We start from the raw sequence: 115343 nt of genomic DNA, 5'->3' as shown, positions 1-115343 counted from the left end.
TCCGTGCAACCGGCGAGATCGATGCCGGCAAGTCGGGCGTCGACATCTACACGCTGATGAAGTTCCAGCGTTCGAACCAGTCGACCTGCATCAACCAGCGCCCGCTGGTGAAGGTGGGCGACGTGGTCCGTGCCGGCGACGTGCTCGCCGACGGTCCGTCGACCGAGTTCGGCGAGCTGGCGCTGGGTCGCAACAGCCTCGTCGCGTTCATGCCGTGGAACGGCTACAACTACGAGGATTCGATCCTGATCTCCGAGCGGATCGTGAAGGACGACGTGTTCACGTCGATCCATATCGACGAGTTCGAGGTGATGGCCCGCGACACGAAGCTCGGGCCCGAGGACATCACGCGCGACATCCCGAACGTCGGCGAGGAAGCGCTGCGCAACCTTGACGAGGCGGGCATCGTCTACATCGGTGCAGAGGTCGAGCCGGGCGATATCCTCGCGGGCAAGATCACGCCGAAGGGTGAATCGCCGATGACGCCGGAGGAGAAGCTTCTCCGCGCGATCTTCGGTGAGAAGGCCAGCGACGTGCGCGACACGTCGCTTCGCCTGCCGCCGGGCGTGTCGGGTACGGTCGTCGACGTTCGCGTCTTCAACCGTCACGGCATCGATAAGGACGAGCGCGCGATGGCGATCGAGCGCGAGGAGATCGAGCGTCTGAAGAAGGATTCGGACGACGAGCGTTCGATCCTGAACCGTGCGACCTGGTCGCGTCTCCGCGAGATGCTGCTCGACCAGACGGCCACCTCGGCGCCCAAGGGCGTCAAGAAGGGCGTCGTGATCGACATGGATCTGCTCGACAGCGTCGACCGCCACGAGTGGTGGAAGTTCGCGGTCGCCGACGACAAGATCCAGAGCGATCTTGAAGCGGTCAAGATCCAGTATGACGATGCCGCCAAGCTGATCACGGACAAGTTCCACGATCGTCGCGAGAAGCTGGAGCGTGGTGACGAGCTGTCACCGGGCGTGCTGAAGATGGTCAAGGTGTTCGTCGCGGTGAAGCGCAAGCTGCAGCCGGGCGACAAGATGGCCGGCCGTCACGGGAACAAGGGCGTCATCAGCCGCATCCTGCCGGCGGAGGACATGCCGTTCCTCGCCGACGGGACGCCGGTCGATATCGTGCTCAACCCGCTGGGCGTGCCGTCGCGCATGAACGTCGGGCAGATCTTCGAGACGCATCTGGGCTGGGCCGCACGCGGTCTGGGTCAGCAGATCACTCACGCGCTCGAAACCTGGCGCGAGGAGAATCCGGAGGCCAAGGCCGGTGCGATGCCGGAGGCGGTCCGCGATCGTCTCAAGACGGTCTATGGCGAGCAGTATCACGAAGAGATCGACGCCCGTTCGGGTGACGAGATCATCGAGCTGGCCAAGAACCTGAAGGGCGGCGTGCCGATGGCTACGCCGGTGTTCGATGGCGCGCGCGAGGCGGACGTGTCGGCGATGCTGGAACTGGCGGGTCTCGACCCGTCGGGCCAGTCGGACCTGTTCGACGGACGTACCGGCGACAAGTTCGATCGCAAGGTGACGGTTGGGTACATCTACATGCTCAAGCTCCACCATCTGGTCGACGACAAGATCCACGCACGGTCGATCGGGCCATACTCGCTTGTCACGCAGCAGCCGCTGGGTGGTAAGGCGCAGTTCGGTGGTCAGCGCTTCGGCGAGATGGAGGTCTGGGCACTCCAGGCCTACGGCGCGGCGTACACCTTGCAGGAAATGCTCACGGTGAAGTCGGACGACGTGGTCGGCCGCACCAAGGTCTACGAGGCGATCGTCAAGGGTGACGACACGTTCGAGGCGGGCATTCCGGAGAGCTTCAACGTGCTCGTCAAGGAAATGCGCTCGCTGGGCCTGAATGTGGACCTGAAGCAGTCGGAGCCCGGCTTCGACAGCGACGGCATCCAGATCGCGGCGGAGTAACGCGGTTGAACTAGCTCCCCTCCCGCGACGGGTTCCCATCAAAGTAATACTTTGATGGGGCCCTTCCGGGAGGGGCCGGGGGTGGGCTCCCGGCCGGTGATGGAGCGCCAAGATCGAACCGGGTGCCCACCCCTTCCCAAGCAAGAGCTTGGGCCCCTTCCCCTCCCGCTCGCGGGAGGGGAGTTGGAAGGATCAATATATGAACGAAATGACCCCCTTCGCCAATCCGGTCGCCAAGGCCGAGACGTTCGACCAGATCCAGATCGGCATCGCATCGCCGGACAAGATCCGCAGCTGGTCGTTCGGCGAGATCAAGAAGCCCGAGACCATCAACTATCGCACGTTCAAGCCCGAGCGTGACGGCCTGTTCTGCGCGCGCATCTTCGGTCCGATCAAGGATTACGAGTGCTTGTGCGGCAAGTACAAGCGCATGAAGTACAAGGGCATCGTCTGCGAGAAGTGCGGCGTCGAGGTTACCGTCTCGAAGGTCCGCCGCGAGCGCATGGGCCATATCGAGCTCGCCGCCCCGGTCGCGCACATCTGGTTCCTGAAGTCGCTGCCGTCGCGCATCGGCCTGCTGCTCGACATGCAGCTGAAGCAGCTCGAGCGCGTGCTGTACTTCGAGGCGTACATCGTCATCGAGCCGGGCCTGACCCCGCTCGAGAAGTACCAGCTGATGACCGAGGACGAGCTCCTCGACGCGCAGGACCAGTATGGCGAGGACGCGTTCTCGGCCGGTATCGGTGCCGAGGCGGTCCGCATCATGCTGGAGTCGCTCGATCTCGAGGGTGAGCGTACCACGCTGCTCGAAGAGCTCGCGGTCACCAAGTCCGAGCTCAAGCCCAAGAAGATCATCAAGCGGCTGAAGGTCGTCGAGAGCTTCATCGATTCGGGCAACCGCCCCGAATGGATGATCCTCGAGGTCGTGCCGGTCATCCCGCCCGAACTGCGCCCGCTGGTGCCTCTGGACGGTGGTCGTTTCGCGACGTCGGATCTGAACGATCTGTATCGCCGCGTGATCAACCGCAACAACCGCCTGAAGCGCCTGATGGAGCTCCGCGCGCCGGACATCATCGTCCGCAACGAGAAGCGCATGCTGCAGGAGGCCGTCGACGCATTGTTCGACAATGGTCGCCGCGGTCGCACGATCACGGGCGCCAACAAGCGTCCGCTCAAGTCGCTGTCCGACATGCTCAAGGGCAAGCAGGGCCGCTTCCGCCAGAATCTTCTGGGCAAGCGCGTCGACTATTCGGGTCGTTCGGTCATCGTGACCGGGCCTGAGCTCAAGCTGCACCAGTGCGGCCTGCCGAAGAAGATGGCGCTCGAGCTGTTCAAGCCGTTCATCTACGCACGCCTCGACGCCAAGGGCCTCAGCATGACGCTGAAGCAGGCGAAGAAGTGGGTCGAGAAGGAGCGCAAGGAAGTCTGGGACATCCTGGACGAGGTGATCCGCGAGCATCCGGTCATGCTGAACCGTGCGCCGACGCTTCACCGTCTTGGCATCCAGGCGTTCGAGCCAGTGCTGATCGAGGGCAAGGCGATCCAGCTTCACCCGCTGGTCTGCTCCGCGTTCAACGCCGATTTCGATGGCGATCAGATGGCCGTCCACGTCCCGCTGTCGCTCGAAGCGCAGCTGGAAGCGCGCGTCCTGATGATGTCGACGAACAACATCCTGTCGCCCGCCAACGGCAAGCCGATCATCGTGCCGTCGCAGGACATGGTGCTGGGTCTCTATTATCTGTCGATGATGAAGGAGAACGAGCCAGGCCAGGGCATGCTGCTCGGCGACATGGCCGAAGTGCATCAGGCACTGAACGCCCAGGCCGTGACGCTGCACAGCAAGATCATCAGCCGCGTTCCGCAGACCGATGAGAACGGCAAGCAGTATCTCAAGCGTTACGAGACGACGCCGGGCCGCATGTTGCTCGGCGAGTGCCTGCCGCACAGCCACAAGGTGCCGTTCGACACCGTCAACCGCCTGCTCACCAAGAAGGACGTGGGCGACGTGATCGACGAGGTCTATCGTCACACCGGCCAGAAGGAGACCGTACTGTTCGCCGATGCGATCATGACTCTCGGCTTCCGTCACGCCTTCCGCGCCGGCATCTCGTTCGGCAAGGACGACATGATCATTCCGGACGCCAAGGTCGGTCTGGTCGACGACACCAAGGCGCTCGTGAAGGACTTCGAGCAGCAGTATCAGGACGGTCTGATCACGCAGCAGGAGAAGTACAACAAGGTGATCGACGCCTGGAGCCGTTGCGGCGACCAGGTCGCGAACGCCATGATGGACGAGATCCGTGCGGTGAAGGTCGATACGGAGACCGGCCGTGAAAAGCCGATCAACTCGATCTACATGATGGCCCATTCGGGTGCTCGTGGTTCGCAGGCGCAGATCAAGCAGCTTGCCGGTATGCGTGGCCTGATGGCCAAGCCGTCGGGCGAGATCATCGAGACGCCGATCATCTCGAACTTCAAGGAAGGTCTGACCGTCCTTGAATACTTCAACTCGACCCACGGCGCTCGTAAGGGCCTCGCGGATACGGCGTTGAAGACGGCGAACTCGGGGTACCTCACGCGTCGTCTGGTCGACGTGTCACAGGATTGCGTCATCATCGAACCCGATTGCGGCACGACGCGCGCACTCGAGATGAAGGCGATCCTTCAGGGTGGTTCGACGATCGCAAGCCTCGGCGAGCGCATCCTCGGTCGTACGACCGCGGAGGACATCACCGATCCGAAGACCGGCAAGGTCATCATCCCGTCGGGCACGCTGCTCGACGAGCCGATGATCACGACGATCGAAGGCCTCGGCACGCAGTCGTGCAAGATCCGCAGCCCGCTAGTCTGCGAGTCGAAGATCGGCGTCTGCGGCAAGTGCTACGGGCGCGATCTCGCCCGCGGTACGCCGGTGAACATCGGTGAAGCTGTCGGCGTCATCGCCGCGCAGTCGATCGGTGAGCCGGGCACGCAGCTGACCATGCGTACGTTCCACATCGGTGGTGCCGCGCAGCTCAACGAAACGTCGAACCTCGAGGCGCATGCCGACGGTACGGTGCAGTTCCGCGATCTGCGTATCATCGTCGACCAGCGTGGCCGTCGTGTGGTGCTCAGCCGCTCGGGTGAAATCGCGATCGTTGACATGGACGGCCGCGAGCTCTCGGTCGATCGTATCCCCTACGGTGCGTATGTGCTGTTCGACGATGGCCACGTCGTGTCGCGCGGCGACCGGATGGCCGAGTGGGATCCGTTCACCATGCCGGTGATCACGGAGAACCCGGGCACGATCAAGTATGTCGACCTGATCGAGGGCAAGACGCTCACCGAGCAGACCGACGAAGCCACGGGCATCGCCCAGCGCGTCGTGATCGAATATCGTGCGGCGACCAAGTCGAAGGAGGATCTGCGTCCGCGCATGACCCTGCTCGACGAGACGTCGGGCGAGACCGGCCGCTACATGCTGGCGATCGGTGCGACCTTGTCGGTCGAGGATGGCGCACAGGTGTTCGGCGGCGACGTCGTGGCCCGCGTCAGCCGCGAGAGCGCCAAGACGCGCGACATCACCGGTGGTCTGCCGCGCGTTGCCGAGCTGTTCGAGGCGCGAATCCCCAAGGACTCGGCGATCATCGCCAAGATCTCGGGCCGTGTCGTGTTCGGCAAGGATTACAAGGCGAAGCGCAAGATCGGCATCCAGCCCGAGGATGGCGGCGACGTCGTCGAGTATCTGGTGCCGAAGTCGAAGGTCATCGACGTGCAGGAAGGCGATTACGTCAAGCGCGGCGACAACCTGATCGGCGGCTCGCCGGATCCGCATGACATCCTCGAGACGATGGGTATCGAGCCCCTCGCCGAGTATCTCGTGTCGGAAATCCAGGAGGTCTATCGTCTCCAGGGCGTGAAGATCAACGACAAGCACATCGAGACGATCGTTCGTCAGATGCTGCAGAAGGTCGAGATCACCGATGGCGGCGACACCACGCTGCTGAAGGGCGAGCAGGTCGATCGCGAGGAAATGGACGCGACCAACGAGAAGCTCGACAAGAAGCAGACCCGTGCACAGGGCAAGCCCATCCTGCTCGGTATCACCAAGGCGTCGCTGCAGACCCGCAGCTTCATCTCGGCGGCATCGTTCCAGGAGACCACCCGCGTCCTCACCGAGGCCGCGGTCCAGGGTAAGCAGGACATGCTGATGGGTCTGAAGGAGAACGTGATCGTCGGCCGGCTCATCCCGGCAGGCACCGGCGCAGGCCTCAACCGCCTGCGGGTCGTGGCGAACAGCCGCGACGCCTCGATGCGCGTCGCCCAGCGCAAGATGGCCGAAGCCTCGATCATCGCGCCGAAGTCGGCGAAGGAAGAGCATGACGCCGAACTCGCCCGCTCGCCGCGCGATTCCGGCGGCACGGGGGACGACGCGCTTGGCGAAGTCGTGACCTCGGGCACCGGCACCGATGCGGATGCCGGCGACTATCTGAACAAGCCCGAGTAATCGGGCGCATCAGACGCCAGTGAAAAGGCCGCCGTCCGGATATCCGGGCGGCGGCCTTTGTCGTTTCAGGCGACTGGCGGGGCGGACTGGTCGAACCGCGCGCCCTGGCGGGTCAGCCGGTGCCTTCGCCCATGGTTCGCGGGATCGTCCGGAGCTGCTGGCCCGTGACCCGCAGCTCGTTGAATGCGGGCGGACTGCCGCGCGTCCGCTTGGACAGGGTGCCGGCACCGATCATGCGGATCTCCCGGCCGCTGCGTTCGACGGGAATGTCGAAGGGGTCGTGGACATGACCTGACAGCACGGCATGCGCCCCCGCATCGGCGAGTGCGGTCAATGCGCTGTCGCCATGGCGGGTCTTTGCTGTTCCGGTCGTGCCGCCTTCGATCAGCGGATGATGCGCCGCGACGAAGACCAGGTGATCCTTCGGGACATCCTCGATCATCGCCAGCGCGCGCGACAGCGACCCCGGGCTGACACGCCCCTTTGACCAGTTCCAGCGCCACTGCGCGCGGGCAGTCGTCTTGAGCGGGACGATCGTGATCCCGGGCAGTTCCAAGGGCTTCTCGATCATCGACTCGACCGCGGCATAACGCTGATAGGGCGAGAAGAACCGGCGGAACGGGTCCCAGTAATAGGGGATGTCGTGATTGCCGACCTCGAGCGTGACGGGCACGCCGAGGCCGCGCAACCAGTCGCCGCCACGCTGGAACTCCTCCTTCGTGGCGCGCATCGTCAGATCGCCGGTCATGATCACCGCGTCGGGCCGCTCCGCCTCGACACAGGCGGAGAACCAGGCGAGCGCTGCCGGATCCTCTGCCCCGAAATGAACGTCGCTGACGTGAAACAGCGTGTGCGAGCGTCCTGAAACATCTGCCATGTCAGGCAAGTTCGGCCAGCGTCTTGGGCTGGTGCATCGGACACCCGTTGAACGTCCCGCGGAATCCCGCCGAGAGCTCATAGGTCTCCTTGCGGACGCGATTGACGCCGCCCAGCGGCTGATGCTCAACCACCCCGTGCCACACGCTGTACGCCAGCGCATCGTCGGTATGATCGGTCACGCCGTGTTCCCAAGAGATTTGCGGCGCCACCTCGAGCGTGGCGACCGTGACGAACGGGCTGGCCTGCTGATCCCATTCCACCGTCGCGTCTTCGATCGGCATCGCGTCGAGATCGGTGTTCAACTGGACGCGCAGCTCCCAGACGCCGCCATGCTCGATCAGCTCCTCGCGCACGACCTCGCGCAGCGCATCGGGGCGTGCGGTGATGTCTACCGTGTCGCCGGTCAGGCGCGTCAGCGCGGGTGATACCGGGAACAGCGCGACCTTGGCGATATAATCCCCGTAGCGCAGCGGCGTCTGCGAGAAATAGGTCTCGCCGAGCGGGTGGACGGGTTTTGCGCCGCCGAGCGTCTTGAGCGTCGCGGACTCCGCCCCGACCGCCTCCAGCGCGGATTCGACGACGCGGAAGGTCGCCGACATCGCCTTCTTCACACCGTCGAACCGGTCGGTCGTCTTGGCGAGCAGCTTGAGGTTCTTCGAAAAGGCCTTGGGATCGGGTGCCGCAAAGACCGGCGCGTTGACCATGATGAAGTCCTGAGTCGTCTCGCCTTCCGAGCCCGGCAGGCGATCGCCCTGGACGTCGAGGATCTTCAGCGCGACGCCCCGCGGCAGGCTGACGCTGTCATCGAGAATGTCGCCCGCGTTCGTCGATATGCGCAGCACTGCCTCATGACGTCCCGGCTGCGCGAAAATGCCCTGCGCGAGCGTTTCGGGCAGGCCGTCAGCGATCGTCAGTGTGCCGCGCGCGATGCCATGCGCCTTGGCATGAACCGCGCGCACGGCATGCGCATAATCCTGCGACGTGGTCTCGAGGATCTCGCGAAAGCTGTCCTTGAGCGACGCCAGCGTCTCGGCCTCGTCGTCGGCGATGGTTTCGACCGAGGGGGCGAATCGTACGGGCTGGGTGGACATGCGGATCTCCTGTCGTTTCCGATCCAAACCCGCCGAACTCCGCGACGTTCCCGCTGCACGGGCGATCGGTACGATCCCGCACGCTGTTGCAAAGCGCCGCGCCCCGGTCCACGCGGTCGGCGCCCATCGAAGGAGAAACCGATGCAGATTCCCGTCGTCACCGCCCCCACGATCGCGATCGTCGGATCCGCGGCGCGGTTTCCGGTCCGCAGGATCTTCTGCGTCGGGCAGAATTACGCCGACCACGCGCGCGAAATGGGGTCGGATCCGGATCGGCAGCAGCCCTTCTTCTTCACCAAGCCCGCCGATGCCGTCGTGCCCGCTGGCGGCACCCTGCCCTATCCGAGCATGACGCAGGATCTGCATCACGAGGTAGAACTGGTCGTCGCGCTGGGCGAAGGCGGACGGGACATCGATGCGACGGAGGCGACGGCGAAGATCTTCGGTCATGCGGTCGGTATCGACCTGACGCGGCGCGACCTGCAGGCGGCGGCCAAGGCGGCCGGGCGGCCATGGGACATGGCCAAGGGGTTCGACCGGTCCGCCCCGATCGGCGCGCTCACCCCGGGCGCGCCGCCTGCAACAGGTGCGATCGGGCTGACGATCGACGGCGAACCGCGCCAGTCGGGCGACCTGTCGATGATGATCTGGTCGGTCGCCGAAGTCATCGCCGCGCTGTCACGCCAAGTCGAACTCGCCCCCGGCGATCTGATCTTCACCGGCACCCCCGCGGGCGTCGGGCCGATCCTGCCCGCGGCACAGGTCCGCGCGACGATCACCGATCTCGAGCCGCTCGAGATCCTGTTCGACGCCTGATCGGCATGGCGGGACGAGGTTTTTGTATAAATATGGTCGTCCCCGACCTTAGTCGGCTTTCCTTTGTCACCGGCCGCCCGCATGCATCCCCTTCATAAAAAGGGGATGATGATGGCGGATGGATCAACCGGCGGGCTGCTCGACCGGGCCCGGACGGTAGCAGGGCCGGGCTTTGATCGCTGGCTGGTGCCGCCCTGCGCGCTCGCCATCCATCTGTGCATCGGCATGGCCTATGGCTTCAGCGTGTTCTGGTTGCCGCTGTCGCGCGCGATCGGAATCACCGATCCGGTGGTCTGCGAAAGCATGACGCTGGCCCAGGCGCTGACAACCACGACCTGCGACTGGCGGGTCAGCGACCTCGTCTGGACCTACACCCTCTTCTTCGTCGTGCTCGGCGCCGCCGCGGCGATCTGGGGCGGCTGGCTCGAACGCGCCGGCCCGCGCAAAGCCGGCGTCGTCGCCGCCTTCTGCTGGTGCGGCGGGATGGGGATCGGCGCGATCGGCGTGTCGATGCACCAGTTGTGGCTCATCTGGCTCGGTTCGGGCGTGATCGGCGGCATCGGTCTGGGTCTCGGCTATATCTCGCCCGTCTCGACGCTCATCAAATGGTTTCCCGACCGGCGCGGCATGGCGACGGGCATGGCGATCATGGGCTTTGGCGGCGGCGCGATGATCGGCAGCCCGCTCGCCAATTCTCTGATGAAGCACTTCTCCGGCCCGACCGGCGTCGGCGTCTGGCAGACTTTCCTCGTCCTCGCGGTCATCTATTTCGTGTTCATGATGGCCGGCGCGCTCGGCTACCGCGTGCCTGCCGAGGGCTGGAAGCCCGCCGGCTGGACCCCGCCGACCGATGCCAAGGCAACGATCAGCCGGTTCAACGTCGATCTGAAGGATGCGCACAAGACGCCGCAATTCTGGCTCATCTGGATCGTCCTGCTGCTCAACGTGTCCGCGTCGATCGGCATCATCGGTGTCGCCTCGCCGATGCTCCAGGAGATCTTCGGCGGTCGCCTGATCGACGCGCCGGGCGTGCTCTTCACCGCATTCAGCGACAGCCAGAAGGTCGCCGCGGCCGCGGTCGGCGCCGGGTTCGTCGGCGCGATCAGCCTGTTCAACATCGGTGGCCGCTTCTTCTGGGCGTGGTTCTCCGACCGGCTGGGGCGCAAGCCGCTCTACGCGGTGATCCTGGCGATCAGCGCAGTGCTCTATGGTATCGCCGCCCCCGCGCTTGCCGGCAGCAGCCTTGGTCTCTTCATCCTCGTCTTCTGCATCCTCGCCTCCACCTATGGCGGCGGCTTCGCGACCGTGCCCGCCTATCTGGCGGACATATTCGGGACAAAGTTCGTCGGCGCGATCCACGGCCGGCTGCTGACCGCCTGGTCGACCGCGGGCGTTGTCGGGCCGCTGCTCGTCGCCAACATGCGCGACGGGCGGATCGCCGCGGGGATCCCGCGCGACCAGGTCTATCAGCCGATCTTCCTGATGCTTGCAGCGATGCTCGTGGTCGGCTTCGTCGCCAACCTGTTCGTCAAGCCAGTGGCAAGCCGCTTCCACATGCCGGTTACCGAGGGCGTAGCCTCGACGACTGCCGTCGACGCCACGACGGCCACCACCACCGCACAGCATGGCGGTGGATCGCGGTCGACCGTCATCCTCGCCTGGCTGGCGGTGGGTGTGCCGATCCTCTGGGGGATCTACATGACGCTGTCGAAGGCGGTCATTCTGATCAAGTGACCAAACGCGACACCGCGGTCGCATCGCCGGACAGGCGATCGCGACCCGGTGGTCGGCGTGGAAAAGGATTTGCGCTGGCACCGACGGTATCGGCGTGGAGCGGGTGAAGGGAATCGAACCCTCGTCACTTGCTTGGGAAGCAAAAGCTCTACCATTGAGCTACACCCGCATATCGACTGTACGTCCGTGCGGCGAATGAGCGCCGGCGGTCGCGATGCGATGGCGAGCGTCTATCGGCTCGGCGTTGGCGACGCAAGATGCTTCTCGACGCGGAATGGCGCGCTGTGTTGAGAGACGTGGGGCACGACGTAACGAAACTGTCACCCCCGTGTCACCACGCTGCCATTGGTCTGCAATAGGCACCCCGGCAAGCCAGCGCATAGCTGGACCAATCGGGGGACCATCATGATCATCGGCCTGTCACACCGCGCACGCGGCCCTGCTGTCTTGCGCGCGCTTCTCATCGGCAGTGCGATGATCCCGCTTGCGATCGGGATTGCCCGTGCCGAACCGGTCGATGGCCCCGCCGCAGCCGCAGCGCCCGCCCCGCGTGGCAATGCCAGCATCACCGGGACGATCTCGCAGGCCGGCAGTGGCGACTATCTCGACGGCGCATCGGTCTCGATCCCCGCTCTCGGCCTCGCGACCGCGGCGGATCGCGCGGGCCGGTTCACGCTGGCCGGGATCCCCGCCGGGACGCATGACGTCGTGGTCCGCTATGTCGGCTTTCCCGATGCCCGGCGCAGCGTCACGGTCACCGACGCGGCGGTCGTGCTCGATGTCGCGATGACGATCGAGACCAGTGCCGACGGCGACGAGATCGTCGTTTCGGGGTCGCGCCCGATCGCCGAGTCCGAAGCCGCCGCGCTGCAGATCCAGCGGACCAGCCCCTCGCTCGTCTCGGTGATCGCGTCGGATTCGATCGGGCGCCTGCCCGACCAGAATGTCGCGCAGGCGGTCAGCCGCCTGCCCGGCGTCGGCGTCCAGCGCGACCAGGGCCAAGCGCGCTACATCACGCTGCGCGGCAGCCCGATCAACTGGACGACGCTGTCGTTCGACGGGATCAACGTGGTCAGCCCGGAGGGTCGTGACGCACGGTTCGATTCGATCCCCTCGGCGATCGCGTCGCAGATCATCGTGCGGAAAGCGGTGACCCCCGACATGACCGGCGAGACGATCGCGGGCAATGTCGACATCATCACCCGCTCGGCGTTCGACTATCCGGGGCTGAAGGTTCAGGCCAAGGGCGGCCTCGGCCATGTCGAGCTCGGCAAGAAGACCGAATATGAGGGCTCGCTCGTCGTGTCCGACCGGTTCGACACGGGGATCGGCGAATTCGGCATCGTCTCCTCCGCCAGCCTCTATCGCCGCGGCATGGTCACCGACAATTTCGAGACCGATTTCGAAGCGGTCGACCGCGACCTGCGCCCCGGGTATGAGACGCGCAACTGGGCGCGCGAGACCGAGAACAAGCTCTACCGGCTGACGCGGAAGAACTATTCGCTGTCGAGCCGGCTCGACTGGCGCCCCGCCCCCGGCCACAAGCTGTTCGCCGAGACGATCTACTCGGCGTTCGAGGATGACGAGCAGCGCAACAATTACATCTTCGATCTGGACGACCAGCAGTCGCGCACCCCGAACGGCACCGCAGCTTGCGCGGTCAATGCGCGCCCGGCCTCGGGCACCACGGGCTATGCGGATGTCTGCACGGGCAACACCCCCCTGCTCGGCACGGTGTACGGGATCGATCTCAATTCGAACTTCACGGTGCGCAAGTACAAGCAGTCGGTGTTCACCAACACGCTGGGCGGCGATCACGAACTCGGCGACTGGAAGGTCGCGTGGCGCGGCAACTACACCCGGTCGATCGACGACCGGTCGCAGCCTGCGCAGCTCAACTATGACAGCCCCTCGTTCGGCACCAACGGTGCGAATGCCGCCAACCGCCTGACCGTCGGCTATGACCTGACCGATCCGCAGCTCGCCAAGGTGCAGCTGTACCGGACGATCCGCAACGCCGATGGCAGCTTCTCACGCGGCGACCGGGTCACGGCGATCGAGGATTTTCCGCGCACCCTGTCGCGCCTGCGCTCGCTCAAGGCGCAGGACGTGACCGAGGCCTATACCGCCAAGCTCGACATCAGCCGCGAGGCGTCGGTGTTCGGCGCCTCGACGATCCTCGCCGCCGGCGTGCGCTATGACGACCGCACCAAGACGTCGAACGAATATCTGCTCGACCTGTCGACGCCCGCGCAGTTCGCCGCGGCGGGTATCGCGACGAACTATTCGGCGATCGCCAAGCCCGGCGGGTTCCAGGGCGAGATCCCGCTCGGCTACACCTTCCAGTATTTCGACCGCGACAAGGTTCTCGGGCTGGTCGACCAAGCCAAGGCGGTCGGCAGCTATGTGCGCAGCGACGCCAATTTCTACGATGTCGGCGAGAAGGTCTATTCGGCCTATGCGATGGCAACTGCGACGACCCACTGGGGCAGCATCATCGGCGGCGCCCGCGTCGAGCATATCCGCAACGACGCGCAGGCCTTCTCCTCGGTCGGGTTGATCGACGTGAAGGCGAGCCAGACGCTGGTCTATCCTAGCCTCCACCTCAACTGGGACGTCGATGACCGGATGAAGGCACGGCTGTCGTTCAACACCGGCGCCGCGCGTCCCGATTACGATCAGCTGCGCCCCAATCTCAGCTATAACGATGCGAACGCCACCATCTCCGGCGGCAATCCCGATGCGAAGCCCGAAAAGGCGAAGGGCGTCGATCTCTATGTCGAATATTACACGATGCCGCGCGGCTTCCTGTCGATCGGTGCCTATTACAAGGACGTCACCGACGTCCTGTTCGATTCGACGCAGACGTTCGGGCGGACGACGCTGAACACCGGCGGCGTCGACCGATCGGGCTATCTCTATTCGACGATCGTCAACGGCGGCAGCGGCTATATCATGGGCATCGAGGGTGCGATCCAGCAGCAGCTCGAGCCCTTCACCGCCGATCTCGGGCTGCCCGAATGGATGGGTGGCTTCGGCGTCCAGCTCAACGCGACGATCAACAAGAGCCGCGCCGAGACGCCGGGGACCGCGGCCCTGCCGTCGCGCAAGGTGCCGCTGCCCGGTGCGTCCGACGCGATCTACAATCTGATCGCCTATTACGAGAAATACGGCTTTTCGGCGCGGGTGTCCTATCAGAACCGCTCGGCATGGCTCGATGCGATCGGCGGCACCGACACGATCGGCGGCGTCGTCCGCGGGGCCGATGGCGGCGACTTCTACTGGGCGAAGGACAATGAGCTAGACGCCAGCGTGCGGTACGCGATCAACAATAATGTCGAGATCTACGGCGATTTTGCCAATCTGCTGAACGGCCCGGGCCGCCGCTATGCCGGTTCGTCCGCCTATACGATCGAGCATGAGACGTTCGGGCGGCGCTATACCGGCGGCGTGCGGGTGACCTTCTGATGCGCGGACTGCCGCTCGTCGCGCTGATCCTCGCCGGATGCGCGACCACGAGCGTGCCCCAGACGGCCACCGCGCCGCTGGTCGCGGCGACCGCGGAAACCGATCCGGTCGATACCGCGGCGGATGCGGCGGACGATCCCGCCATCTGGCGCAACCCCGCGGACCCGGCGAAGAGCCTGGTCATCGGGACCGACAAGAAGGCGGGCATCCACGTCTACAGCCTGGCCGGCAAGCGGCTGAGCTTCACGCCCGCCGACCGGCTGAACAATGTCGACCTTCGCACGGTCGGCACGCGCGTCATCGCGGCGGCGAGCGACCGCGCCGATGTCGATACCGCGCATGTGTCACTGTTCACGCTCGACACCGCGGCGGCGAAGCTCGTGCCGCTCGGCCGCTTCCCGGTCGGCCCGGGCGAGGCTTACGGCATGTGCCTGTGGACGCGCGCGCGCGATCACGCGCTGTTCGGCTTCGTCGTACTGAAGGACGGGCGGATCGATCAGGTCGCCATCGACGTCTCGCGCACGGTCCCCAAGGTCACGACGGTCCGGTCGATGAAGCTCGCGAGCCAGGCCGAGGGCTGCGTCGTCGACGACCGGACCGGGCGGCTCTACGTCGCGGAGGAAGATGTCGGGCTCTGGCGGTTCGACGCGGATCCGGCGGCACAGGGGACCGCGACGCCGATCGCGCAGGTCGACGGCAAGACGCTCGTCGCCGATGCGGAAGGCCTCGCGCTCGCGCCCTCGGGCCGCCGCGGCGGCTATCTGGTCGTCTCGAGCCAGGGCGACAACGCCTATACGCTCTACCGCCTGCCTGGCGTCACCTATGCGGGGCGGTTCCGGATCGGCGGCGGGGCGATCGACGGGACCAGCGACACCGACGGCATCGACCTGATGCTCGGCGATTTCGGCCCGGCCTATCCGGGCGGCCTGTTCGTCGCGCAGGACGGCGACAACGCCCCCGACACGCAGAACTTCAAGTTCGTCAGCTGGACCGCCGTGCGCCGCGCCCTGCGCCGCTAGCCCGCGACGTCCGCAGGGAACGTCTGGGGCCATCCCGCGCTATAGGAGCTGGCATCGATCGGCGTATCGAGAGGCCGCAGATCCGAGGACGATGATGACCCAGACCCGTACCGCGACGCTGCACCGGATGGTGCTGCCCGATCACACCTGCCCGTTCGGCGTCCGCGCGAAGCAGCTGCTTCAGGCCGAAGGCTATGACGTCGACGACCAGATCCTCCGCGATCGGGATGCGGTCGAGGCGTTCAAGGCCGAGCACGGCATCGCGACAACCCCGCTGATCGTCATCGACGGCGAGACGATTGGTGGCTGCGACGATCTCGAACGCTATCTGGCGGAGCGTTGAGCGATGGCCCATGCTGATCACCATCCGGTCGCGTCGCCCGTTCCGACGCATGCGCCACCGCCACCGCCAGCACTGTCGCGGACCGCTGCCGCGCTGATCGTCGTGTCGGTCCTCGGCGTTAGCGCGGCGATCGGTCGCCGCAATGCGCCCGACCCCTCTCACCCACGGACCCGCCGCTGGTACAAGCGGCTCGACAAGCCGAGCTATACGCCGCCCGATGCCGTGTTCGGCGCGGTGTGGCCGGTGCTCGAGACCGGGCTCGCCGTCGGCGGATATCGTCTGCTCCGCCAGCCCTCAGGGCCACGTCGCACGAGTGCGGTCGGGTTGTGGCTGCTTAACACCGCGATGGTCGGCGGCTGGACCGAGATCTTCTTTCGCAAGCGGGCGCTGCGATCCGGCGCGGTCGTCGCAGGCACGATGGTCGCAACCGGCGGCGCGTATGTTGCGGCGGCGGCGAAGGTCGATCGTCCCGCGGCGCTGCTGGGCGTGCCGTTCGTGGGCTGGCTCGGCTTTGCGACGTTGCTCGCCACGCGCATCAGCGCACGCAATCCCGAGTCCGACGCGGCGGACGCCCGGTGACCGATCTGGTCGTCTGGCATGACGGCGACTGCCCGCTATGCCGGCGCGAGATCGCGCTCATGCGGCGGCTCGACCGGCGCGGTGCGATCACCTTCGTCGATGCCACCGATCCCGATGCGAGCTGCCCGATCGACCGCCGGGACCTGCTCGCGCGGTTTCATGCGCGTGAAGACGGGACGATGCTGTCGGGCGCGGCGGCGTTCGCTGCGATGTGGCGCGCAATCCCGGTCCTGCGGCCGCTCGGCCTGCTCGCGCGCAATGGCACGGCGCTCCGCCTGCTTGAGCGTGCCTATCTCGGCTTCCTCGTGGTCCGACCCCGCCTGCAGGCTGCACTTGGCGGCCGACAGGCGGGCGAGCGGCGGCGTTAAAGCCCGGCGTTGCGCCGGACGGCGGCGCCCACCGCCGACCAGTCGACATCCTCCCCCTCCTTCGCGATCGCGGCGCGCAGATGATCGCGCACCACGCCGAGCAGCGGCATCGGCGTGCGCAGTCGCCCCGCTACGGTGTCGACGAGGTTCATGTCCTTCAGACCCAGCGGCGCGGCAAAACCGGCGGGTGTAAACCGCTGTTCGACCAGCATCTCGCCATACGTCTTGTAGACCGGCGCATCGAACAGCGTGCCCGTCAGCACCTCGAGCAGCAGCGCCGGTTCGACCCCGCCCTTTTCAGCCAGCGTCATCGCCTCCGCCATCGCCTCGACCGCCGCCATGATCATGAAGTTGCCGCTGAGCTTCACCAGATTGGCGGCGGACGGCGTCTCGCCGACACGGAACACACGCTGGCTGATCGCGTCCAGTGCGGGCTCGCACCGGGCGATCAGATCGTCGCGTCCCGCCGCAACGACGAACAGCATCGCCGCCGCCGCCGCGGGCGGACGACCGAAGACGGGGGCCGCGACATAGCCACCGGCCCCGTCCTGATCCGCCGTCAGCCGCTCCGCCAGCGCAACGCTGATCGTGCTGTGCGATACATGGACCGCCGGCGCGCCAAGGATCCCGCCATCGCCGTAGACCACCGCCTCCAGCGCGGCATCGTCCGCCAGCATCGTCATCACCACGTCGCCCTGCGCCGCCTCGGCGGGCGTCGCGGCCCGAGTCGCGCCACGTTCGACCAGCGCATCGGCCTTGTCCGGCGAGCGGTTCCAGACCGTCACCTCATGACCCGCCTCGACCAGATTGGTAGCCATTGCATGCCCCATCTGGCCCAGACCGATAAACCCGATTCTCATGATCATAATCCCTTGTCCGACCGCAGCAGGATCACCCGCCGGTCCTGCCCCGCCCAACGCGCGGGCGGCGCGGATGTTCGACGTGCGCGATCCGGTCGCTGGATCCCGGAACGTCCGGGATACTGGACGTTTTTCCACTTGTGCCTATATACCGACTGGTATGAATAGCTTGTGCACGCTCACCGCCCCCAAGGGCCGCCCCCGCGAGTTCGATCTCGAGGAAGCGCTCGCGGCCGCGCTGCGCGTTTTCTGGCGAAACGGGTATGAGGCGGCGTCGATGGCCGAGCTCACGGCCGAGATGAAGATCACCAAGCCGAGCCTCTATGCCGCGTTCGGCAACAAGGAAGCGCTGTTTCACAAGGCGCTCGACCTCTACGAGCGCGAAAAGCTCGCTTATATGACCTCCGCGCTCGATGCGCCGACCGCCAAGGCGGTGGCCGAGCGGCTGCTGCGCGGGGCGCTTCAGATGCAGACGAGCACCTGCGATCCCAAGGGGTGCCTGAGCATCATCAGCAGCGTCGCTTGCGGCGTCGAGGCCGAACCGATCAAGGCCGAGGTCGCCAAACGCCGCGAGTCGTCACAGGCTGCGCTGATCCGCCGGTTCGACGAGGCCAAGGCGGCGGGCGAGTTCCCCGACGGTCTCGAGTCGCCCGCTCTTGCGCGCTATCTGTTCGCGGTCATGCAGGGGCTGGCGATCCAGGGCGGATCGGGCGCCACCTGTGGCGAGCTCAATCAGCTTGTCGACACCTGCATGATGGTCTGGCCGACGCGCTAGGCGCCGGGACACGCACGCCTCCGTCGCGCGCTCCCCTCCCCCCGGCACGGTCGCTGCCGGTCAGGAGTACCCTCTGGTCTGTCCGTCTGACGCGATCTGCATCAGCACAGGTCCTTCGGCCGCAGTCTCAGCCGGCGCTGGCCTGTCGATCGCCGCCTTGGACGCCGCCCTGACGACAGCCGAGCGAAGTGCCTCGACGCCATAGGGCTTCGGCAGCAGGATCGCCTGGGGATCCCACGGTACGAGCGCGACCTCGCTGTCGCCGGTTGCGAACACCACCCCGATGCCCGGCCGACGCATGCGGACCGCTTCGGCAAGCTCCGGGCCGGACAGCCCCGGCAGGTTGACGTCGCTGACCAGCACATCGACCGGGCGGGCCTGCAGCGCCGCCAGCGCCGCTTCGGCGCTGACCGCCTCGATCACCGCCATGCCCAGATCGCGCAGCATTTCGGCGGCGCCTGCACGTATCGCCGCGTCATCCTCGACAAGCAGGACGCGGATCGGGACGTCTCCATCCGACCGCGGCGCATCCTCGTGACCCTCCGCCGCGCGCCGCCGCGCGCGCTGGCCGGCGAGAACCTGTTCGAACCTCCGGGCGAGCGCCTCGCGCGTATAGGGCTTGGACAACAGCTCGACACCGACGTCGAGCCGGCCGCCATGCACGATCGAATTCTCCGTATAGCCCGACGTGAACAGCACCGCGAGATCGGGGATCCGCTCGCGCGCACGACGGGCGAGTTCGGGGCTCTTCAGCGTCCCCGGCATCACCACGTCGGTGAACAGCATGTCGATCGGCACGCCGCTTTCGATGACGTTCAGCGCACTGCCCGCGTCGACCGCTTTCAGCACGCCATAGCCAAGGTCGCCGAGCATCTCGACGACGGTCGCACGGACCTCGTCATCATCCTCGACCACCAGCACGGTCTCGGTCCCGCCGATGATCGGCCCACCGCTGGTCGCGACCTCGACGTCTTCGGGGCCCATCGCGCGCGGCAGATAGAGCTTGATCGTCGTGCCCTCGCCGACCTCGCTGTAGATCTTCACATGGCCGCCCGATTGCTTGACGAAGCCATAGACCATCGACAGGCCGAGCCCGGATCCCTTGCCCTCGCTCTTGGTCGAGAAGAACGGCTCGAACACCTTGTCGATGATGTCGGGCGCCATGCCGCTGCCCGTGTCGGTGACCGCCAGCATGACATATTGCCCCGCCGCGACCTCCATATGGCCGCGCGCATAGGCGTCGTCGAGGCTGGCATTGCCGAGCTCGATCGTCAGCTTGCCGCGCCCCTCCATCGCGTCGCGCGCGTTGATCGCGAGGTTGAGCAACGCGTTCTCGATCTGCGTCGGGTCGATGAACGTGTTCCACAGCCCACCGCCGACGACCGTCTCCACCTCGATCGCCTCGCCGATCGCACGCCGCAGCATATCGTCCATCCCGCGCACGAACCGCGTGACGTTGACCACCTTGGGTTCGAGCGCTTGGCGTCGGCCGAAGGCGAGCAGCTGCGCGGCGAGCTTGGCACCGCGTTCGATCCCCGCCATCGCGTTGCTGACCCGGCGCTCGGCACGCGCATTCCCGGCAATGTCCTTGCCGAGCAACTGCAGATTGCCTGAGACGACCTGAAGCAAATTGTTGAAGTCGTGCGCGACGCCGCCGGTCAGCTTGCCGATCGTCTCCATCTTCTGCGCCTGGGCGAGCCCCGCTTCGGCAAGCCGGCGCTCCTCGATCTCGCGGATGACGCGCGCCTCGAGCGTTTCGTTGAGAACGCGCAACTGACGTTCGGCGCGTTCACGGTGGCTGATCTGTCGTTCGAGCTGCAGCGTGCGATTGACCCGCTCCTCGACGTCGAAGACCAGCACGTAGAAGCCATTGATCGCCCCATCGGGCTCGACCCGCGGGATATAGCGCAGCTCGGACGCGCGGTCGCCGCCGTCGCGGTGCGGCAGCCGCGCATCGGCGGTTACCGTCTCGCCGGCCAGAGCCCGGTCCATCATCGGCTGCCGTACCGCAAAGGCGGGCTGACCGATGACGTCGCGGACATGCCGTCCGACAACCTGGGCGGGTGTCAGCCCGACCCAGTCCTCGTAAAAGCTGTTGGCGAAACGATAGACATAGTCACGATCGATATAGGAAATCAGCACGGGCAGCGCGTCGGTGACGATCCGCAGCTCCGATTCGCTCCGCGCCAGCTGCCGTTCCGCCGCCACCCGCTCGCTATTGTCGATCACGGTACCCAGCACGCCGCCGACGCTGCCGTCGAAATCATGCACCGGGGTGTAGAAGAGGTCGAGCGTCACCGCGTGCGCCGCGCCGTCATGGTGCAGCGTCATCGGCTGGTCGCGAAACAGCATGACCTCGCCGCGCATCACCTCGCCCAGCACGTGGCGGTTGAAGTCCGCCTGCTCGGGCCAGACGTCGACGGCGCGCGCACCGATCGCGGCCGGATGCTTGCCGCCCGCAATCCTGGCATAGCCGTCATTATACAGCATCAGGCCGTCGGTGCCCCACATCAGCACCTTGGCGACGGGCGAGTTGACCACCGTATTGACGGTCGAGCGAAGCTGCGGGGACCAGGTGTCGATCGCGCGGAGCGGCGTCGCGCTCCAGTCATGCGCTCGTATCGCTACGCCACATGCCCCGCCGGCGATCGGCCAGGCCACCGGGGTGGCGGCGCCGGATCGCCCCAGCCGGTCGCGCAGCAGCGTCAGGGTCTCAGCGGCAACCGCATCGGCGCTGGTGCCGGTGCCGGTGCCGGTGCCGGCAATTACCTGGGCATCGATGAAGCGGTCGAGTTCGGACGCGAGCACCGGGTTGCGGGTCTGTCGGGTAACCATGCCACCGGGGTAGCTCTCCGACCGCGCCTGTCAATCACGCTTGGCATCGGCACCGGACTTGGCAGACGGAGCGAGCCGCGCGCACGACCGACGTGCACGCGGCGCAACGCCCCTCAGTCGAGGGGCTTGGTCACCGGCCGCCACATCACGAAGGCGAGCGCCACCAGCGGCAACACCGCCATACAGCCCACGATCATCAGCATCAGATTGCTTGCAGTCATCCAGCCTCTCCTTCGTATTTTTACGAAGGCTGACGGGTATTGCCGTGCTTTGCAAGCGACTTGGCCCAGCGGGCCGTCCACCAACCTGGAGTACGCCCGCGGCGTCAGATACCTTCGGGTGTCACCACGCGCCCGGTCGCCTCGAGCGCGCTGACCAGATCGGCGATGCAGCGATCGACCAGCGCGGCATCCGCACTGCGCACGACGAAATTCGCGCCCGTCCGGCCGTCGCGGAAAAACGGGTAGCTGCCGACCGCGACGCCGTCATGCGCCTTCTCGGCATCGCGCAGCAGGTCGGCGACTTCACTCTCCGCCACCCAGCAGCCGATCGTCTTCGACACGACCGGGCGTCCACCTTCCAGCGTGCCGGTGAGCGCGTCGAGCATGCCGGCGGTAATGTGCGGCACCCCCGCCATGATGAAGATGTTGCCGATCCGGATCCCCGGCGCGCCCGACACCTTGTTGTCGATCAGGTCGGCACCGACCGGCACGCGCGCCATCCGCGCACGCGCTTCGGTCAGCCCGCCGCGGGTCGCATAATAGGCCTCCAGCACCGCCATCGCGCGCGGATGATGCTCGACCGCGACACCCAGCGCCTCGGCGATCGAGTCGACGGTGATGTCGTCATGCGTCGGGCCGATCCCGCCCGTGGTGAACAGATAGTCGTTGCGTGCGCGCAAGGTGTTCACCGCCTCGACGATCGCCTCGGTCCGGTCGGCGACGACGCGCACTTCGGCCAGCCGGATGCCCTGCACGTTGAGCCAGGCCGCGATCTGCGCGACGTTCTTGTCCTGCGTGCGGCCCGACAGGATCTCGTCGCCGATGATCGTCAGTGCGGCCGTCCAGATGCGTTCCTGTGTCATGGCCCTTCGCATAGCCTCGCAAAACTTGCGCCGCCACGCTATATCGCTCGCCATGACCGAATATGTAACCGTCACGTCCGACGCGCCGGACGCGCGCACCGGCGCCATCAAGCTCCACGGCCCCGCCGCCTTCGAAGGCATGATGAAGGCCGGGCGGCTCGCCGCCGAGACGCTCGACATGATCGTGCCGCACATGGTGCCGGGCGTGACCACTGCCGAGATCGACCGGCTGATCTACGACTTCGTCACAGCCGCCGGCGCGGTGCCCGCGACGCTCGGCTATCGCGGCTATACGCACAGCGTCTGCATCTCGATCAACCATGTCGTCTGCCACGGCATCCCGAGCGAGAAGACGCTGAAATCGGGCGATATCGTCAATGTCGACGTCACGCCGCTGCTCGACGGCTGGCATGGCGACACGAGCCGGATGTACCTGATCGGCGACGTGCCGATCAAGGCGCGGCGCCTCGTCGAGGTGACGTATGAATGCCTGATGCTCGGCATCGAGCAGGCGAAGCCCGGCAACCGCATGGGCGACGTCGCGCATGCGATCCAGCGTCATGCCGAGAAGCACCGCTACGGCGTGGTCCGCGATTTCTGCGGGCACGGCGTCGGCCGGCTGTTCCATGACGCCCCTGAAGTCGTCCATGTCGGCAAGCCCGGCACCGGCCCCGAACTGCGCCCCGGCATGATCTTCACGATCGAACCGATGATCAACATCGGCCGCCCCGACGTGAAGCTGCTCGATGACGGCTGGACGGCGGTGACGCGCGACCGTTCGCTCTCGGCGCAGTTCGAGCACTCGATCGGCATCACCGAAACCGGCTGCGACATCTTCACGCTCAGCCCGAAGGGTTACACGCAGCCGCCCTACGGGTGATACGCACGGGAGGGGGGCGCAATCGCCCCCCTCCCGTCATCCTGACGAAAGTCAGGATCCAGAGCCGCAAGGCGCGTACCGTGTTACCCTAGATCCTGACGTCCGTCAGGATGACGACGCAGAGTGGGATGACGACTACAGGTCGCGGCAGAGGATTGCAGCCTTCCGCAACTCCACGTCGGCGCTTTCACCTGCGGCCGCATCGCCCTTCGCTTCGCCACCCTTGGTCTGCACCGTCAGCTCGGCCGGCCCCTCGATCCGGCACAGGATACCCTTGGGCGACTGGCTGCAGGCCTTCGTCGCCTTGTCATAGGCCGCCTGGGTCTGCTCGCCCGACGGCCGGACCATGAACGACACCATCGACGACCCGCCGAACAGATGCGATCCGAGACCCATTGTATTGACGCGCCATTCGGTGGCCCGCGCGGGCTTCGATCCGGCCTGCTTCATGTTAAGTTTGGGAGCAAGCCGCTCACAGAAACTCGCCGGTGCCTGCGCGGGCAGTTGCATCGCCGTGCTCCCCAGCGCCGCAATCGCCAGTATCGACGCGATCTTCATTTACCCCCCCCGAATGACGACCGCCCTGCCATATACCGGGCGGTATCAAAGGGAAGTCTGACGCCGTTTCATGACATGGCAATTGCACGTCGCCAATCCCTCGCGCTTCGAGCAGGATCGACGCTGGCAAGTCGCCCCCCACCCCGCTAAAGCCCGCCCCATGACCGAGATCACACCGCAGATCGTCGCCGACCACGGCCTGTCCCCCGAAGAATATGAGCGCGTCCTGCACGCGATCGGCCGCGAGCCCAATCTCGTCGAGCTCGGCATCTTCTCAGTGATGTGGTCCGAGCATTGCAGCTACAAGTCGAGCAAGATCCACCTGATGAAGCTGCCCACCAAGGGCGAGCGCGTCATCTGCGGCCCGGGCGAGAATGCCGGCGTCGTCGATATCGGCGACAACCAGGCGGCGATCTTCAAGATGGAGAGCCACAACCACCCGTCCTACATCGAACCCTATCAGGGCGCGGCGACCGGCGTCGGCGGCATCCTGCGCGACGTCTTCACGATGGGCGCGCGACCGATCGCCAACATGAACGCGCTGCGCTTCGGCCGGCCCGATCACCCGAAGATGCGCCACCTGATCTCGGGTGTGGTCCACGGTATCGGCGGCTATGGCAATTGCGTCGGCGTGCCGACGGTCGGCGGCGAGGTGAACTTTCACGCGGCCTATGACGGCAACATCCTGGTCAACGCGATGACCGTCGGGATCGCTGATCAGGACAAGATCTTCTATTCGGCCGCCAGCGGCATCGGCAATCCGATCGTCTATGTCGGCTCCAAGACCGGTCGCGACGGCATCCACGGCGCGACGATGGCGAGCGCGGACTTCGGCGAGGATTCGGACGCCAAGCGCCCGACAGTCCAAGTCGGCGATCCCTTTACCGAAAAGCTGCTGATCGAGGCCTGCCTCGAACTCATGGCGACCGACGTCATCGTCGCGATCCAGGACATGGGCGCCGCCGGCCTCACCTCCTCGTCGGTCGAGATGGCGTCGAAGGGCGGAGTCGGTATCGAACTCGTCATGGACGACGTGCCGCAGCGCGAAACGGGCATGACGCCGTACGAGATGATGCTGAGCGAAAGCCAGGAGCGGATGCTCATGGTGCTGAAGCCCGGCCGCGAGGCCGAGGCCGAGGCGATCTTCAAGAAATGGGAGCTCGATTTCGCGGTCATCGGCCGCGTGACCGACACCGGCCGCATGGTGCTGACGTTCAGGGGCGAGACCGTCTGCGACATTCCGCTCGGGCCGCTTGCCGACGAGGCACCGCTCTACGATCGCCCGCACGTGCCGACGCCCAAGCCCTCACCGCTCGAAAACGTGCCGCACAGCAACGACATCGCCGCCGATCTGGTGACGCTAATGGGCTCGCCCGACATCGCCTCGCGCCGCTGGATCTGGGAGCAGTATGACCACATGGTCGGCGCCGACACCGTCCAGCGCCCCGGTGGCGACGCGGCGGTCGTCCGCGTCCACGGCACGCAGAAGGCGCTGGCGATGACCACCGACTGCACGCCGCGCTATTGCTTTGCCGATCCCGTCGAGGGCGGCAAGCAGGCGGTCGCCGAGGCATGGCGCAACCTGACCGCGGTCGGCGCGCTGCCACTGGCGGTGACGAACTGCCTTAACTTCGCCAACCCGCAGCGCCCTGAGATCATGGGCCAGATCGTCGGCTGCCTCGAGGGGATGAGCGACGCGTGCATCGCGCTCGACTTCCCGATCGTCTCGGGCAACGTCTCGCTCTACAATGAATCCAAGGCGACCGGCGGCGGCTCGGCTATCCTGCCGACGCCCGCGATCGGCGCAATCGGCCTGCTCGCCGACTGGCAGAAGAATGCGACGATCGCGTTCAAGGGCTCGGGCGACATCATCCTCGCGGTCGGTACGCGACACGGTCATCTCGGCCAGTCGCTGTGGCTGCGCGAATGCCATGGCCGCGAGGAAGGCCCCCCGCCCGCGGTCGATCTGGCGGCGGAGCGTCGCGTCGGCGACCTCATCCGCAACGCGATCGCCGAGGGCCAGCTGTCGGCGGTCCATGACGTCTCGGACGGCGGCATCGCCGTGACCCTGGCCGAAATGGCGCTCGCGGGCGGCATCGGTGCGATGATCGACCGCAAGCAGCCCTTCGACTGCGCACGCGCTTTCTTCGCGGAGGACCAGGGCGTCTATATCGTCACCGTCGAGGATCACGCGCTGCTCGACTTCCTCGGCGCCGCGCATGCGGCCGATGTCGAAGCCGAACCACTGGGCCGCACCGGCGGCAAGCGCCTGATCTTCGAACGCCCCGACCGCGACGACGTGATCGCACTCGACACGCTGCGCGCCGCGCATGAGGGCTTCTTCCCGAATATGATGGGGGCCGACGCCGCGCTCGCCTGAACGACACCGCGTCATTAGTTGCGAATCAGACGCAAAAGCGCTTGCGACTGGTTCGCATTATCGCTAATTGGAAGCTCTCATGAGGGAGCTTCCATGGTCGTCTGCGTCTGCAATGCCATTCGAGAATCCGACGTTCGCAGCTGCGCGCGGGGCGGGTGCACGACCCCCTGCCAGGCGTTCCGTTCGCTGGGTCGTCAGCCGAAATGCGGTCAGTGCACGTCGGTCGCCCGGGCGATCATAAACGAGGAACGCGCCGCAGCCTGACCTGGCGCGGCGCCACACGGTGCGGTCCCGTCGCCCTTGCCGCCACGAACGTAAAACCGCTACATGCCGCTCAGAGGTGACGGAGTTATGGCAATGCGCGGCGATCCCACGGTAATCGATTTCCTGAACGAGGCGCTCAAGAACGAGTTGACCGCGGTCAACCAATATTGGCTCCATTATCGGATGCTCGAGCATTGGGGCGTCTACAAGCTCGCCCAGTATGAGCGCATGGAGTCGATCGACGAAATGAAGCATGCCGACTGGCTGTCGGAGCGCATCCTGTTTCTCGATGGCCTGCCCAATTTCCAGCTGCTCGGCCGCCTGCGCATCGGCGAGACCGTCGAGGAGGTTCTGAAGTCCGACCTCGCGCTAGAGGTCGAGGCGACGATCCAGCTGAAGAGCGCGATCGCCTATTGCGAAGAAGTGAAGGACTATATCAGCCGCGACCTGTTCGTGCGCATCCTTGCCAGCGAGGAAGAGCATGTTGACACGATCGAACGCCAGTTCGAGATGATCGCGCGGATGGGCATCCACAACTACATCCAGCTCAACTCGATCTCCGAGCATGATTCGCCCAAGGCCGGTGCGGCACCCTATCTGAAGGGCTGAACCCGTCTGCCGGTCGTCGTCCACGGCGACCGGCAACGCGCGCCGGCAGCGTGCTTATTCGGCGCCGAACCCCGATGGAACGGCACGCCGCCCAAACCCACCCGCCGCGGGACGGCGAGGGACCAGCGGATTGGCCTCGCGCTCCAGAAGCGTCAGCGTCTCGCCGAACAGCGGCCGCAACCGCGCGACATGCTCGAGCGCGGCATCCGGGGTATCGTGAAGCTCGACACAGTCGCGTGCGATCGTCTCGATCGTCTCGGCGAGATCGGCCAGCGGCTCGGCGCCGAACTGGCGCGCCTCGCCCTTCAGGGTGTGGGCTGGAATGATCAGCGCCGCGGCGCTGCCGGCGCGCATGGCAGCCTCGATCGTCGCGACCGACTTCACGCCGTCTTCGCGGAAATAGCCGAGGATGCGGATGAACCCGCCGCCAAGCTCGCTGCGGGCCTGTTGAAACGCCGGCCAGTCGACCAGGGTGTTTCCTTCGAATGACACTGACGCCTACTCCCGTTTGGCCGGCCCGCCATGAACGTCGACGGTCAGCCTATCGCTATTCCGTAAAGACATTGTTGCTGTCGGACCCGCGTGTCACGACAAATATTGGCGCGACTGGATCGGAAATGATCGCCATGTCCGCGCCCGCCGCCGCGGCGACCGCCGCCAGCTCGGCAGGCGCACGCGGATCATCGGCGCGGACCTCGATCCGAACACTGGCCGGCATCCCGTCCGAGCCTGATCTCTCGCCCGCCTGACGCAGCGTTCTGGCCAGCCGCATCGCGGGCCAAGGGCACCGCATGCCCCGCGCGTCGATCCGGACCACCCCGGACGCCACCGTCTAGTAGCCGCCGCCGCCGCCGCGATTATCGTCGTACGGGTTCTTCGGCGCGCGGAACATCAGCCGGACCGGCACCGCGCCGAAGCCCAGATCCTTGCGCATCGAATTGACCAGATAGCGCTCATAGCTCGCGGGCAGCTGGTCGACGCGCGTGCCGAAGATCACGAAGCTCGGCGGACGCGTCTTGACCTGCGTGACATAGCGCATCTTGATCCGCTTGCCGCCCGGGGCCGGCGGCGGCGTGGCCTCAATCGCGCGTTCGAACCAGCGGTTGAGCTCGCCGGTGCCGACGCGTTTCGACCAGGCGTCGCGCGTGTCGAAACACGCCTGGAGCAGCTGGTCGATGCCCTTGCCGGTCGCGCCCGACACGGTCATCACGGTGACGCCCTTGACCTGGCTGAGGCCGTCCTCGAGCGCGCGCTTGACGCCGTTAAACAGCGACGACGCGCTTTCCGCGATGTCCCATTTGTTCAGCGCGATGACGAGCGCACGGCCCTCCTGCAGCACCTTGTCGGCAATCCGCAGATCCTGCGCCTCGAGCCCCAGCGTCGCGTCGAGCAGCAGCACGACGACCTCGGCGAAGTCGACCGCGTGCAGCGCGTCCTCGACCGACATCTTCTCGAGCTTGTCCTGGACCTTGGCACGCTTGCGCATGCCCGCCGTATCGATCAGCCGGACCTTGCGCGATTCGCCGCCGGTCGGATGCCAGTCGTAATCCACGCTGATCGAATCGCGCGTGATGCCGGCCTCGGGACCGGTGATCATCCGGTCCTCGCCCAAGATGCGGTTGACCAGCGTCGACTTGCCCGCGTTCGGCCGTCCGACGATCGCGAGCTTCAGCGGCCCCTCATATTCATTGTCGGGCTGTTCCTCCGGAAGCTCGTCCTTGCCTTCGAGCAGCGGGAGCAACGCCTCGAACAGGTCGCCCATGCCCTCGCCATGCTCGGCGGACAGTTCGACAGGATCGCCGAAGCCGAGCGCCAGCGACTCGAGCACGCCGTCATTGCCCGCGCGGCCCTCGGCCTTGTTGGCGACGAGCACGACCGGCACGTCGGCGGTGCGCAGCCAGCGGGCGATCTCCTCGTCGAGCGGCACGATGCCGGCGCGCGCGTCGAACAGGAATAATGCGACATCGGCCTGGCCAACCGCAGCCTCGGTCTGCTGACGCATCCGCCCGGGCAGCGTCTGCGCGTCGTGATCCTCGTATCCGGCGGTATCGATGATGCGGAAATCGAGCCCGATCAGCGACGCATCGCCCTCGCGGCGATCGCGCGTGACGCCAGGCCGGTCGTCGACCAGCGCGAGCTTCTTGCCGACGAGGCGGTTGAACAGGGTCGACTTGCCGACATTGGGGCGGCCGACGATTGCGACCACAGGGAGTTTGGACATGGCGTGCCCTTAGCGCGGGAACGCTCCGTCGTCACCTGTTACCCCTCTCCCACCGGGAGAGGGGTGATGGTTCACCGATAGGCGGTGATCTTGCCCTTCTGATCGAGCGTGTAGAGCGTCGAGTTCGCGACGATCGGCGGCAGCGTGAAGGGCGTCTTGGTCTCGATCGTGCTGCCGACCGCGCCGTCGCCCGGATTGACCGAGACGATCTCGCCACGCGAATTGGTCAGGATCAGGCGTCCGCCCGCCAGGATCGGGCCATACCAGGTCACCGGCCCCTTCTTCTTCTTCTCGTTATCGAACCGCTGCAGCTGCGCGATCCAGCGCGCCTTGCCGTTCGACCGCGACAGGCAGACCAGCCTTGCATCGTCGGTGACCACGAACAGCCATTCGCCCGCGATCCAGGGGGTCGAGATGCCCGCGAAATTCTGTTCCCACAGACGCTGGCCGGTCGAGAGCTCGAGCGCGACCATGCGCCCGCCCTGCCCGACCGCATAGACACGGCCGCCATCGATGACCGGGGCCGCGTCGATATCCGACAGGCTCGACACCGATGTGGTGATCGACGTGCGCGACAAGGCGTCCTGCCAAAGGATGCGGCCATTCTCGTAGCGATAGGCGCTGAGTTCGCCGCTCGAGAAGCCCGAGACGACCGTTCCCTGGCTGACCGCGGGTGCCGCGACGCCGAACACGCCCTGCGTCTCCAGCGTGCCCGACTGGACCCACTGGACCTTGCCGTCACCCTGGTTGAGCGAGAAGATCTGGTTGTCCTGCGTCAGGACATAGACCGCACCGTTCGACACGGTCGGCGAGCCACGCAACGGGCCGCCGGGCTTGGCGCGCCACAGGATCGCGCCATCCGACGCGTTCATCGCGACCACATCGCCGACGCCGTCGGTCGCATAGACCTTGCCGTCGTCATAGCTCACGCCGCCGCCGAACCGCGCAGACTGGTTAATCTTGCCCTCGGTGATCGGCGTGGTCCACAACGCCCCGCCGGTGTCGGACTTGAACGCATGCGCGACGCCGTGGACGTCCATCACGAACAGCTTGTTTTCACCGACGACGGGCGGCGCGGCCATGCGTTCGCGGTTGGAACCACCGTCGATCGAGGCCTGCCATGCCTTGGTTGGCTGTGCGGCGAGCGCAAGCTGGCCCATCGACTTGGCGGGATTGCCGCCCGGCTGTGCCCAGGCGTCGTTGACCGAGGGGGCCGGCAGGAGGACCTGGACATCGGCGATCGTCGCGTCGGTCTCGACCCCGTTTTCGGAGGTCAGGATCGATACCCGGTTTCCGACCGTCGGGGTCTTCTTGACGCCGCCCTTGAAAATGCCGCAGCCGCTCAAGGCCATGAGCGCAGCCACCGCGACCGTCACCCGATAAGACTTCGTCATTGCGCGTTGGTATCCTCGTTTGATGCAGCAGCAGCGGCGGTCCCGGCCGTCCCGGTGCTGGCAACGGCGTCGACGCCCAGTACACCGGCCATCTGAACAGCGCGTTGACGAATCGTCTCGGGCACGCCGGGATCAGCCGCGATCTGACCGAAAAGCGTCCCCGCCTGCTTGGTCTGGTTCATCCGGACATAGGCGACGGCGACCATCTCGCCCGCGCTGCCGAGCCAGGGGTTGCCCGTCACCGCAAGCGGACGCAGCCGCTCGACCACGACCTGCGGCTTGAGCGTGTCATATTCCGCCGACGTCTGCCGGACCAGCGCAAGGTCGCGGAACGGCTTGGCGACCGACGTGTCGGCAGCGATCGCCGCCAGCTTGGCCGCAGCGCCCTTCATATCCTCCTTCTGGAGAAGGATATCCGCTTCCGTGAACCGCGCCAGCGCGCTGTAACCGGCGCGGTCGGACGCCGCGAGCTTGGTCAGCGTCGTGTTCGCCTCGGCGACCTTGTCCGCGGCCAGCGCGTCATACGCGGCCTGGAGCTGCTCGCCCTCGACACCCGCCTGGGTTTCGGTGCGGTGTTGATAATAGAGGAATCCGGCCAGCGCGACGAGTGCTGCGACCACCCCGAGCGCGACCCATTTGCCCCAGGTCGTCCAGAAACCCGCGAGCTGATCGCGGCGCAGTTCTTCGTCGACCTCGCGGAGGAACGCTTCATCGGTTTTCGGCGGCAGGGCCAAGGGTGACTCCGGAGACAAAGGGAGGAAAGGATATCGGGGGATGGTGGAATGGCGCGGACCTTAGCCGCCACGCGTCCGAAACAAAAGCCGGATCAATCCACCGTGCCGGCGCGCGGCGCATAGCTCTGGTCGGGTCCCGGAAAGGCGCGGGCGCGAACCTCATCGGCATAGGTCTCCGCCGCGCCCGAGATCTTGGCGGCGAGATCCTCGAACCGCTTCACGAACTTGGCGGTACGGTCGAACAGGCCGAGCATGTCCTCGGCAACAAGCACCTGGCCGTCGCACTCGACCGATGCGCCGATACCGATCGTCGGACAGACGACCGCGCGCGTGATCTCGATCGCGATCGGCTCGACCACGCCCTCGATCACCAGCGCGAATGCGCCCGCCTCGGCGACCGCTTTGGCATCCGCGACGATCTTGGCGGCCTCCTCGGGCGTACGGCCGCGCGCGCCATAGCCGCCCAGCACGTTGACCGCCTGCGGGGTGAGGCCGACATGCCCCATCACCGGAATCCCGCGCTCGACCAGGAACTGCACGGTCGGCGCCATCGCGGTGCCGCCCTCGAGCTTCACCGCCGCCGCGCCGGTCTGCTTGAGCAGCCAGGCGGCGCTTTCGAACGCCTTTTCGGGCGATGCCTCATAGCTGCCGAACGGCATGTCGATGACCACCACCGCATGATAGCTGCCGCGCACCACCGCCGCGCCGTGCGCCGCCATCATCTCGAGCGTGACCGGCACGGTCGAGGGCAGGCCATAGATCACCTGCCCCAGGCTGTCGCCGACCAGCAGCATGTCGCAGTGTGGATCGAGCAGCTGCGCGTTGCGCACCGTATAGGCAGTGAGCATGACGAGCGGCACCTGCCCCTTTTGCCGGCGGATCGCGGGGATCGTCAGCCGCTTGAGCGGGGCGGGCGTCGGGTTGGCGCGACTCGTCGCGGTGTCGAGCGTGTAGGTCGTGGACATGGGCGCGCGTTCTAGCGAAGCCGACGCCGCTCGCCCAGCCCGTCCCGTCGCGCCCGCCCGGGCGGCGCGGCTCAGCCGACCGTCACGCCCTTCCAGAAGGCATAGCGATCCTTGATCTCGGCCGCGGCGGATTTGGGATCGGGATAGTACCAGACCGCATCGACGTTGCGTTTGCCGTCGACGACCAGCGTCTTGTAGCGCGCGGTGCCCTTCCACGGGCAGTTCGACTGCGTCGCGCTGTCTTCGAGCAGCGCCGGATCGACGCTGTCCGCGGGGAAATAGTGATTGCCCTCGACGACGACGGTATCGTCGGACCGGGCGATCTCTTGGCCGTTCCATGTAGCGACAGGCATGCTCGTCTCCTTCAGGCGTTCCCCAGCCCCGCCGCCTCATACCGCTCGGCGCTGAAGCCGACCAGCAGTGTCGCACCGGTATCGAGCACTGGGCGCTTGATCATCGACGGCTGCGCCAGCATCAGCGCGACCGCCTTGTCCGCGTCCAGATCGGCGCGCTCGGGCTCGGGCAATTTCCGGAACGTGGTGCCGGCGCGGTTGAGCAATGGCTCCCACCCGACCCGGCCGATCCAGTCGCGCAGCCGTGCGTCCTCGATTCCGGCGGTCTTGTAGTCATGAAACACATAGGCGACGTCATGCGCTTCGAGCCACGCGCGCGCCTTCTTCATCGTGTCGCAATTCCTGATCCCGAACAGCGTGATCGTCAAAATCGCTTCCCCATAAAACACCCTGCCACGCATCCCGCGTGCCATCGCCTGTCAGTCCCGATAGCAGATCTGCCTGCCGATCGCGCAACAGCCGCAGTGCGGATTTTTGCCATGGACGGTGGAACCTCGGCGCCGCGAAATGGCTGTACGATGTACGGAATGACCAAGACAAGTTGCGGACATAGAAGGTTTTTCGGCGGGATGCCGTGAAAGACCTGTCGGGTCCGATGACGGCAGGCGATAGGAGCGGGATGATGACGGACAAGGCTGCAGAAGCGCGACAACTGAACCTCATTACCCTCTTATTCGCGATCCTCGCATTTGGCGGCATACTCGCGCTGGGCAGTGTCGACGCGAAGACGAAGCAGCAGCGGTACCGGATTGCGAAGACCTACCAGATCTCCGAACGGCAGAAGCTCGAACGCCGGCGCGCCCGTGCCGTGCAGGGGGTCATCGCCTCCACGTCTGCGCAGAGCGCCCCCTGACAGCAGCCTCCGCATATCGGGCCGGTGAAGCCGGTAGCATGAACTGCCCCGCGCGTTTAACGATGGAGGCATGACGCATCCATTCTACGCGATCCATACGCACGGCCTGATCCGGGTTGCCGCAGCGACCCCGCGGGCATCGGTCGGGGATACCACCGCCAATGCCGCGACGACGATCGCGCTGGCGACACAGGCGGATGCGCAGCATGTCGACCTCGTCGTCTTTCCCGAACTCAACCTAACCTCCTACGCGCTCGACGACCTGCATCTGCAGACCGCGCAGCAGCGTGCGACGCTGGCGGCGATCGATAGCGTCGTCGCGGCGAGTGCGACGCTGCGGCCAGTGCTGCTGGTCGGCGCGGCGCTGGTGCGCGCGGGGCGGCTGTATAATTGCGCGGTGGTGATCGCGCGCGGTCGCGTGCTCGGGGTCGTGCCGAAGACCTTCCTGCCCAACTACCGCGAATTCTACGAAAAGCGCTGGTTCGCGAGCGGCGCGGGACTGACGGGGCTGTCGATCGATCTCGGCGGCGCGTCCGTGCCGTTTGGCACCGACCTGATCTTTGCGGCGCGCGACCTGCCGGGCTTCGTGGTCCATGCGGAGATCTGCGAGGATTACTGGGCCCCTACCCCGCCGTCGACCGCGGGCGCGCTGGCCGGCGCGCTGATCTGCTGCAACCTGTCCGCATCGAACATCGTCATCGGCAAGGCGCGCGAGCGCGAGATGCTGGCGGCGGCGCAGTCGGCGCGCGCGGTCTGCGCCTATGTCTATTCCGCGGCGGGCCCGGGCGAGAGCACGACCGAGGTCGCATGGGATGGCCAGGGGCTGATCCACGAGCTCGGCGAACAGCTCGCCCAATCACGCCGCTTCGCGACCGAGCCGGATCTGGTCGTCGCGGACGTCGATTGCGAGCGGATCGCGCAGGAACGGCTGCGGACCGGCACATTCAACGACGCGGCGGCGTTCGCGGGGCATCCCGAGACGCGCATCCGGCGGATCGCGTTCGATCACCTGACCGATCCCGCCGTCGCGGACGTCGGGCTCGAACGCGTCGTCCCCCGCTTCCCGTTCGTCCCCAATGATCCCGCCCGCCGCGACGAGGATTGTTACGAAGCGTTCAATATCCAGGTGGAGGCGCTGGCGAAGCGGCTCGAGGCGGCGCACGCCCGCACGCTGGTGATCGGCGTGTCGGGCGGGCTCGACTCGACGCACGCGCTGATTGTCGCGGCCAAGGCGATGGACCGGCTCGGCCGCCCGCGTGCCGACATTCTTGGCTTCACCATGCCCGGCTTCGCGACGGGCGAGGGCACGAAGGCGAATGCCTGGGCGCTGATGCGCGCGCTGGGCATCACCGCGGAGGAAATCGACATCCGCCCTGCGGCGCGGCGGATGCTCGAGGACATGCGGCATCCCTTTGCCGATGGCGCGCCGACCTATGACATCACCTTCGAGAACGTCCAGGCAGGGTTGCGGACCGATTACCTGTTCCGTCTCGCCAACCAGCGCGGCGGGATCGTGGTCGGCACGGGCGACCTGAGCGAGATGGCGCTGGGCTGGTGCACCTACGGCGTCGGCGACCAGATGAGCCATTATGCGGTCAACGCGGGCGTGCCCAAGACACTGATCCAGTTCCTGATCCGCTGGTGCATTCGGACCGGCCAGTATGACGCGGCAACCGATGCGATCCTGTCGACGATCGTCGCGCAGGAAATCTCCCCCGAACTCGTCCCCGCGGGGGCGGACGGCGCGCTGCAGAGCACCGAGTCGATGATCGGGCCTTATGCGCTGAACGATTTCTTCGCGCATTACGTGATCCGCTATGGCCTCGCGCCGTCGAAGATCGCGTTTCTCGCCTGGCATGCCTGGCGCGATGCGGAGAGCGGGGCATGGCCCGCGGACCTGCCGGCGACTGCGCGCGTCGCCTATGACCTGCCGACGATAACCGCATGGCTCGAAAGGTTTCTTCAGCGCTTTTTCGCGACGAGCCAGTTCAAGCGCTCTGCGCTGCCGAACGGGCCAAAGGTCTCCGCGGGCGGCGCATTGTCGCCGCGCGGCGACTGGCGCGCACCGTCGGATGGAACCGCGCGGGTCTGGATCGACGAATTGCGCTCAGCCGTTCCGCAGGCCGAGCCGGGCGACCTTGCATAAATCGCGTGCCGCGCGCATTATGAAAATCCTATGACAGTGGCTCCACCGGATGGATCGCGCGATCGCCGGATCGAGATCCCATCTAACCTTTGGCTGATTCACCCGGCAGGCCGCGCGCTTTTGCCCATCGCACTCGCGCGTCGCATCTCGGCGAACACGGTGTCGGTGGCGGGACTGGTCCTGGGGGGCGCCGCTGCGCTGGCCTATACGCATTGGGGCAATCCCGCCCTGGCACTGGTCGGCCTAACCCTGTCGATCGGGTGGCTGATCGCCGATGGCCTCGACGGCATGGTCGCCCGCGCGACCAAGACCGCGAGCCCGCTCGGGCGGATGCTCGACGGTCTGTGCGATCACGGCGTGTTCGCGCTCATCTATATCTCGCTGGCCCTCACCATCGACACGCCAGAGGCCTGGATCCTCGCGGTGGCGGCGGGCGCCGCACACGCCGTGCAGTCCAACATGTACGAGGGTGAGCGCTCGCGCTTCCATCGCCGGATCCGCGGCGTCGCCCTCGACGCGCCGCCGGTGCCGACCGGCAACGCGCTCGTCCGCTTCTATGACGGGGTGGCCGGCAGCATCGACCGGATCGCGATGCCGTTCGAACGCACGCTCGGTCAGGCCAGCGATCCTGTCGCGCTTGGCCAGAGCTATGCCACGCGCGCCGTCGCGCCATTGCGCTTCATGGCCTTGCTAACCGCGAATGTCAGAGTATGGGCGATCTTCGTCGCCTGCTTTGCGGGCAACCCGCGCATCTTCTGGTGGTTCGAGATCGTCCCTCTGACGCTCGTCGCCATCGTCGGGCTCGTCTGGCACCGTCGTGTCGAACGGGCTTTCGTCCGTAATACCACACCGCCGCGATCGAAGACCGCGTCGCGCATGCATCTTTCGTAAGGAACAGGGTCAGTAATGAATAGCATTCGGATCGCCGTGGTCGGCATCGGCAACTGCGCGAGCTCGCTCGTCCAGGGTCTCGAGCATTATCGCGAGGGGGCAAACGACCAGGTCGGCCTGATGCATTTCGACATGGGTGGCTACAAGCCGAGCGACATCAAGGTCGTCGCGGCTTGGGACGTCGATCGTCGCAAGGTCGGCAAGGACGTCGCCGAGGCGATCTTCGCCAAGCCCAACTGCACCGCGGTGTTCGCCCCCAATGTCGGCAACACCGGCACCATCGTGAAGATGGGCAAGACGCTCGACGGCGTCGCCGACCACATGTCGGACTTCAAGGACGACCGCACCTTCCTCCTCGCTGACGCCGCAGAGCCGACGCGCGAGCAGGTCATCGCGGATCTGAAGGCGTCGGGCGCCGACGTGCTGATGAACTACCTGCCCGTCGGTTCGCAGGAGGCGACCGAATTCTACGCCGACTGCGCGATCGAAGCGGGCGTGGCGTTCGTCAACAACATCCCCGTCTTCATCGCATCGAACCCCGTCTGGGCGAAGAAGTTCGAAGACGCCGGCGTCGCGATCATCGGCGACGACATCAAGGCACAGCTCGGCGCGACGATCGTCCACCGCGTGCTGACCGACCTGTTCGCCAAGCGCGGCGTGAAGCTGGATCGCACCTACCAGCTCAACACCGGCGGCAACACCGACTTCCTCAACATGTCGAACCATCGCCGTCTCGAGTCGAAGAAGATCTCGAAGACCGAAGCCGTCCAGTCGGTCGCGGCCGAGCGCATGGATGACGACAACGTCCATATCGGCCCGTCGGACTATGTTCCCTGGCAGAACGACAACAAGGTCTGCTTCCTGCGCATGGAAGGCCAGCTGTTCGGCGGCGTGCCGATGAACCTTGAGCTGCGCCTTTCGGTCGAGGATTCGCCCAACTCGGCGGGTGTCGCGATCGACATGATCCGCTGCGCCAAGATCGCCAAGGATCGCGGCATCGCCGGCGTGATCGACCCCGCATCGGCCTATTTCTGCAAGCATCCGCGCACGCAGATGACCGACGATCTCGCGCAGATCGAGGTCGAGCGGTTCATCAAGGCCGCCTGACATGATCGAGACGGCTGTCATCCTCGCCGCCGGGGAGGGCAGCCGTCTTCGCGCCTCGGCGCCCTACAAGCCACTCTGCCCGGTCGCCGGCCGCCCCCTCATCGCGCATGCGCTCGAGGGTCTTGCGGTAGCAGGGCTCAAGCGTGCGATCGTCACGCTGAGCTATGGCCGCGACGCGATCGAGGCCTATCTCGCCAGCCGCAGCTGGCCGCTCCATGTCGAAACCGTCCTTGCGGATCACCGCGAGCCCAATGGCGTATCGGTGCTTGCCGCCACCGACGCGCTGGCCGGTGAGGACGCGGTTCTCGCGATGTGCGACCACCTCGTCCTCCCCGCGCTGTATCGCCGCATGGCCGCCGCCGGATCGGGCAACGGGCTTCAGCTCGGCATCGACCGCCGGCTCGGCCATCCCTGGGTCGACCCCGAAGACGTCACGTGTGTCGCGACCAACGGGCCGGCGATTGTGGCGATCGGCAAGGGTCTCGAACCGCATGACGCCTATGACACGGGCGTTTTCGCGATCTCGCCGCGCCTCGGCGCCGCGCTCGCCACGCTGGCGAGTCCCTCGCTGACCGAAGGCGTCCGCATGCTCGCCGCGCAGGACCGTGCCGAGACCATCGACTGCAGCGATATCGACTGGATCGACGTCGACGACGCAGCCGCCCTCGCACATGCCGAACGCTGGATGAGCCAGGCCGCCTGAACAGGCCCCGGGCTCGTCAGCCCAGCGGGCGGTCGAGCGATGTGGGCGGCACGCTGAACCAGCTCGGCCCCGCTTCGGTCATGTGGAAGCAATCCTCGATCCGGATGCCATAGCGCCCGGGGATGTAGATGCCGGGCTCGTCGCTGAAACACATGCCCGCCGCGAGTTTCGTCGCCTCGCCCCGCACCAGATTGACCGGTTCGTGCCCGTCCATGCCGATCCCGTGCCCCGTCCGATGCGACAGCCCGGGCAGCTTATAGCCCGGACCATAGCCCAGCGCCTGGTAATGCTGCCGCACCGCATCGTCGACGCTGCCCGCGGTCGCGCCGATCCGCGCGGCGGCAAACGCGATCTGCTGACCGCGGATCGCCTGGTCCCAGGTCTTGCGCTGGTCGGCGGTAGCCGATCCGTGAACCCAGGTGCGCGAGACGTCGGATTGATAGCCCTGCACGGTGCACCCGCAATCCATCAGCACGACCTGCCCGTCCGCAACGCGGTGGATCTCCCGGCTGCCATGCGGATAGGCCGAGGCTTCGCCGACCAGCGCCATCGAGAATTCGGGCGCCCCGCCGAGCTTCCGGGTCGCGGCCGTCATCAGCGCGCCGATCTCGGGACCGGTCATGCCCGTCTCGACGCGCGCATGCGTCCAGCGATAGGCGGCGAGCGTGACGTCCGTCGCCGTCTGCATCAGTGCGATCTCGGCAGGCGTCTTGATCATCCGACAGCCGCGCACGACCGGGTTGGCGGATACGACCCGCGCCTCCGGTACCAGCCGACGCAGCGCGTCGACGGCGAAGAAGCGCATCGTCTCCTCGATCGCGATCGGCCGCGCGATCAGCCGGCGATCGCGCAGGAAGCCCGCCACCACCGCAAGCGGGTTCTGATCCTCCTGCCAGACGCGAACCTCCGCCGGCACCGCGAGCGTCTCGCGCACCGACGGCTCCTCGAAAAACGGCGTGACGATACAGGGCTGCCCCTCGACCGGCAGGATCGCGGCGGTCAGCCGCTCGCTCCGGCTCCAGCGGACACCGGTGAAGTAGAGCATCGACGATCCCGGCTCGATCAGGACCGCGCCGATCCCTGCCGCCTTCATCAGCGCCTGGGCACGCACCAGTCGGGCGGCGCGCTCGTCCGCATCGATCGGCTTGGCACCCCCCGTGAGATCGGACAGCGCCGCCAGGTCGGGCTCGGCCGCGCGCAGCACCGCGCCGATCGACAGCAGCGGGAGCGCGGCGGCGGCACCGAGGAGCGTGCGCCTGGTGGGTAATTCGGGAGAGATTGCCATGTCGGGACGATAGGGTCCTTGACCCGGGCGCCGCAATCCCCTTCCCTCCTGCGCGAGTTTCGGGAGCGTTTAATGGCCAAGCGGCTAACCTATTATATCCTGTTCGGGCTGGTCGCCGGCATGGCCGTCGGCTGGATCCTCAACGCGTCGATCGACGACGGCAGCGCGCAATCCGCCGCGCAGCTGAAGGACATTGCCGGCTATTTCTCGATCGTCACGTCGCTGTTCCTGCGGCTGATCAAGATGATCATCGCGCCCTTGGTCTTCTCGACGCTGGTCGTCGGCATCGCGCATATGGGCGATACCGGGGCGCTCGGCCGCGTCGGCCTGCGCAGCCTCGGCTGGTTCATCTGCGCGAGCCTGTTGTCGCTGACGCTCGGCATGATCCTGGTGAACGTGCTGCAGCCCGGCGTCGGCCTCGCGCTCGCCATCCCGCCGGCGACCGCGTCGAGCGGCGTCGACCGAGCCGCCTTCGATCTCGCCAAATTCATCACCCATATCGTTCCCGACTCGATGATCTCGGCGATGGCGAGCAACGAGATCCTTCAGATCGTCGTCTTCTCGGTGTTCGTCGGCGTCGCGATCACCGCGGTCGGCGAAAAGGCCGCCCCGCTCGTCAAGGCGATCGAGGCGCTCGTCGCGGTCATGCTGCAGATCACGAATTACGTGATGCGGTTCGCGCCATTCGCGGTGTTCGCCGCGGTGACCGCGACGCTCGCCGAACGCGGCCCGAGCATTCTCGGCGATCTCGGCTATTTCATGCTGACCTTCTATCTCGGGCTGGGGCTGCTCTGGCTGATGCTGATCGGCATCGCCTTCCTGCTCATCGGCCCGCGGACGCGGCTGCTGGTGCGCTATATCCGCGACCCGCTGATCCTCGCCTTCTCGGCCGCGTCGTCGGAGGCTGCCTATCCGCGCACGCTCGAGGCGCTCGACCGGTTCGGCGTGCCGCCGCGGATCGCCAGCTTCGTGTTGCCGCTCGGCTATTCGTTCAATCTCGACGGGTCGATGATGTACATGACGTTCGCGTCGCTGTTCATCGCGCAGGCCTACGGAATCGACATGCCGATCGGGCAGCAGATCGCCATGCTGCTCGTGCTGATGGTCACGTCGAAGGGCATTGCCGGCGTGCCACGTGCCTCGCTGGTGGTGATCGCCGGGACGCTGTCGATGTTCAAGATCCCGGAGGCCGGCATCCTGCTCATCCTCGCAGTCGATCACTTCCTCGACATGGGCCGATCGGCGACCAACGTCATCGGCAATGCGGTCGCCGCGACCGTGGTCGCAAAGTGGGAGGGCGGGCTCGACGAGCGCGAACCCGCCGACCGCGACCCGCCGCATGCACCGACCGGGCATGGCCCGAAGGTGAATGTCGACAGCTATGAGAAGATCAAGCCTGGCCAGGCCTGAGCGGCACGGGACGTCAGGAGGCGATCGGCCTGCCCGCCTCTTGGCGTGTGCCCGGGTCAGGCATAGGCATAGGGGCCGCCCTTTTGCAGGCCCGCCTGATAGGCCGGTCGCGCATGAACCTTGCCGAGCCAGGCGATCGTCGCGGGGCGTGATTCGTCGAGCCCCGCACGGCTGCGCGCCGCCTCGAGCGGAAAGCTCATCATGATGTCCGCCGCGGTCATCTGGTCGCCCGCAAACCAGGGACGCTTGGACAGTTCGGCCTCAACATAATCGAGATGGACATCGATCATCGGCTGAATGCGCTTCAGCGCGATCTTCCCCATCACCGGGATCCTCGCGAGCACCAGCTTGAGCAACAGCGGCGGCATCATCGAGCCTTCGGCATAATGCAGCCAGAACCGATAGCGCAGCGCATCTGCGCGCTTGGCGGGGGCCCCAAGCCGACCGTCCGCCTTGTCGACGAGATACTCGACGATCGCGCCCGTCTCCGCCACGACCCGGCCACCCTCAACATCGCGATCCTCGATCACCGGCGACTTGCCGAGCGGATGGACCGCCTTCAGTTCCGGGGGTGCGAGCATCGTCTTCGGATCGCGCGCATAGCGCTTGATCTCATAGGGCAGCCCAAGTTCCTCGAGCATCCACAGGATCCGCTGCGATCGCGAGTTTTCGAGATGGTGGACGGTGATCATGGCAGGCTCCCTTGGCTGTAGCGCGCCCTGTGTGCCGTCCATATCCAGGCGGCGGCCGGAAATTCGACCGCATCCCCGGCCAGACGATCGACACAGGCGCTGGTCAGACGCGCCAGCGCCTGTTCGCGTTCCGCGCCGTGCGTGTCGCGGATCCGCGACGCCGCGGGACCGATCCGGCTGAGATAGTCGATCGCGTCCGCCACCGGATCCGCGCCGCCTCCCGCGCGATAGCCGAAGTCGACACGCAGTGGTGTCGTCGCGCTCCAACCGGCCTGCTTCAGCATCTCCGCGACATAGGCCGGATCGGCAAAGGCAAAGGGCCCCGGCGTGGTCATGGCCCCCGTCGGTCCGGATGCGTCATCCGCACCCGCGACAGTTTCCACCGCCCAGCGATTGGCTGCACGCTCGGCAAAGCACGAAAAGACGAGCGCGGCGCCGGGGGCGGCGGCCTCAGCGAGCTGGGCAAAGGCCGCCACCGGATCGGCGAAAAACATGACCCCATGCCGCGAGACATAGAGATCGATCGGCGCATGCGTCTCGACGCCCGCCGCGACGTCGGCGCAGTGGAACGCGACATTGGTCAGATGTCCGGCGCGGTGGTTCGCCACTGCGATCAGCTTCGGGGAGAGATCGATGCCGATCACTTGCCCGTCCGGCAGCGCCTGCGCGCTGGCCAGCGACGTGGCGCCGGCGCCGCAACCGATATCGACAACAGTACGAGTCTGCGGGCCTGCCGCCGCAAGGATCGCGGCGTTCAGTACGGGCGCAAGCCCCTCGAAGCTGCGGTCGGTACGGCGCCATTCCGTGGCCCAGGTGTCGCCGACGCGTCCGGTCCAGTCTCGATCACTGGTCATGATTGGCCATATCGCATGGTCGAACTCCCGTCTGTGCGCACAAGATCAGCTCTTGTGGCGCGTTTGACGCAAGTCGTGAAGCATATGCCCGCTAGGGCTCACTGGATTTCCGGACGATCGCCCAACACGCGTCCCGCTGCGGCCCATCAGCTCAACCAGGCGAGACGAAACTCGCCCGACCCATCAGCCCTGGACGCTGCCTCGCCCTGTCACAGGACGCGGAGCCCTTCCCTGCGAGGAAAAGGGCTCCGCCCCTTACTCAGGCGTCGTCTTCGGCGTCGGGACCGACCATCATTTCCTCGGCAACCTTGTCGGTGCGCGCGCGGATCTGCTTTTCGAGACGATCGGCGGTCTCGGGATTGTCCTTGAGGAAGGTCTTCGAATTCTCGCGACCCTGACCGAGCCGTACGCTGTCATAGCTGAACCACGCACCCGATTTCTCGACGAGCCCGGCCTTCACGCCGAGATCGAGGATCTCGCCGAGCTTGGAGACGCCCTGCCCGTACATGATGTCGAATTCGACCTGCTTGAACGGCGGCGCAACCTTGTTCTTGACGACCTTCACGCGCGTCTGGTTGCCGGTGACCTCGTCGCCCGCCTTGACCGCACCGATGCGGCGAATGTCGAGACGGACCGAAGCGTAGAACTTCAGCGCGTTGCCACCCGTCGTCGTCTCCGGGTTGCCGTACATGACGCCGATCTTCATGCGGAGCTGGTTGATGAAGATCACCATGCAACGCGACCGGCTGATCGAACCGGTCAGCTTGCGAAGGCTCTGCGACATCAGGCGCGCCTGAAGCCCGACATGGCTGTCGCCCATCTCGCCCTCGATTTCAGCGCGCGGCACGAGGGCTGCGACCGAATCGACAACGAGCACGTCGATCGCGTTCGAGCGGACCAGCGTGTCGACGATCTCGAGCGCCTGCTCACCGGTGTCCGGCTGCGACACGATCAGCTCGTCGATGTTGACGCCAAGCTTCTTGGCATAGACCGGGTCGAGCGCATGCTCGGCGTCGACGAACGCGGCGGTGCCGCCATTCTTCTGCGCTTCGGCAATGACGTGGAGTGCGAGCGTGGTCTTGCCCGAGCTTTCCGGACCGTAGATCTCGATCACGCGGCCGCGCGGCAGGCCGCCGACGCCGAGCGCGATGTCGAGCCCGAGCGAGCCGGTCGAGATCACCTCGACCTGCATCGTCTCCTTCGAGCCCAGACGCATCGCCGAGCCCTTGCCGAACGCGCGGTCGATCTGCGCGAGTGCGGCATCGAGCGCCTTTTGCCGGTCGTTGGTTGCTGTTGCCATGCCGGTGTCGATCACTTTCAGATTAGCGGCCATCGATAAGCTCCCATCGCTAAAGCAAGCGCGCGTGCCATTCAACGCGTCAAACGCCATGTATTGCTTTTGTTCTCACGGAACAAGTGCGGAACATCGGGGAATGTGAAAAAGGGCGGCCGCCTTTCGGTGACCGCCCTCCCATCATGGGTCCGCTTCGGCGTCTTGAGAGAAACCTTGGGCCGGTCGGCAAACCATGGCGCCGATCCGGTAGTGGACAGCCCGATTTGACGCTTCCGACCGGTGCGATGCAATCGATTTTACAGCGTCCGGAGTCCCAAAGCCGAACAGTTTCAACGCGGCATTTAACCCGCGTTCAGCGCAGCGTGCACGCCAGCGTCCACCAACCCTGCACACCAGCATCCGCCGCCGCGGAATCACGGGCCGCGATGCTGTCGAACAGCGCAAAGCAGGTCGCCCCCGATCCCGACATGCGCGCGAGCAGCACGCCCGGCGCCGCATCCAGCAACGCGCGGACGCGGGCAATCTCCGGCGCGATCGCGCAGGCCGGCGCCTCGAGGTCGTTCCGCCCGGCAATCGCGCGTTCGAGCAGCGGCCCCTCGCCGAGCGGCCCGCGGTCGATCCCGTCCCACGCGCCAAATACCGCCGCGGTCGACACCGCCACGCCCGGATTGACGCACAGCAACGGCGTTCCCGCCAGCCCGTCTACCGCGACTAGCGTATCGCCGCGCCCGGTTCCGAACGTCGTCCGGTTGACGAGGCACGCGGGCACGTCCGCACCCAGTCGGGCGGCAATGTCGTGAAGAGCCGGATCCTGCACCGCGACGCCGTACAGCCGCGCCAGCGCGCGCAGCGTCGCCGCGGCATCGGCGGATCCGCCACCGATCCCCGATGCGATCGGCAGCCGCTTGTCGAGCGTGATCGCGTGGTGCGCGGCGATCCCGAACGTCGCGACGAACGCGTCCGCTGCGGCCGTCACGAGGTTGCCGTCCCACGGCGCCGCGTCCGTGTCCCCTGCTTGCGGGCGCAAGGCCGCTGCGAACGGCCCGATGATGGCAAAGCTGTCAGCGTCCGCCGTGCGCACCGTGACGACGTCGCCATGCTCGGCAAAGGCGAACAGCGTCTCGAGTTCACGATAGCCGTCCGCGCGGCGGTGACGCACATGCAGCGCGAGATTGATCTTGGCAGGTGCGGTTTCGGTCGTCGTCGGCATCGGGGTCTCGGGATCAGGAGTCAACGGCGCGCAGCGATCGGCAGGCCGGTGTCGATCTTCGCGGCGATGCGCGCGCGCTCCTCGGCATCGCCGGTGACGATCGCGGCCTGCCACGCATAGCGCGCCTCGTAGCGTCGGCCCATGCTCCAATAGGCATCACCGAGATGATCGCCGATTTCGGCATTGGTCGGCTCCGCCTGCGCGGCACGCTCGAGCAACGGCAGCGCGCGTCGCGTATCGCCGGCGCGGTGATAGGCCCAGCCGAGCGAGTCGGTGACGGACGGATTGGCGGGATCGAGCCGGCTCGCCCGCTCGAGCAGGCGAATCGAACCCGCGATGTCGTCGCCATGCTCGACCTGCGCGAATCCCAGATAATTGAGCGCGAGCGGTTGCGTCGGGGCGAGGGCAACCGCCTTGCGGAGCGCGATGCGCGCCTCGGGCCAGCGCCCCGCCTGATCGAGCGCCCCGCCATATTGCAGCCACGCCCCCCAGCCGCCGCGCGCGCCCGCCGGCGCGCCGTGATCCGCCGCCAGAACCCGGCCATACCACTGCGCCGCCGCCGCCGCATCGCCGGTCGTCAGCAACAGGTCGGCATAACGCTGCCAGTCACCGGCGACCGCCTCCTGCCGCTCGGCGCGTGTCCTCGCGATGGCCAGCGCCGCCTCGTCACGGCCGGCGACCGACAGGATTTCGAGACGCTTGGCGATCGCCGCCTCTGCGGACGGCGACGTGCCATCGACCCTGTCGAGCACCGCCAGCGCCCGGTCGACCCGGTCGCTATGCGCAAGCGCGTCGGCAAGGACGATTCGCGCGGGGGCATAATCGGGATCGGCCTCCACCGCAGCCTGGGCGAGCGCGATTGCTAGCGGCGACGGCGCCCCTGCGATGAGGTCCCCCGCCAAACCCGCGAGTGTCTGTGCGACGGCAAGGCCGAGTGGCTGGCGCGCGGGGGCGGCAGCGATGCGCTTACGCGTCTCGGCGGCGAACCGGCGCGCGACCGGATCCTCGCCCGCGGTGGCCAGCGCCGCGCCCGGGTCACGATGCTCGGCACGCGCCACCCACGCGTTCAGCGATGGTGCGAGCACCACCAGCGGGCCCTTGCCGAGCGTGGCGATCGCCGTCCGGGTCGCCCGGGTGTCGCCCTTGCGCGCGGCGGCGGCGAGCAGGAACAGTGCGGCGTCCGCGGGCGCGACCCCTGCTTTCGCCAGCACCCCCGCCGCGCGCGCGACGAGCGGCATGTCGCCCGCCTCAATCGCTTCGCCGTAGGCGCGGATCGCGATGACCGGATCGTCGGGCGCCGCCGCCAATGCCCTGGCGTACTGGTCCGCGGCAATCATCACCCTCCCGTCGGCGTCGGCGGCGCGCGCCTTGAGATAGGCAGAGAGACCGCCGGTGTCGGCCAGCGCCGCCGTCGGGTCGGTCAGCAGGCCGATCGCCAGCAGGGCATGCTTACATATTGGGATAGTTGGGGCCTCCACCGCCCTCGGGCACGACCCAGTTGATGTTCTGCGTCGGGTCCTTGATGTCGCAGGTCTTGCAGTGGACGCAGTTCTGCGCGTTGATCACGAACTTCGGATCGCCCGTCTCTTCGCCCACCACCTCGTAAACGCCGGCGGGGCAATAGCGTTGCGCGGGCTCGTCGTACATCGGCAGGTTGTAGGCGATCGGCACCGCCGGGTCCTTCAGCGTCAGGTGGATCGGCTGGTCCTCCTCGTGATTGGTGTTCGAGATGAACACCGACGACAGCCGGTCGAACGTCAGCACGCCGTCCGCCTTGGGATAGACGATCGGCTTGACCAGATCCTTGCGCCACAGGCTTTCGTGATCGGGATGATGGTGCATCGTGAACGGCACCTTCAGACCCCAATGTTCGAGCCACATCGTCACACCGGCAAGCCCGGACCCGAGCATGTCGCCGAACTTCTTGACCAGCGGCACGACGTTGCGGACGACCGACAGCTCCTTCTTCACCCAGCTGCGCTCGAACGCCTCCGGATAGGCGGCGAGTTCGTCATGCCCGCGCTGCGACACGATCGCCTCGACCGCAGCCTCGGCCGCCATCATGCCCGACTTCATCGCGGTGTGCGTGCCCTTGATCCGCGGCACGTTGAGGAAGCCGGCGCTGTCGCCGATCAGTGCGGCACCCGGCATCACCAGCTTCGGAATCGACTGCAGCCCGCCGTCGCTGATCGCGCGTGCGCCATAGCTGACACGCTTGGCGCCCTTCAGCAGCGCCGCGATCTCGGGATGCGTCTTCCAGCGCTGCATCTCGTGGAACGGCGAGAGATGCGGATTGGTGTAGTTCAGCCAGGTGACGAAGCCGATCGAGACCTGGCCATTGGCCTGGTGATAGATCCAGCCGCCGCCGTTCGACCCGTCGGTTTCGCTGAGCGGCCAGCCCTGCGTATGGATGACGCGGCCGGGCGAGTGGAGCGCGGGATCGATGTCCCACAACTCCTTGATACCGAGACCATAGACCTGCGGGTCGCTGTCCTTGGCGAGATCGAACTTCGCGATCAGCTGCTTGGTCAGGTGACCGCGGCAGCCTTCGGAAAAGAAGGTGTATTTGGCGTGGAGTTCGAGCCCCGGAGTATAATCGCCCTTGTGCGTGCCGTCGCGCGCGACGCCCATGTCGCCGGTCGCGACGCCCTTCACCGATCCGTCGTCGTTGAACAGGATCTCGGCGGCCGCGAAGCCGGGGAAGATCTCGACGCCGAGCTCCTCCGCTTTGCCCGCCATCCAGCGGCACAGATTGCCGAGGCTGCCGGTATAGGTGCCCTTGTTGTGCATGAACGACGGCGTGACGAAGTGCGGCATCTCGCTCTTCTTCGTCTTGCTGAGGATCCAGTGATGATTCTCCGTCACCGGCACCTCGGCCAGCGGACAGCCATCCTCGCGCCAGTCGGGCAGCAGCTCGTCGAGGCTCTTGGGATCGATGACCGCGCCCGACAGGATGTGCGCGCCGACCTCGGATCCCTTTTCGAGCACGCAGACCGAGATGTCCGCGTCCTTCTCGGCCGCCAGCTGTTTCAGCCGGATCGCTGCCGAAAGCCCCGCCGGACCTGCGCCGACGATCACTACGTCGTAGGGCATCGATTCACGTGTCGTCATCATCGTCTCCCGGGGGATGGTCCCTGTCTGCCCGGCTTCCCGCCCCTCCCGTTCGTTCGGGCTCGGGCCGGCACCGTCTTGTCCGTGTCGTGTCTATTTAGGCGATTGCGCGAGTTGACCGCCACGTCAACCACGCAGCATAGGAGACATATGGGGGCGGATCAGATCATCGACTGGCGCAACGCCGCGGTCAGCGTGCTCGACTGGTGGCACGATGCCGGTGTCGACATGCTCGTCGACGACGCCCCGCGCGACTGGTTCGCGGCACCCGAACCGCTGGTTATCGCGCCGCCGGCGCCCGCCGGCGTGCCCGTCGCGCCGCCGGTGGCGGTCGCCACGATGCCGCTGTCGCTGACCGAATTCCTGACCTGGCGGACCGGCGCGGACGTGCCCGAGGCACGCTGGAACGGTATTTCGCTGGCGGCCGAGGGGCCTGCTGACGCTACGGTCATGGTGCTTGCCGACTGCCCCGATCGCGACGACGGCACGGACAATGGCGGCGCCGGACAATTGCTGAGCGGTGCATCGGGTCGCCTGCTCGACCGCATGCTCGCCGCGATCGGGCTGACCCGGTCGGAGGTCCATGTCGCCGCGGTCTGCGCCAAGCGCCCGACCGCGGGTCGCATCCAGCGCGAAGTCGAAGACCGGCTGGCGGAAATCGCCAAGCATCACATCGAACTTGTTGCGCCCAAGCGGTTGCTTCTGCTCGGCAATGCGGCGAGCCGTGCCATCCTCGGGATGGAATTGCAGGCGGCGCGGGGACGTTTACATGGAATTAGCCATAAGGTCGGAGAAGCAGGCGTGCTCGCCAGCTTTCACCCGCGCTTTCTGATCGAGAAGCCGGCGGCCAAGGCAGAAGCCTGGAAGGATTTGCAGATGTTGATGGGGGGCCAGATGTCTCAGGAGACGCGGGCATGACCCGCACGCTCGCAATCCTGCTCGGTTGTGCGGCATTGCCGCTTCCCGCTCTGGCGACACCGATCGCCGACAGCGGTACGGGCGATGCCCGACTCGTCGCCGGTGCACCGACCGCTGAACAGATTCCCGATCAGCTCGATCCGGCGCAGCGTGACGCCTATCGCGCGGTCTTCGGCGCGATCCGCGACGGCAAATGGACCGATGCGCAGATCCAGCTCGATACCATGAAGCCCGGCCCGCTCCACGCAATCGCGCGCGCCGAGATGTACGTCGCCAAGGGATCGCCAAGGATCGAGATGGCGCCGCTCGTCGCGCTGCTGAACGAGGCCCCCGAGCTGCCAGAGGCGGAACAGATTGCACGCCTCGCCGCGGTCCGCGGTGCGGTCGATCTGCCTCCCCTGCCCGTCGCGCAGCGTTTGATCTGGCAGGACGGCGCACCGCGTCGGGTGCGCGCGAAGAGCCTCAAAGGCGATATGATCGCCGCCGACCTCGCGCTGAAGATGCAGCCTTACGTCAAGGCGGACATGGGCCGCGAGGCACAGTCGCTACTCGACAGCACGCCCGGGCTCACGCCCGAGACGCTGACCGAATGGCAGCAGAAGATCGCGTGGATTTATTTCCTCCAGGGTGACGACGCCAATGCGCGCGTGATGGCCGCCAAGGGCCAGGACGGTGTCGGCGAATGGGCGGTCCAGGCCCGCTGGGTCGGCGCGCTGGCTGCGTGGCGACAGAATGACTGTGCCAACGCCGGCACGGGGTTCGAAGGCGTCGCGGCGCGCGCGGGCGATGTCGACCTGCGCGCGGCGGCGCTTTACTGGGCGTCGCGCGCCGACATGGTCTGCGCACGTCCCGACAAGATCCAGGGTCGGCTGAAGGCCGCGGCGCAGTTCGGCGAAAGCTTCTACGGACAGCTCGCACGCCAGCAGCTCGCGATGGCCGATCCCGCGCGGGTCGGCGGCAGCGGTCCTGGCGGCGTGGTCGCGCGCGACTGGAAGGTCGTCGAGAAGCGCCCCAATGTCCGGGTCGCAGCCGCGCTCGTCGAGGTCGGCGAGACCGAACTGGCCGACACCGTCATCCGCCAGCAGGCGAAGATCGGCGATCCCCGCGAATTCCGCAATCTCGTCCGGGTCGCAGAGGCGCTCAGCCTGCCCGCGACGACCGTCTGGCTCGCGCACAACTGTCCGCAAGGGATCACCACCGCGGCCGAGGCGCGCTATCCGACGCCGAACTGGACGCCCGACAGCGGCTGGCACATCGACAAGGCGCTGGTCTACGCGCACACGCTCGAGGAGTCCCGCTTCCGCAACACGGTACGCAGCCCCGCGGGCGCTTACGGCCTGATGCAGATCATGCCAGCAGCGGCGACCGACTTTGCGCGCGAACGCGGCACGTCGATCGATCTCAAGGCGCTGACCAAGCCGTCGACCAACATGGACATCGGCCAGCGGCATCTCGAACGGCTGCGCGACATGGCCGGCGTTACCGGCGGGCTGCTGCCCAAGGTGATCGCAGCCTATAATGCGGGCCCGCGCCCGGTCGGCGACTGGAACGCGATCGTCCACGATAATGGCGATCCGCTGCTGTATATCGAAAGCATCCCTTATTGGGAGACGCGCGGCTACGTCACCACCGTGCTGCGCAACTACTGGATGTACGAGGCGCAGGGTGGGCGGAAGGCCTCGACCAGCCGCAACGCACTGGCACAGGGCATGTGGCCGCGTTTCCCCGGCCTGCCCGGCGCGACCGCGATCCGCATGAACGCCCGGCCGAATGCGCGCGCGAGCGCGAGCCTCACCGCGCATCAGCCGATGATCGCGGTCAACGCCAGCGTCGGTGCGCAATCCTCCACCGTCACACGCGCGGACTGATCTTTTATGCCAATCGACGAAAGCCGGACCTTCCTGCCGGTCCGGATCGCCGTGCTGACGGTGTCCGACACGCGCGGGCTGGCCGAGGATCGCTCGGGCGATACGCTCGTCGCGCGGCTGGCAGAGGCAGGGCATGTGCTCGCCGACCGCCGGATCGAGAAGGATGACGTCGAGACGATCGTCGCCCGCCTCCACGCCTGGATCGATGATCCGGCGGTCGACTGCGTCATCACCACGGGCGGCACCGGCGTCACCGGCCGCGACGTGACGCCCGAGGCGGTCGAGCGCATTGCCGAAAAGATGATCCCCGGGTTCGGCGAGCTGTTCCGGATGCTCAGCTACAAGACGATCGGCACGTCGACGGTGCAGTCACGGGCCTGTGCCTGTGTCGCGCACGGCACCTATATCTTCGCGCTGCCGGGTTCGACCGGCGCGGTGAAGGACGGGTGGGACGGGATCCTGCGCGATCAGCTCGACAGCCGTCACCGCCCCTGCAACTTCGTCGAACTGATGCCGCGCCTGCTCGAGCGCTGACCGCGCACGTCGACGGGCCATGTTTCGGTATCGCTTCCCAACTGATGGCGTGATTTCCGTTGAGCGTAGTTCGCGCTGATCGCCGCTGCGAGCAAAAAAGACGAGGTTTTAGAGCGCAGAAGCGAAGTGTCTTAGTGTAGTAGTCAACTGGCACGCCAGATGCATTGGTCTTCATGCTGCCCCCGGGCGGCTCGACCTCATCTTCTGGAAGGACACACCGTCATGCCCGCTCTACCAACCACGCGCACGCTCGGCCGCACCGTTGCCCTCATCACGATCGCTATTGCCACGGCCGTCAGCCCGACGATCGCGAACGCCGCACCGCGGGGAAGCGCGACACAGGCCCAGATGACGACGCTGAAATATGATGCGAAGTCGCGCAAATATTGCCTGACCGAACCCGCAGTCACCGGCACCCGCATCGACCGGATCACCTGCCGCACCGCATCCGCCTGGGCCGCGTCGGGCCTCGACATGCCGAAGGAGGTGATCCTCGCCCAGAAATGATCGTGGCGTTCAGCCTCTCGCGGCGTGGATCAGATCGACGAGCTGCTTGTTGATCGCCGCGCCGTGGAGGTGAAGATGCACCGCGTCATACCCCTCGCGGCGCAATCGCTGGCGCAGGCCATTGACCGAATCGCACTCACCCGACCGCGCCAGTTCGAAGGCCCGCTCCACCGTCGTCAGATTCTCTGCCATGCCCCGCTCTACGCGCAAAACCGCCGCGCGACCATCCGCGGCGCCTTACCCGGCCTGCCGCGCTTCCGGTTAACGTCCTGTCAGCATTCCCGCGCGATACCAGGCCCGTACCGCCCGTCGACGACGGCGGCGGTAAGGGGGAAGTATCAGCATGCGTAAAATCTACCTGCTCGCGCTCGTCGCAGCCGGGACCGCCACCACGCCGGTCGTGGCGCAATCGTCCGACGGCCGGACCTATGACGGCCGCGCCTATGACCGATTCGACCGCGATTCGCGCGGCAATCCGGCGAGCCAGGTCTCGGGCCTGCGGGTCGAACCCCGGATCGGCTATGAACGCGTCATTTCCGAGCTGAACGTCGACACGGCGGACGACTCGGCAAGCGTCCGCGTCGGCAAGAGCGGCGTCACCTATGGCGGCGAGGTCGGCTATGACGCGCAGGTCAATGTCAGCGCGGTGCTCGGCGTCTATGCCGGTCTCGAAGGGTCGACCGCAAAGGAGTGCGAGAACGACATCGTGAGCGTGGGCGATCGCACCTGCATCGCCGCGAACCGCAACATCACCGTTGGCGCCCGCGGCGGCTATCTCCTGTCCCCGACGACGCTTCTGTATGTGAAGGGTGGCTTTTCGAGTGGCCGGTTGCGCCTGAGCAACCGCAACGCGACGGTTGAGGAAAACAACGTCGCGGGGTCCGACTTGCTCAGCGGCTTCCACGCGGGTGCTGGTATCCAGACCGCGTTCTCGTCGCGCTTCTACGGCAAGCTCGAGTACGTCTACACCGATTATAACGGCTATGAGGCGAACGACGGCACGACCAAGACCAGCCTCGATTTCAGCCGCCACCAGGCGATCGCGGGGTTCGGCGTCAGGTTCTGAACGCGCATGACGACATCGGGCGGCGTCGGGGAAGCCGCCCGTTTGTTCTTTCTTCGTTCCCCGCCCGATGTTAGTATCGGGCATGACCAGACCCCGTCCGGTACGCGGTGCGACGCTGAACGGCGAAAGCACGCGCTTCAACCTTCCGCAGACCGAAGCGGACGGCGACTGGCTTGATGCGCGCGATACGATCGACGGTGCTGCCCCCCGATTGCGGACGACCGTCACGGTCGAGCGGGCCAGGACGATCATCAGTCGCAATGCGTCGCCCGACATCCCCTTCGACCGTTCGATCAATCCCTATCGCGGTTGCGAGCATGGCTGCATCTACTGCTTTGCCAGGCCGAGCCACGCGTTTCACGATCTGTCGCCCGGGCTCGATTTCGAAAGCCGGCTGTTCGCCAAACCCGACGCCGCCGCGCTGCTCCGGGCCGAACTGGCGAAACCGGGGTACAGCGCACGGCCGATGGCGCTGGGGACCAACACCGATCCCTACCAACCGATCGAAGCCGACTGGCGGATCACACGCGGCATCATCGAGGTGCTGGCCGAGACCAACCACCCGCTGACGATCACGACCAAGTCGGATCGCGTCATCCGCGATCTCGACCTGCTCGCCCCGATGGCGGCAAAGGGTCTGGCCGCGGTCGCGATGTCGATCACCTCGCTCGATCCTAAGATTGCGGCAACGCTCGAACCCCGCGCGCCGCATCCCGAGCGACGGCTTGCGGCGGTCAGCGCGCTCGCGGCGGCGGGCGTGCCGGTCTATGTCTCGATCGCGCCGGTGATCCCTGCGATCACCGATCACGAAATCGAGCATCTGATCGCGCGCGCCGCGCAGGCCGGTGCGCGTTTTGCTTTCTTCATCCCGGTCCGGCTGCCCTGGGAGGTCGCGCCGCTGTTCCGGGCATGGCTGGACGCGCATTTTCCCGATCGCGCCAGCAAGGTCATGGCGACGATCCAGTCGATCCGCGGCGGACGCGACAATGATCCGGGATTCGGCAGCCGGATGAAGGGGCAAGGGCCCTGGGCGGACTTGCTGAAGACCAGGTTCGACATCGCCGTGCGCAAGCACGGGCTGAACGCGGAACGGGTCGGACTGCGGTGTGACCTGTTCCGCGCGCCACAGGGGCCGCAGGGGGAGTTATTCTGATCCAGGCCCGGGCCGGTTACGGCCCCTGCGATCAGATCAGGCGCAGCGCCTGATCCAGTTGCTCGCGATAATATCGTTCGAGGTCGCGGTGCATCTGCGCGACCGCGGGGTTCGGTGCGATGCGCGCGAGTACGGCCTGGTCGTCCATGAAGCGTTCGAGCTTGGCTGGTCGCACCGGAAATTCCATCCGCCGATCCTGCGCTCAACTCATTACCAGTGTATATCCATAATGCGTCGAAAACAGATCAATCTCGGATAGTTACCCGTCATGCGGCCGGACCGACGATGTCATGATCCAGCCCTTATTCGCGGCCAAGCCGCCAGCGACCAAGACCGTCGGCCGTAAGCTCAACACCGTCATAATCCACAATCGCATGCCGCGCTGCGTCCACGCGGTGGTCGCGGCCATGCGTTGCCGTGATGACGACGACATCGGATCCCGCGGCATCGGCTGCCGCAATACCTGCCGGTGCATCCTCGAAGACAAGACAGTCGGATGCTGGTACACCCAGACGCTCGGCGGCCAGCAGGAAACAATCGGGCGCGGGCTTGCCGTTCGCGACGTCCTCGGCCGCGATGAACTGCGCCGGGATCGCCAGACCCGCGGCAGCAAGACGCCGCTCGGCCAGCGCGCGCGGTGCCGAGGTCACGATCGTCCAGCGCCCAGCCGGCAGTGTCGCGAGGAAATCAGCCGCACCACGGATCGGGGTAATGTCCCCGACATCCTCCATCTCGGCGGCAGTGATCGCAGCCGCTTCGACGACCGGGTCGACGCCGGGCAGACCCAGCCGCCGAACCGTCTCGACCGATTGAACGCCGTGAATCGTCGGCAGGAAGGTCGCGACATCCAGGCCGTGCGCGATCGCCCATGCCGTCCAGGTCCGCTCGGCAGATGCGATCGACGTCAGGATCGTTCCGTCCATGTCGAACAGGAAGGCGGCGTAGCTGCGGGTCGGCAGGGTCATGGCGTATCTCGCTTGATCATTTGGCTGTCCTGATGTGCAGCGACACCATTACCAGGTCCCGCGCGGCGCGCGACGGCGACGCCAAAGAAAAGGCCGCCTCGGTTTCCCGAAGCGGCCATATTCCTGTCATCAAGCCTAAGCTTAGATGTCGTCGCCGAGTGCGCCCTTGACGCTGCCCTTAACGTTCTGCGCAGTGCCCTTGGCCTGCTGTGCTTCGCCTTCTGCGACCATACGGTCGTTGTCGGTTGCCTTGCCCACGGCTTCCTTGACGTTGCCTGCGACTTTGTTGCCTGCGGCCGCGACCTTATCGGTGAATTCGCCCATGAGAGCCTCCACTATGTTGTGCGATACGCCAATCGTACCGCTCTGAACTTGTGAGACTATAACGGCCGTCTTTATCGAGGGTTCCGTGACGTTTGCGTCATGGTGTCAGATCAGGCCGGCAAGCGGGCTCGAGGGATCGGCATAACGCCGCTGCCCCATCCGCCCCGCGCGATAGGCAAGCCGCCCCGATTCGACTGCGGATTTCATCGCCGCCGCCATCATCAGCGGATCCTTCGCCTCGGCGATCGCGGTGTTCATCAGCACGCCGTCGCAGCCAAGCTCCATCGCCACCGCCGCATCCGATGCCGTGCCGACGCCCGCATCGACAAGCACGGGCACCCCTGCCCCCTCGACGATCAGCCGGATCGTCACGCGGTTCTGGATACCCAGACCCGAGCCGATCGGCGCGCCCAGCGGCATGATCGCGACCGCGCCCGCATTCTCAAGCCGCTTGGTAGCGATCGGATCATCGACGCAATAGACCATCGGCTTGAAGCCCTCGTTCGCCAGGATCTCGGTCGCGCGCAGCGTTTCGACCATGTCGGGATAAAGCGTCTTCGCCTCGCCGAGCACCTCGAGCTTCACCAGCTCCCAGCCGCCCGCCTCGCGTGCCAGCCGCAGCGTCCGGATCGCCGATTCGGCATCGAAACAGCCCGCGGTGTTGGGCAGGTAGGTGATTTTTTTCGGGTCGATGAAGTCGGTCAGCATCGGCGCATTGCGATCCGACACGTTGACGCGGCGCACCGCGACGGTGACGATCTCTGCCCCCGAGGCCTCGACCGCGGCGGCGTTCTGCGCGAAGTCCTTGTACTTGCCGGTGCCGACGATCAGTCGCGAGCGGAAGGTGCGGCCGGCGACCGTCCAGCTGTCGGTGTCGATCGCCGCGGCATGATCACCGCCGCCGACGAAGTGCACGATCTCGAGGTCGTCGCCATCCTCGACCATCACGTCCGCCAGCGTCGAACGCGGCACCACCTCCATATTGCGTTCGACCGCGATCTTTTCGGGGATGAGGCCCAGCTCGGTCGCGAGCCCTGCAAGGCTGAGGCCGGTGGAAACACGCTTGTGCTCGCCGTTCACGGTGATCGAGACGGTGCCGTCGGAGTGGGGCATGCAGAGTTTTCCGTTCGTTTCGACCGAAGTCGGGAAACCACCCGTCCGCTGCCGGTCTCATGTCTCGACTTCGCTCGACACGAACGGGTAAGGGGGGTGCATATAGAGGGTGGTTTGCCGCCCCTGCAACCAGGAGCAGCCTTTGCCCGCGACAGTCCCTGCCACCGTCCCTGCGACAATCTTCGTCCTGAACGGCCCCAACCTCAACCTGCTGGGGACGCGCGAGCCGGAGATTTACGGCGACGAGACGCTCGACGACATCGCCGGCCAGCTTGAGGATCGCGCGCGCGAACTCGACCTGACGATCGACATGCGCCAGTCGAATCACGAAGGGCACCTCGTCGACTGGATCCAGGAGGCGCAGGCGCGCGGCGCGAAGGCCGTCATCCTCAATGCCGGCGCATTCACGCATACTTCGGTCGCGGTCCAGGACGCGATCAAGGGCGTGAAGACGCCGGTGATCGAAGTCCATCTTTCCAATCCCCACGCCCGCGAATCGTTCAGGCACATCAGCCTGGTCGGACAGGCGGCGAAGGGCACGATCGCGGGTTTCGGCGCGCTTTCGTATCTGCTCGCGCTTGAAGCCGTCGCACGGTTCTGACAGGAGGCCCCGCCATGACCGATACACCAGAAACAACAGGCGCAATGCAGGTCGATGTGACCCTGGTGCGCCAGCTCGCCGAACTGCTCGACACCACGCAGCTGACCGAGATCGAAGTCGAGGACGGCTCGCGCCGGATCCGCGTCGCACGCAAGGCAGCGCAGGCCGCGCCAGTCGCGCACTATGCCCCCGCCCCTGCGGCGCCCGCCGTCTCCGCACCGCTGGCGATCCCGCAGGCCGAGGTCGGCGCGTCCGCCCCGGCGATCAGCGCGAGCGCGGTCAAGTCGCCGATGGTCGGCACCGTCTATCTGGCCGCCAACCCCGAAGCGAAACCGTTCTCGACCGTCGGCCAGAAGGTCAATGCGGGTGACACGCTGCTGATCATCGAGGCGATGAAGGTGATGAACACGATCGTCGCGCCCTCGGCCGGCACCGTCACCGCGATCCTCGTCGAGAACGGCCAGCCGGTCGAATTCGACCAGCCGCTGGTCGTGGTCGAATAATGAAGCAAATCAAGAAGCTGCTCATTGCGAACCGCGGCGAGATCGCGCTGCGGATCCACCGCGCCTGCCATGAGATGGGCATCAAGACGGTGGCGGTCCATTCGACCGCCGACGCCGACGCGATGCACGTGCGGCTCGCGGACGAGGCGATCTGCATCGGACCGCCGTCGGCGACCGACAGCTATCTGAACATCCCCAACATCATCTCCGCCGCCGAGATCAGCGGCGCGGATGCGATCCATCCGGGCTACGGCTTTCTCAGCGAGAATGCGCAGTTTGCCGAGATCGTCGAGCTGCACAACATCCTGTTCGTCGGCCCGAAGCCCGAGCACATCCGCACGATGGGCGACAAGGTCCAGGCCAAGCGCACCGCAGGTGCGCTCGGGCTGCCGCTCGTCCCCGGTTCGGACGGCGCGATCAGCGACATCGCCGAGGCCAAGCGGATCGCCGACGAGATCGGCTATCCGGTGATCATCAAGGCGGCCTCCGGCGGCGGCGGTCGCGGCATGAAGGTCGTCACCGACGCCGAAGACCTCGAAACGCAGATGCAGCAGGCCGGCAGCGAGGCGAAGGCTGCGTTCGGCGACGCCACCGTCTACATGGAAAAATACCTCGGCAACCCGCGGCATATCGAATTCCAGATTTTCGGTGACGGCGAGGGCAACGCGATCCATCTCGGCGAGCGCGACTGCTCGCTCCAGCGCCGCCACCAGAAGGTGCTCGAGGAAGCCCCCTCGCCGATCATCACCGCAGAAGAGCGCGAGCGGATGGGCGGCATCGTCGCCAAGGCGATGGCTGACATGGGCTATCGCGGCGCGGGGACGATCGAGTTCCTGTGGGAAGCAGGCGAATTCTACTTCATCGAGATGAACACCCGGCTTCAGGTCGAGCATCCGGTGACCGAGATGATCACCGGCCTCGATCTCGTGCGCGAACAGATCCGCATCGCCGAGGGGCATCCGCTGACGCTGCGCCAGGAAGATGTGCAGTTCCGCGGCCATGCGATCGAATGCCGCATCAATGCCGAGGATCCGCGCACCTTCACGCCGTCGCCGGGGCTGGTGAAGCTCTATCATGCGCCCGGCGGGATGCATGTCCGCGTCGATAGCGGGCTCTATGCCGGCTACCGTGTGCCGCCTTATTACGACTCGATGGTCGCCAAGCTGATCGTCTATGGCGCGACGCGTCAGGGCGCGCTGCGACGGTTGCGGCGTGCGCTTGAGGAGATGGTGATCGAGGGCGTCACGACGACGATTCCCCTGCACCGTGCACTGCTCGACGATCCTGAATTCCAGGAAGGCGCGTACACGATCAAGTGGCTGGAAGAGTGGCTCGCCAAGCAGGGGGCGTAACACTCCTGCCACTTAGAATGTTCTCCCGCGAAGGCGGGAGAACAAGAACTGGGCGGGACACATGGTCTGGCCGAGGCCAGTCCAATGACGACGGAGCATTCGTGAAGGCGACGATCTACCACAACCCGAAATGCTCCAAGTCGCGCGAGGCGCTCGCGCTGTTGCAAGAGGCCGGCGCGGACGTTACGATCGTTGAATATCTGAAGACTCCCCCGTCGCGCGCCGAACTCGTCCGTCTCTACGACCGCGCAGGCATGACGCCGCGCCAGGGTCTGCGCATGGCAGAAGACGGCGCGAAGGCGGTCAAGCATGGCGACGCCGAAGCGATCCTCGACGCGATGATGATCGATCCGCTGCTGATCGAGCGTCCGCTGGTCGAGACCGACAAGGGCGTACGCCTCGGACGGCCCATCGCGCGGCTGCACGAAATTCTGTGATCGCTGCCCCCGCATCGTGCACATCCCTTCCGGATGCTGTATTTTCGGGCAGGGTTTACGGGTGAATCGGCCGTTGCCCGAAGTGGCGACAACTGGCACGTTTGGTGCAATGCGCCCTGTAGGGCGTTGGTTTCAACGACAATCGGGGGCGTACCTGTGAAAAAGATCGAAGCCATCATCAAGCCGTTCAAGCTTGATGAGGTGAAGGAAGCGCTGCACGAGATCGGCGTAAGCGGTATTACCGTGACCGAGGCCAAGGGCTTTGGCCGGCAGAAGGGCCATACCGAGCTGTATCGTGGCGCCGAATATGTCGTCGACTTCCTGCCCAAGGTGAAACTCGAGGTCGTCGTCGCGGATGGTCTGGCACAACGCGTCGTCGAGGCGATCGCTGCGGCCGCGCAGACTGGCCGGATCGGCGACGGCAAGATCTTCGTCATTCCCGTCGAAAGTGCGCTGCGTATCCGCACCGGCGAGCGCGACGACGACGCGATTTAACGGCCTTACTGACACCGACTTCATTTGACGCGGCGCAACAATCTGTGGAATTAGCGCGCTGCGCCGCACTATCATTTCCGGCATATCTGCCGACCTATCGAGCAAAGAGGGCTTAGCATCATGGCAAATTCGGCCAACGACGTCCTGAAGATGATCAAGGACCAGGAGATCGAGTGGGTCGATCTGCGCTTCACCGATCCCAAGGGAAAGTGGCAGCATCTCACGATGGTCGCCAGCCTGATCGGCGAAGACGAGCTGACCGACGGCCTGATGTTCGACGGCTCGTCGATCGAGGGCTGGAAGGCGATCAACGAGAGCGACATGACGCTCAAGCCCGATCTCGACGCGGTCTATGTCGATCCGTTCTCGGCGACGCCGATGATGATCCTGATCTGCGACATCGCCGATCCGTCGACCGGCGAGCTCTACGCCCGCGATCCACGCTCGACCGCCAAGCGCGCCGAGGCGTATCTGCTGACGACCGGCGTCGGCGACACCGTCTATGTCGGCCCCGAGGCCGAATTCTTCATGTTCGACGACGTCCGGTTCGAGAACAGCTATTCGACCAGCTATTACAAGATCGACGACATCGAACTGCCGGGCAATTCGGGCCGCGAATATGAGGGCGGCAATCTCGGCCACCGTCCACGCGCCAAGGGCGGCTATTTCCCGGTCGCGCCGGTCGACAGCGCCGTCGACATCCGCGGCGAGATGGTCTCGACGATGATCGAAATGGGCCTGCCTTGCGACAAGCATCACCACGAGGTCGCGGCCGCACAGCATGAGCTGGGCCTGACCTTCGGCACGCTGACGCAGACCGCGGATCGCATGCAGATCTACAAGTACGTCGTCCACCAGGTCGCGCACGCATATGGCAAGACGGCAACGTTCATGCCCAAGCCGATCAAGGAGGACAACGGTTCGGGGATGCACACGCACTTCTCGATCTGGGAAGGCAAGACCCCGCTGTTCGCGGGCAACGGCTATGCGGGCCTCAGCGACATGTGCCTGTATTTCATCGGCGGCATCATCAAGCATGCCAAGGCGGTCAACGCGTTCACCAACCCGACGACCAACAGCTACAAGCGCCTCGTCCCCGGCTACGAGGCGCCCGTGCTGCTCGCCTATTCGGCGCGCAACCGCTCGGCCTCGTGCCGCATTCCCTACGGCACCGGCCCCAAGGCTAAGCGTGTCGAAGTGCGCTTCCCCGATGCGCTGGCCAACCCGTATCTCGCTTATGCGGCGCTGATGATGGCAGGCATGGACGGCATCCTGAACAAGATCCATCCGGGCGAAGCGATGGACAAGAACCTGTACGACCTGCCGCCCGCAGAACTCGCCCAGGTTCCAACCGTCGCGGGGTCTCTCCGCGAGGCGCTCGACTGCCTGCTCGCCGATCACGACTTCCTGCTGAAGGGCGACGTCTTCTCGAAGGATCAGATCGAGAGCTATGTCGAGATCAAGCGTGCCGAAGTTGCGCGTTGGGAGATGACGCCGAGCCCGGTCGAGTATGACATGTACTACAGCGGCTAATCTGCCGGGCCGGCAGCTTAGCCGCTGTCGGCCGGCGTCGCCTATGGCGACGACTGACGACGTGGCTTCGCCACGGCGCTGACGGTAAAAAGGGCGCCCGGAGCAATCCGGGCGCCCTTTCTTCGTTTGAGCATCCCGCGATTTCTGCCCTGCACGGGATGATCAAATTGCGTTCTGCTCTATGCCCATGTGTCCCCGCGAAGGCGGGGACACAGTCTGGGCTCCCGCCTTCGCGGGAGACCATGACTTCAGCGCGCTCAGGCCAGCAGCACGCTGCTCCCGAACGTCTCTCCTGCCTCGAGCGCCCGGTGCGCATCCGCCGCGTCTTCCAGCGCAAAGGTCTGGCCGATCTCCGGCTTGAACGCGCCCTGCTCGAGCATCGCGAACACCCGATCGACCATCGCCTGCCGGTGCTCGGCATAATCAAACAGCGTCGGGCGCGTCACGAACAGCGACCCCTTGGCGGCCAGTACGCCGAGATTGACGCCATCGACCACGCCGCCTGCATTGCCGAAGCTGACGATAAGACCCCGCTTCGCCGCACTGTCGAGTGACGCCTGCCATGTCGCGCCGCCAACGCCGTCGAGCACCACGGGCACGCCCTTCCCGCCGGTGATCTCGCGCACCCGCGCCGCGATGTCCTCGGACCGGTGGAGAATGACGTGATCGGCCCCCGCCTTGCGCGTCCGCTCGGCCTTTGCCTCGCTGCCGACGCTGGCGATCACGGTCGCGCCGATCGCCTTCAGCCAGCCGACCAGGATATGCCCGACCCCGCCTGCGGCGGCATGGACAAGCACCGTCTGCCCCGCCTCGACGCACGCGCAACGTTCGATCAGGAACTCCGCAGTGCAGCCTTTGAGCAGGATCGCCGCGGCGGTGCGGTCGTCGAGCGTGTCGGGCAGGTGGAAAAGCTCGCCCGCGGGCACGGTGCGCTCGGTGGCGTAGGCGCCGCGGGTCGGGCCGAAGGTGCCGACGCGGTCGCCCGCGGCAAAGCCCGTCACCCCTTCGCCCACCGCCATCACCACGCCGACCGCCTCGCTGCCGAGCCCTGAGGGCAACGCTACCGGATAGACGCCGCTGCGGTGATAGGTGTCGATATAGTTCAGCCCGACCGCGGTGTTGCGCATCCACACCTCGCCCTTGCCCGGCGCGGGCAGGTCGACGTCGTCCCACTGGATCACCTCGGGGCCACCGGTCGTCCTGATTGTCGCTACGCGTGCCATGCCCGTCTCCTGTTGGTCATGACCCTAACTAGGCTCCGCGTTTCGGGTTGCAACCGATCCGCCCGACGCCCATTCCTCTGCAAAACACGATGCGGAGAGGCATGATGAAGAGCTATCTGAAGCAGTATATCGACGGCGCCTGGGTCGACAGCGACGGCGGCCGAATCCACCAGGTCATCGACCCCTCGACCGAACAGCCCTGTACCGAGATCACGCTCGGCACCGCGGCCGATGTCGACAAGGCGGTCGCCGCCGCCCGCGCCGCGTTCGAAAGCTGGAGCCAGACGAGCGTGCAGGAGCGGCTCGACGTGCTCGGCCGAATCATGACCGAGTACAAGGCGCGCATGCCCGATCTGGCCAAGGCGATGTCGCAGGAAATGGGCGCGCCGATGGCGCTCGCATCGGTGGCACAGGCGCCGACCGGCCTCGCGCATTTCTCCGCGACCGCCAAGGCGCTGGCGGCGTTCGAATTCTCCGAAGTCATCGGCAAGGCGACCGTCGTGCACGAACCGCTCGGCGTCGTCGCGATGATCACGCCCTGGAACTGGCCGCTCAACCAGATCTGCGCCAAGGTCGCGCCAGCGCTGGCGGCGGGCGACACGATGATCCTGAAGCCGTCCGAGGAGGCGCCCTCCTGCGCAATCATCCTCGCCGAGATCATGGATGCCGCGGGCGTCCCGGCGGGAGTGTTCAACCTCGTCAACGGCGATGGCCCCGGCGTCGGCGTGGCGCTGTCGAGCCACCGCGACGTCGACATGGTCAGCTTCACCGGCTCGACCCGCGCGGGCATCGCGGTCGCGCAGGCCGCCGCTCCGACGGTCAAGCGCGTCCATCAGGAACTTGGCGGCAAGGCGGCCAACCTCGTACTTGAAGGCGCGGACCTTGCCAAAGTGCTGCCGCCGACGGTGGCGGGCGTGCTCGCCAATTCGGGGCAGAGCTGCATCGCGCCGACCCGGCTGCTGGTCCATGCCAGCCAGGTCGCCGAGGCCACCGCGATCGTCAAGACGATGATGGAGCAGACCAAAGTGGGCGACCCTGCCGAAATGGGCCAGCATATCGGCCCCGTCGTCAACAAGGCGCAGTTCGACAAGATCCAGGGGCTGATCCAGTCGGCGATCGACGAGGGTGCGACGCTGGTCACGGGCGGCGTGGGGCGTCCCGACGGGCGCAACGCGGGCTATTATATCCAGCCGACCTTGTTCACCGATGTCCGCCCCGACATGCGGATCGCGCAGGAGGAGACGTTCGGCCCGGTCGCGACGATCACCGCCTACGCCAACCAGGAGGAGGGCATCCGCATCGCCAACGCGACCGAATACGGGCTGTCTGCAACGATCTCGGGCGACCCGGCCGCCGCAGCGAAAGTGGCGCCAAAGCTGCGCGCTGGGCTGGTCACGATCAATTCGTGGAGCCCCGACATCGGCGCGCCGTTCGGCGGCTACAAGCAATCGGGCAATGGCCGCGAGAATGGCCGCTACGGGCTGACCGACTTCATGGAAGTGAAGACTGTGGTGGGCCTGCCCGGCTGATGCCACCGACGCCCCCTCCCCCGCGGGAGGGGGCTCAGTGCATCGGCCATACCGCGACGATCAGCGGCGTGCCGACCAACAGCACCAGCAGCGACAGTGGCGCGCCGAGCCGGGCGTAATCGCTGAACTTGTAGCCGCCCGGCCCCATCACCAGCGTGTTGCACTGATGGCCGATCGGCGTGAGGAAGTCGCACCCCGCCCCGACCGCGGTCGCCATCAGGAACGCCTCGGGCCGATAGCCGAGGTCGCCTGCAAAGGTCGCCGCGATGGGCGCCATCACCAGCACGGTCGCAGCATTGTTCAGGAAGGGCGTGACCGCCATCGCCGCGGCCAGGATCAGCGCGACCGCCCCCCAGGGCGGCAGCGTCGATGCGGTCGCGGACAGCCACGTCGCGATGACATCCGATGCGCCGGTGGTACGAAGCGAATCGCTGACCGGAATCAACGCGCCGAGCATGATCAGGATGGGCCATTCGACATGGTCATAGGCCTCGCGCACCGGCAGCACGCCGGTCGCCATGATCAGCCCCGCCGCCGCGAAGAACGCCACCGCCACGGGCACGAACCCCATCGCCGTTGCCCCCATCGCGACGCCGAGGATACCGATCGGCAGCCAGCTGCGCTTCGACACGCCAAGCCGCATCTCGCGCTGTGCCAGCGGCAGGCAGCCGAGGTCGCGCAACTTGCCGGGCAGCTGTTCGAGCGGCCCCTGCAGCACCAGCACGTCACCCGCGCGCAGCTCGATATTCGCCAGTCGGCGCGACAGATGCTCGCCCTGTCGCGAGATCGCGATCAGATTGACCCCGAACCGCGCCTGCAGCGCAAGCCGCGCCGCGGTCCGGCCCGCCAGCGGCGACCCGACATTGACGACCGCCTCGATCACGCCGACTTCATCGTCGTCCGCCTGATCCGCCTTTTCGCGGTCCTCGCCTTCAAGCTTCAGCCGGTCGCGCGCGATCACGCGTTCGAGCGCATCGGGTTCGCCGCCGAGGATCAGTACGTCGCCCGCCCTCAGGTGCGTATGCTCGTTCGGCGCGCTGCGCATGCCCGCACGCAGGATCCGCGTGATCGACACCTCGCCGTCGTGCCGTGCGAGAAAATCCTCGACCGACTCGTCGACCGCGGGGGACGTCTCGGTGATCGCGGCTTCGGTGATATACCCCTTGATGTCGAGCGCCTCGCCCATCGTCGGCGCAGCCCGCCGGTCGCGCGGCAGCAGGCGATAGGCGAAGCGCAGATAGATCAGCCCCATCACCGTCAGCCCGAGCCCGACCGGGGTATAATCGAACATCCCGAACGGCTGCCCGGTCATCTGCTCGCGGACGCGGCTGACGATGATGTTGGGCGAGGTGCCGACGAGCGTGATAAGACCGCCGAGCAGCGACGCGGTCGCCATCGGCATCAGGAACACCGATGGCGAGGTGTTGTTCTTCTTCGCCATCTGGAACGCGGCAGGCATCAGCATCGCCAGCGCGCCGATATTCTTGACCAGCGCAGACGAGAACCCCACCGACGCCGTCAGCACGACAAGCTGCGACCGCACCCGCGTGACCCGCTTTGCAAGCTTCGCCAGCGCCAGTTCGATCACCCCCGAGCGCTGGACCGCCGCCGAGATGACGAGCGCCGAACCGACGATGATGACGATGTCGTCGGAAAAGCCCTTGAAGGCATCCTTCGGGCTGACAATCCCCAGCGCAATGCTCGCGAGCAGGGCCAGGATCGCGGTGACGTCATAGCGAAACCGTCCCCAGATGAAGAGCATCATCATGCCGATGAGCGTGGCGATCGAAAGGGATTGGGGAAGGGTCATCTGGCCTCGATATGTGACTGCCGATCAACCATGGCCGAAAGCGCTGGTTCCCACGACAAGGGGTCCTCCGGCGTTTGCCGCCGGTTCAATAGTCCTTCGAAATGCGGACGTTCGCACTCTGCCTGCCAAGCGTGGAGATGCTCGACAGCAGCGACAGCCAGCGCGTCACCTGGAACTCGACCTGCGTCGCGCTATAGCCCTGGCCGTCGGTGACGATCTCCGCATAGAGCCGCCGCGTCACATATTTGCCCGCGGCGATCGACGTGCCCTGCCCCGTCTGCGGGTCGGCAGGCAGGATGCGCAACCGGTCGAGACCCGCGGCACGCCGCACCGCGTTGATCGGGTTGATCCCGTTGCCGCCGTCCTGCAACGCCGCCACCGCCGCCGCGAGCTGCAGGGCCTCGGGCGCGGACAGGTTGGTGATCGACGTCCCGAACAGCAGGCGCGAGAGCAGCTCGTCCTGCGGCAGCGCAGGCGTGCTGGTGAACCCGATCTCGGGCTTGAGCGCATAGCCCGTGACGCGGATCGAGGCGTTAAGCCCGGTCGAGTCCGCATTCGCCTCGATGTCGAGCGCGGGATTGGCGGGGACGCCGCCATCGAACCGGATGACGCCGCGCGCCAGTTCGAATTCGCGCCCGGCAAATTCGTAATCGCCACGGATCAGCGTCGCACGTCCCGTGATCGCGGGGTTCTGCGGTTCGCCGGCGATCTGGAGATTGGCGGACCATTCGCTCGTCAGCCCCAGTCCGCTGACCATGACCTGGTTCAGCGCGCGGGCCTTGATCGCCAGCGTCCAGGGGCGCGTCGGCGCAGCCTTTTCCTCCCCGCCCTCGGTCAGGTTGATCTCCCGGATGTTGAGCTGCGGCACCGCGCTCGCCGCGGTCGCCTGGCCTAGCCGGTAGCGGCTCTTGTTCATCACCACGTCGCCTGCGATCACGCCGCCTATCCCGTCCGACGTGAACGTCAGCGGCCCCGTCACCGTCGCACCGATATCGTCGCGATTGATCATCACCGCGTTTGCAGCCTGCAACCGCAGGTCGATGCCGAGCCCGTTCTTGCCTGCGAAATCAAACTGGCCGACCCCCGTCACCCGGCCGCCCTTGCCCGCGTCCGCCGCGAAACGGTCGATCACCAGGCGCGAGCCGCCGAACCGGCCGCTGGCCTGGACGTTCGACAGGATCGTCCCCGTCGTGCCGCTTTCGATGCGAGCGTTGGTTGCACGGACGACGCCGCGGATTACCGGCGCTTCGAGCGTACCGACGACGTCCGCCCCGATCGCGACCGGTCCCGACAGGTCGAACAGCTCGACCCCCGTCAGCCGCCACAGCGTGTCCGCAGGCCCGCTGTAGCGCAGCTGTCCGAACAGCCGCGCGCGCGCGATCCGCGTGGCAAGGTCGCCCTCACCAAGCGGCGCAAGCTGCGCCTGTGCGCGCCCGATCGTCTTGCCACCCGAGGCGATCACCGCACGCAGGCCGAGCTTGTCGGGCGACAGAAGCGCCGCGACCCCGACATCGATCGGCCGCGACGACAGCACCAGCCCCGCACGGCTGAGGCCACGGATTGTCACGTCCGCCTTGCCCGTCGGCGGGTTCCCGCCGCTCGTCGCGACGCTGAACGTCCCCGATGCCAGGCCGCCAAGCCCGAGGCCGGGATAGCCGATGTCGAGGATGGCCAGCGGCATCCGCGTCATGCTCGCGTCGATCGCACTGGTCGATCCGGTGAAGCGTCCGCCGATCTGCGCCTCGCCCCCCGAGAAGCTCAGACGCGTCGGTGCGAGGCGCCAGCCATCGCCGTCGCGGGTCACGATCGCGGGGCTCAGCAGGCGCAGCGGCCGCCGGTCGAGCGTCCCTTGCGCGGCGATGCGATAGCTGTCCGCGGTCACGTCGGTCACGCTCTCGATATCAAATGCGCGTCCGCGCGACCCGGCAATCGACGCCTTGATCTGCCCCACCCCGCCGCGCAGCGACGCGCTGCCCGCCAGCCGCCCGATGCTGAGCGCGCCGCGTTGCAAGCCTGCGCCGGTCGCGGTCGCCTCGATCGAGGTGCCCGCAGGGTCGAGGATCGTGACGAGATCCATATGACCACGCCGCAGCGTCCAGCCGGCGAGCGTCCCTGCGCGCGCATCGAGATGCGCCTCAACGCGCTGATTCTCGCCGACCGGCCGGAAGAGCAGTTCGCCCGACAGACCGCCGCCCGCCACCGCAAGCCGCCCGTTGAAGCCGCCATCGACGATCGCGAGCGTCCCCGTCGCGCGGGTCCCGCTGACGTCCAGCGCGGCGATCGCGATCGTGGCACCGGCGCCGCGCGGCAGGAGAAGCGTACCCGCCGCGGTGAAGGGGCCAAGCCGCGAGCCGCCCGCAGCAGCAAAGGCATAGCCCTGCGCGGTCGGATCGAGATGCGCCCGCACGTTGGTCAGCCCCAGCGCCGGACTGGGGCTGGCGAGGACGAGGTCGAGCGTCGGCCGCTCGATCCTGCCGTCCAGCGTCAGCGTGACCGGACCGTAATTCTTCTGGCGGCCGCCGCCCTCGAACCGGAAGCTGCCGTCGCGCCGTCGGTAGCCGCTGCCGCTCAACCGGATCTGCGGCGCGACGAGGACGAGGTTGTTGAAATGCAGGACTCCGTCCGTCGTCCGTTCGAGATTGGCGGTGAGCCGCGGCAGACCACCTGCGAGACTGCGGAAGAAGGCGTTGTCGAGCCGCAGCACCTGTGCCGCGCCCTGCCCGATAACGCGCGCGCCCTTGCCGTTCGGCCCCGGAACGACGCGCAGCGTCGACGTGACGTCGACGATCCCCAGCCCCGGGATGAGATAGCGACCGAGCCGGCCATTAACCCCGACGTCGAACCGCCCAGTGCGCAGATCGACCCGGATGCCGATCCGTCCGTTGAGCTTGTCGGAGCGCAGCACGAGGTCGTCACCGGTCAACAGCGCAGGCGTGATCCGCAGCCGCCCATCTACCGACAGGTTGCGCAGGATCCCCCCGGCGACATCGCCGACCCCGGTCACGCGGGCGGCGGTGACGCGGATCGGGACGGTGACCGGCGCTGCAGACAATCGCCCTTTGCCAGCGATCCGCACGCGATCGAATCCGGTCTTGTCGAAGGCCAGCCGTGCCGCATCGAGGCGGTAGTCGAGACTGGCGGTCGCGAAGGCACCGTCGAGAATGGCGCGCAGTTCGATGGCGCTGCCCCCCATCGTCCCGATCAGCGCCGTCGGCCGCAGCAGCCGCGCCTTCACGCGGAAATCGCGAAACGCGTTCGCGCCGAGATCGACGATACCCGTCGTGTCGAGCGACAGCGCCGGCGACCGCAGCGACAGCCGCCCGTCGAGCCGGCGTTCGACGAACGTCGCGGCGCCATTGACCAGAACCCGCGGCGTGGTGAGCCGCGCGAGCCGTCCGCTGAGCAGCCCCGAGGGGGCGAGCGTTCCCGACAGCGTATAGCGTCCGCTCGCCTGTGAAAGCGCGAGATCGACCGCGCGTGACGCGCCGACATTACCCTGTGCGCGGCCCGTCCAGCGCGCCCAGCGGCCGTCACCGGTGACGACGAGCGCGACGTTGCTCCGGGCACCGACCATCCGCGCGAGCACCCCGTTCGCCTCACCGCGCGCCGCGACGTCCAGATCGAACCGGTCGCGCGCGGGCTCCGCATCGATCCGCAGCTTGAGCCGATCGCTGCCCGCGACCAGCGCGTTCACATCGACGAGCGCGCGTCCCGAGCGGATATCGGCACGGCCGTCGAGCCGCGCGACGCGGGCGGTGCCGAGCACGCGCGTGTCGAGCAGCAGACGTCCGACCATGAGCCGCCCGATCCGGATGTCGAAATCGGGCAGGATCGGCGTGCGCCTCTTCGACGGTCGGGTGCGCGGGACGTGGAACAGCGTCGCGCGATCGATCGCGAGCCGGCGGATTTCGAGCCGGTTCGAAAACCAGCGGATGGGCGACCAGTCGAGCGCGACACGCGGCGCCTGGAACACGAGCCCGTCGAGATCATAGACGCGCAGATCAGTCAGCCGCGTATCACCATAGAGAGACCCGTCGATCCGCCCGATCGTGAAGCGCAGCCCGTTGGCCGCACGGATCGCGCCGACCCGGTTGGCGACATAGCGGTGGCCGATATCGGTATCGACGATGAGCAGTGCAGCACCCAGGATCGCCACCAGGGCCAGGAATGCCGCCGCAAGCCAGCGCCACCAGCGGCGCCGTGGCACAGGCCGGCCCGGCTCTGTCGCCTCGGTCGCGGCGTCGGTCAAAACGCCTGTCCCAGCGATACATAGACCGCGATCCGGCTGTCGCCCGGTTGCGGGTTGATCGGCGTCCCGACATCGAATCGGATCGGGCCGAAGTTCGAATAATAGCGCACCCCGATCCCCGTGCCATATTGCAGGCCGGTGAATTTGGGCAGCGGCGACGTGTAGATGTTGCCCGCATCGAGGAACGGCACGACCCCGAAATTGCCGAACGCCTTGATCCGCGCCTCGATCGAGAATTCGGTCAAGCTGCGGCCGCCGATCGGGTCGTTGTTCGGATCGCGCGGACCGATCGACTGATAGCCATAGCCGCGTATCGACGCGCCGCCGCCGGCATAGAAACGCCGCGACGGTGCCACCTGGTCGCGCGGCGCGCCGACGATCGTGCCGAGCCGGGTCCGCCCCGCCAGCACGATTCCGTCGCTGACCGTCCTGTACACACTCGCGTCGATCTGCGTCCGGGCGTAGCCGAACACCGATCCCTGGAACGACGCCTCCGGGCTCAGCCGCCCGCCGAGCCGGAACCCGCGCGTCGGGTTGAGCAGATCGTCCGATCCGTCGTAATTCAGCGTGGTCGGCAGCGCGCCGATGAAGAAGGTCCGGCGTCGCGGGTCGCCGGTCGACACGATCACGTCGCGTTCGTCCGACGCGATCAGCTCCGCGCCGAGCGACCAGGTCCAGGTCTTCTGGAAGAAGATGTTCGTCTGACGTTCGATGCTGCCGGCCAGCGTGAAGGTCTTGGCCTCATAGGCATCGCGGTTGATATGCACCGCGGAGACCTGCGCGGTCAGCACGCGATCGCGCGCATGAAAGTTGTTGCGGCGATAGACGATCGCGCCAAGCTGCTCCTGCGTTCCGATGACGCTGCGCAGCGTGAGCGCGCCTTCGGGCGGAAACAGATTGCGATGCGTCCAGCTGACCTCGGCGCGCGCGCCCTCGCCCGTGCCATACCCAAGCTCGCCTGCGACCGTGCGCGGCGGCGCACGGTCGAGCTTCACACCGATATCGACGCTGTCGGCGGTACTACCGGGGATCGGCCTGACCTCGACCGACGACACCAGGCTGGTCTGGACGAGCGCCCGGCGCAGATCGTCCAGCTCGCCCGCATCATAGGGCTGGCCGGGGGAAAACCGCGCGATCTCCTGCACATGGTCCGCATCGAACACGCGGTTGCCGGGCAGCGCGACGATCCGGCCAAAGCGCTTCTGGCCGCCCGGGACGATCGAGAGGTCGAGCGTGGCGGTGCGTGTCGCATGATCGACGACGATCGCCGGATCGCCGACCTTGGCGAAGGGAAAGCCCTCGCGCCCGATCTGAGTCGTCAGCTTCGCCTCGCCCGCGACGATCGCGTCGGAGTTGACCGGGTCGGCAGGCTTGATGCCGAAGGCCTGGGCCAGCGCGGGCGCCTTGTCCCCCGCCGCCGCCAGACCGTCGATCGTCACGCCCGTGAAGGTGTAGCGCGTGCCCGGATCGGCCGAGACGATCACCAGCGGCTTCTGCCCGGGCTCGACCCGGGTGGTGACGCGCGCGTCATAATAGCCCTCGGCGCGCAACAGGCTGTTGAGCAGGTCGCCGTCCTCGCGCGCACGGCGATCGAGCTGCGCTGCGTTGGCGACCTCGCCGTCGTTCGCGTTGAGCGTCGAGAGCTGATCGAACCGCTGTTTCAGCAGCGCATTCTCGATCGAGTCGATCCCTTCCAGCCGCCACGAATAGCGCGTCTCGGTCGTCGCATCGGTGTTGGTCGCGACGGTGACCGGATCATCGGTGGCGGCGGCAAGATCAGGCCAGGCGACGCCGATATCCGGCAGCGGCGCGAGCGGCGACATCGGATCGAGCGACACCGGCGCGTCCGCGGTCGCAGTGCCTTCCTGCGGCGTGGACACCCGTGTCTGCGCGGCGGCGCGGGGGGGCGCCGTCAGCATCGGCACGACAAGGACGGCGGTGGCCGTACCGATCCCGACCCACCCGAAGCGGTACACCATGCTCGCCTCCTAGCCGGGCTTGGCCCCCCGCGACAGTCGTTCGTGACGCATTTTCGCCACGTTTCGTCATGACATCGAAATATCCTGCCGGACAATCAGCGCGTTGCGCGGTGCATCGTCCGCGTCGGCAGCCGGCACTGGCGTCCGCGCGCGCGACGTGGCAGGTGCGGGACATGGCTGACAAACGTCCGACCGCTGCTGGCGGCTTCCTGATCGCACTCGGCATCCTTGGCGGTGCCGGGGTCGGATTTGCGATCGGCCAAGCCACGCCCGGTCTCCTCATCGGCACCGCGATCGGCGTCACCGCCGCGCTGCTCGTCTGGATCCGCGACCGCCGCTAGCTAGGTTCGCGCATCTGCCAGACGACGCGGCCGACAATGTCGACCGGGCCGTCGGGCACCGGCGGCGCTGCAGGATTGTCGCTCGACACGCTGAGCGTCCCATCGCGTAGCGCGACACGCTTGACCATCGTCCGGCCCTCGACCCGGATGACGTAGAGCCGTCCGCGCCCGCCCGGCACCGTGGTCGCCATATCGACGATGATGTGATCGCCATCCTGCAGGCCGGGCTCCATCGATGTTCCCCGGACCCGGATGATCGCCGCCTGCCCGTCGCGCAGCCCGAGCCGCCGCGCCAACGCCGGGTCGATCACATCGGTGCCCAGCAACACCTCGTCATCGACCAGCGCGCCCGGCCCGGCCGACGCATGCACCGCCAGGCGGGCGATCCGGAACCCGGTTCGACTTTCGCCACCCTTCGTTCCGCTCCCGCCGAGCACATGATCCTCAACGCCGAGATACTGCGCGAGCAGGCGGCGATCATCCTCCGCCAGTCGTCGTGGCGACCCGCGCTTCACATACTGCTGCAGATAGGCCGCGTTGCGTCCCAGCATCGCCGACAGGGCCGCCAGACTGTCCCCGCGCGCAGCCGCAAGCCGTGCCAGCGCTGCTCGGGGATCGGGATCGGACATGGTGAGACCATAGCGCAGGAAAAGTCCTAGACAAGTTGGATTTCAAGGAACAGATCGTGAACGGGCGTAGGGAGTCACAAGGAGCAAACGATGTCCGTACTGGTCAAGATTAACCGATATCTGCGGCAGACCGACATGGGGGCGGCGACCTTCGGACGGCGTGCGGTGAATGATTCCCGGCTTGTCGCGGATCTCAGACGCGGTCGCCAGCCACGGGCCGGACTGGTCGCGCGAATCGAGGCGTTCATCGCGAACACGTCCGGGCGCGGCCGGTCGTGAGGATGGACCCCCTGCGCGGCCCCGATGTCGCGACGCGATTGATCCGCGCACTTCACGCCAGTGTCGCCGCATCTGGCACGTCATTCGCGGTGATCGAGACGGTTTCACGCCCATGGGCGAGCGCCACCTTCTCGGGCGAGCAACACCATCTGGTCGTCCTGGCGGATCCCATACCCGGTTTTCGATCCTGGCTTGCCGCCCTGCCCGATACCGAGCTGCCGCTACGGGGGCACATCCTCGCCGATCTCGCGATCGACGCGGTGGAGCAGGTCGGGTCGCGGCTGCGTGTCACCATCGCGGCGTTGACGCTGATCGACGCATAGCCATGCCTTGGGGCTGGACTTTCGGCCTTGGAAACACGAAGTCGGCGGCCAATGAAGGAGATGACGATGGCAGGCACCGGCGCCGGAATGGGCAAGTTCGAATGGGCGGATCCGTTCCTGCTCGACGACCAGCTGAGCGAAGACGAACGCATGATCCGCGACACCGCGCGCGCCTATGCCGAGGACAAGCTCGCGCCGCGGATCATCGACGCGTTCCAGCATGAACATACCGATCCCGCGATTTTCCGCGAAATGGGTGATCTCGGCCTGCTCGGACCGACTATCCCAGAGGAATATGGCGGCGTCGGCGCCTCCTATGTCGCGTACGGCCTGGTCGCGCGCGAGGTCGAGCGGATCGACTCGGGTTATCGCTCGATGATGTCGGTCCAGTCGAGCCTGGTGATGTACCCGATCAACGCGTTCGGCTCCGAAGCACAGAAGCGCAAATATCTGCCAAAGCTCGCGACCGGCGAGTTCATCGGGTGCTTCGGACTGACCGAGCCCGATGCGGGTTCGGACCCCGGCGGCATGACGACGCGCGCGAAGAAGACCGCGAACGGCTATGTCATCTCGGGCGCCAAGACCTGGATCTCCAATTCGCCGATCGCCGACGTGTTCGTGATATGGGCGAAGTCCGACGAGCATGGCGGCGGCATCCGCGGCTTCATCCTGGAACGCGGGATGAAGGGGCTCGAGACGCCCAAGATCGAGGGCAAGCTGTCGCTGCGGGCGTCGATCACCGGCATGATCCTGATGGACGAGGTCGAGGTCGGCGAGGACGCGCTGCTTCCCGACGTCCAGGGGCTGAAGGGGCCGTTCGGCTGTCTCAACCGTGCGCGCTATGGGATTTCGTGGGGGGCGCTCGGTGCGGCGGAGTTCTGCTTCCACGCCGCGCGGCAATATGGCCTTGATCGCAACCAGTTCGGCACCCCGCTCGCCGGGCGGCAGCTCTATCAGAAGAAGCTTGCCGACATGGAGTCCGAGATCGCGCTCGGACTCCAGGCGTCACTCCGCGTCGGGCGGCTGATGGACGAGGGGCGGTTCGCGCCCGAGATGGTCTCGATCGTCAAGCGCAACAACGTCGGCAAGGCGCTCGATATCGCGCGGATGAGCCGCGACATGCACGGCGGCAACGGCATTTCGGGCGAGTATCAGGTGATGCGCCACATGATGAACCTCGAGACGGTCAACACCTACGAGGGCGCACACGACGTCCACGCGCTGATCCTCGGCCGCGCGATCACAGGTATCGCGGCGTTCTAGTGATAGGCCACGTGCTTGCTCACCACCCCGGCGAAGGCCGGGGCCCAATTGGGGGACGCACCTTGGCTGATGCTGCGCGTCGTTACTGCAACCTTTCCAACTGGGCCCCAGCCTTCGCCGGGGTGGTGCTCTAACTTGGAAGCCAAACCTTCGCCCCTCGCCGGCCTCAAAGTCGTCGAGCTCGCCCGCATCCTCGCCGGCCCCTGGGCAGGCCAAGTCCTCGCCGATCTCGGCGCCGACGTCGTCAAGATCGAGAGCCCGGCCGGCGACGACACCCGCAGCTGGGGCCCGCCCTTCATCGACAACCCCGACGGCTCGCGCGACGCCGCCTATTTCCACGCCGCCAACCGCGGCAAGCGCTCGGTCGTCGCCGACTTCACCACCCCCGAAGGCCAGGCCGCAGTCCTAGCGCTGATCGCCGACGCCGACGTGGTCATAGAGAATTTCAAGGTCGGCGGGCTCGCCAAATACGGGCTCGACTACGCCACACTAGCCGCGATCAACCCGCGGCTCGTCTATTGCTCGATCACCGGCTTCGGGCAGGACGGCCCCTATGCGCCGCGCGCAGGCTACGACTTCATCGTCCAGGGCATGAGCGGGATCATGGACCTGACCGGCGAACCCGACGAAGCGCCGCAAAAGATCGGCGTCGCCTTCGCCGACATCATGACCGGGCTGTATTCGGTGATCGCGATCCAGGCCGCGCTCGCGATGCGCGAGCGCACCGGCAAGGGTCAGCAGATCGACATGGCGCTGCTCGACACGATGACCGGCGTGCTCGCCAACCAGGCGATGAACTGGTTCGCCAGCGGCATCTCGCCGACGCGCGTCGGCAACGCGCACATGAACGTGTGCCCCTACGCCGTCTTCCCGACGAGCGACGGGTGGTTCATCCTCGCGGTCGGCAATGACGGCCAGTTCCGCCGCTTCTGCGACGCAATGGAGCTGCCCGCGATGCGCGACGATCCGCGGTTCGCGACCAATGCCGGGCGGCTGGCGTTCAAGGACATCTTGTTCGCGGGGATCGAGGCAGCGACCTCGCTGGTGCCCAAGCTGGAATTGCTCGCGCGGCTCGAGGCCGTGGGTGTGCCCGCCGGACCGATCAACACCGTCGCGCAGGCGTTCGACGATCCGCAGGTCATCGCGCGCGGGATGCGCATCGATGCAGCGCGGCCGGACGGATCGACGGTCCCCGGCCTCCGCACGCCGATCCGGTTCTCCGACGCCGATCTCGCGACCGGCCGCGCCGCGCCGCCGCTTCCGCATCCGTCATCCTGACGAAAGTCAGGACCCAGAGCCACATACGCTAGCGGTCGTGGCTCTGGATCCTGGGTCGAGCCCAGGATGACGAGCGGGTTCAGGCGACCTCAGCCACCGGCTTCCGCGCATACAACCCATACGCCAGGATCAACGCATAGCAGATCGCCGGCAGCAGCAACGCGAAGTGCAGGCTGCCCGAGCTGTCCGCCAGCACGCCGGTGAAATACGGGATGATCGCGCCGCCGACGATCGCCGTGGCGATCACGCCCGACCCTTCGGCCGCGCGCTTGCCGAGGCCTTCGGACGCCAGCGAAAAGATCGTCGGGAACATCACCGCGTTCATCAGACCGATCGCCAGCAGCGCCCAGCCCGAAAGCGCGCCCTCGGTATTCGCCGAGATCAGGATCAGCGCCAGCGTCCCCGTCGCGACGCCCGCGAGCACCTTGCCCGGCGACACCTTGTTGAGGATATACGCGCCGATGAACCGCCCGACGAGCGCACCGCCCCAGTAGAACGGCACGTGCTGCCCCGCCGCGACGTCGCTCAGGCCCATCACGCTCGGCTGCATCAAATAGTTCACGATCAGCGAACCCACCGCGACTTCGGCGCCGACATACAGGAAGATGCACGCCGTCCCCATCGCGAAGCGCGGGCGCTTGAGCAAAGTGAACGCGTGGAAGATGCTGCCGGTCTGGTCCTGCTCCTCGTTGAGCCGGTTGCGCCTGGTCCACACGACCGCGGCGACGATCAGCAGCGCGATCGCGAGGCCGATATAGGTGTGCACCACGGTGCGCGACGATTCGGTGCGATACGCGTCGAGCGCGGCACCGGTGAGCTTGGACGAATCGACCGTCGCGAGCCCGCCGAGGATCAGCGCCGAGCCGACATACGGAAAGATCGTCGTGCCGAGCGAATTGAACGCCTGCGCGAAGGTCAGCCGGCTCGACGCGGACTTGGGATGGCCGAGCGCCGAGATCAGCGGGTTGGCGACGACCTGGACGATGGTGATCCCTGCGCCGAGCACGAACAGCGCGAACAGGAACATCTCGAAGCTCGCCTTGCCTGCGGCCGGGATGAACAACAGGCAGCCCGCGGTCATCGTCACCAGGCCGATCGACGCGGTGCGCATATAGCCCGCCTTGCGCACGATCGCCGCGGCGGGGATCGAGAACAGCGCATAGGCGAGGAAGAAGGCCGACTGGACCAGCATTGCGGTCGCATGGTCGAGCGTGAACAGCTCCTTCATCTTGGGGATGATGATGTCGTTCAGCGAGGTGATGCCGCCGAAGATGAAGAACAGGGCGAAGACGAAGACGCGCAGGTCGGGGGCGTCGTAACCGTGATTGGCATCGCCCTCTGCGGCGGCGCCTCCCGCGGCGGCGGTGTGATGGGTGTCGACATGCATAATAAATTGCGCCCTCTCGCGGTCTTGTTGGGCGGCGGCATAAGCCGGGGCGACCGCGCGTGGCAATGGTTAGAGGCGCGTTCGCGCCCGGCTGCGGCGTGCCACCCGTCGATTGCCGCGCTTTCGGGCTTCGGGTATGCCGTTTGCAAACGCGACAAGGGAGAGCATGAGATGGCGACCGCAGCGCTGCGCAATTCGACGGTTTCACCCGCGGAATGGGAGGCCCGCCAGCAGCTTGCCGCCTGCTACCGGGTCTTCGACATGCTCGGCTGGTCCGAGATGATCTACAACCACATCACGTTGAAGATCCCCGGCGAGGACGGCGCGTTCCTTATCAACCCGTTCGGGCTGCATTTCAGCGAGGTGACCGCGTCGAGCCTCGTCAAGATCGACATCGACGGCAACAAGCTCGACCAGAACCCCTATCCAGTCAATCTCGCGGGCTTCACGCAGCACGCGTTGTTCCACAAGCACCTGCCCGACGCGCATTGCATCATGCACACCCACACCACCGCGGGCATGGCGGTCAGCGCGGTCGAGGGCGGGCTGCAGCCGACCAATTTCTATGCGTGCAACTTCATCGGCCAGATCGCCTATCATGATTTCGAAGGCGTCACCGTCCGGTCGGAAGAGGGCGAACGGCTGATCGAGCATCTCGGCGACAAGCGCGTGATGCTGCTGCGCAATCACGGCATCCTGGTCATGGGCCGGACGCTGCCCGAGGCGTTCATCAAGCACTGGTCGCTGCAGCGCGCCTGCGAGATCCAGGTCGCGACGGCGTCGATGGGCACGCCGATCCTGATCCCCGACGATGTGGTCAAGGTGCACCAGCGCGATCTCGGCAAGGTCTCGCTGCCCGGCGGTGCGGGCAAGGCGGATTTCGAGGCGATGGTCCGGCTGGTCGACAAGCGCGACACGAGCTGGCGGCAATAGCCCCCTCCCCTCCGCCCGGGGGATCGGCTACCGCGCGGGGATGACCCGCTTCACCGTCAACAACCAGGCGATCGAATATCGGCTCGATCCCGCGACGCCGCTGCTCTGGGCGCTGCGCGACGCGTCGAACCTGACGGGGACCAAATATGGCTGCGGCACCGGCCATTGCGGCGCCTGCACGGTCGATATCGACGGCCGTGCGGTGCGCAGCTGCCGTGTGCCGATCGGATCGATCGAGGGGCGCTATGTCACCACGATCGAGGGGCTGTCGCACGAACGCAACCACCCGCTGCAGCTCGCCTTCATCGCCGAAGCGGTGCCGCAATGCGGCTTCTGCATCCCCGGCATGATCATGGCCGCCGCCGCACTGCTGAAACGCGATGCAAACCCGAGCGAGGCGCTGATCCGCGAACAGATCACCAATCTGTGCCGTTGCGGGGTCTATCCGCGCGTCGTCGAGGCGATCCAGCGCGCGGGCCGCGCGACCCGGGGTGAGGAGGTCCTGCCCGCCGGCCCGCGCCCCGGGATCGACCCGGCGGATTCCGCAAGGCTCGTTCCCGCGCTTGTCCCGCCGCCCGCGCGCTAGGCCACCCGCCCACGAATCCTGTCGGATCGCTGACCAAGCCATTCAGCGTCGCCTCACGCCCGTAAGGCTAGACGGGGTGCACCATAGGAGCCGGCTCGTGCGCCGGCAGTCGAGGACGACGGCAATGACGCGGAGTTTCCTGAAGATCTTGCTCGTGGCATCCGCACTGGTGCCGGTTGCCGCACAGGCGCAGCGGTTCAGTGCCGAGGCGCCGGGGAATGGCGAGGTGCGTGGTGATCGGGGCGATCGGGGCGATCGTCCGCAACGTGCGGACCAGGGCACGGTCGTGCAGGGCCAGGCACGCGGTGACGGTGGCTATGGGCGTAACGGCCGACCGGACGCGCCCCGCCAGGACTGGAATGCGCGCGTGGCGTCGGACCGGCAGGCCGATCAGGTTCGCGAGAACTGGGTCCGCGGCAATGCGCAGCGCGATGCCGCCCGCCAGGACGTCCGAAACGATCGCCGCGGTCAGCCCGACCGCGCCCGCTTCGACGGCCGCCCCGGCGACGACCGCGGCTATCGCGACGATCCACGCGGGCGCGCCGACCTTCGCGGCCGCCCAGATGGGCGTGGGCGCGACGACTGGCGCGGACGTGACGGCGATCGGGATCGGGGCGGCTATCGCAACGGCCAGCATTTCGGCGGCTACGGCACCGTCCAGGGCTATGGCCGCGGCGGATATGGCCAGCGCGGCGCATGGAACCGCGGCTGGCGCAGCGACACTCGCTATGGCTGGAGCGACTATCGCGCGAGCAACCGCGGCGCCTACCGCCTGCCGCGCTATTATGCGCCGAACGGATGGGGCTCGGGCTATCGCCGCTTCGGCATCGGCTTTTCGCTGAACAGCATTCTGTACAACCAGAATTACTGGATCCAGGATCCCTACACCTATCGCCTGCCCGAGGCCTATGGGCCGTATCGCTGGGTCCGCTATTACAACGATGCGCTGCTCGTCGATCTCGACAGCGGGCGGGTCGTCGACACGGTCTACGACATCTTCTGGTAGGCGCATCGCGGCACGACGAGCGACCCCGCCCGTCGTGCCGTCCCAGTTGCGCCCCCCTTGCGTTTCGCGGACGGCTGCGCAAATTCGGATCCATGGGTTTATTCACCAAAGCCAAACCGCAGGATCCGATGGCGCCGACACGGCAGGCGGCGGGCGCCACTGTCGCCGCGCGGCTCGACGCCAATCCGAAGGTCCAGCGGGTCGCGATCGACGGGGTGCAATTCTATCACCACGCCAACTTCCTCGACGCCGCGACCTGTCGTGCGCTCATCGCGCTGATTGATTCGAAGCGGCGACCGTCGACGCTGCTGTCCGACCGCCCGAACAGCAGTTTCCGCACGTCGGAGAGCTGCGACATGGATCGCTGGTCCCCCGATGTGCAACCCACTGACGAGGCGATCGCCGCGCTGCTCGGCATCGACCTGCCGCATGGCGAGACGATGCAGGGGCAGCGTTACGCCCCAGGCCAGCAATTCCGCGCGCATCACGATTATTTCCACGCCAGCGAAAGCTATTGGGAAAAGATGCAGGAACAGGGCGGCCAGCGCACCTGGACCGCGATGGTCTATCTGAACGACGTGCCCGAGGGCGGCGCCACCTGGTTCCCACAGGCAGGCGTCAAGGTTGCGCCCAAGCGCGGGCTGCTGCTCGCGTGGAACAACATGAGCCCCGACGGCAGCCCCAATGGCCTGACGCTCCACGAAGGCATGCCGGTGGTCGAGGGCGTCAAATACATCGTCACGAAATGGTTTCGCGAACGCCCCTGGATCAAGTGACGCCCCTCCCGCGTCGGGGGAGGATCGCCTGCCCGCGTCGGTGAACCCGCTCGACAATCCCCCCGCAGCCACTACCTCCGGCGCATGACAGTTCTCGGCGTAACCTCCTCGATCCTCGGCCAGCCCTGGCGCTGGCGCTCGCTCGCCGCGGACGCGCGCGACGGGTTCGGCGGCGACGATCTGGTGACCCAGCTCCTTCTCGCACGCGGCTGCCCTCGCGAGGCGCTCGACGCGCACCGCACGCCGTCGATCCGCGCGTTCATGCCCGACCCGTCGATCTTCCGCGACATGGACCGCGCCGCCGACCGGCTCGCCGATGCGGTGCAGGCGGGCGAACAGATCGCGATCTTCGGCGATTACGACGTCGACGGCGCGACCTCCGCCGCGCTGATGATCCTCGTGCTGCGCGATCTGGGGATCGAGGCGCGCGCCTATATCCCCGACCGCCTGCTCGAAGGCTATGGCCCGTCGGGCGAGGCCATGGTCCGGCTCGCGGGCGAAGGCGCCTCGCTGATCGTCACGGTCGATTGCGGCGCGCAGGCGTTCGACGCGCTCGACGCCGCGCGCGATGCGAAGGTCGACGTGATCGTGATCGACCATCACAAATGCTCGACTGCGCTCCCGCACGCGCTGGCGCTCGTCAATCCCAACCGGCTCGACGAGGACGAGGGCGCCGCGCACGGCCATCTCGCTGCGGTCGGCATGTGCTTCCTCGCTGCTGCCGCGCTCGTCCGCACGCTGCGCACGCGCGGCTTCTTTGAGAACCGCGCCGAGCCCAAGCTCATCGACCTGCTCGACATCGTCGCGCTCGGCACCGTCGCCGACGTCGCGCAGTTGCGCGGGCTCAACCGTGCGTTCGTCGCGCAGGGGCTGAAGGTCATGGGCGCGCGCCGCAACATCGGCGTCGCCGCGTTGATCGCGGCGTCGCGGCTGACGCGCAACCCGACCTGCACCGATCTCGGCTTCGCGCTCGGCCCGCGGATCAACGCCGGCGGGCGCGTCGGCCGCGCCGATCTCGGCGTCCGCCTGCTGACCACGCAGGACCCCGACGAGGCGCGCGGGATCGCCGAGGAGCTCGACCGTCTCAACGAGGAACGCCGCGCGATCGAGACCGCGGTGCAGGAGGCCGCCGACCTGCTCGCCAGTCGCGACCGCAGCGTCGCGGTCGTCGCCGGACAGGGCTGGCATCCGGGCGTCATCGGCATCGTCGCGGGTCGCCTGAAGGAAAAGCTCGGTCGGCCCGCGATCGTCATCGCGATCGACGAACACGGCATCGGCAAGGGATCGGGCCGGTCGATCCCGGGCGTCGATCTCGGCGCGGCGGTGATGGCGGCGCGCGAGCAGGGCCTGCTCGTGTCGGGGGGTGGCCACGCGATGGCGGCCGGTCTGACGATCGCCGAAGCGGCGATCCCGGCCTTTGCCGATTTCCTCGAGGAGCGGCTCGCCGCGGCGGTCGCGCAGTCGAATGACGGCCGCGCGCTGCTGCTCGATGCGGTCCTTGCCGCGGGCGGGGTCAATCCGGCGCTGGTCGAATCGATGGACGCAGGCGGACCCTATGGCATGGGTTGGCCCGCACCTCGCGTCGCGATGGGGCCGGTCCGCGTGATCAAGGCGGATGTGGTAGGCAATGGCCATGTCCGCACGATCGTCGCGGGCGACGACGGCCGCAGCGTCAAGGCGATGGCGTTCCGCGCCGCCGAGACGCCGCTCGGCCAGGCGCTGCTCGGCGCGGCCCCGCACCGCAAGCTCTGGCTCGCCGGTCGCGCCAAGATCGACGACTGGGCATCGCGCCCCGCAGCAGAATTGCACGTCGAAGATGCCGCTTGGGCCGATTGAAGGGTTGACGGGCCAGCCACTTGGCCTTAGGCGCCTCCAACCACGCAGGCCCCTTCGTCTAGCGGTTAGGACGCGGCCCTTTCACGGCTGAAGCACGGGTTCGATTCCCGTAGGGGTCACCATCTCATCGCCAAGCGTTTGAGATCGGCGAAATATCAATAGAATCAACGCCCCGCGAGGCGCCCAGTGCTACAGGCGGCGTCGCATACCGTATTCCGTCGAGCGCGGCAGATCGTGTTTGTCGCAGCTTCGAATGATCGTTGCGGAGGGTGTCCGAGGGGTCATCGGCAATACGGCGTCGACAGGGTGTCTGAGAACCACCGACCCGTTTCTGGCGCATGGGAAACGCGCCGTGCTGGATATCGGATGCCTGGCGAGATCAGGCAGCGCGAGACGGGATAACCGCCCGACAAATGGTCGCTGAACGCACCAAGGCCATATTGCATTGAGACGGCTGTTCCGCGACTGCGGCGCATGCCTCACGCCAGCAACATCGTCTATTGCGACGGTCCAGACAGCCCCCACGCCTTTGACATCGTTCCGATCCAGCCCCGTAAGGGGAGCTTGGATGCACTGTGCCCATTCTGCAAAGGCCGGGGCCAATGGAATACCGAGATTGATCTCGTAAGCTTCCGCTGCAAGCGCACTGCCTGCGATCGGTGCCATGGCGCTGGATGGGTAGAAACCGGCTCGGACCCGGTCGGCCTGCCCGACATCGAGATTTCACCGGAAGGCTACCCCCGGTGGACGCTACGCTTCGAACCTGCGGACGAAGTCACGCCGATCGACCCGGAAAAACCAGGCCTATCGCAGACCTAGGAAGTTATTGGTTGGGTCAGGCGCACCGCGCTTGGCCGCGACCCACGCAACGTCCTCCTCACTTGACGCCTCCGGCAGGTCCTCGCCAGGCGAGAGCGCGTCATCGGGGAGGCCTGGCGCAGTAACGGCAATCGACTCGTCGATGGCGCGCTCGTTGGCACTGTCCGTGATCTTCTCTCTGTTCGGCATGTCATTCTCGGCGGCGGCTCCTGGTCGGCGAACAGTCCCGCTCAGGTCATCCGCCGGGCGTGGCGGAACCGCGCATACCGGTTGAGGAGATCGTTGATCAGCTGTTCGTCGCTTAGGCCGGTCACATCATGCGCCGGCTCTCCCTCCGAGGAATGCGCCACCGCCCGGTAGTGGAGACGCTCCTGTTCGTTCGCCTTGCGCGATGCCGCCCAGGCGAAGCTTGCCTGGCGGAAGCCGCGTGCCCGAACCCCGTAGCGGAACTCGCCACGCTCGCCGTGCGGGATGCGAAGCTCGACCTGGTTTTCGTCCTGAACGAGGGTTGGCGAAAGGCCGCTGTCGCGCATCTGTGCCGCTACCGCGTCGAGCGCCGGGCTTGCCGTATCGGTGAGGAACGCCGCAACCTCACGCTTGTCGTGGAAGCGCGTGATGGTCGCGAGGCGCTGCTGCCAACTCAACGGCGTTTCGGCGATCGGATCGGAACCCGCGGCGGACAGGTCCAACGCTTCCTGGCCCTCGGCCTGCAAGGCGCGCAGCAGCCCATAGCAAATGAACACCATCACCACCGCGAATGGCAATGCACTGGCGATCGCGGCAGTCTGAAGGGCCTGGAGCCCACCGGCGACCAGCAGCACCGCACCGACGGCGCCCGCGGATACCGCCCAGAATACACGCTGCCACACCGGCGGGTTCTCCGCCGCGCCCGACGTGATCATGTCGATGACCAATGCCCCGGAATCCGCCGACGTGACGAAGAAGGTGATGATCAAGAGTGTCGCAATACCCGAGACAACCGTTGCGAAGGGCAGTTGCTCCAGTGTCTCGAACAACGCCACCGGCAGATTGTTGGCGACGGTGTCGGCGATGGCGGCCGTACCCGCCATGTCCAGCGCGATCGCAGTGTTGCCGAACACCGTCATCCACAGGAAGGTGAATAGGGTCGGCACCAGCAGCACGCCGCCGATGAATTCGCGGATCGTGCGCCCGCGCGAGATGCGGGCGATGAACATGCCAACGAAGGGCGACCATGCGATCCACCAACCCCAATAGAACAAGGTCCAATTGCCCAGCCACGGGTTGGGTTCGTAGGCGTAGAGGCGGAAGGTGCGCGGCACGACTTCGCCGAGATAGGTGCCGATGTTCTGCACAAAGGCCTGGAGCAGGAACACCGTCGACCCGGTGACGAGGACGAAGACGAGCAGCAGTCCGGCCAGGATGATATTGAGTTCGGACAGGCGCTTCACGCCCTTGTCCAGTCCGGCGACGACCGACAGCGTGGCCATGCCCGTGATGGCGGCAATCAGGACGAGCTGAACGGGGATGCTCGTCGGCAGGCCGAACAGGTAATTGAACCCGGCATTCACCTGCAGCACGCCGAGACCAAGCGACGTCGCAACACCGAACATCGTGCCCAGCACCGCGAAGATGTCGACAGCGTGGCCGATCGGGCCATAGATCCGCTTGCCGATCAGCGGGTAGAGTGCCGAGCGGATGGTGAGCGGTAGTCCACGGCGAAACGCGAAATAGGCAAGCGCCAGCCCGACCACGATGTAGATCGCCCAAGCGTGCAGGCCCCAGTGGAAGAAGGTGAGGACCATCGCTTCGCGCGCGGCCGCGATCGTCTTCCCCTCACCCACGGGTGGCGATGCATAATGCTGGATCGGCTCGGCCACGCCGAAGAAGATCAGGCCGATCCCCATCCCCGCACTGAACAGCATCGCGAACCAGGACGGGTAGCTGTAATCCGGTTCGCTGTCGTCGGGCCCGAGCTTCACATCGCCATAGCGACTGAACATCAGGAAGATGGCGAAGATCAGGAACCCCGCGACGGCGGCGATGTAGAACCAGCCGAAATCCGCGACGATCAGCGCCTGCACGGTCGTGAACACCCGGTTCGCGGTCTCCGGGGCGAGTGCGCCGAAGAGGGCGAAGGCCAGGATCAGGCCTGCCGAAACGAAGAATACAGGCGGATTGATCTCCGCCTTGCGACCCGCGGCTGGCTGTCGCGCATCATTCGGTACCGGCTCGGTCAATGTACCCCCTATTCATGGTTAATGTACTGTCCAGTGAATGGAACGACGCTGAGCCTTGTCAGTTGCGAACGAGTGTTACGATGGGGAAACGATTGACTAGGCCTCTCGCTTGCGGCCTCGCCCTGTCGGTGGTGCTGTCGTCGGCGGCAGCGCAGGACGCCTGGCTAAACAAAGCGATGAGCGTCCGACCGAGACGATGCTGCCGGCCGAGAAGAAGGCCAGTGTGCTTGCCGGAACATGGAACAGTATCCAGGGGTCGAAGCCCGGGCTCGGCCAGCCGAACGATGGCGCCCTGCCGGGCTGGTACGAAACCGACCTCTATGCCGGCGCGTCGATCGAGCTCGACAAGCGATGGACGGTGTCGGGAACCTGTTATCCGATACGTCTCGCCCTCGGCATGCGTAATCGCGCGGGAAGCGAAGCGCGGTCGTCTCGGACGAAAGCCGTATTTCTCCCTGTCTTGGCTCGGCAGGAATCTCGAGCCTGAACGCTGCGCCCTGATTATAGGCCCGCAGGTGCGGCGGGAACGCCCGTTTACCGACATTGAGCTCACGCCCCCTGACCAGCAATTCCCCGTGTCGCGCTTCATCGTCGTTGACCGACGCAACAGCCTCTGAGCCTTCGATGATCATGGGGCCGTACGCATCGCCCTCTGGCCGCAAACCGACGTCCGAGGGAACAAGGACATCTCGATCATCATGCCGGATTCGAACGGCCAATCCGCCATTTTCAGCCAGCCGGCGACGATTTCGGTTCGGCCGTCAGGCGATCGAAACGAGGCCTCGCCCTATCTTGATGAAGAACGCCATGGATCCGGTAGACGAGGTGCCCCCGCAAAAAACGGCGCTGGCCGGCCATTTGGTGGTAATTTAGCGCCGGGGGACAACCTCAACGATAATATCGCCCGCTTCCAGACGGGCGGCCTCGGGTTCCCAGAAGCAAAAGTCCTGATGCCCACGATAGATGCGGTGGCCGAGCCCGGTGGCGATGGCGGCAAGCGGTTTGCCGACCTCGTCGGCAGCGACCTCGCGTTCCCGCAGGACTACACGCCCGCCCGACGCGGCAAGATCGGCCATGTATTCGGCGGTGTGAGCGCCGTGCGTGGACCCGGCGAGCAGAAGGCCGGCGAAGCTGGCCGGATTGATGACGACGTTTGCGCCGGCCTGATGCGCAATCGCTTCATTGTCCTCCGACCGGATCACCACGCTGATCGGCAGATCGGGCGCGATCCGCCGCGCTGTCAGCACGATAAGGATCGAGGTATCGTCACGGCCGGCGGAGACGATGAGCGCGCGGGCCTTGGAGAGTCGGGCGGCCTCCAGCGCGGCGTTGCGCGTGGCGTTTCCCTCCATCACCGTCGTGCCGCAACTCTCCGCCGTGCGTAACGCCGCAGCGCGCTCGTCGACGACCACGATCATGCCCGGATCGGCGCCGCGACGGATGAGTTCGCTGACGGCCTCAGATCCGCTCGTACCGAACCCGGCGACCACGACATGGTCTTCGAGACGTCGCTGGATCACCGACATACGCCATTTCTCCCAGACGCCCTTGAGCAGAAAATCATATGCGGTACCTAAAAAGATGAGCCATACGAAGAGCCGGATGGGCGTCACGACGAAGGTATCGAACATCCGCGCCTGCTGGGTCACAGGCACGATGTCGCCGTAGCCGACCGTCGTCACGGTAATCATGGTGAAATACAGAATGTCGGCGAAGGTCACGGGCTCGCCCGAATTCTGCCGCAGCCCGCCGCGATCGAACCAGTGGACCGCGAGCGCGATGCCGATCAGCGCCAACGCGACCAGCGCCCGCCACGACAGGGCCAGCCACGCCGGGGTTCGGCTCTGGCGGCGCAGGCGATAGTGCACCGTGTCTGCATCGTCAGTGTGCATGCCGTCTCTTGCCCATCCGCAGTGCCGCTGTGAAGTCTTTCGGTGATCCGCTTGATTGGTTGGCATTTGAGGAAGTTACAGACTTTCGACAGCGCCTGTCTGCAATCGCTTACGGTGGACCGACATGAGGATCCCGAACAGGATCAGGGCCGTACGCCGCGGTGCAGTGCCCCGCTTCATCGAACGGGCGCCCTGATCACTGAGGCAGTGGCCTAGGTCGGGGGCGTTTGCTCGCCTGATGTAGAATGAAAACGGAGATCGCGCTGAGGCACCGGGATGGTGACGCCGTGTTCCTTGAACAGGTACCAGATGCGAAAGAACACGTCGCTTGTGACGTTGCCAACCCCCGCCTCGGGGCTGTCGATCCAGATCCGCAGGTCGAATTCCACCCCATTGTCGCCGAATTCCTTGATCCAGCAGACAGGGGCGGGTTCGGTCAGCACGCGGGGCGAGACGGACGCTGCCTCGACGGCAAGCCTCTGCGCCAGTCGCAGATCGCAGTCGAACGACACCCGAAACCCGACATGGACCCTGACGTCCCGGCTGGAAAAAGACCAGTTTTCGACTTCGTCGGTCATCAGCCGTTCGTTCGGGATCAGATGCTCCTTGCCGTCACGGGTCAGCACCGAGACTGCGCGAACGCCGATCTTGTTGACCCAGCCGAAGGTATCGCCGACCGCGATGACGTCGCCGGGCTTGATCGATCGGTCGAGCAGCAGGATGAGCCCTGCGATCAGATTGCCGAGCGTCTTCTGCAAGCCGAAACCGATCGCGAGCCCGAACGCGCCGGAGAACACGGCCAGCGCCGTGAGATCGATGCCCAGAAGATCGATACCGACGAAGATCGCGACGGTGACGACCGCAATTTGGGCGAGTTTCTGGAACAGCACGCGTTGCGCCGCGTCGAGCAGTCGAGCCTGCCCGATCCAGCGCAGGATCAGCCCGAGCAGCGCGCGTGCGGCGAGGAACAGAAGCAGCGACAAGCCGACCGCGTTGACGATGTCGAGCAGCGAAATACGCCGGGTGCCGACCCCCATGCTGGCGCGGTCCAGCCCCGCGATCAACGGAGCGAGGCCCCCCAGTCGACTTGCCAGCACGATGAGGAACAAGGTGGCGGCAATCAGCGACGCTGGTCGGCTCCGAAGACCGAGCGCACGGCCGAACTCATAGGCCAGCACCGCGACCGCGATGCCGAGACCCGCCGCAAGCAGAAGATCGGCGCCGGGGTTGAGCCCCCGAACGCCAAGAAAGGCAGTCAGGACCAGCGCCGTCATGCCGGCACGGGTAATCGCCATCAGGCGCGGCGCGACCACGTCGGCGTGGCGCGGCGTCAAGGCCGGCAGGAGGTATCTACAGGCAAGGCGCGCTGCAACGATACCCAGAAGAAGGGCCGTGCTCAGGATCGCGACAGCCGCGATCAGGTCATGAAACGGGAACGCCGTCCATTGATCCAGATAGGTCTGCCACCAGGCATCATGTTCCAACCGGTTCTCCAATGCCATCTCGTCGGCGTCGGTCACCCGACAATCACAGCGTCATTCCCATCTGGTCGCCAGATCCCTGTTAAACGGAGTTGGCACCCCGGTCAGCCCTTGTACGTCATGCGCGTTACCGCCGTGCCGTTTGCGCCATTCTGGGCACGGAATAGCTGGTGAAGTAGCGCGAAGCACGGGCGAGTTGCCCGGCGATTGATCGGCACCATCTCTGTGCCCCCTGCCCTGTCATGCGACGCCAAAGCCGTTCGCCAGATACCAGTGTCTTGAGCTGGTCGTCGTGCAACGGCTCTGTCCCAATCATGTACGTCAAATCGGTGAGCTTGGCTTACCGCTCGCGCTGATCCTCGTGATACTCCTGAAGGACCTCCTTTACGTCCTTGCGGTCTTCGTTCGACACTGCGTCAGGCGCCTTGTTGGCGCCTGACCGGCCGGTCAGGCAAAGACGCGAATGTATCGGGAGATGGTCTGAACCCACATCCTCCAGCACCTCCAGGCTGCGCACCTTGAACTCGGGTGTGACGAACATGTGGTCGAGCGGCCAGCCGAGCAGCGGCGTGCGCGCGGGGAAGGTCGCGAACGTGCCCCGGCCGATCCGAGCGTCGAGATAGCCTCCGACCCGTTTGAACAGCTGCGAGGTGTGGGACCATGCAACATCGTTGAAATCGCCGATGGCCAATACCGGTAGCTTCGTACGGGCGGCGCGACTCGCCGCGATCGCGATCTCGGCGTCGCGTGCCTCGGTATCCTGCCCGGGAACGGGCGGGCGCGGGTGAAGCGCTATCACGCGAAATCGATCACCGGCCGTCAGCTCCGCATGGACCGACGGCGTATCCTTCTGTGCAATCGTTTCGATCCGCCCATCGCGCATCGGCAGCCGCGTGGCGAAGATCATGCCGTAGGTATTGCCGATCGGTTGTTCGAGCCGGTGTGGATAGCGCGCAAGCTGCTTGGCCAATGCATCGGCCCAGCGCTGGTCGGTTTCCATCAATAGCAGGATATCGGGCCTAACCCGATCGATCAGCCGCGCCGTTCGCCCATAGTCTCGATTGGACTCCAACACATTCAGCGAAAGGACGCCGAAACACCGGCTCTGCGCAATTGAGGCATCATCCGCAAAGGCCAGCTCCGTCTTCGCAAGCGGTGTATACGGATAGATGCGATACAGTTGCCACCCCGCTGCGACGGCGCACCCCAACGCGATCCATCGTCCTGCCTGCCGATCCAGCCACAGCGCCAGGCCTCCGCCCAACAGCAGGAGGCCGAGTATCTGAACCCGGGGAAAGTCCCAGATTCTGATCCACCATTCATTGGACTCGATGATGCTGAGCCCGGTTACGAGCATCAATACGCCTGTGAGGGCACGGATCGGAAATGTAGCTAGCCGCATTGCTGATGCCTAAGAGCGGCCTTGCCTTGGACCAAGCCCTATAACCTTCAGGCCGAGATATCACCGGCGCCGCTGCCGAAGCCGGAGCCGTATCGAGGCCGTGTTCGGTCGTTTTAGAGACGGGCGCGGCGTCGTCAGTCGCGACGATCGATGCCCGAAGGCCTTCCTCTCCGCAATCGACCTCGCCACCACGGGCCTGGTGTAACACTGATTAACGAGTCGTTGCCCTAGTAACGGGAGTTCCACCGATTCGTCGGCCAAAACGCTCTGTTCAACGAATATTGGATCCCGACTCGGTTTTAGTAGATTGCCATATTAACCACGACCGGGCAGGACGGTCTTGCCGCGGGGCGGCAGCATAATCCATTTAACTCAAAGGAAATTTTATGCGTTATTGGCAGAACGGCAAGCCTTTCAAGGGTTAAGTCGAACATAAAGGACGACTCGCTATCTGATAGTGGGTCGTCCTTTGTTTTTGCATGCTATGACATTGATAAAATTGTTACAGTTTTTTTTACGTTATGATGAATCGACTGGAAAAGATTCATTCTTGCGACAAGCGACGGCTTCTGAGTTCTTATCCCGGATAACTTCTGGATCGGAATAGCCTGTCTGACGGTTTTCAGCCGCCTTAGGGTTGCTGTGATGATACCGAAGATGTTGGCGCCAGGCATGAGACATGCTCTGCCGACCATAATCTAAATCATCTTTACCTCCTGCTGCCCACATTGCGCGGTAACCGGTAATTTAGCGCCGAATGACGGCGCCGATGGCTCTTCAGGGCCCTTTCACCCAGCGCTAATTCGCGGATCTTATCAGGTGGCTGACGCTGCTCGACAGAGTGAACGCCGTACTTGAACTCAGCTTGATACACACCGAGAATAAGTACTCGCTGCTTTCCAGCGCGTAGGCAGGATCGCACGCAAAGGCGGCGAGGCACTCTTGGTCCGCATTGGCGCGACCTTACCGAACCGCAAAGCGGTCAGTTCACCAGAATTCGGGCGATACAAGTTCATCATTTTACGTATTACGATCGCGCCGCGGGTCGGTGCGGCGGCGTGAACGGCGGCCTGATCGCACCGGGACGTCCACTGGCAAACGGTGCAACCCGCGATACATCTGCTGGTCCTATCCAAGCCGGCGACGCTTGCCCGACATAGAGTCGACACGGCATCGCGGCCGCGCCCGCATACGTCCGCGACTCTGCTGCCATCAGACGAAACTTCACCCAGCGGCATGTCAGATCCGCGGAGTCCCCTCTGTCGCGGACGTCAGCGGCACGTCCTTGCCCGTTGTAGCGGAGGCTAACGCGCTCCGCGCCAACGGGCGCCAATCGAAAGAGCCTTCAATAGGAATTACTGAGAAGCCTTCGCCTTGGGATCGAGGGGTTTGGCATACTCGATCTTCGCCGCGTTCCGCAGCGCCGCCTGATGCTGAACGATGCCTGCCTGGATGCGGTCACGTGCGATCCCCTGCTTGGCGAGTTCATTGATAGCAGCAGAGCTCGCTTCGGCTGGACGGACGCTTATGACATGATTGGCGATCGCCGTTGCACCTTCGAGAATAACCAGAGGCTCACCGTTCACCGTCGTCATCAATCGACCGAGTGCGTTACGATCCAGACTTGCGCTGTCGAGCTCCACCGTTGCCCGCTGATAGCTCACGTCCCGGCTATCCAGAACTGCTGTCAATTCCGCCAATGTCTTTGCCGGCTTCATAGCCGCGATCAGGCTCGGATTATTTGGTGCTGGAAAACGAATCTGTTCCACCGACAATGTCCGGCGCTCCCTACTCAGTTCGGGATGCTTCGCCAGATACGTCTCAACGTCGCGCGTCGTGACCGGTTGAGGCACTCCTGCTGCGACCGATTGCAGCGCAAGGTTCGCCATCACGATATTTTTGGCACGCTCCACAGCAAGAACAGCGTTCGGCTTCTTGTAAAGACCATCACGCTCGCCGGCCTGGATGACCAGCTTTCGATCGATAAGGGCCTGCAAGGCCTTTGGCTGAAGGTCTTTCGAGTTTTGCGCGTTGGCCCCGCTCAACCCCAGCTCGAAATTGAGTTCGCTTTGCGTGATGGCTTCGCCATTGACCGTAGCAACCGTCTGGCCGCTCGGTCCGGCCTTATTACAGGCCGCTGTTGCCAGCGTGAGTGCGAGTGCTGCGGCAGACAGGGTTTGCCGCTTGGTGATGAGGAACCTGGAGGATGCTGACATAAGCAATTACCTTAGACAAAATGCAGAAGGAAACGAAATGTGAACCGTATAGAACTGGTTAAGCGTCGTGATTTTTGCGGGGCTTGCGCGTTTTATACCTGCGGCGATCGATGGATGAAAAGCCGGTTGATACGGTGTGGTGCTATTTGCTGTGCGCGCTGAGCAAGTGACGTGACAATGAGGGCGCTGCCGCTCCCACCATATTCATGGTCGCGGCGAGACTTGACGATATATTCAGTGGCTTGCGACCCTCATCGCCTATGCGTTGATCGGACCAGCGAGAAGTGCGCGGCCGGAGGCGCCGCAGGACTCGAACAATGTTTTTGCAAAGCCCATCATGGTTGCCTCTGCAGCCTTGGCATCCGGATCGATGATCGAAAATCGTATCAACGCCCCATCTGGGACAAGGCCGGCCAGGTTCTGCATTGCGATGGACCGTCGCTGATCATCCCACGACACCGGAAAACGATTCCCCAGTCGAGTCCAATAAAGAACCTGCTCTGTACGGGTATCGCGCACGGTCGTTAGGAAGCGCCCTGGTGCACTGATGCCTTTGCCCAGAGGAATATCCACGTCTCGTATATCGGTGATCGTAAAACCGGATCCGGGGTAGCAGGACTCAGGACGATGCACCATCAACATGCCGCTCTGCCGATACGCATAGGCGATCAAAAGCATGATGGGCGGAGCGCCATCGGCACCGTAACTGCGCATCAGCTGCTTCTCATAGACGGCTGCCGCTTTTGCTTCATCCTCGGGGGGTAGAACAAAGCTGACATCCGGCACCATCGCCCAAGGTGCTGCTTGCTTTGGAATGGCGTCGTTCAGGTTTCCGGAAGGAATGGCAACGACGAGCTCGGTAGGGCGTCGAGCATAGGTGACGCCTGCGGTTATGCCGAAGGCGAGACCCAGGGCAGCTTCTCGTCGAGTAAATCGAGCGATTGTCATGTCGTTACTTTCGGGCCCAACGTGAAACAATAGGATGCAGCACCGCATCCAGTCCCAGCAGCATAAGCAATGCCAGGATAAACATGCCCATGCCGACCAGCTCGTGCGCCAGGCCCTGCGCGGCCTCTTCCGAGATGTAATAGGTCATTAGCACCAAGATGATGATACGCAGAAAGTTTGCCGCTATAGCCAATGGTATCATCAGCGATATCAGCAAGAGCGCGTAGCGCGGTGCATTGCCATGCCGCAAATAGACGTAGAAAACGCCCAACGCACAAATGCCGATCAGGGAGTTTATCCCGGAGCACGCCGTCGCGACCAGCAACTGATATCCGCCAATCTGAATAACCGTTCCGGTACTCCCGATGGGGAGACCAAATGCGGCCAGCAAGTTTACGGAAGCATCGGAGATCAAGTCCTTGATGGGACGCGTGGCGACAAAAACCCAGTTCTCCGGCGGCGTGATGATGAACAGCAGGTACACTAGGGGGAACCACAGCCTCTTGAGTGCCTCCTTACCGAGATAAGTCCATAATAATACTACGACCACGGTGTAGAGGGACAGAGCCTCGATCGCCAAGATGCTGGTAATTCGCCCTACGGAATAGAGGAGCAGCGCGGGGACCAACAGCAAGCCGACAGGAAGGAAGGATTGGCGCTTGGCGACTTCCCACGGCCGCGCACGCCAGATCAGCCACAGCGCGGAAATGAATATAATGGGCCCATGTGCGCCCTGTTCGGTGGACCAGCTGACGGTCGCCAGCCGGCTCAGCGTCGGCAGGATGAGGCACGCCAATCCTATCAGAAGCGGCCACCACTTCGCTGTCCAGCGCGCCAGGCCGCTACCGACGTCAGTCCACGACCCGCTTGGCTGCGGCCGCGCCTCTACCCGTATCACGCATTTCTCCCGACGAACTATGAGCGGTAAAGCTAGCGTCTTTTACCTAATTTTCAAAGCCATCGCCGCGGTCGCCGGGAATGTCGTCACCGGCGCCCTTGATAGGCCACCCGTATCGCCCCGGCACACGGCGAGGCCATACTATCCCAATCGCGTCGGGCACCTTCATGAGCCGGAGTGAGGGTTTTCGGTCGCCCTGAGCGGGTTTAAGGCGCGCAAAATGCCTTGCAGCGCAGGATGCGAAACGCGCCCTCAGGCTCTGTCTGCGACGAACGAGGGCTGATTGTCCCAAACTTGGACATTATTGAGATCGTGGGAAAATTCCGGCGATAAACAGGTTTGCGAATCGCCAGGGCGCCCGGTAGCAGCTTGTTAAGGATCAAATAAAGGGAACCGTCATGAAGCGTTTACTTCTTTCGACTATGGCATTCGCATCCGCTTTCGCGATGGCCCCAGCGGCTCATGCAGTCGATTATGTCCCGGGCAACCCGGAGTTCACGGTCGAGGGCAACATCAATAATGGTACCGTTTCGGCAGATTTCGGCCGTTCGGGCATCGCTGCCGGCGCATTCCAGGACACGTTCAACTTCATCATCGATCAGGCTGGCCTGGCCAGCGGCACGCTGAGCACCAGCACGACGCGGTTCAATAGCCCGACCGATCTCGACATTCTGTCGGTGTTCATCAATGGTTTCGAAGCGACGAAAACCATTGTCGGCAAAGCCGAGTTCTTCGAGATCAACAACGTGGCGATCGCCGCGGGTGCGACGAACCAGATCGTCGTGACCGGCACGTCGCGCGGTAACGGCTCCTATGCCGGCACTGCAACCTTCGAGCCGACCGCAGCAGTTCCCGAGGCAGGTACCTGGGCGATCATGCTGTTCGGTATCGGCGGGATCGGCGCATCGATGCGCGTTCGTCGTCGCCAGGCGAAGATCGCTTTCGCCTAAGCGCATTTCACAGCTGGTCCCAGTGTCCATCTGTGTGAAGGCAGCCGTCAACCTTTCGAGGTTGGCGGCTGTTTTTGTTTAGTCTAAGGCCCGGACGCGTCCGCGAAAGGATCCATGCGGCGCAACGAGCGCCGTTGATCGATAATTGGGCAAGCGGGCCGGTCCATGCGGCGCCCAACGGCACAAGCCCCGAGATCGCGAACGCGCATGAATGGATGTCACCAGTTACCGAGCACAAAGCCTGGTATCGGCACCCGTCGGTCGACAACCGCTCCCAGCCACGTACGCGGCTGGGACTGGCAATGAGCACCTGTGTGCGCCGTTCTGCAATCTCTTGATCTTCAAGTACAGGCGGAGAGCTGTAACATGAGTTTGCGGTTGGAGCATGTTACCAAACTTGCACACAGCAAAGAAGGCCTGAGAGCTGCCTACGCCGCGGGTGTTGATCATCAGCAGAATGGCTGGCTGAGATATCCCCCATGCAAATGGGATCATCCCGCAATTCTCGCTTTTGACGAAAGCGGAACGTGCGTTGGCGGTATCAATTGGGGCGAGGACCATGATGATCGAACCCTTACAATCACGTTTGCCTGGGGTTCGCCTACTGCTCCTGCCGCCTTTGCTGCCGTACTTTCGCGGTTTCGGAAGGTTCACCTGAACGGGTGGTTTACGGAAATTCACTTCACGATATCGACGCATAACGAAGCCATGCAAAAGGCTGTAAAAGTACTTGGCCTTGTTCCTCGGGCCTTCACCTTTGAGATGCCGGTAAAGGCTATGGCCAGGTCTTGATGGCAAAAAAATGCCCGGCTTGGAAAGCCGGGCATTTTCGAGTTCAGCCGTTATCGGGCTTCACGGTATTCCAATATCGCATATTGGCTCATGATTTTATTCATGACAATATTTGCCAGTCATCACTCCTGTGAGCCTTATTATTCTTCCAGTAACACATTGCATTATGCCGTGCAGGATGCGTCAATTAAAAGAATATAAGAGCACAGGATGTGGACTGTTTAGCCCCGGATGGGCTTGCCGATTGGCCAGTAGCGCATGTGAATCCCCCTCATTGAAAAAAGTGATTGTCTTTCGACAAGGAGATTTATGCAGCAAATTCATTGCGCAATTGCGACTGCACGCGGTTTAAAGTGCGTTAACCGCATTTCGTGATTTGGAGAATGCTGCGCGTGTGATGATGCATTGACGCTCTCGGAGCCTGCACCCGTGAACAGGGCACCCGAGCCTCGCCGCCGAAACCGTTGTCGAAACCTGGGATCCGCATCTCGCCGTCCTGTCGACGCTACAGCGAACATCCAGGCTTCCGCTTGGTCAACCGGGCGTTGGCATGGAAGATCGGCGATTGAGCGTCAGGGCGTGCGCAAAACGGCGGTTGGATTGCCCCCGCGTCCTATCCAAGGCGAGCTCGAACGACGTGGCGGCCTCGACCCGCAACGAACCATTGCACGCTCCGGATCGAATGTGCGGAGGCTGCAACCGCTTGCGCGCGGAAGTCACCAGGCCATGGTGATCGACAGGGTCGCCAACGGCACGACATCGGCGGTGGTGCCCCCGGGAGCGTCGAGCCGGGCCAGCTGATGGTCACGGACCACGGCGAGGATTTCCCCCTGCAACGATGCCGCCGCACCGGCGATCTTGACGGGCTGCGCGACCGCCACCCCGGCGCTGCCATATACCCTGTCGCCGCTGTCCGCTGCATAGAAGCCCCGCCAGCCGACACCGGCCGAGACCGGCACCGTGAGCGTCGGGCCATCCTTTCCCCGTGTCAGCGCAAAGGCGGGGGCGATGCCGGCAATCGTGTAAAAACCCCTCTCGCCTTTGGTCCGCTTCGTCACGGCGAAACGCGGCGCGAGAAATCCCACTGCATTATCGCCGGTGTAGAGGATCGTCAGGCTGGCCTCGTGGGTCGTGTTTGCCACCCCGTTGGGGCTGGCCTTGATGGCATAGGCCGCAGCGGTGGAGAGCCCATCGGCAGGCCGCCATGCAAGAGCGACGATCGTGTTGCTTTCATACCAGCTGCGCGGGCGCGACCGCTCATCGGCGCGCGCCGCGTGAAAGCCGTTCGAGCTTTGCCCGACCAGGAACAGGGCGCCCTGCCCGTCCGCGCGGCGCGTCAGCACGGCGGCACCACCGATCGAGATATGCACCGGGACCCTGGCGAGGCCGGCATCATCGTCGTCATAGGCGCCGCGCGCATAATCGCCGTTGCGGACGTCGACCGTGACGATCGGATGGACCGTTCCGTCGCCGACATCGACCTCCGACAGCGTCGCGTTTTCGGTATCGATGAACGGTACGGTCTGCGCCGACGCGCGGGACGCATCGACACACGCACACATCGCCGCCAGACCGATCAGCGCCTTGGCGGTCACGCGGTGCGTCGCACCAGCCAGACGGTATCCCCGGCATCGTCGACGACGAAGATCGCGCCATCGTCGCGCGTCTGCACGCTCACCGGTCGACCATAGACTTCGCCCGTCTTTTCATTCGCGACGAACCCCGTCAGGAATGGCTGCGGCGCGGCGGTCGGCTTGCCATTGGCAAAGGGGACCGCGAGGACGTCATAGCCGATGAACGCGGACCGGTTCCACGATCCGTGCCGCGCGACATAGGCGACCTGTTGCGCGGCGGACGTTCCCTTGGCGAACGCCACGCCCAGCGCCGCGGCATGGGGCCCGACGGCAACATCGGGAAGCAACGTCGTCGCCAGCAACTCGCGCTTGGTATTGGCGTGACGCGGATCCTGCTTCCCATAATAGCTGTAGGGCCATCCGTAGAACCCGCCGTCGCGCACGCCGACCAGATAGTCGGGTGCGATATCGTCGCCGAGCTGGTCGCGTTCGTTGACCGCAGCCCATAAAGTGTTCGTGCCGGGCGCCCAGGCCATGCCGACCGGGTTACGAAGCCCCGACGCGTAGAGACGCTCGCGCCCGGTACGCAGATCGATCGCGAGGATGGCCGCTCGTCGCTTCTCCTCGTCCATGCCATGCTCGCCGACATTCGAGGCGGAACCGACCGATACGTACAGCGTCCGCGCATCGGGGCTCAGCAACAGGTTGCGCGTCCAATGATTGTTGTAGCCCCCCGCGGGCAGCGACACGAGCGGCTGCGGGGTTGCGGTCACGCGCGTCTGGCCGGGCGAGAACGGAACGCTGACGACGCCGTCGGTATTGGCGACGTACAGCCGCCCGTTCGCATATTGCATCCCAAACGGCTGATTGAGCCCCTCGATCAGCACGAAACGCTGTTCCGCGACCCCATCGCGGTTCGCGTCGCGCAACAGGGTGATACGGTTGGCGCTAAAACCCGTCGTCTTCGACAGCGCCTGACCGCGTTGAACGTCGGGTTCGGCATCCAGTTTGGGCTTCGTGCGCGCCTCCGCGACCAGCATATCGCCATTGGGCAGCAGCAGCGCCTGGCGTGGATAGTCCAGACCGCCCGCGAACTTGATCACCTCATACCCCCGCGGTGCCACGGGTTTGCGCCCGTCGGGCCAGCCGATCGTCTTGGGATGGTTGACCACGGACGCAGTCGCATAGGGCTCGGCCTGCGTCTTCAGACCCAGCACCGGCGGTGGGGTCTGGGCCATCGCGCCAGCTGCCAAACCCAATGCGCTGACGGCGGCAAGGATCGTCCTCATAATGTCTCCCAGAACATGACAAGAGTGTAACCCTCTCACAATCAACGATATCCATGAGGCTACCAGCGCCGCGGATTAATTTGGCGATGTCGCGACCAATCCCCTCGGCAACAGCCTTGGTGACCACCACAAAACCACCGAACCACCGCCGGAACGAGGTGCCGCCGACATGACAAAATTTTCATCTCGGCCGTGGCACCATATAGCGCCCGAGCGTTGTCGCCGTTCGTCAGAGAATGGGATATCATGCCGAAAACATTGACTATTATCGGCATGGGGGCATGTGGCGTCGCCGCCTTCGCCGAAGCCGTCACGCGACTATGCTATGATCCGGGCGACGGATGGACCATCCATCTGGTCGAGCGAGACGACGAGCTTGCGCGCGGCCTGGCGTTCGGCACGGAACAGCCGGGGCATCGCCTGAACACCGAATCGCGTCTCATGGGGCTCTATGACCGCGAGCCGGGTCACTTCCGGACCTGGCTCGAGGCACGGCGCGCGGCAGCCGGGACGCCGCTCGATCCCGATGGCGTCGAATATCCCGAGCGCCGGGAATATCGCCTCTACATGCAGGACGTGCTCGACCGGGCGCTCGACCAGGCCCGGCGCGCGGGGATCGATGTCCGGATCCACCATCAGGAAGCCGTCAGCATCGAGGGCGACCATGATGCGGCGACCATCACGTTCTCGGACGGATCGACGATCGCGACGGACGTCGTGCTATTGACGATCGGCACGCCCGATCCCGACCGGTTCGGCACCCTGAACGGCGAGCCCGGCTATTTTGACTTGCCCTATCCCGCCGACCGCATGACCAGGGGGATCGACAGCGATCAGTCCGTTGTCATCCTCGGCAGCGGTCTCAGCGCGATCGACGCGGTGATGACGCTGCTCGACGAAGGGCACCGCGGACATATCCACCTGTTTTCGAAGGAAGGCCTGCTGCCGCGGGTCGAAATTCCCGCGCCCGAGACGGGGTATGACCGCCAGCATCTCACGCTTGAAAACGTCCACCGGCATATCCGCGAACGCGGCGCCGCCTTCTCGGTCGTGGACCTGTTCCGCCTCTTCCGCATGGAGGCCGAGACTGCCGCGGGACGGACGATCGACTGGCAGGCCGAGGATCGCGCCGACGGTGACGCCCAAGCCGCCCTGCTCCACGACATCGCCGCGGCTGACGCCGGCGACGAGCCGTTCCAGCGCATCTTGACCGCCGCCCGCCATGATTCGACCGCGATCTGGAACCTGTTGCGACCCGCCGACCAGAAACGGTTCGGGCAATGGCTGGCGCCGCATTTCGCCGCGGCGCGGTTCGTCACGCCGATGGTGAACGCGCGGCGCCTCGCCGATGCGATGACGCGCGGGCAGCTCAGCGTCCGCGGGCGGGTCGATGAAACCATTGCCAACCCGACCGGCACCGGCTTCCTCGTCCGGTTCACGACGGGCGACACGCTCGAGACGCCGATCGTCGTCAACGCCACCGGCCAGGCGACCACCCTCGCCGAGATGAAGGAAACTTTGGTCAAGGATCTGCTCGCCAAGGACTGGCTGCAACCACACCCGGTCGGTGGTGCCATCGCACACCGCGCGACCTGCCGGATCATCTCCGCCAGCCGAGACGCCCCACGCATCTACGCGCTCGGCCAGTTGCTCAACGGCGAGTTGCGCGACACCAACGCGGTCTGGTTCAACGTCGAGTGCGCAGGCCGCGCGATCGACGATATCCTGCGCCAGCAATGAGCGCGCTCGGCAACATCGCGGCGGCACTGCTGCCGCTTTATGGCGTGATCCTGCTCGCCTGGGGCGTCGGGGCGCGTGTGCCCTGGGCGGCGAAGCTGTTCTCGACCATCCTCGTCTTCGGCCTCATCCCGTTGCTGGTCATCGACAAGGTGCTCGGCGCGGAAACGCAGCAGTTGCTGGTGATCCCCCCACTGATGTTCGCGGTCGCGGCGTTGATGAGCATCCCTGCCCACCGGTTGGCCAAGCGGCTTGGCGACGATTTCGATCCCAAATTGCTGTCGGCGTCCTTCTCGTTCTTCAACGTCGCATTCTTCGGCGTGCCCGTCAGCCAGGCGCTCTTCGGCGAGGTCGGCGTCTCGACGGTGATCTGCGCCTATATCGGCAGCGCGCTGTACGGCGACACGATCGGCTATTTCCTGATCGCGCGGACCAAGGAGGGTACGCGCAAGGCCGCAACCAAGGCGCTGCGCGTGCCCGTCGTCTATGTGATCGTCGGCGCGATCATCGCGAAGGCGGCGGGTGTCACGATGCCCGAGGCGGCGTCGCCGATCCTGTCGGTCGCCGGTACGCTGGTGTCGGTTCTCGGCATGGCCGTCATCGGCCTCAACCTTGCCGAGACTGGCCGCGACGACTGGCGGCCCCGGCTGATGACCCGGATTCTCGGCGTCAGGCAGGTCAGCGGGCTCGTTTTGATCGCCACCGCACTTGCGCTCGAGGCCGCGTTCATCGGCATCCTCGCGCCTCGCGACCGCGTCATCGTCGGGCTGATCGCGCTGTTCCCGATCGCGAGCAACGTCACGCTGTTCGCGACCCTGCTCGATACGAACCGCAAGGCCGCGGCCGTTCTTGTCGCGCTGTCGAGCGTCGTCTCGCTGGTGCTTGTCCTGCTGGTCGTCGGCGTGTTTCACTCGGCGATACCTACTTGAGGATTGCGCAAAGCACCGCGGTGCGCGCCCTGAAACAATCTCGGTAGGATCCGGAACAGACACAGTCGGTTGGCGCTTTGGATGTCACGCATCCCGGGAGCTGAACCATGACCGATCCAACACGCCGCACCTTCGTGTCGGGCGCCGCCGTCACTGCTGGCGCGCTCGCCGCGACCACCGTCGCCGCTGCGGCTCAGGGTGGGGGCAAGCCCGCGGCTGCACCGACGCCTGCCGCTGCCGCCTATCCCAAGCCGCCCTATCCCGTCCAGCGTCAGCCCTGGCCGGGTCTCGCGTCGAAGATGACGCCGCGGCCCGATCATGGCGAGACGAGCTACAAGGGGTCGGGGAAGCTGACCGGCAAGCGGGCGCTGATCACCGGCGGCGATAGCGGGATCGGGCGTGCCGCGGCGATCGCCTATGCACGCGAGGGCGCAGACGTCGCGATCAACTACCTGCCAGCCGAAGAACCCGACGCGCGCGAGGTCGTTGCGCTGATCCGGGCCGAGGGACGCAAGGCCGTCGCGATTCCCGGCGACCTGCGTGACGAACGCTTCTGCCGCAAGCTGGTGCAGCAGGCCGCCGAACAGCTTGGCGGGCTCGACATCCTCGTCAACAATGCCGCGCGCCAGCAGACCCGCCCGGGCATCGCCGATATTTCGAGTCAGGATTTCGACGATACGATGAAGACCAACGTTTATGCGCCATTCTGGCTGACCAAGGCCGCGCTCGAGCGGATGGGTGCGGGCGCGGTGATCGTGAACACCTCTTCGGAGCAGGCGGGCAACCCGTCGCCCGACATCGTCGATTATGCACTCACCCGCGCGGCGGTGCTGAACTTCACCAAGAGCATGGCCAAGCAGGTCGCCAGTCGCGGTATCCGCGTCAATGCGGTCGCGCCGGGCCCGTTCTGGACGCCGTTGCAGGTCAGCGGCGGCGCGACGCCTGAAAAGCTGCGCAGCTTCGGCGGCGACTCGCCGATGGCGCGTGCGGGCCAGCCGGCCGAGATCGCCGCGCTCTATGTCGCAGCGGCTGATCCGTCGCTCAGCTATTCGACCGGGCAGATCTTCGGGTCGACCGGCGGCAATGGCCAGCCCGCCTGACGCGTGTTGTCGCGCTGGGGCTCGAAGCATCAGCCTCGAGCCCCCAGCGCGACGCCCCTTACTCGACCAGGGCGACGCCATAGCCCGCGAGGTCGAGCGCGCCGGGCAGCTTCCGCCCCGTCAGGACGTCGCGGGCCGTACCCGACTTTGCGCCGGACATAGGCACGCTGAGCGCAGCGGGCGTGGTATTGACGTAGAGCGTCCGCCCCTCGACCGTCCGCGCGACCACCCCGTCGGGAGTTGCCGGCCCCGTCCGGATCTTCAGCTGGGCGTAGAGCGACCGAATCAGCGGATCGATCAACCCCGGTTGCGCCGCGGTCGCGAGATAGATCGCCTGCCCCTTGCCGAATGTGTTGACGGTGATCGCCGGGCTCTTGTCGGGCGTGTTTTCGAACCGCGCGAGGACCTTTGCCGTGCTCGGCTCGAGCACCTCGTAATAGGGGTCCGTACCGCTGAGTTCGCGGCCCTTAAAGCGGACGCGGAGCGGCTGTTCGGATCGGTAAAAGGCGTTGGTCCGCAGCCCGAACACGTCGGTCATGCCGCCCGGCAGGGGCGTGCCGAACCATTTCCCGGTCGCGTCCACCTTTGCCGAATAGCCCGTCATGACGACCGTGCCGCCGCGCTCGACGTAACCGCGAAGCGCCGCGGCGATCTTCGTATCGACCAGATACGCGCTCGACACGATGACGAGCTTGTAGCTGTCGATCGGGTCGTGGCCGATGTCGATCACCGCCGCATCGATATTGTCGCGGTACAGCGGCGCAAAGGCGGCCTTGACCGCGGTGGTGTAGTCCGTCTTGAAATATTCGGGTGTGGTGTTCGGCCCGGGCGGCGGGCTGGTCAGCCACATCGTGTCGAACGAATAATGCACCGCGACCTGTGGCGGGTCGTAGCGGGGGAAACCGATCGTCTGGAGCTGACGGAACTCGCGCGCGATCTGCGCGAATTCGCCGACCTTCCACGACGGCCGGTCGTCATGGTCGACCAGCCCGAACAAGGCCTGCTCCTCTCCGCCGAGATGAGAATTGAAGGTCCAGGCGAGGACCGTCTGTGCATAATGCAGCAGCCCGAAATACGCCCACATCCGCGACCGCCCGGGTGTGCCGTAATAGCCTCCGCCACCCGCGGTGAACTCATTGAACCAGACCGGCGTCTGGTGCCCGGCCCGGTTCATCATGACCTCGAACCCCGCACCGAGCGGGTCGCCGGGATAAAATCCCTGCGCACCATAGGTCGAGACATCTTCCCAGGACCGGAGATAATCAAACCCCTTGGTTCCTGCGGTCGGCCAGAAGTTCGACGCGACCGGCAGGTTCGGGGCAAAGCGCTTGCGGATGGATTCAAGATCCTTCAGCGCGCCGATCGTATCGTCCGACCAGAAGCGGCGCAGGTCGAGATAGCGCTCGTTGGGCCCCGGACCCCGGCCATAGGGCAGGTCGACCTGATCCCAGTCGCCGATCCGGCGGGACCAGCGCTGCGTCGCCCATGCGGTGTTGAGCGCGTCGACCGTTCCGTATTTCTGCTTCAGCCAGACGACGAACCGATCCCGGTCCGCCGCAGAATAGGACATCTGGCCATTGCCGATCTCATTGTCATAGCCCAGCGCGATCACCGCGGGATGCTTTGCATAACGCTGCATCATCCGCTCGGCGAGACGACCGGCGAGGCGGCGATAATCGGGGTCGCTGATATTGTCCCAGTAGCGCGAGGCGGCGTTGACCCGCACCCCGTCCTGCGTGACGATGTCGACGCCGGGATAGCGCTTGTGCAGCCAGATCGGTGCCGGCTGGCCCGGAATGTCGACGATGACCCGGATGCCCGCCGCCTGCATCTGACGCAGCACATCGTCGAAGCGCTCGAAGGTGAACCGCCCCTCTTCGGGTTCGAAATAGTCCCAGGCCAGATCCCCCATCCGGACCATGTTGAACCCGGCCGCTTTCATCACCGCGATATCGCTGGTGATCTGCGCCGGGCTGCGGTCGACGGGCTGATAACAGGTGCCGACGAACAGCTGCCCCTTGCCGGGCCAGCCGGGATGGCCGGCGGCGCTCTGCGCGCCCGCAGGAGCCGCGAGCAGCGCCGGCGCGGCCGTTGCAAGGGTCAACATCATGGCAATGGATTGCGCGCGGCGGCGTAGCATGGAGATGGTCGTCCTTATCGAAGCGATGCCCCCCGTCGGGGGGCGCCGGTACTGCGCCAAGCTGGCGAATGCGTGGATCGGTGACGCGGGGACCTGACGCTCAGGCAAAGTCGATCCGGAACGCGCTGGCGTGGCGGGTCGGGAGTGTCGCGGGCACGTCGATCACCAGCGCCTGCCCGGTCTGACGAAAGCGGATCGGCCCGCGATGGCCGAGCAGGCGGACCGCCCGCACCGCGCGCGGCTCATTCGGATTGCCGAGCGCCAGCGCGGTGATCGCCACGGTCCCCGCAGGCTCGCCGAGCGTAATCGCGAAGAGCTCATTCTTCTTGGTCGTGAACCGGATATCGCGCGGCGTGTAATCCGCTTTTTCCGAGAACATGCCCGCGGCGGTTTCGGTCGGCCCCTCGCCAAAGATCTTCCAGGGCCGCGTGCCGTGGATCGCCGGCGCGTTGACCGCCATCCACGGCGCCAGTTCCGCCAGAAGCGTCTCGGACTCGGGTGGCAGGCTGCCATCGGGATACATCACGACGTTGAGCAGCATGTTGCCGTTCTTGCTCACGATATCGGCGAGCATCGTGACGATCTGGCTGGTCGTCTTGTAGGGGTGGCGGTCGTTGAAGAACCAGTCGCCATTCGACGTATCGGTCTGCCATGGCAGCGCATTGATGCCCTTGAGCACCCCGCGCTCGACATCCTCGACCGACGCCTCGCGGTGGAATTCCCCAGACCCCGAATTCTTGCAGGTATAGACCGCCTCGAGCCGGCCGCGCCGCGCGATGCTGCCATTGTAGAGATGCGCGACAAGGGCGCGGCCTACGGCCCCGAACGGCAGCCCGCCATCCGAATAGAGCAGGTCGGGCTGATAGCTGTCGACCAGATCGACGATCCGGTCGAACCAGTGCCGCTGATAGGCGGCGTTCGTGGTGTACCAGGAGGCCGGCGTGTTGCGGTAAGGCTCGTCGCGATTGCCGTGATAGAGATCGGCGTTGGCGGGATCGGCACCGTCATAGTCCAGCCCGAGCTTCGGCCAGAACTGATCGTACATCTGGTTCGGATACCACCAGGTATAGCTCGCGGCGAGATGTTCGGACACGCCGAAGCGCAGCCCGCGCCGCGTGGCCGCGGCCTTCCATTCCCCCACCACGTCGCGCTTCGGCCCCATCGCCACCGCATTCCAGCGCTGATGCTTGGAACGCCAGAGGTCGAAATTGTCGTGATGCACCGCCATCGATACGAAATATTTGGCGCCCGCGGCGGCATATTTGTCCATCAGCGCGTCTGGATCGAACCGGTCCGCGGTCCATAACGGCAGCAGGTCCTTGTAGCCGTGCTCCGACGGATGGCCGTAGGTCTTGAGATGATGCTCGTAATGCGGGTGGCCGGGGACATACATGAAGCGCGCGTACCAGTCGCCCTGACGCGGTAGCGCCTGCGGGCCCCAATGCGCCCAGATCCCGAACTTCGCGTCCCGAAACCAGTCGGGCGTCTGATAGGTCTTGAGCGAGGCGACCGACGCGTCAAACCGTCCCGCGGGGATTGCCGGGCCGCCGCGTGCTGCGCCTGCCGGAGCCGCCGCAGCCCCCAGCCGCGCCGCGCCGACCCCCAAGGCGCCGAGCAGCGGTGCGGTCAGCACGTCGCGCTTGCTAAATCCCGCCATGTCTTCTCCCCTTTTGCCCGACTATTGTTCGATGCCGGCGCTGCCTGCCGGTTCCAGCGTGACGAGCGCGATGTCGTTGCTGCGCATCGGCACCGTGACGCGCATCGATCCGTTGCGACCGACCCGGACGGTCCGGGCCTGTTCGGGCAGGTCCTGCGTGGCCTGTTCGAGCCCCTTGCGCTGCGCGGCATCGAGCGACGCGGGCATACCCATGTCGATATAGAGCGAGAGCGGGTCGTTCCGGCGATAGCCGGTCCGGCGGATGGTCAGCCGGTACGTCCCCGCGGGCACGTGTTCGAAGGTCAGCGCGATCGGCCGGGCCGCGACCGCGGGCACCTGCCGCGTGTAGAAGGGCTTGTTGCTCAGCGTCTGGACCGGCTGTTGCCAGTCCCAGACCACGGCCGCGATCCGCTGACCATCGGCGGCGGCAAGCACCGTGTCATCCGTCACGGGTATCGCGCGGCCCTTCAGCGCGTTCAGATATTTATACGCAAACCAGGCCGGCTTGCGGATGCCCTCGCGGTTCATCAACCCGAACCCGCCATGGAAGGGCGTCGGGGGCGGCCCCGGCTCCTCGAACAGGTCGGTATAGGTCCAGTAGCTCATGCCCTGTGCATAGGCCCGCGACTGCTTCAGCTTGGTCAGGATGTACGGCGCGCTGATATAGCTGTCATGGACGAAGTCGCGCGGCGTGTAGCTCGTGCTCCATTCGGTAAAGTAGAGCGGCAGCCCCGGATAGGCCGACGCCTCGATCTGCTCGCGAACGCGGCGCACATCGCCGACCACCGCGTCGGGCGAGGCCGACAGCTTGGTGTCCTGCTTGCCCTCCTCGTCGAGGAAACCACCCTCGACGCCATAGGTGTGCGTCGTCACGAAATCGATCGGCACGGCGTTCCGCTTCGTAAAGGCGAGCAGCTCGGGCACCCAGGCCGCGCCCGCGGTCGATGGCCCACCCACCCGCAACGCCGGATCGATCGCCTTGATCGTCCGCGCCGTGTCCGCATAGAGATCGAAATACGCCTTCTGATCGGCCTTTTCCCAGAACCCGTCGAGATTGGGCTCGTTCCAGACCTCAAAATACCAGCGGCGAACCTCGTCGGCGCCATAACGCTGTCGAACATGGCGGACATAGGCATCGATCAGCCCGCGCCACAAAGCCGGATCGGGATGCGAGGTATTGCCCTTCCAGTAGAAGATCGTCTGCTCCGACGTCCGCATCGCATTGGGCGTGAAACCGAGCTCGACGAAGGGCCGGATCTTCTTCGCCAGCAGCGCATCATAGAGCTGGTCGATCTTCGTCCAGTCATAGACGATCCCCGCATCCGTCTTGCGCACCGTGCCGAGGACATCGTGGAAGATGTCATGGAAGCGGATGTAGCGGAAACCGAGCTCGTCGACCGCGGTCTTGAGCTGCGCCTGGCTGTCGCTGCGGATCAGCGTGCCGGGGAAATCCGAGCCGATCGACAGGTCGAAGGATCGGTCGACCGGACCTGCCGCCTTGGCGGCATCGATGAGGACGCGGCGTTCGCCCCCACGGGCAACGGGGGCCGCTGCGGCTGGCAGAGTGCCCAACGCTACGACTATTGACGCAGCCATTCCCGCGCTCGACGCCCACCGCATACCCGCTCCCGTTTTTATACGAATTGCCGCGATGGTAGCGCGATCAGGCGGAAGGGCAAGCTTTGTCGGACAAATAAGCTTTTTAGCGATCGCGGCGACGTGTAGATCGGATCAGGCCGCGGTTCGCAGCGGTGCCGCACAATGCCGGGCGATGAAGTCGGCGTGGCGCGGCATCGCCTCGGCGGTCTTGGCGACCATTTCCCGCACATGGTCGAGGAACATCGCGCTCTCCGCCACCGGCAGTCCCGCGGTCAGCGGATCGACCGACGCCGGCCAGATGCCCTGCCCGAGCAGGACCGCAATCCAGCTGTCGGGGGTGAACAATTCGCCCTGTTCGCGAAAGATCCGCGCCCGTCCCGCCCAGAGATCGAGCTTGGCCTGCAGCGACGGCGGCAGCGTCATGCTCTGGCAATGACGCCAGAACGCCGAATCCGTCCGCGTCGTCGCATGGTAGTGAAGGATGATGAAGTCGCGGACCTGATCATACTCCCGGAGCATCTGCCGGTTATATTCGGCGATCTCGACCGCGCTGAAACCCGTGTCGGGAAACAGGCTCATCAGCCGCGCGATGCCCGACTGGATCAGATGGATGCTCGTCGATTCCAGCGGCTCGAGAAAGCCGCCGGCCAGCCCGATCGCGACGCAATTGCGCTCCCACAGCCGGTCGCGCCGCCCCGCGACGAACCGCAACTGGCGCGGATCGGCGAGCGGCGGGCCATCCAGCCCGCCCAGCAGGACGTGCAGCGCGGTGTCATCGTCGACATGGTCGCTGGCATAGACATGGCCGTTGCCGACGCGGTGTTGCAGCGGGATCCGCCAGCGCCAGCCGGCGGCTTCGGCGGTCGCGCGTGTATGCGGGGCCGGCGCATCGCGGGGCGCACTCGGCACCGCCCAGGCACGATCGCATGGCAACCAGTGCTGCCAGCTCGTAAACCCGACGTCCATCGCGTCGCTAAGCAGCAGCGATCGAAACCCGCTGCAATCGATGAACAGGTCCCCGTTGATCGCGCGCCCGTCCGCGAGCCGGACCGCCTCGATGAAGCCGGTCCCGGCATGCCGATCGACTGCCGCCACGCGCCCCTCGATCCGCACCACCCCCGCCGCCTCGGCAAGGTTGCGCAGATATTGGGCATAGAGCGCGGCATCGAAGTGGAAGGCATAGGACAGCGTCGACAGGACCGATTGCGGATTGGCCGAAGGTCGCGTGAAACGCCCGTTGCGCGCCGCGACCGTGGACAGGCAATAGTCGCCGATAGGCCCCGGCATGCCGGGTTGCGCGAGGCCGGCCTGACGCAGCCAGAGCTGGTGGAAGGCCACCCCCTCGACGTCGCGGCCATGCGTGCCGAACGGGTGGAAATACGCGTCGCCCAGCCGCCCCCAGTCGCGAAACTCGATGCCCAGCTTGAACGTCGCCCCCGTCGCGCGGACGAAGTCGTCCTCGTCGATGCCGAGCATCCGGTGATAGTCGAGCAGCGAGGGGATCGTCGCCTCGCCGACGCCGACTGTGCCGATCTCCTCGGATTCGACCAAAGTCACCGCGACGCCGCTCTCGACCAGCCGCGCCATCGCGGCGGCGGTCATCCACCCCGCCGTCCCCCCGCCGACGATGACGATCCGGGTGATGCGGGCCGGGCCGGGATCCGTCACGCCGCCGCTCGCGCACCGAAATGATGGTGCTGCGCATAGGTGACCAAATCGCGGTTCGACGGCAGGTTGCGGATCGCATAATCGGCCTGACGCCGGACCTCTGCAAACGCACGCCGCGCATCATCGGCATAGCGCAGCGCGCCGGCCTTTGCGCTCAGGTCGGTCTTCCAGCCCATGCCGTACAGGACATATTGCCAGCTGGCGTCGGTGAAGATGTCGACCTGCCCGTCGATGTCGAGCTCGTTGGGTGGCCGGAACCGCCACCGGTCGAGCAGCTCGAGCAGGCTGTCGGGGATCGAGGCGTCGGCCACATTGTCGCGCCAGAACGCCGTGTCGCGCCGTTCCGAGATGCAGTAATGCAGCTTGATGAAATCGAGCGCGCGCTCGTAGCGGCGCAGCATGTTGGCATTGAACTGGCGCGCCGACGTCTCGTAGTCGCCGCCCCAGGGAAAGAGGTTCGCGATCATCCCTGCCGAGACCTCGGCAAACGCGATCCCCGTCGCCTCGAGCGGCTCGAAAAACCCGCTCGACAGCCCCACCGCGACGCAGTTCTTGACCCAGTTGACCTCGCGGTACCCCGCATCGAACTTGAAATGGCGCACCTCGGCCTTGTCGCCGCCCGCGCCCAGATAGCCGCGCAGCACGCGTTCGGCGGTCTCGTCGTCGCTATGGTCGGACGAGTAGACATGCCCGATGCCACGCCTGCGATCGAGCCCGATGTCCCAGATCCAGCCCGACTCCTGCGCAGTCGAAATCGTATAGGACGCGATCGGATCGCCGGGTTTTGCATAAGGCAGCTGCGCGGCGATCGCGCGGTTGCAGAACAGCACGTCGCGGCACGACCGGAACGGCACCTTCATCGCCTTGCCGATCAGTTCGGCACGAAAGCCCGTGCAATCGATATAGAGATCGGCATCGAGCATCCCGTTCCGCTCGGTGCGCACTCCGCCGATCGCACCATCTTCCGCGAGCAGCACCTCGGACACGGTGTCGGTCAGATGCCGGACACCGTTCCTGACCGCATGCTCGCGCAACAGCCCGGCGAGCGCCACCGCATCGAAGTGAAACGCGTAGTTGAGCGGCCCGACATAATCGGGGTTGGTCGCCAGCTTGGGCGCGCGCATCGCATCCGCGGCCTTTTTCTGCGGATTGGAGACCTCGTCCCAATTCTCCGCGCCGCCATGCCCCAGCAGCCAATAGGGCAGCAGGTCGAGGCCGTCGCTCGCATCGGCGACCTGGAACGGGTGTGAGTAATGATCGGGGCGGCCCTGCCCGGGCGCGTGGCGCCAATGGACGAACTTCGCCCCCTGCTTGAACGTCGCGCCGCATCGCCGGATCAGCTCGGCCTCGTCGATGCCGATCGTCGCCAGGGTCCGCCGGATCGTTGGGAAGGTCCCTTCCCCCACGCCGAGGATGCCGATGTCCTGCGATTCGACCAGCGTGATCGAGACCCCGCCCGCCAGATCGGCGCCCAGCCGCTTCGCCAGATAGCCCGCGGTCAGCCAGCCGGCGGTACCGCCGCCAACGATCAGGATCCTCTTCCGCATCACGCGCTCCGCTCCGTCCCCTGCCGACAGCGCGTCGACAGGGGACGCATCATCGTCAGAAGGCGAGGTTTATGCCAGTGCTGATACGGCGATCGGCCTGGAACCAGCTGCGCCCGACCAGCTTGCCACCGGGATAGCCGCCCATCAGCGTCCGCTGAGTCGCGGCGGTCAGGTTGGTCCCCTGCACGCCGAACGAGAACTGATCGTTCACCTTGAACCGCACACCCGCATCGACCGAGCCATAATTGCCGCCATAGATCGGCAACGCGATCTGTGTCGACGCATCTTGGCCGCCATCCTGGTTGGTCACGACGCCCGGCGCGCTATAATAGGTATACGTGCCGTTCGTGCCGTTGCTGTTCGTCGACAACAGATAGCGCGAGCGCCAGGAATAGGCGACGCGCAACGAGATCGGGTTGCGCTCGTACAGCAGCGTCGCGTTCAGATTATGCTTCGACAGACCCACCAGCGGCGCGTCGTTGCGAGCGGCGCCGGTGATGTCGCGGTAGACATCGCCCGGATTGCTGCTCTTGATGAAGGTGTAATTGCCCTCGAACCCGATCCCGGCAAGCGCACCGGGCAGCATGTCGAGGAAGAAGCGGCCACCCGCCTCAACCCCTTTGACGGTCGCGGCCTTGGTCGAGTTGACATAGTCGGTGGCCGATGCCGCCACATTCTCGGTCGTCCCGTCCGTGAACTGGATCGTGACCTGCCGGCTGGTCAGCGCATAGATCGGCAGGTTGGTCAGCCGCTTGTAGAACGGGGCCAGATGGAAGGACGTGCCCGCCCGCCCGTAATATTCGAGCGAGAGGTCGACATTGTTCGACAGCGTCGGCTTCAGCAACGGATTGCCCGTGTCCGCGGTGAAGTTGTTGAACGTGCCGATCCCGCCGGGCGTCTGGCTGGGGGTCGTTGCCACGCCGATCGAGCCCGACGCACGCAGCGCGTTGAAGCTCGGCAGATCCATCGTGATGTTGTACCCGCCGCGGACCTTGATCCGGTCGGTCGGCGAATATTCGAGATTGATCGACGGCAGCACGCGCGTGAAGTCCGCCTTGCCGCCGCGGGCGAGGAACGTGTTCGCCAGCGTCACCTGCGCGCCGTCGCGGATGAAGACGGTCCCGCCATTCTGCTGGATGAACCCGCTGCCTTCATTCTCGATATGCACGACACGCACGCCGACGTTACCGGAAATGCCGCGTGCGCCTTCCTCGGGCCCGAAGCGGAGCAGTGCATAGCCCGCGATATTCTCGGTACGGTTATTCACCTGATCGCCCGGCAGGACGAACCCGACAGGCCGGATCGCCAGCGTGCCGTCGGGGTTGAACTGGCCGCCATAGCCGGTGACCGGGAGCTGCCCCGCAACCGAGCAGTTGAATTCATTGCCGGTGCAGAAGCCGGCAGGCGGTGCCGTCACCAACCCGGTGCGGTTTTCATTGAAGCGCGACGCCAGATCCTCCGATGCGAACATCAGGTTGCCCGGCAGCGTCGTATTGCCGCGGAAGAAGTCCTTGAATGCATGGCTGGCGACGTCGCCCGGCGCTGCATTGGCATAGGTCAGCTGCGGATCGCCGTTCCAGCCGCGACCCAGCGCGGTCCAGTTATAGCCGTTCGACAGATCGCGCTCGGTCCGCTTGGCATAGCGGCCGCCGACCTTGACCGACCGGAAGAAGCTGTTGTCGAACGTATATTCGGCATCGAGCTGCCCTGAATCGAGCCGCCCCTTGTTCCGTTCGTTGTGCGGCATCGACGCCGTCCAGAAATAATTGGCCGGATCGGCGAACGACGCCTGCGTCGCAGGACTGACGGTGATCTGCGGCAGGTCGCCCGTCAGATCCATGCCGAAGCTCTGGCCAAAGCCGACGTCGCGGAAGATGTCGAGACGATCATAGACCTGCCGCGAATCGACGCGCTGCAGCGATCCCTTCAGCGACACATGGCTGTCTGTGGGCGCCCAGACGAACGACAGCGAATAATCGCGCGTCCGCGTGTTGCTCTCGACGAACCCCTTGTTGCCGCTGCTGTTGACCGACCCGCCCGTCGGGGCAAACGTCGCCGTGTCGCGGTTGAACAGCGCGCTCGTCTTGGTGAGCAGGCCGTTGCTGTCGAACGAGCTGCTCGCCGGATCGACCGCCAGAGTCTGCGAATCCAGCTGCGTGCCGTAATCGCTCGACTGGCTCTTGTAGCGCGACTGGAAGAAGCTGCCGGTGAAGGTCAGCGATTCGGCCGGCTGCCACTGCGCCGCGCCATAGATGCCATAGCGCTTGTACTGGAACGCTTCGTCGCCATAGGCGAAGCCGCTGGGGACGTACCGCTCGTTGCCATCGCTGAGCTTGGTCTTGAAATACGGGCTGACGCGGATGAACTGCGACAGCGAGCTGAACTGGCTGAACGCGACGTCGCCGAGCAGGCCGATCCGGCCGATCGGCGTATCGAACGAATCGGTAATCAGCACCGACCCAGACGGATCCGCCTTGTTCGCCATGTCGCCGAGCGCGAGTTCGCCGGTGCCCGCGATGTGGAACTTGCCGTTGAAGTCGAACGGCATCTTGGTGCGCAGGTCGATCTGGCCACCGGTGCCGCCCTCGATCAGGTCGGCCGTCGATGCCTTGTAGACGTCGACCGCGGCCATCAGCTCGGGCGTGACGTCGCTCCACAGGATCGCGCGGCCGTTGTTCGCGCTGAAGATCTCGCGGCCGTTCAGGCGCGACGCGACGCCCGTCAGGCCACGGACCTGCACGCCCGAGCCTTGGACCGAATAATGGTCGGGATCGCCGAGCGCGGCAAAGCGCACGATCGAGACGCCCGAGACGCGCTGCAGGACTTCGGTGATCGAGTTGTCGGGCAGCTTGCCGGCATCATCGGCGACGACCGAGTCGACGATCGTCTCGCTGCGACGCTTGCGCTCGTCCGCCGCCTCGAGCGCGGCGCGACGGCCGGTGATGACGATATCACCGTCCCCGGTCGCATCGGCCGCGGGTTGACCGACCTCCTGTCCCGGCGTCGCGGCCTGGGTCGTGTCGGGCGACACGGTCTGCGTTTCCGCCTGCGCCCATGCAGCGCTGCCCGCGCCTGCTGCCAGCAGCGCCGCAAGCGACACACCGACCCGCATCGCGATCGCCACACGCCCACGTGGCCCCGAATTCAGAACGAACGCCTTCATAACCCCTCCCCATGCCGCAGCGCATCAGACGCACCACATCAGCAACGGCGCATCTGTAAACGAATGCTACCGCTACCGCCGTTAGGCTGATCTGATTTAGAAGACAATAGAGACAAAGCGAGGATGGGGGGACTTAAACGAAAGCAATCAAATCATAAATTGATTTTGTTAAATCCAAGCAAACAGGTAGCTGCGAGCTGAATTTTGCGACACGAGTGCTTACCTTTGTTGCTGAGCGCCCGCCGGCCCGTCAGGCTAGCCTGGTCCCGTATTCAATGGCCTCGTCGGGCGCAACGGCCTTCGGGTCGCAGTCGGGCGCTATCTCGGATAGCGATATCACGGCCGGGTCGC

The 115343-nt window shown here is 65.7% G+C and carries 96 protein-coding genes and 2 tRNA genes (1 of these 98 only partly in view); 49 read left to right on the top strand and 49 right to left on the bottom strand.

Features of this window, described 5'->3' with window-relative positions; all coding sequences use genetic code 11:
• Positions 1-1925: the 3' end of a DNA-directed RNA polymerase subunit beta gene (gene rpoB, locus ASE89_RS05325; protein ID WP_031393738.1), read on the top strand. 2257 nt of this gene lie to the left of the window's left edge; 1925 of the gene's 4182 nt are visible here — the last part of the coding sequence; its start codon lies beyond the left edge, outside the window; its stop codon occupies positions 1923-1925.
• A gap of 199 nt (positions 1926-2124) precedes the next feature.
• Positions 2125-6411: a DNA-directed RNA polymerase subunit beta' gene (gene rpoC / locus ASE89_RS05320; protein ID WP_056674688.1), complete on the top strand. Its 4287-nt coding sequence runs from the start codon at positions 2125-2127 to the stop codon at positions 6409-6411.
• 112 nt (positions 6412-6523) lie between these two features.
• Here rpoC and ASE89_RS05315 read toward each other — a convergent pair whose 3' ends face one another.
• Complete coding sequence (locus ASE89_RS05315) at positions 6524-7288, bottom strand: metallophosphoesterase family protein (protein ID WP_056674686.1); 765 nt, start codon at positions 7286-7288, stop codon at positions 6524-6526.
• Between the two features lies 1 nt (position 7289).
• The gene (locus ASE89_RS05310; RefSeq protein WP_056674684.1) at positions 7290-8381 is read right to left on the bottom strand and encodes a catalase family protein; all 1092 of its coding nucleotides are present in this window, start codon (positions 8379-8381) and stop codon (positions 7290-7292) included.
• A 141-nt stretch (positions 8382-8522) separates the two neighbouring features.
• On the opposite strand from ASE89_RS05310, the gene ASE89_RS05305 reads away from it, so the two are divergent.
• Both ASE89_RS05305 and ASE89_RS05300 read left to right on the top strand, forming a co-directional pair.
• On the top strand, positions 8523-9197 hold the full coding sequence (locus ASE89_RS05305) for a fumarylacetoacetate hydrolase family protein (protein WP_056674676.1): 675 nt from the start codon (positions 8523-8525) through the stop codon (positions 9195-9197).
• Positions 9198-9308: 111 nt separating this feature from the next.
• Positions 9309-10931, top strand: coding sequence for an OFA family MFS transporter (locus tag ASE89_RS05300; protein ID WP_197979327.1), 1623 nt, complete (start codon positions 9309-9311; stop codon positions 10929-10931).
• Positions 10932-11026: 95 nt separating this feature from the next.
• Here ASE89_RS05300 and ASE89_RS05295 read toward each other — a convergent pair.
• Positions 11027-11100: transfer RNA gene (locus ASE89_RS05295), tRNA-Gly, on the bottom strand.
• A gap of 278 nt (positions 11101-11378) precedes the next feature.
• On the opposite strand from ASE89_RS05295, the gene ASE89_RS05290 reads away from it, so the two are divergent.
• From ASE89_RS05290 to ASE89_RS05270, 5 genes are all read left to right on the top strand, one after another.
• Positions 11379-14399 carry a TonB-dependent receptor gene (locus ASE89_RS05290; RefSeq protein ID WP_168427565.1) on the top strand — a complete coding sequence of 1007 codons (3021 nt, stop codon included), beginning with the start codon at positions 11379-11381 and terminating at the stop codon, positions 14397-14399.
• Entirely contained in the window at positions 14399-15418 is a 1020-nt protein-coding gene (locus ASE89_RS05285) for a phytase (protein WP_056674672.1), read from the top strand. Before ASE89_RS05290 ends, ASE89_RS05285 begins: the two co-directional genes overlap by 1 nt.
• 94 nt (positions 15419-15512) lie before the next feature.
• On the top strand, positions 15513-15761 hold the full coding sequence (locus tag ASE89_RS05280) for a glutaredoxin domain-containing protein (RefSeq protein WP_056675393.1): 249 nt from the start codon (positions 15513-15515) through the stop codon (positions 15759-15761).
• Between the two features lie 3 nt (positions 15762-15764).
• A complete protein-coding gene (locus ASE89_RS05275) occupies positions 15765-16340 on the top strand; it encodes a TspO/MBR family protein (RefSeq protein ID WP_082451237.1) in 576 nt (191 codons plus the stop codon).
• Positions 16337-16708 carry a thiol-disulfide oxidoreductase DCC family protein gene (locus tag ASE89_RS05270; protein WP_056674670.1) on the top strand — a complete coding sequence of 124 codons (372 nt, stop codon included), beginning with the start codon at positions 16337-16339 and terminating at the stop codon, positions 16706-16708. The genes ASE89_RS05275 and ASE89_RS05270 overlap by 4 nt, the downstream gene beginning before the upstream one ends.
• Here ASE89_RS05270 and ASE89_RS05265 read toward each other — a convergent pair.
• Positions 16705-17706 carry an NAD(P)-dependent oxidoreductase gene (locus ASE89_RS05265; protein ID WP_330219043.1) on the bottom strand — a complete coding sequence of 334 codons (1002 nt, stop codon included), beginning with the start codon at positions 17704-17706 and terminating at the stop codon, positions 16705-16707. The two genes, ASE89_RS05270 and ASE89_RS05265, sit on opposite strands and share 4 nt — an antisense overlap.
• A gap of 22 nt (positions 17707-17728) precedes the next feature.
• Here ASE89_RS05265 and ASE89_RS05260 point away from each other — a divergent pair, with 22 nt between their 5' ends.
• The gene (locus tag ASE89_RS05260) at positions 17729-18343 is read left to right on the top strand and encodes a TetR/AcrR family transcriptional regulator (protein ID WP_031441750.1); all 615 of its coding nucleotides are present in this window, start codon (positions 17729-17731) and stop codon (positions 18341-18343) included.
• A 60-nt stretch (positions 18344-18403) separates the two neighbouring features.
• Here ASE89_RS05260 and ASE89_RS05255 read toward each other — a convergent pair whose 3' ends face one another.
• Positions 18404-21178, bottom strand: a complete 2775-nt coding sequence (locus tag ASE89_RS05255) for a response regulator (RefSeq protein ID WP_056674668.1) — start codon at positions 21176-21178, stop codon at positions 18404-18406.
• A gap of 325 nt (positions 21179-21503) precedes the next feature.
• Complete coding sequence (locus ASE89_RS05250; RefSeq protein ID WP_037527778.1) at positions 21504-22262, bottom strand: competence/damage-inducible protein A; 759 nt, start codon at positions 22260-22262, stop codon at positions 21504-21506.
• A gap of 52 nt (positions 22263-22314) precedes the next feature.
• Here ASE89_RS05250 and map point away from each other — a divergent pair, with 52 nt between their 5' ends.
• Positions 22315-23142, top strand: a complete 828-nt coding sequence (map, locus tag ASE89_RS05245) for a type I methionyl aminopeptidase (RefSeq protein ID WP_031395631.1) — start codon at positions 22315-22317, stop codon at positions 23140-23142.
• 135 nt (positions 23143-23277) lie between these two features.
• On the opposite strand, the gene ASE89_RS05240 is transcribed toward map, so the two are convergent.
• Positions 23278-23700 (bottom strand): hypothetical protein, encoded by a 423-nt coding sequence (locus ASE89_RS05240; protein ID WP_056674664.1) that lies wholly within the window; start codon positions 23698-23700, stop codon positions 23278-23280.
• Positions 23701-23860: 160 nt separating this feature from the next.
• Between ASE89_RS05240 and purL the strand changes: the two genes are divergently transcribed.
• From purL to bfr, 3 genes are all read left to right on the top strand, one after another.
• Positions 23861-26080, top strand: coding sequence for a phosphoribosylformylglycinamidine synthase subunit PurL (gene purL, locus ASE89_RS05235; protein WP_056674657.1), 2220 nt, complete (start codon positions 23861-23863; stop codon positions 26078-26080).
• A gap of 93 nt (positions 26081-26173) precedes the next feature.
• Positions 26174-26344, top strand: coding sequence for a (2Fe-2S)-binding protein (locus tag ASE89_RS21125; RefSeq protein ID WP_037527780.1), 171 nt, complete (start codon positions 26174-26176; stop codon positions 26342-26344).
• 93 nt (positions 26345-26437) lie between these two features.
• Positions 26438-26953 (top strand): bacterioferritin, encoded by a 516-nt coding sequence (gene bfr, locus ASE89_RS05230; protein WP_056674649.1) that lies wholly within the window; start codon positions 26438-26440, stop codon positions 26951-26953.
• A gap of 54 nt (positions 26954-27007) precedes the next feature.
• Here bfr and ASE89_RS05225 read toward each other — a convergent pair whose 3' ends face one another.
• The 8 genes from ASE89_RS05225 to ASE89_RS05195 form a co-directional block, all read right to left on the bottom strand.
• Positions 27008-27445, bottom strand: a complete 438-nt coding sequence (locus tag ASE89_RS05225; RefSeq protein ID WP_031395627.1) for an Hpt domain-containing protein — start codon at positions 27443-27445, stop codon at positions 27008-27010.
• A gap of 55 nt (positions 27446-27500) precedes the next feature.
• Positions 27501-27770, bottom strand: a complete 270-nt coding sequence (locus ASE89_RS19595) for a sulfurtransferase TusA family protein (protein WP_269082943.1) — start codon at positions 27768-27770, stop codon at positions 27501-27503.
• A gap of 15 nt (positions 27771-27785) precedes the next feature.
• Entirely contained in the window at positions 27786-29174 is a 1389-nt protein-coding gene (gene der, locus ASE89_RS05220) for a ribosome biogenesis GTPase Der (RefSeq protein ID WP_056674647.1), read from the bottom strand.
• Between the two features lie 71 nt (positions 29175-29245).
• The gene (locus ASE89_RS05215) at positions 29246-30568 is read right to left on the bottom strand and encodes an outer membrane protein assembly factor BamB family protein (protein ID WP_056406153.1); all 1323 of its coding nucleotides are present in this window, start codon (positions 30566-30568) and stop codon (positions 29246-29248) included.
• Entirely contained in the window at positions 30565-31302 is a 738-nt protein-coding gene (locus tag ASE89_RS05210; RefSeq protein ID WP_031441741.1) for a tetratricopeptide repeat protein, read from the bottom strand. Before ASE89_RS05210 ends, ASE89_RS05215 begins: the two co-directional genes overlap by 4 nt.
• A gap of 92 nt (positions 31303-31394) precedes the next feature.
• Positions 31395-32267 (bottom strand): 3-methyl-2-oxobutanoate hydroxymethyltransferase, encoded by an 873-nt coding sequence (panB, locus tag ASE89_RS05205; protein WP_056674644.1) that lies wholly within the window; start codon positions 32265-32267, stop codon positions 31395-31397.
• 71 nt (positions 32268-32338) lie between these two features.
• Complete coding sequence (locus ASE89_RS05200; RefSeq protein ID WP_031441739.1) at positions 32339-32620, bottom strand: DUF427 domain-containing protein; 282 nt, start codon at positions 32618-32620, stop codon at positions 32339-32341.
• Positions 32621-32631: 11 nt separating this feature from the next.
• Complete coding sequence (locus tag ASE89_RS05195; protein ID WP_192002994.1) at positions 32632-32988, bottom strand: ArsC family reductase; 357 nt, start codon at positions 32986-32988, stop codon at positions 32632-32634.
• A 254-nt stretch (positions 32989-33242) separates the two neighbouring features.
• Between ASE89_RS05195 and ASE89_RS05190 the strand changes: the two genes are divergently transcribed.
• The 5 genes from ASE89_RS05190 to ASE89_RS05170 all read left to right on the top strand — a co-directional run bounded on the left by ASE89_RS05190 (position 33243) and on the right by ASE89_RS05170 (position 38320).
• Positions 33243-33473, top strand: a complete 231-nt coding sequence (locus ASE89_RS05190; protein ID WP_156363278.1) for a hypothetical protein — start codon at positions 33243-33245, stop codon at positions 33471-33473.
• A gap of 70 nt (positions 33474-33543) precedes the next feature.
• Complete coding sequence (locus ASE89_RS05185; protein WP_056674640.1) at positions 33544-35619, top strand: NAD(+) synthase; 2076 nt, start codon at positions 33544-33546, stop codon at positions 35617-35619.
• Between the two features lie 120 nt (positions 35620-35739).
• Complete coding sequence (locus ASE89_RS05180; protein ID WP_236701618.1) at positions 35740-36510, top strand: CDP-alcohol phosphatidyltransferase family protein; 771 nt, start codon at positions 35740-35742, stop codon at positions 36508-36510.
• 15 nt (positions 36511-36525) lie between these two features.
• Positions 36526-37617 carry an inositol-3-phosphate synthase gene (locus tag ASE89_RS05175; protein WP_031396675.1) on the top strand — a complete coding sequence of 364 codons (1092 nt, stop codon included), beginning with the start codon at positions 36526-36528 and terminating at the stop codon, positions 37615-37617.
• A gap of 1 nt (position 37618) precedes the next feature.
• Complete coding sequence (locus tag ASE89_RS05170) at positions 37619-38320, top strand: phosphocholine cytidylyltransferase family protein (RefSeq protein ID WP_056674636.1); 702 nt, start codon at positions 37619-37621, stop codon at positions 38318-38320.
• Positions 38321-38336: 16 nt separating this feature from the next.
• Here ASE89_RS05170 and ASE89_RS05165 read toward each other — a convergent pair whose 3' ends face one another.
• Positions 38337-39605: a M24 family metallopeptidase gene (locus ASE89_RS05165; protein ID WP_056674634.1), complete on the bottom strand. Its 1269-nt coding sequence runs from the start codon at positions 39603-39605 to the stop codon at positions 38337-38339.
• 72 nt (positions 39606-39677) lie between these two features.
• Between ASE89_RS05165 and ASE89_RS05160 the strand changes: the two genes are divergently transcribed.
• Positions 39678-41015 carry a dicarboxylate/amino acid:cation symporter gene (locus ASE89_RS05160; RefSeq protein ID WP_056674632.1) on the top strand — a complete coding sequence of 446 codons (1338 nt, stop codon included), beginning with the start codon at positions 39678-39680 and terminating at the stop codon, positions 41013-41015.
• Positions 41016-41071: 56 nt separating this feature from the next.
• Here the strand turns inward: ASE89_RS05160 and ASE89_RS05155 are convergent, their stop codons facing one another.
• The 6 genes from ASE89_RS05155 to ASE89_RS05130 form a co-directional block, all read right to left on the bottom strand.
• Positions 41072-41707, bottom strand: a complete 636-nt coding sequence (locus tag ASE89_RS05155; RefSeq protein ID WP_056674631.1) for a glutathione S-transferase family protein — start codon at positions 41705-41707, stop codon at positions 41072-41074.
• On the bottom strand, positions 41704-42561 hold the full coding sequence (locus ASE89_RS05150; protein ID WP_056674629.1) for a class I SAM-dependent methyltransferase: 858 nt from the start codon (positions 42559-42561) through the stop codon (positions 41704-41706). Before ASE89_RS05150 ends, ASE89_RS05155 begins: the two co-directional genes overlap by 4 nt.
• Before the next feature lie 259 nt (positions 42562-42820).
• The gene (recA, locus tag ASE89_RS05145; protein WP_031396669.1) at positions 42821-43894 is read right to left on the bottom strand and encodes a recombinase RecA; all 1074 of its coding nucleotides are present in this window, start codon (positions 43892-43894) and stop codon (positions 42821-42823) included.
• 313 nt (positions 43895-44207) lie between these two features.
• Positions 44208-45065, bottom strand: a complete 858-nt coding sequence (locus tag ASE89_RS05140; protein ID WP_056674627.1) for a 4-(cytidine 5'-diphospho)-2-C-methyl-D-erythritol kinase — start codon at positions 45063-45065, stop codon at positions 44208-44210.
• Positions 45066-45085: 20 nt separating this feature from the next.
• Entirely contained in the window at positions 45086-46543 is a 1458-nt protein-coding gene (locus tag ASE89_RS05135) for a tetratricopeptide repeat protein (RefSeq protein ID WP_056674621.1), read from the bottom strand.
• The gene (locus tag ASE89_RS05130) at positions 46515-48176 is read right to left on the bottom strand and encodes an electron transfer flavoprotein-ubiquinone oxidoreductase (protein WP_056675381.1); all 1662 of its coding nucleotides are present in this window, start codon (positions 48174-48176) and stop codon (positions 46515-46517) included. Before ASE89_RS05130 ends, ASE89_RS05135 begins: the two co-directional genes overlap by 29 nt.
• Positions 48177-48326: 150 nt before the next feature.
• Here ASE89_RS05130 and ASE89_RS05125 point away from each other — a divergent pair, with 150 nt between their 5' ends.
• The 4 genes from ASE89_RS05125 to ASE89_RS05110 all read left to right on the top strand — a co-directional run bounded on the left by ASE89_RS05125 (position 48327) and on the right by ASE89_RS05110 (position 52003).
• Entirely contained in the window at positions 48327-49094 is a 768-nt protein-coding gene (locus ASE89_RS05125) for a uracil-DNA glycosylase (RefSeq protein WP_056674620.1), read from the top strand.
• Positions 49091-50962, top strand: coding sequence for a lytic transglycosylase domain-containing protein (locus ASE89_RS05120; RefSeq protein WP_056674618.1), 1872 nt, complete (start codon positions 49091-49093; stop codon positions 50960-50962). Before ASE89_RS05125 ends, ASE89_RS05120 begins: the two co-directional genes overlap by 4 nt.
• A gap of 6 nt (positions 50963-50968) precedes the next feature.
• The gene (gene moaB / locus ASE89_RS05115) at positions 50969-51496 is read left to right on the top strand and encodes a molybdenum cofactor biosynthesis protein B (protein WP_056674616.1); all 528 of its coding nucleotides are present in this window, start codon (positions 50969-50971) and stop codon (positions 51494-51496) included.
• 222 nt (positions 51497-51718) lie between these two features.
• Complete coding sequence (locus ASE89_RS05110) at positions 51719-52003, top strand: hypothetical protein (RefSeq protein ID WP_056674614.1); 285 nt, start codon at positions 51719-51721, stop codon at positions 52001-52003.
• Between the two features lie 9 nt (positions 52004-52012).
• Here ASE89_RS05110 and ASE89_RS05105 read toward each other — a convergent pair whose 3' ends face one another.
• Positions 52013-52195 carry a hypothetical protein gene (locus ASE89_RS05105; protein WP_031394581.1) on the bottom strand — a complete coding sequence of 61 codons (183 nt, stop codon included), beginning with the start codon at positions 52193-52195 and terminating at the stop codon, positions 52013-52015.
• A gap of 151 nt (positions 52196-52346) precedes the next feature.
• Here ASE89_RS05105 and ASE89_RS05100 point away from each other — a divergent pair, with 151 nt between their 5' ends.
• Together ASE89_RS05100 and ASE89_RS05095 are read left to right on the top strand one after the other, a co-directional pair.
• A complete protein-coding gene (locus ASE89_RS05100; RefSeq protein WP_056674612.1) occupies positions 52347-53069 on the top strand; it encodes an outer membrane protein in 723 nt (240 codons plus the stop codon).
• A gap of 82 nt (positions 53070-53151) precedes the next feature.
• Positions 53152-54222 carry a PA0069 family radical SAM protein gene (locus tag ASE89_RS05095; protein WP_056674610.1) on the top strand — a complete coding sequence of 357 codons (1071 nt, stop codon included), beginning with the start codon at positions 53152-53154 and terminating at the stop codon, positions 54220-54222.
• Between the two features lie 31 nt (positions 54223-54253).
• On the opposite strand, the gene ASE89_RS20195 is transcribed toward ASE89_RS05095, so the two are convergent.
• From ASE89_RS20195 to thiS, 4 genes are all read right to left on the bottom strand, one after another.
• On the bottom strand, positions 54254-54409 hold the full coding sequence (locus tag ASE89_RS20195) for a hypothetical protein (RefSeq protein WP_156360324.1): 156 nt from the start codon (positions 54407-54409) through the stop codon (positions 54254-54256).
• 115 nt (positions 54410-54524) lie between these two features.
• Positions 54525-55187, bottom strand: a complete 663-nt coding sequence (locus ASE89_RS05090; protein WP_037527683.1) for an HAD-IA family hydrolase — start codon at positions 55185-55187, stop codon at positions 54525-54527.
• Between the two features lie 141 nt (positions 55188-55328).
• Positions 55329-55511, bottom strand: a complete 183-nt coding sequence (locus tag ASE89_RS05085) for a CsbD family protein (RefSeq protein WP_031394577.1) — start codon at positions 55509-55511, stop codon at positions 55329-55331.
• Positions 55512-55616: 105 nt separating this feature from the next.
• Positions 55617-56624, bottom strand: coding sequence for a sulfur carrier protein ThiS (gene thiS, locus ASE89_RS05080; RefSeq protein ID WP_082451236.1), 1008 nt, complete (start codon positions 56622-56624; stop codon positions 55617-55619).
• 142 nt (positions 56625-56766) lie between these two features.
• On the opposite strand from thiS, the gene aroQ reads away from it, so the two are divergent.
• The 6 genes from aroQ (at position 56767) to glnA (ending at position 61545) form a co-directional block, all read left to right on the top strand.
• Positions 56767-57225 carry a type II 3-dehydroquinate dehydratase gene (gene aroQ, locus ASE89_RS05075; RefSeq protein ID WP_056674608.1) on the top strand — a complete coding sequence of 153 codons (459 nt, stop codon included), beginning with the start codon at positions 56767-56769 and terminating at the stop codon, positions 57223-57225.
• 14 nt (positions 57226-57239) lie between these two features.
• Positions 57240-57728, top strand: a complete 489-nt coding sequence (gene accB, locus ASE89_RS05070) for an acetyl-CoA carboxylase biotin carboxyl carrier protein (protein ID WP_037527677.1) — start codon at positions 57240-57242, stop codon at positions 57726-57728.
• Entirely contained in the window at positions 57728-59080 is a 1353-nt protein-coding gene (gene accC, locus ASE89_RS05065) for an acetyl-CoA carboxylase biotin carboxylase subunit (RefSeq protein ID WP_056674606.1), read from the top strand. The genes accB and accC overlap by 1 nt, the downstream gene beginning before the upstream one ends.
• A 101-nt stretch (positions 59081-59181) precedes the next feature.
• Positions 59182-59517, top strand: coding sequence for an arsenate reductase family protein (locus tag ASE89_RS05060; protein WP_056674604.1), 336 nt, complete (start codon positions 59182-59184; stop codon positions 59515-59517).
• Positions 59518-59673: 156 nt separating this feature from the next.
• Positions 59674-60012 carry a P-II family nitrogen regulator gene (locus tag ASE89_RS05055; RefSeq protein ID WP_031394505.1) on the top strand — a complete coding sequence of 113 codons (339 nt, stop codon included), beginning with the start codon at positions 59674-59676 and terminating at the stop codon, positions 60010-60012.
• Between the two features lie 120 nt (positions 60013-60132).
• A complete protein-coding gene (glnA, locus tag ASE89_RS05050) occupies positions 60133-61545 on the top strand; it encodes a type I glutamate--ammonia ligase (RefSeq protein WP_056674602.1) in 1413 nt (470 codons plus the stop codon).
• A 257-nt stretch (positions 61546-61802) separates the two neighbouring features.
• Here glnA and ASE89_RS05045 read toward each other — a convergent pair whose 3' ends face one another.
• On the bottom strand, positions 61803-62768 hold the full coding sequence (locus ASE89_RS05045; protein ID WP_056674600.1) for a quinone oxidoreductase family protein: 966 nt from the start codon (positions 62766-62768) through the stop codon (positions 61803-61805).
• 104 nt (positions 62769-62872) lie between these two features.
• Here ASE89_RS05045 and ASE89_RS05040 point away from each other — a divergent pair, with 104 nt between their 5' ends.
• Positions 62873-64297, top strand: a complete 1425-nt coding sequence (locus tag ASE89_RS05040) for an aldehyde dehydrogenase family protein (RefSeq protein WP_056675373.1) — start codon at positions 62873-62875, stop codon at positions 64295-64297.
• A 34-nt stretch (positions 64298-64331) separates the two neighbouring features.
• Here the strand turns inward: ASE89_RS05040 and ASE89_RS05035 are convergent, their stop codons facing one another.
• From ASE89_RS05035 to ASE89_RS05025, 3 genes are all read right to left on the bottom strand, one after another.
• Complete coding sequence (locus tag ASE89_RS05035) at positions 64332-66107, bottom strand: SLC13 family permease (protein WP_056674595.1); 1776 nt, start codon at positions 66105-66107, stop codon at positions 64332-64334.
• A gap of 85 nt (positions 66108-66192) precedes the next feature.
• Positions 66193-70356 carry a translocation/assembly module TamB domain-containing protein gene (locus ASE89_RS05030; protein WP_082451235.1) on the bottom strand — a complete coding sequence of 1388 codons (4164 nt, stop codon included), beginning with the start codon at positions 70354-70356 and terminating at the stop codon, positions 66193-66195.
• Positions 70353-72335 (bottom strand): autotransporter assembly complex protein TamA, encoded by a 1983-nt coding sequence (locus tag ASE89_RS05025; RefSeq protein WP_056674593.1) that lies wholly within the window; start codon positions 72333-72335, stop codon positions 70353-70355. Before ASE89_RS05025 ends, ASE89_RS05030 begins: the two co-directional genes overlap by 4 nt.
• A gap of 173 nt (positions 72336-72508) precedes the next feature.
• On the opposite strand from ASE89_RS05025, the gene ASE89_RS20750 reads away from it, so the two are divergent.
• Positions 72509-72676: a hypothetical protein gene (locus ASE89_RS20750; protein WP_168427563.1), complete on the top strand. Its 168-nt coding sequence runs from the start codon at positions 72509-72511 to the stop codon at positions 72674-72676.
• On the opposite strand, the gene ASE89_RS05015 is transcribed toward ASE89_RS20750, so the two are convergent.
• The gene (locus ASE89_RS05015; protein WP_056674588.1) at positions 72673-73305 is read right to left on the bottom strand and encodes a S24 family peptidase; all 633 of its coding nucleotides are present in this window, start codon (positions 73303-73305) and stop codon (positions 72673-72675) included. The two genes, ASE89_RS20750 and ASE89_RS05015, sit on opposite strands and share 4 nt — an antisense overlap.
• Positions 73306-73395: 90 nt before the next feature.
• Here ASE89_RS05015 and ASE89_RS05010 point away from each other — a divergent pair, with 90 nt between their 5' ends.
• The 4 genes from ASE89_RS05010 to ASE89_RS04995 all read left to right on the top strand — a co-directional run bounded on the left by ASE89_RS05010 (position 73396) and on the right by ASE89_RS04995 (position 76448).
• A complete protein-coding gene (locus ASE89_RS05010; protein WP_031438885.1) occupies positions 73396-73584 on the top strand; it encodes a hypothetical protein in 189 nt (62 codons plus the stop codon).
• Positions 73581-73907, top strand: coding sequence for a hypothetical protein (locus ASE89_RS05005; protein ID WP_156363276.1), 327 nt, complete (start codon positions 73581-73583; stop codon positions 73905-73907). Before ASE89_RS05010 ends, ASE89_RS05005 begins: the two co-directional genes overlap by 4 nt.
• A gap of 66 nt (positions 73908-73973) precedes the next feature.
• Positions 73974-75170 (top strand): acyl-CoA dehydrogenase, encoded by a 1197-nt coding sequence (locus ASE89_RS05000; RefSeq protein ID WP_056675368.1) that lies wholly within the window; start codon positions 73974-73976, stop codon positions 75168-75170.
• Positions 75171-75305: 135 nt separating this feature from the next.
• Positions 75306-76448, top strand: coding sequence for a CaiB/BaiF CoA transferase family protein (locus ASE89_RS04995; RefSeq protein WP_056674583.1), 1143 nt, complete (start codon positions 75306-75308; stop codon positions 76446-76448).
• A 79-nt stretch (positions 76449-76527) separates the two neighbouring features.
• Here ASE89_RS04995 and ASE89_RS04990 read toward each other — a convergent pair whose 3' ends face one another.
• On the bottom strand, positions 76528-77835 hold the full coding sequence (locus tag ASE89_RS04990; RefSeq protein ID WP_056674581.1) for a sugar MFS transporter: 1308 nt from the start codon (positions 77833-77835) through the stop codon (positions 76528-76530).
• A gap of 171 nt (positions 77836-78006) precedes the next feature.
• Between ASE89_RS04990 and ASE89_RS04985 the strand changes: the two genes are divergently transcribed.
• The 6 genes from ASE89_RS04985 to ASE89_RS04960 all read left to right on the top strand — a co-directional run bounded on the left by ASE89_RS04985 (position 78007) and on the right by ASE89_RS04960 (position 83094).
• Complete coding sequence (locus ASE89_RS04985) at positions 78007-78768, top strand: class II aldolase/adducin family protein (protein ID WP_031438880.1); 762 nt, start codon at positions 78007-78009, stop codon at positions 78766-78768.
• Between the two features lie 40 nt (positions 78769-78808).
• Entirely contained in the window at positions 78809-79354 is a 546-nt protein-coding gene (locus ASE89_RS04980; protein WP_031438879.1) for a (2Fe-2S)-binding protein, read from the top strand.
• A gap of 124 nt (positions 79355-79478) precedes the next feature.
• Positions 79479-80360, top strand: coding sequence for an RcnB family protein (locus ASE89_RS04975; RefSeq protein ID WP_056674579.1), 882 nt, complete (start codon positions 79479-79481; stop codon positions 80358-80360).
• 92 nt (positions 80361-80452) lie between these two features.
• Positions 80453-81136 carry a prolyl hydroxylase family protein gene (locus tag ASE89_RS04970; RefSeq protein ID WP_056674577.1) on the top strand — a complete coding sequence of 228 codons (684 nt, stop codon included), beginning with the start codon at positions 80453-80455 and terminating at the stop codon, positions 81134-81136.
• Between the two features lie 84 nt (positions 81137-81220).
• Positions 81221-82972 carry a single-stranded-DNA-specific exonuclease RecJ gene (gene recJ / locus ASE89_RS04965; protein ID WP_056674574.1) on the top strand — a complete coding sequence of 584 codons (1752 nt, stop codon included), beginning with the start codon at positions 81221-81223 and terminating at the stop codon, positions 82970-82972.
• 47 nt (positions 82973-83019) lie between these two features.
• Positions 83020-83094: transfer RNA gene (locus ASE89_RS04960), tRNA-Glu, on the top strand.
• 927 nt (positions 83095-84021) lie between these two features.
• Here the strand turns inward: ASE89_RS04960 and ASE89_RS04950 are convergent.
• The 8 genes from ASE89_RS04950 to xrtV form a co-directional block, all read right to left on the bottom strand.
• Positions 84022-86010 (bottom strand): BCCT family transporter, encoded by a 1989-nt coding sequence (locus ASE89_RS04950; RefSeq protein WP_056674569.1) that lies wholly within the window; start codon positions 86008-86010, stop codon positions 84022-84024.
• A gap of 164 nt (positions 86011-86174) precedes the next feature.
• The gene (locus ASE89_RS21535; RefSeq protein WP_168427561.1) at positions 86175-86729 is read right to left on the bottom strand and encodes a glycoside hydrolase family 97 N-terminal domain-containing protein; all 555 of its coding nucleotides are present in this window, start codon (positions 86727-86729) and stop codon (positions 86175-86177) included.
• Between the two features lie 150 nt (positions 86730-86879).
• Positions 86880-87902: a potassium channel family protein gene (locus ASE89_RS04940; RefSeq protein ID WP_056674565.1), complete on the bottom strand. Its 1023-nt coding sequence runs from the start codon at positions 87900-87902 to the stop codon at positions 86880-86882.
• A gap of 212 nt (positions 87903-88114) precedes the next feature.
• On the bottom strand, positions 88115-89422 hold the full coding sequence (locus ASE89_RS04935; RefSeq protein ID WP_156363274.1) for a mechanosensitive ion channel family protein: 1308 nt from the start codon (positions 89420-89422) through the stop codon (positions 88115-88117).
• 301 nt (positions 89423-89723) lie between these two features.
• Positions 89724-90740, bottom strand: coding sequence for an endonuclease/exonuclease/phosphatase family protein (locus ASE89_RS04930; protein WP_056674563.1), 1017 nt, complete (start codon positions 90738-90740; stop codon positions 89724-89726).
• A 1400-nt stretch (positions 90741-92140) separates the two neighbouring features.
• Positions 92141-93001: a hypothetical protein gene (locus ASE89_RS04925; protein ID WP_056674561.1), complete on the bottom strand. Its 861-nt coding sequence runs from the start codon at positions 92999-93001 to the stop codon at positions 92141-92143.
• Positions 93002-93259: 258 nt separating this feature from the next.
• Positions 93260-93949, bottom strand: a complete 690-nt coding sequence (gene epsI, locus ASE89_RS04920) for an exosortase-associated protein EpsI, V-type (protein WP_157840487.1) — start codon at positions 93947-93949, stop codon at positions 93260-93262.
• A gap of 4 nt (positions 93950-93953) precedes the next feature.
• Complete coding sequence (gene xrtV, locus ASE89_RS04915) at positions 93954-94847, bottom strand: exosortase V (protein ID WP_168427560.1); 894 nt, start codon at positions 94845-94847, stop codon at positions 93954-93956.
• Positions 94848-95245: 398 nt separating this feature from the next.
• Here xrtV and ASE89_RS04910 point away from each other — a divergent pair, with 398 nt between their 5' ends.
• Both ASE89_RS04910 and ASE89_RS20185 read left to right on the top strand, forming a co-directional pair.
• Positions 95246-95797, top strand: a complete 552-nt coding sequence (locus tag ASE89_RS04910) for an FxDxF family PEP-CTERM protein (RefSeq protein ID WP_156360321.1) — start codon at positions 95246-95248, stop codon at positions 95795-95797.
• Positions 95798-96163: 366 nt separating this feature from the next.
• Complete coding sequence (locus ASE89_RS20185) at positions 96164-96589, top strand: hypothetical protein (protein ID WP_156363272.1); 426 nt, start codon at positions 96164-96166, stop codon at positions 96587-96589.
• Between the two features lie 716 nt (positions 96590-97305).
• On the opposite strand, the gene ASE89_RS04905 is transcribed toward ASE89_RS20185, so the two are convergent.
• Complete coding sequence (locus ASE89_RS04905) at positions 97306-98184, bottom strand: hypothetical protein (RefSeq protein WP_056674557.1); 879 nt, start codon at positions 98182-98184, stop codon at positions 97306-97308.
• Positions 98181-99452 carry a PQQ-dependent sugar dehydrogenase gene (locus ASE89_RS04900; RefSeq protein ID WP_056674555.1) on the bottom strand — a complete coding sequence of 424 codons (1272 nt, stop codon included), beginning with the start codon at positions 99450-99452 and terminating at the stop codon, positions 98181-98183. The genes ASE89_RS04905 and ASE89_RS04900 overlap by 4 nt, the downstream gene beginning before the upstream one ends.
• Positions 99453-99698: 246 nt before the next feature.
• Here ASE89_RS04900 and ASE89_RS04895 point away from each other — a divergent pair, with 246 nt between their 5' ends.
• The 3 genes from ASE89_RS04895 (at position 99699) to ASE89_RS04885 (ending at position 103218) form a co-directional block, all read left to right on the top strand.
• Positions 99699-101192, top strand: a complete 1494-nt coding sequence (locus ASE89_RS04895; protein ID WP_082451229.1) for an FAD/NAD(P)-binding protein — start codon at positions 99699-99701, stop codon at positions 101190-101192.
• Complete coding sequence (locus ASE89_RS04890) at positions 101189-102118, top strand: AEC family transporter (RefSeq protein WP_056674550.1); 930 nt, start codon at positions 101189-101191, stop codon at positions 102116-102118. The genes ASE89_RS04895 and ASE89_RS04890 overlap by 4 nt, the downstream gene beginning before the upstream one ends.
• Positions 102119-102225: 107 nt before the next feature.
• A complete protein-coding gene (locus ASE89_RS04885; RefSeq protein ID WP_056406115.1) occupies positions 102226-103218 on the top strand; it encodes an SDR family oxidoreductase in 993 nt (330 codons plus the stop codon).
• Positions 103219-103276: 58 nt separating this feature from the next.
• Here the strand turns inward: ASE89_RS04885 and ASE89_RS04880 are convergent, their stop codons facing one another.
• The 6 genes from ASE89_RS04880 to ASE89_RS04855 all read right to left on the bottom strand — a co-directional run bounded on the left by ASE89_RS04880 (position 103277) and on the right by ASE89_RS04855 (position 114992).
• Positions 103277-105328 (bottom strand): beta-galactosidase, encoded by a 2052-nt coding sequence (locus tag ASE89_RS04880; protein ID WP_236701617.1) that lies wholly within the window; start codon positions 105326-105328, stop codon positions 103277-103279.
• 130 nt (positions 105329-105458) lie between these two features.
• Positions 105459-107015 carry an alpha-L-fucosidase gene (locus ASE89_RS04875; protein ID WP_056674546.1) on the bottom strand — a complete coding sequence of 519 codons (1557 nt, stop codon included), beginning with the start codon at positions 107013-107015 and terminating at the stop codon, positions 105459-105461.
• 21 nt (positions 107016-107036) lie between these two features.
• Complete coding sequence (locus ASE89_RS04870; RefSeq protein ID WP_330219042.1) at positions 107037-108587, bottom strand: GH39 family glycosyl hydrolase; 1551 nt, start codon at positions 108585-108587, stop codon at positions 107037-107039.
• Between the two features lie 159 nt (positions 108588-108746).
• Positions 108747-110282 (bottom strand): tryptophan halogenase family protein, encoded by a 1536-nt coding sequence (locus ASE89_RS04865; protein ID WP_236701616.1) that lies wholly within the window; start codon positions 110280-110282, stop codon positions 108747-108749.
• Positions 110279-111829, bottom strand: coding sequence for a tryptophan halogenase family protein (locus ASE89_RS04860; RefSeq protein WP_056674538.1), 1551 nt, complete (start codon positions 111827-111829; stop codon positions 110279-110281). Before ASE89_RS04860 ends, ASE89_RS04865 begins: the two co-directional genes overlap by 4 nt.
• Positions 111830-111884: 55 nt before the next feature.
• Positions 111885-114992 carry a TonB-dependent receptor gene (locus ASE89_RS04855; RefSeq protein ID WP_056674535.1) on the bottom strand — a complete coding sequence of 1036 codons (3108 nt, stop codon included), beginning with the start codon at positions 114990-114992 and terminating at the stop codon, positions 111885-111887.
• Between the last annotated feature and the right edge of the window lie 351 nt (positions 114993-115343).

The sequence above is a fragment of the Sphingomonas sp. Leaf30 genome (genome assembly GCF_001422525.1).
GTDB classification, from domain to species: domain Bacteria; phylum Pseudomonadota; class Alphaproteobacteria; order Sphingomonadales; family Sphingomonadaceae; genus Sphingomonas; species Sphingomonas aerolata.
Note: the sequence above shows the minus strand (reverse complement) of the source record. Positions and strands in the feature narration are given on the sequence as shown.

Coding starts and splice junctions, on each gene's coding strand:
- ASE89_RS05160 (WP_056674632.1), top strand. CDS start 39,678: ATGGCCAAGCGGCTAACCTATTATATCCTGTTCGGGCTGGTCGCCGGC.
- ASE89_RS05040 (WP_056675373.1), top strand. CDS start 62,873: ATGAAGAGCTATCTGAAGCAGTATATCGACGGCGCCTGGGTCGACAGC.
- ASE89_RS05170 (WP_056674636.1), top strand. CDS start 37,619: ATGATCGAGACGGCTGTCATCCTCGCCGCCGGGGAGGGCAGCCGTCTT.
- ASE89_RS04855 (WP_056674535.1), bottom strand. CDS start 114,992: ATGAAGGCGTTCGTTCTGAATTCGGGGCCACGTGGGCGTGTGGCGATC.
- ASE89_RS04860 (WP_056674538.1), bottom strand. CDS start 111,829: ATGCGGAAGAGGATCCTGATCGTTGGCGGCGGTACCGCCGGCTGGCTG.
- moaB (WP_056674616.1), top strand. CDS start 50,969: ATGCCAATCGACGAAAGCCGGACCTTCCTGCCGGTCCGGATCGCCGTG.
- ASE89_RS20750 (WP_168427563.1), top strand. CDS start 72,509: ATGGCTGACAAACGTCCGACCGCTGCTGGCGGCTTCCTGATCGCACTC.
- ASE89_RS04990 (WP_056674581.1), bottom strand. CDS start 77,835: ATGCATGTCGACACCCATCACACCGCCGCCGCGGGAGGCGCCGCCGCA.
- ASE89_RS20195 (WP_156360324.1), bottom strand. CDS start 54,409: ATGGAATTTCCGGTGCGACCAGCCAAGCTCGAACGCTTCATGGACGAC.
- ASE89_RS21125 (WP_037527780.1), top strand. CDS start 26,174: ATGGTCGTCTGCGTCTGCAATGCCATTCGAGAATCCGACGTTCGCAGC.
- rpoC (WP_056674688.1), top strand. CDS start 2,125: ATGAACGAAATGACCCCCTTCGCCAATCCGGTCGCCAAGGCCGAGACG.
- ASE89_RS20185 (WP_156363272.1), top strand. CDS start 96,164: ATGAGTTTGCGGTTGGAGCATGTTACCAAACTTGCACACAGCAAAGAA.
- epsI (WP_157840487.1), bottom strand. CDS start 93,949: ATGACAATCGCTCGATTTACTCGACGAGAAGCTGCCCTGGGTCTCGCC.
- ASE89_RS05010 (WP_031438885.1), top strand. CDS start 73,396: ATGTCCGTACTGGTCAAGATTAACCGATATCTGCGGCAGACCGACATG.
- ASE89_RS04875 (WP_056674546.1), bottom strand. CDS start 107,015: ATGGCGGGATTTAGCAAGCGCGACGTGCTGACCGCACCGCTGCTCGGC.
- ASE89_RS04900 (WP_056674555.1), bottom strand. CDS start 99,452: ATGAGGACGATCCTTGCCGCCGTCAGCGCATTGGGTTTGGCAGCTGGC.
- ASE89_RS05280 (WP_056675393.1), top strand. CDS start 15,513: ATGACCCAGACCCGTACCGCGACGCTGCACCGGATGGTGCTGCCCGAT.
- ASE89_RS04930 (WP_056674563.1), bottom strand. CDS start 90,740: ATGCTCGTAACCGGGCTCAGCATCATCGAGTCCAATGAATGGTGGATC.
- ASE89_RS04985 (WP_031438880.1), top strand. CDS start 78,007: ATGGCGACCGCAGCGCTGCGCAATTCGACGGTTTCACCCGCGGAATGG.
- ASE89_RS05105 (WP_031394581.1), bottom strand. CDS start 52,195: ATGGCAGAGAATCTGACGACGGTGGAGCGGGCCTTCGAACTGGCGCGG.
- ASE89_RS04885 (WP_056406115.1), top strand. CDS start 102,226: ATGACCGATCCAACACGCCGCACCTTCGTGTCGGGCGCCGCCGTCACT.
- ASE89_RS05285 (WP_056674672.1), top strand. CDS start 14,399: ATGCGCGGACTGCCGCTCGTCGCGCTGATCCTCGCCGGATGCGCGACC.
- ASE89_RS04895 (WP_082451229.1), top strand. CDS start 99,699: ATGCCGAAAACATTGACTATTATCGGCATGGGGGCATGTGGCGTCGCC.
- ASE89_RS04970 (WP_056674577.1), top strand. CDS start 80,453: ATGGGTTTATTCACCAAAGCCAAACCGCAGGATCCGATGGCGCCGACA.
- panB (WP_056674644.1), bottom strand. CDS start 32,267: ATGTCCACGACCTACACGCTCGACACCGCGACGAGTCGCGCCAACCCG.
- der (WP_056674647.1), bottom strand. CDS start 29,174: ATGTCCAAACTCCCTGTGGTCGCAATCGTCGGCCGCCCCAATGTCGGC.
- ASE89_RS05255 (WP_056674668.1), bottom strand. CDS start 21,178: ATGGTTACCCGACAGACCCGCAACCCGGTGCTCGCGTCCGAACTCGAC.
- ASE89_RS05110 (WP_056674614.1), top strand. CDS start 51,719: ATGCCCGCTCTACCAACCACGCGCACGCTCGGCCGCACCGTTGCCCTC.
- thiS (WP_082451236.1), bottom strand. CDS start 56,624: ATGCCCCACTCCGACGGCACCGTCTCGATCACCGTGAACGGCGAGCAC.
- ASE89_RS04975 (WP_056674579.1), top strand. CDS start 79,479: ATGACGCGGAGTTTCCTGAAGATCTTGCTCGTGGCATCCGCACTGGTG.
- ASE89_RS04890 (WP_056674550.1), top strand. CDS start 101,189: ATGAGCGCGCTCGGCAACATCGCGGCGGCACTGCTGCCGCTTTATGGC.
- recA (WP_031396669.1), bottom strand. CDS start 43,894: ATGGCCGCTAATCTGAAAGTGATCGACACCGGCATGGCAACAGCAACC.
- ASE89_RS05090 (WP_037527683.1), bottom strand. CDS start 55,187: ATGACCCTGCCGACCCGCAGCTACGCCGCCTTCCTGTTCGACATGGAC.
- ASE89_RS04910 (WP_156360321.1), top strand. CDS start 95,246: ATGAAGCGTTTACTTCTTTCGACTATGGCATTCGCATCCGCTTTCGCG.
- accB (WP_037527677.1), top strand. CDS start 57,240: ATGACCGATACACCAGAAACAACAGGCGCAATGCAGGTCGATGTGACC.
- ASE89_RS05315 (WP_056674686.1), bottom strand. CDS start 7,288: ATGGCAGATGTTTCAGGACGCTCGCACACGCTGTTTCACGTCAGCGAC.
- ASE89_RS04880 (WP_236701617.1), bottom strand. CDS start 105,328: ATGATGTTGACCCTTGCAACGGCCGCGCCGGCGCTGCTCGCGGCTCCT.
- bfr (WP_056674649.1), top strand. CDS start 26,438: ATGCGCGGCGATCCCACGGTAATCGATTTCCTGAACGAGGCGCTCAAG.
- ASE89_RS05035 (WP_056674595.1), bottom strand. CDS start 66,107: ATGACCCTTCCCCAATCCCTTTCGATCGCCACGCTCATCGGCATGATG.
- ASE89_RS04980 (WP_031438879.1), top strand. CDS start 78,809: ATGACCCGCTTCACCGTCAACAACCAGGCGATCGAATATCGGCTCGAT.
- ASE89_RS05300 (WP_197979327.1), top strand. CDS start 9,309: ATGGCGGATGGATCAACCGGCGGGCTGCTCGACCGGGCCCGGACGGTA.
- ASE89_RS05175 (WP_031396675.1), top strand. CDS start 36,526: ATGAATAGCATTCGGATCGCCGTGGTCGGCATCGGCAACTGCGCGAGC.
- ASE89_RS04925 (WP_056674561.1), bottom strand. CDS start 93,001: ATGTCAGCATCCTCCAGGTTCCTCATCACCAAGCGGCAAACCCTGTCT.
- ASE89_RS05250 (WP_037527778.1), bottom strand. CDS start 22,262: ATGACACAGGAACGCATCTGGACGGCCGCACTGACGATCATCGGCGAC.
- recJ (WP_056674574.1), top strand. CDS start 81,221: ATGACAGTTCTCGGCGTAACCTCCTCGATCCTCGGCCAGCCCTGGCGC.
- purL (WP_056674657.1), top strand. CDS start 23,861: ATGACCGAGATCACACCGCAGATCGTCGCCGACCACGGCCTGTCCCCC.
- accC (WP_056674606.1), top strand. CDS start 57,728: ATGAAGCAAATCAAGAAGCTGCTCATTGCGAACCGCGGCGAGATCGCG.
- ASE89_RS05215 (WP_056406153.1), bottom strand. CDS start 30,568: ATGACGAAGTCTTATCGGGTGACGGTCGCGGTGGCTGCGCTCATGGCC.
- glnA (WP_056674602.1), top strand. CDS start 60,133: ATGGCAAATTCGGCCAACGACGTCCTGAAGATGATCAAGGACCAGGAG.
- ASE89_RS05120 (WP_056674618.1), top strand. CDS start 49,091: ATGACCCGCACGCTCGCAATCCTGCTCGGTTGTGCGGCATTGCCGCTT.
- ASE89_RS04940 (WP_056674565.1), bottom strand. CDS start 87,902: ATGCACACTGACGATGCAGACACGGTGCACTATCGCCTGCGCCGCCAG.
- ASE89_RS05130 (WP_056675381.1), bottom strand. CDS start 48,176: ATGACGACACGTGAATCGATGCCCTACGACGTAGTGATCGTCGGCGCA.
- ASE89_RS05165 (WP_056674634.1), bottom strand. CDS start 39,605: ATGGCAATCTCTCCCGAATTACCCACCAGGCGCACGCTCCTCGGTGCC.
- ASE89_RS05240 (WP_056674664.1), bottom strand. CDS start 23,700: ATGAAGATCGCGTCGATACTGGCGATTGCGGCGCTGGGGAGCACGGCG.
- ASE89_RS05155 (WP_056674631.1), bottom strand. CDS start 41,707: ATGATCACCGTCCACCATCTCGAAAACTCGCGATCGCAGCGGATCCTG.
- ASE89_RS05025 (WP_056674593.1), bottom strand. CDS start 72,335: ATGGTGTACCGCTTCGGGTGGGTCGGGATCGGTACGGCCACCGCCGTC.
- ASE89_RS05095 (WP_056674610.1), top strand. CDS start 53,152: ATGACCAGACCCCGTCCGGTACGCGGTGCGACGCTGAACGGCGAAAGC.
- ASE89_RS05200 (WP_031441739.1), bottom strand. CDS start 32,620: ATGCCTGTCGCTACATGGAACGGCCAAGAGATCGCCCGGTCCGACGAT.
- ASE89_RS05100 (WP_056674612.1), top strand. CDS start 52,347: ATGCGTAAAATCTACCTGCTCGCGCTCGTCGCAGCCGGGACCGCCACC.
- ASE89_RS05260 (WP_031441750.1), top strand. CDS start 17,729: ATGAATAGCTTGTGCACGCTCACCGCCCCCAAGGGCCGCCCCCGCGAG.
- ASE89_RS05275 (WP_082451237.1), top strand. CDS start 15,765: ATGGCCCATGCTGATCACCATCCGGTCGCGTCGCCCGTTCCGACGCAT.
- ASE89_RS05190 (WP_156363278.1), top strand. CDS start 33,243: ATGACGGACAAGGCTGCAGAAGCGCGACAACTGAACCTCATTACCCTC.
- ASE89_RS05305 (WP_056674676.1), top strand. CDS start 8,523: ATGCAGATTCCCGTCGTCACCGCCCCCACGATCGCGATCGTCGGATCC.
- ASE89_RS05125 (WP_056674620.1), top strand. CDS start 48,327: ATGGGGGCGGATCAGATCATCGACTGGCGCAACGCCGCGGTCAGCGTG.
- ASE89_RS05150 (WP_056674629.1), bottom strand. CDS start 42,561: ATGACCAGTGATCGAGACTGGACCGGACGCGTCGGCGACACCTGGGCC.
- ASE89_RS05310 (WP_056674684.1), bottom strand. CDS start 8,381: ATGTCCACCCAGCCCGTACGATTCGCCCCCTCGGTCGAAACCATCGCC.
- map (WP_031395631.1), top strand. CDS start 22,315: ATGACCGAATATGTAACCGTCACGTCCGACGCGCCGGACGCGCGCACC.
- ASE89_RS05045 (WP_056674600.1), bottom strand. CDS start 62,768: ATGGCACGCGTAGCGACAATCAGGACGACCGGTGGCCCCGAGGTGATC.
- ASE89_RS05085 (WP_031394577.1), bottom strand. CDS start 55,511: ATGGGCGAATTCACCGATAAGGTCGCGGCCGCAGGCAACAAAGTCGCA.
- ASE89_RS05000 (WP_056675368.1), top strand. CDS start 73,974: ATGGCAGGCACCGGCGCCGGAATGGGCAAGTTCGAATGGGCGGATCCG.
- ASE89_RS05015 (WP_056674588.1), bottom strand. CDS start 73,305: ATGTCCGATCCCGATCCCCGAGCAGCGCTGGCACGGCTTGCGGCTGCG.
- ASE89_RS05140 (WP_056674627.1), bottom strand. CDS start 45,065: ATGCCGACGACGACCGAAACCGCACCTGCCAAGATCAATCTCGCGCTG.
- ASE89_RS05185 (WP_056674640.1), top strand. CDS start 33,544: ATGACGCATCCATTCTACGCGATCCATACGCACGGCCTGATCCGGGTT.